Here is a 111,260-nt window from a genome sequence, read left to right as displayed (position 1 = left end):
AGCGCACGAGAGCCAAAGGCGATCGTTCTTGCGCGAAAGGGTGAGGGGCTTGTCCTGTCAGTCGGCGTGAGCCGCCGCGCTGGCGGCCTCGCAGCCGACTTCACGCGCGAACCCTCACCCTTTCGCCTTCGCCAATCGCTCCGCTCTTGGAGGCTCAAGCCCTCTCCCATCGGGAGAGGGATTACCGGCCTCGCCTCAGCCCGGCGCCTTTTCGGCGATGGCCATCAGATCGTCATGCAGCGACTTGCCCTTGTCGTCGATGACATCGGCGATGCGCCACATCGGGCCTTCCTTCAGCAGTTTAAGCGTCTGGCGGTGGTCCTGGCCGTGGTTGGCGAAAACGACTTCGGCGGTCGCGGCCTGAGGGCTTTCGGGCGTCATGTTCACGGACCTCAGGGCGAAGGCCTCGGCGTCCTGGCAGGCGCAGATGGGGTCGTAGTTCAGGCGAGGCGCGCTCTTTTTGCGCTTGGCTTCGCGGTCGTCGACGCCGATCAGGGCGTTCATGGTGCGCGAATAGAGCGGGTCTCGGCCGGGGGTGATTGTCGCCTCGGCCGGGTCGGGCGTGTCCTTCGCCTCGGCTGCGCGGGCATAGAGGGCGCGCACGAAGGCCTCGGCGTCCTTTTCGCCCGCCGCATAGACGGCGGCGCGGCCGGTCAGGACGGGCGCGGCCGACTCCCCAGCCGCAGGGGCGCTCTTCTGTTCCGAGCAGGCGGCCGCCGTCAGGGCCAGCACCGCCGCCGTCGCCAAGGCTTGAACACGCATCTCATCCGTCTCCCCATCTGTGCGTCTGGACTATGGCGCAGGGGGCGCGGGGTCTGCTAGAGCCTTCCCATCATGACCGTTCGCGTGATCCGTCCGATTTCGATTAGCCGCCCGGCGTAGCGCTGCAGGGCTGACAGCCCCGCGCACGTCGGGATTTCTCGAAACATTCCGCCGAGACGTCGCCGCCTTGAGGCATCAGGGCATGGGCCGTTTGGCGGCTTCACGCTAGACTGACGCCTGACGCCGCTTCCGAAGCGGCCGCGCGCGCAAAGACGAAAAGACATTTCATGGCTGACGCCGACACCCAGACCCCTTCCGGCCGCGACTATCGCGACACCGTCTTCCTGCCCGAGACGCCGTTCCCGATGCGCGGCGGCCTGCCCAAGAAGGAGCCGGAAATCCTGGCCCAGTGGGGCGATCTGTACGGTCATCTGCGCAGCCTCCGTCAGTCGCAGAACGCGCCCCTCTATGTGCTGCATGACGGTCCGCCTTACGCCAACGGCGACATCCATATCGGCCACGCCCTGAACAAGACGCTGAAGGACTTCGTGGTCCGCTCGCGCTTCCTGCTGGGCTATGACGTCGACTACGTGCCTGGCTGGGACTGCCACGGCCTGCCGATCGAGTGGAAGATCGAGGAGCAGTTCCGCGCCAAGGGCCGCCGCAAGGATGAGGTCTCCAAGGAGGAGTTCCGCACCGCCTGCCGCGAATACGCCGGCAAATACATCGACCTGCAGCGCGACCAGTTCCTGCGCCTGGGCATCACCGGCGACTTCGCCAACCGCTACGCCACCATGGACTTCACCTCCGAGGCGGCCATCGTCGCGGAGTTCCACAAGTTCAAGAACTCGGGCCAGCTGTATCGTGGCTCCAAGCCGGTGATGTGGTCGCCGGTCGAGCGCACTGCATTGGCCGACGCCGAGGTCGAGTATCACGACCACGTCTCGCCCACGATCTGGGTCAAGTTCCCGGTGGTCGGTGCGACCGACAGCCACCCGGACGACCTGCTGGCCTTCCGCACGGCCACGCCGTCGATCGTGATCTGGACCACGACGCCGTGGACCATCCCGGCCAACCGGGCGATCAGCTACGGCCCCGAAATCAACTACGGCCTGTACGAGGTCACGGCCCTGGAGGAAGGGCTGGACTATGAGCCGTGGGCCAAGCCGGGCGACCGCTTCATCCTCGCCGACAAGCTGGCTGAAGAGGTGTTCAAGGCCGCGAAGATCGCCGCCTGGACGCGCGTTTACGACATCGATCCGTCGGGTCTGGAATGCGCCCACCCGCTGGCCGCGCTGGACAGCGGCTATGGCTTCTCCGTGCCGCTGCTGGCGGGCGACCACGTCACCGACGACGCCGGGACCGGCTTCGTCCACACGGCGCCGGGCCACGGCGCGGACGACTTCGCCGTCTGGCTGGCCCACGGTCATCGCGAGGTGCCGGACACGGTCGATCCCGACGGCGCTTACTACGACCACGTGCCTCTGTTTGCAGGCCTCAAGGTGCTGGAGACAGAGGGCAAGAAGACCGGCAAGTTCGGTCCCGCCAACGGCGCGGTGATGGAGAAGCTGATCGAGGCCGGCAACCTGCTGGCGCGCGGCCGGATGGAGCATTCCTATCCGCATTCGTGGCGCTCCAAGGCGCCCATCATCTTCCGCAACACCCCGCAGTGGTTCATCCGCATGGATGAGGAGCTGGAAGACGGCGCGACCCTGCGCGATCGTGCGCTGAACGCCATCGACGCCACCGCCTTCCACCCGGCGGCGGGCAAGAACCGCATCCGCTCCATGGTCGAGGGCCGCCCCGACTGGCTGATCAGCCGTCAGCGCGCCTGGGGCACGCCGCTGGCCATGTTCGTGGACAGGCAGACCGGTCAGCCCCTGCACGATCCCGAGGTCGACGCCCGCATCGTCAAGGCCGTGGCCGAGGGCGGCGCCGACGTCTGGTTCTCGGCCCCCGACGCCGACTTCCTGGGCGCGCATGATCCCGAGCGGTTCGAGAAGGTCACGGACATCCTCGACGTCTGGTTCGACTCGGGCTCGACCCACGCCTTCACGCTGGACCCGCGCACGGCCGAGAGCGGCTATAGCGGCGACCGCCCGTCGCACTGGCCCGCAGACCTCTATCTGGAAGGTTCGGACCAGCACCGCGGCTGGTTCCAGTCGTCGCTGCTGGAAGGCTGCGGCACGCGCGGACGCGCCCCATTCAACGCGGTCCTGACCCACGGCTTCACCCTGGACGAGAACGGGGAGAAGATGTCGAAGTCGCGGGGCAACACCACAGACCCCCTGACCATCATCAAGGAATCCGGCGCCGACATCCTGCGCCTGTGGGTGGCTCTGGTCGACTATTCGGACGACCAGCGCATCGGCAAGCAGATCCTGCAGACCACGGTCGACGCCTATCGCAAGCTGCGCAACACCGTCCGCTATCTGCTGGGCGCGCTGAACGGCTTCGACGAGGCCGAGCGCCTGACCGATTACGACCAGTTCCCGCCGCTGGAGAAGTTCATCCTGCATCGCCTGTGGGAGCTGGACGCTCAGGTGCGTCAGGCCTACGCCGAATACCGCTTCCAGGACGTGGTGCGGCCGGTGCTGGAGTTCTGTTCGGGCGACCTGTCGGCGCTGTATTTCGACGTGCGCAAGGACAGCCTCTATTGCGACCGTCCCGACAGCATCAAGCGTCGTGCGGTCCGCACGGTGATGGACGAGGTCTTCAGCCGCCTGACCGCCTGGCTGGCCCCGCTGACGCCCTTCACGATGGACGAGGCGTGGACCACGCGCTTCCCCGACGCCGGCACCAACTGCGCGCGGGTGATCCCCGAAACGCCCGTGGAGTGGGAAAACGCGGCCGAGGCCGAGCGCTGGGCGCGAGTCGTTGAGATTCGCGAAGTCGTTACAGGTGCCCTTGAAGTCGCACGTCGAGAAAAGACGATTGGTTCTAGCCTCGATGCCAAAGTGACTTTGTTCCTCGACGATACTGCTGATAAAATCGGCTTCGATCCTGCTTCTTATTTCGATGGTCTTGAGCTCGACGAATTGTTCATTACGAGCCAAGCGGAATTGAAGAAGGGCATCGGACCTAGCGATGCATTCAAACTAGCAGACATAAATGTCTACTATGCACGAGTAGTGATTGATCCGCTTCTAGATGCGCCCAAGTGCGCCCGCTCCTGGCGCCGCGTGCCGGACGTCGGCTCCGACGCCGACTACCCCGACCTGTCGGCCCGCGACGCTGACGCCGTGCGGTGGCTGGACGCGCGCAAGGCGTAAAAGAGATCAGGCCCTTTCGTTTCGACGGAGGGGCTTTTTCTTCCTTCTCCCCTTGTGGGAGAAGGTGGCAGGCGGAGCCTGACGGATGAGGGGTGTGAGCACAGCGGCCTGAACGGATGTCGCGGCGCCCGAATTGCCAGAACTTCAAACGCCGCGCCAACACCCCTCATCCGAGCACCTTCGGCGCCCACCTTCTCCCACAAGGGGAGAAGGAAGCGGCTTAGAGCCGTACCCTCTGCTCAGCCGATTTCAGCGTCGAGCGGACGAAGTCGGTGGGCGGGTCGGTCTCGGCCAGGACGGCTTCCTTGATGGCGCGCGGCTCGCCGAACAGGTGGCCCTGGCCCATGGCGATATCCAACTCGAGGATGTCGACGACCTGTTTCTCGCTCTCGACCTTTTCGGCGATCAGTTCGAGGCCGTGGCGGCGGGTCAGCGGGGCGAAGTCCCCGGCGCGGATATCGGGCTGGCTGGGCAGTGGGGCGGCGCCGTCCAGGTCCAGCAGTTGTTCGATCAGCAGGTCGGCCACCACCTTGATGAAGCGCACGTCCGAGCGTTGCAGGTCGGCGAAGTCCAGGTCCAGCGTCTGCACCTTGTCGATGGAGAAGCGGAAGCCCAGATCGGCCAGCTTGGCCATGTTGCGCGCTTCGACGGCGCCGCGCGCGTCGAACGTCGCCTGACCCAGTTCGAAGATCAGGGCGTCCTTCAGGTCGCGGTTCTGGCTCAGGAAGTCGAGGAACTGCGGGAAGAAGGTCTCGTCGCCCAGCGAGGCGAGCGAGATGTTGCAGAAGACCCCGACCTTGCGGTCCTGACTGGCCAGACGGCGCACGATCTGGGCGCAGCGGAACAGCAGCAGGTTGTCGATGGCGGGCAGCAGGCCCTCGCCCTCGGCCACCGACAGGTATTCGGCGGGCATCATCACCCGGTTCGAGGGGTCGCGCAGGCGGGTGAAGCTTTCATAGAAGACCGTCCGCCGCTGGGGCAGGGTCACGACGGGCTGCAGATACAGGTCGACGCGGTTCTCGCTCAGGGCGTCGTGGACGGTCTTCAGCAGGGTGTTCGACTGGACCTGACGGCGGCCTTCGAAGGTGTCGGCGGTCAAGGTGGAGGCGGCCAGCCGTTCCTCGATGGATTCGCTCATCTGCTGGACCAGACCTTCCAGCATCCGCACCTCGCCCGTCAGGGCGTCGGTGCGCGACAGGGCGCCGGTCTCGATAGCCTGGGCCAATTCGGTCAGGGCGCCTTGCGTCGACTCCATCGCGTCGGCCAGCAGGCGGTGGGCCTCGCGCACCTTGCCGATTTCCAGACGCAGGGCGCGGCGGTCGGCCATGCCGGTGACGATGGCGTGGGCGCCGGCCATGATCCCCAGCGCGCCCAGCACTCCGGCTGCGCCTGCGCCCGCTCCAAGACCGGCGCGCCAGATCATCGCCCCGATGGTCAGGGCGAGGAACAGGTAGCCGAAGAACAGGAAGCCGCCGGTGATCTTTCGCATGAGGCCGGTCAGAACCGCCTTTCCCTATAGAATCGATCAAGTATCACGTTAACGAAGGCTAACGGCTAGGGTCCGCGCGGATAAACGGGCGGTAAAAGGAGGTTAACGCATGGAATTGTTCGATCTGAGCGGCAAGGTCGCCATCATCACCGGCTCTTCCAAGGGCATCGGCAAGGCCATCGCCGAGCGTCTGGCCGAGCACGGCGCCCGCGTCGTCATCTCCTCGCGCAAGGCCGGGCCGTGCGAAGAGGTCGCCGTCGCCATCAATGACAAGCATGGCGAGGGCCGCGCCATCGCCATTCCCGCCAACATCGCCTCCAAGGAAGACCTGCAGCGGCTGGTGGACGACACGCGCGCCGCCTTTGGCCGGATCGACATCCTGGTCTGCAATGCGGCGACCAATCCCTACGCCGGGCCGATGGCGGGCATCGCCGACGAACAGTTCGAAAAGATCCTTCAGAACAACGTCATCTCCAACCACTGGCTGATCCAGATGGTCGCGCCGGAGATGCTGGAGCGGAAGGACGGGGCGATCCTGATCATCTCGTCCATCGGCGGCCTGCGCGGCAACGGCCTGATCGGCGCCTACAACATCTCCAAGGCCGCCGATATGCAACTGGCGCGCAATCTGGCGGTCGAATACGGGCCGTCGAACGTGCGGGTGAACTGTATCGCACCGGGCCTGGTTCAGACCGATTTCGCCCGCTACCTGTGGGAGAATCCGGAGCTGCTGAAGACCGTCACCGATCCTGCGCCGCTGAAAAGGATCGGCCAGCCGGATGAAATTGCCGGCACGGCGGTCTATCTGTGCAGCCCTGCGTCGGCCTATGTGACCGGCCAGACCCTGGTGGTGGACGGCGGACTGACGATTGCCTGGTGATCAAACGCGCTCAAGCAGCCCGAAGGGCGGTAGCGCATATAGAGACGATCAAACGCGCTCAAGCAGCCCGAAGGGCGGTAGCGCATATAGAGACGATCAAACGCGCTCAAGCAGCCCGAAGGGCGGTAGCGCACATAAAGAGGTCCCGTTTCTTCAGGACCTGAACTGGCGGCTGGAGGCGGCGGCGTTTCAGGGGCTGTTCGGCTTTCTGCGCCTGCTGGGCGTCGAGCGGGCTTCGGGCTTCGGCGGCAAGCTGCTGCGGACGCTGGGGCCGCTGACTGGCACGCACAAGACGGTGATGCGCAATCTGAGGATCGCCTTTCCCGACATGGACGAAGGCGAGCGCAACCGTCTGGCCGTGGATCAGTGGGAGCAGACGGGCCGCACCTTCGCCGAACTGGCGGTGATGGATCGGCTGACGCCGGAAAGCGGCCGCATCGAGCTGGTGGGTATGGAGCGGCTGCACGCCATCCGCGACTCTGGCCGCCCGGTCGTGCTGATCTCGGGCCATCTGGCGAATTTCGAGGTCATGGCGGCGGTCATCATGGCGGCGGGCGTGCCGTGTCAGGTGACCTATCGCGCGGCCAACAACCCCTATGTCGACGCCCTGATCCGCCAGAGCCGCGAGCGTTACGGCATCAAGCTGTTCGCGCCCAAGGGCGACGGCACGCGCGAGCTGATGGCGGGGATGAAGCGCGGCGAATCCATCGCCCTGCTGGTCGATCAGAAATACAGCCAGGGGCCGGAGGTCGAGTTCTTCGGCCAGCCGGTCAACGCCTCGCCGGGCGCGGCGCGCATGGCGCTGAAGTTCGGCACGGTGATGCAGCCCCTGTCGGTGGTGCGTCTGCCGGGCGTGCGCTTCCGCGTCACGGCGCATGAGCCGATCGCCGTGCCCGACACGGGCGACAAGGCCGCCGATGTGCGGGCGGGCGTGCAGGCGGCCAACCGTTTCGTCGAGGATCGGGTGCGCGAGCATCCGGTCGACTGGTTCTGGGTGCACAAACGCTGGCCGCCTCAGGTCTATGAGGCGCTGCGAGAGGCTGAGGCCTAAATCGCTGTGTCGTCGGCGCGACGGAACGGACCGGCGTAGCTCTCGGTTCGCGTGCGGCGACGGTCCGGGCCGAAATAGCTGGCCGAACGCACGAAGGGGCGGGGACGCAGAATCACCGCCTCGATCCGTGTCAGCAGGGTCTGGGCCTTGACCGGCTTGGCGACGAATTCGGTGACGCCCGCGTCGCGCGCCTCGGTTACGCGGCTTTTCTCGGAATGGCCCGTCATCATGATGACGGGCAGATAGGGATTGGCGCTGTCAGCCTCGTTGCGGACAGCGCGGGTGAAGGCCACCCCGTCCAGCGGCTTCATGCGGAAGTCGACGATGGCGATGTCGACGGCTTCCTGACGCAGCAACTCCAGCGCCGCCGCACCGTCCTCCGCCTCGGTCAGGCGGCCGACGCCGACGGATTTCAACATGGCCGCGACGATGGCGCGCATATTGGGATTGTCGTCGACCAGCAGGACGTGGATCGAACTCAGGGCGGACATCGGAACACCGGCGAACGGAGATGCCGGGGATCATCCGGCGGACAGGGAGGGAGAAGAAAAGTCGCTGCTCAACCCGGCGGCTGGGCGGCGAGATATTCGCGCGGCCCGGCATAGGCCTCCTGTCGCTCTACCGACCAGTAGCGCAGGGCCGTCAGGGGAATGGCGACGCCGCTGACGGCGCAACGCACAAAGGCGCCGGCGGACAGAACTGCGAACTCGCCGTCGCCATAGTGCAGGCTGGCCGTCTGGCCCGAGTCTTGAGGAATCTGCGTGCTCATGGGGCCATCATAGCGCGGACCGGGTGCGGCACGAGAGCCGAATCGCGGTCATCTGGCCGTGCGCCTCCGTTATCTGCCGGATATTTCATGTCTCGATCGCCCGCCGCCGTTCTCGCCGTCGCCGTTTCGGCCGCCGTTCTGGCCGCCGCCTCCGGCGTGAACGCTCAGGATGGGGCGGAGGCGCGCCCGACGATCCGCGACCTCGGCCGGGCGCCGGGCATACTGTCGCCGGGACGGTTGAACGCCATCACTGATGTGGCGGGCGTAAAAGTGGGGCAGGTGACGCTGCATTCGGGCGACAGCATCCGCACTGGCGTCACCGCCATCGTGCCGCACGGCGGCTCCCTGTTCCGCGACAAGGTTCCGGCCGGGCTGTCGGTCGCCAACGGCTTCGGCAAGCTGGCGGGCGCGACCCAGATCATGGAACTGGGCGAGATCGAGACGCCCATCATCCTGACCAACACCCTGTCCGTGGCGCGAGGGATCGACGGCGTTCTGGACTGGACGCTTAAACAGCCGGGGCATGAGGATGTCCGCTCGGTCAACGCCGTGGTGGGCGAGACGAACGACGGCGGGCTGAACGATATCCGCGCGCGCGTCGTCACGGCCGCCGACGTGGTGCGGGCCATCGAGACGGCGACGACAGGCCCGGTCGAACAGGGCGCGGTCGGCGCCGGGACGGGCACCATCGCCTTTGGTTTCAAGGGCGGCATCGGGACCAGTTCGCGCAAGCTGCCTGACAGTCTGGGCGGCTTCACCGTGGGGGTGCTGGTGCAGTCGAACTATGGCGGCGCATTGAGCATCGACGGGGCGCCGGTCGGGGTGCGGTTGGGCCGCTACTACCTGCGCGAAGAGGTGGAGAATGAGCGCGCCGACGGCTCCATCATGATCGTGGTGGCGACTGATGCGCCGCTGTCGCACCGCAATCTGGAGCGGCTGGCGAACCGCGCCTTCGCCGGTCTGGCGCGGACGGGGGCGGCCTTCTCGAACGGGTCAGGAGACTATGCAATCGCGTTTTCGACGGCGGATGGCGTGCGACGGACATCGGAACGCCGGTTGGGGCAGGCGATGGTCGCGGACTGGCCCAACGACCGGATGTCGCCCCTGTTCGTCGCGGTCGCCGAGGCGACGGAGGAGGCCATCCTCAACTCGCTGTTGAAGGCGCAGACGACGACCTCGGTCATTGATGGCAAGACGGTGACGGTTGAGGCGTTGGACATTGAGGCGGTGAAGGCGGTGCTGGGCGAGGATGGCGGCGCGGCCCCTTTAAACCCGCTCATCCCGGCGGACGCCGGGACCCAGTGAGAGCGACGCGCTCGGTTCTCTGGAGACTGGCGCCGAGTTTTCAAGCGCTGAGGTTGAAGCCAAAGCACTGGGTCCCGGCGTCCGCCGGGATGGGCGGAGTTATTAGAAGTTAGAACAGGTCGCCCTGTCCGGCAGGAGGGGCCTTCGGGCGCGGTGCGGACTTGGGCGTGGGGCGCGGCATCCCACCCTCGCTGTCGATCGTCGCGCCCTTGGCGCCGTCGCCGAAGACGATCTGCACCGTCTGACCCGGCGACAGGGCGGCGGCAGAGGCGATCATGGCGCCCTGGGCGTCCTCGATGCGGGCGAAGCCGGGTTTGGGCGTCTTGGGGTTCAGCGTCGTCAGGGCGCGGGACAGGGAGGCGAGGCGGTCCTCGGCGCGCTCCAGCCGACGCGGCATGACCCCGTCCAGACGTACGCTCAGCGCCTCCAGCCGCGCCTGTCTCTGATCAAGGCGGCGGTGCAGGGGCGCGGGGCTGAGGCGGCCCGCCGTTTGCAGCAGGCGGCGCTCGTTGCGGGCGACCCCGGCCTGAAGCGCGGAGCCCAGACGGTCGGCTGCGCCGCGCAGGCGGTCCTGTCCGCGCTCAACGCGCGCGCGCAGCAGGCCAGGCGTCAGTCGACCGGCCGCGACCGCCAACTGTCGCTCATGCACGGCGACGTTGCGGTGCAGGCCCGAGCCGAGGCGGCTGGCGGCGTGGTCCAGCCGTTGCTGCGGCAGGGCCAGCAGGTCTTCGGGCCGGGCGGGCAGGCCGCGCGCGGCGGCGCGCAGGCGGGTGCGGCGGTCCTCCAGCATCCGCGCCCCGGCGCGCGACAGACGGCCCTCCAGATCGCTGAGCGCCCAGCGCAGATCGGCCAGCACCGGCGTGGCGATTTCGGCCGCCCCGGTCGGAGTCGGCGCCCGGCGGTCGGAGACGAAGTCGATCAGGGTGGTGTCGGTCTCGTGCCCGACGGCCGAGATTATGGGGATGCGGGCGGCTGCGACCGTGCGCGCCAGACCCTCGTCGTTGAAGCACCACAGGTCCTCGACCGAGCCGCCGCCGCGCGCGACGATCAGCAGGTCCGGGCGGGGGATCGGCCCGTCCGGCGTCATCTGGTCGAAGCCGCGGATGGCGTTCGACACCTGGCCGCAGGCGGCGTCGCCCTGAACCACAACGGGCCAGACGATGACGCGGCAGGGCCAGCGCTCGGCGATGCGGTGCAGGATGTCGCGGATGACGGCGCCGGTGGGGCTGGTGATGACGCCGATGGTCGCCGGGAAAGCGGGCAGAGCTTGCTTCTTCGCCGGGTCGAACAGGCCCTCGTCGCGCAAGCGGACCTTCAGCCGCTCCAGCTGGGCCAGCAGGGCGCCCGCGCCCGCCGCCTCCATGCTCTCGATCACGATCTGATAGGAAGAGCGCGCCGGATAGGAGGTGATCTTGCCGGTGACGATGACCTCCAGCCCCGTCTCGGGCTGGACGCCCAGACCGCGCACCACGCCCTTCCAGATCACGCCGTCGATGGCCGATTTGTCGTCCTTCAGCGTCAGGTAGACGTGGCCCGAGGCGTGGCGGTTCACCTTGGAGATTTCGCCGCGCAGCCGCACATGGCCGAAGCGTTCCTCCAGCGTGCGTTTCAGGGCGAAGCTCAGTTCCGATATCGACAGCGGCGGATTGTTGTCGCGGGCGGGCTGCGGGGCCGCGCCCTCGAAAGCGTAGTCGTCGTCGGAGGTCATGGCGCCATCCTAGACGCCGCCGTCGCGCCCGCAAAGGCGTGTGCGGCAAGCGTGGCGGAACGGGCACCTCTCCGCGCGCGTTCGCGCATCATGGTGCAGTCCCCAGACCCGCTGCCGGAAGACGCTACGGACGACGCCCTGCCGCCCGATCAGGCGCGTGAGCGCGACCTGGCGCGCCGCAGCCATAATCCGGCGCTCAGCCCGTGGCTGATTCTGGGCGTGATTCTTTTGGCCGGCGCCGGCGTCTATGTGGTCTCGGCTCTGATCTAGGACAGGAGGACGTGATGATGAGGATATTGCTCGCCGCCGCCTCGGCCGCGGCTTTGATGGCGGCCTGCTCAGAGGCGCCGCCCAAGCCGGCAAAGACGCCGGAAGCTTCGCCCGACGCGGCCTCGGCGCCGAGGATGACGCATACGCCTGCTCCTGCGGCGGGCGCGACGGCGCTGGGTCTGACCGTCAAGCAACTGGAGGACGCCGATCTCATCACCCCGGCGGGGATTGATCTGGGCGACGTCCAGAAGGTCGATGTGGACGCCTCGGGCGCCATCACCGGGCTGATCATCGAGCCGGCAGGCGAGGGCGGGCCGCGCTGGGTGCGTATTTCGCTGGATGGCCTTACGCCCCGCAAGGAAGGCGACGACTATGACCTGGTGTCGGACATGACGCTGGAGCAGTTGAAAGCCATGCCCGCCTGGATGCCCTGATTTGCATGATCTTGCGTCCGCTAACCCTTTCCGGCGCTTGACCGGGACGGCGCGTGCGGCCATTCCGCCCGGATGAACATTCTGCTCGTCGGATCGGGAGGGCGCGAACACGCCCTGGCCTGGAAGATCGCCCAGTCGCCGCTGGTCACGCGGCTTGTCGTCGCGCCCGGCAATCCCGGCATGGCTTCGCTGGGCGAGATGCGGCCCGATCTGAAGGCGACGGACGCGGAAGGCCTGGCGGCCCTGGCGCGCGAGATGAAGGCCGATCTGGTCGTCGTCGGGCCTGAATCGGCCCTCGCCGAGGGCTTGGCCGACCGTCTGCACGCGGCGGGCATCCCCTGCTTCGGCCCGACGCAGGCGGCGGCGCAACTGGAAACCTCCAAGGCCTTTTCCAAGGCCTTTCTGCAGCGCCACGGCATTCCGACGGCGGGCTATGGCGTTTATGAGGACGTCGCCTCGGCCAAGGTGGCGCTGGATCGGTATTCGGCCCCCTATGTCATCAAGGCCGACGGCCTTGCTGCGGGCAAGGGCGTGGCCATCAGCCCCGATCGCGCCGACGCCGAGGCCGAGATCGCACGAATGCTGGGCGGCCGGTTCGGCGCGGCCGGGGCGCGCGTGGTGATCGAAGAGTTCATGGACGGGGAAGAGGGCTCCCTCTTCGTCCTGTCGGATGGGACGCGGTCGGTGTTGTTCGGCGGCGCGCAAGACCACAAGCGCGCCTTCGACGGCGACATGGGCCCCAACACCGGCGGCATGGGCGCCTATTCGCCCGCGCCCGTCTTCACGGCGGCCTTCACCGACGCGGCCAATGAGCGGGTGGTCGTTCCCACCATCCAGAAGATGGCTGAGGAAGGCGTTCCCTATCGCGGCGTCCTCTATGTCGGCCTGATGGCGACGACGGAAGGCCCCAAGGTGGTCGAGTTCAACGCCCGCTTCGGCGACCCCGAATGTCAGGTGCTGATGATGCGGCTGGACGGCGATGTTGTGCCGCTGCTGCTGGCCTGCGCGCGCGGCGACCTGACCCAGGCGCCGGCGCCGGTCTTCAAGCCCGGCGTGGTCATCTGCGTGGTGCTGGCGGCCAAAGGCTATCCCGACAGCCCGCTGGAAGGCTCGGTCATTCGCGGCGCGGATCAGGACTTCGGACCGCACGTCCAGGTCTTCCACGCGGGGACCAGGCTGCGTGACGACGGCGTCCTGGCTGCGGCGGGCGGTCGCGTGCTGAACGTCTGCGCCTATGGCGACGACGTGGCCCAGGCGCGTGAGCGCGCCTATGAGGCGATTGCGAAGATCGACTGGCCAGGCGGCTTCCACCGCACCGACATCGGCTGGCGGGCGCTGGAGCCGCGCTGACGCGGCCCGGGCGGCTTCAGGTCATCGCGAACAACAGCCGCCCTTCGCCCATGCGTTCGCGCAAGGGGACCAGGTCGGCGTGGGACACCGAGAAGCAGCCGTAGGACCGGCCCAGCTTGCCCTGGCGCGCCAAAAAGGCCGGGTCGGCGTAGTCGGCGCCGTGGATGATGATGGCCCGCTCGCGCGCCAGATTGTTGGAATACTCCAGCCCGTCCAGCAGGACGTTCGGCCCTTGCTGGCTGCCCCAGCTGGCGCCCGCCGTGGCGTAGGCGCCGATCGAGGACATATGGCTGTCCGGGCGATTCGAGAACTGCTGCGCATAGCCTGAATGCGCCGGGTCCGATCCGCGGCCGTGGCTGGTGCGATAGGCCGTGACCCAGCCGCCTTCCAGATCGACTTCGTACAGGCGGTCCTCGCCCGAGAACTTTTGGAAATCGACCAGATACATCCGGTCGCGCTTCGAGATCTTATGACCGTGCACGTCCATAGCGGCTCGGGCGCGCTCGATCAGGTCCGGACGCACAATGCCGTGGGGGTCGATTGTCGTCCCGGCGTCCGCCATCTGCACATGGGCTGCGCGCGCGCGCTCAGGCACGATCGGCAGCGTTGGAGCGACGGCTCCGGCGAGCTGAAGTTGAGAGGTGGAGGCGGCGGAGGAGCACCCCGCCAACAGGGCCGAACCGCCCAAAATCAAGCCACGTCTGGAAAGCCGCATGCGACGCCCCTCGCACGGTTAAACAACTGTATCGGCTTGTTTCATGAACCGTCGTTAGAACGCAACCTTGGCCTTGGCGGGAAGATTGGAATGGTTATGTTGCGCGCTTCAGTAACGGGAGGGATACATGAAAAAGCTTGCCCTGATTGTGACCGCAGCTGTTTTGGCTGCCACCGGCGCCGAGGCGCGCCAAGCCCCGGCGGCAGCGCCGGTTTCGGCTGAACAGGCGACGAAGTTCGTCCAAGTGGGGCGGCTTTTGGCCGATCCGGCCAGCGGTCGCGTGCTGCGCGATAAAACTCTCGTGATCAGAGGGAACCAGGTCGTCGAAATCCGCGACGGCTTCGTCGGCGAGGGGAACGTCGTCGATCTGCGCTCGGCCTTCGTGCTGCCCGGCCTGATCGACAGCCACGTCCATCTGGGCAGCGAGCAGAGCCCGAACAGCCGTCTGGACCGGCTGACCATGTCGAACGCCGACCAGGCGATGGTCGGGGCGCGTCACGCCCGTCGCACCCTGAATGCAGGCTTCACCACGGTGGCGGACCTGGGCGGCGCCAATGAGTCGATCTTCGCCCTGCGTGACGCGGTGCGGCGCGGCGACGTGGTCGGACCGCGCATCATCGCCGCTGGTTCGTCCGTCTCGGTCCACGGCGGCCATGGCGACGCCAACGGCTATCGCGAAGACATCCTGCACGTCCTGTCGAACGAGAGCGTCTGCTCGGGGGCCGAAGACTGCCGCCGCGCGGTGCGGACCCAGGTTCGCGCGGGCGCCGACATCATCAAGATCACGGCCACGGGCGGAGTTTTGTCGAACACCGCCGCCGGTCTGAACCAGCAGTTCACCCAGGATGAACTGGCCTCCATCGTCGAGGTTGCGCACCGCATGGGCCGTCAGGTCACCGCCCACGCTCACGGCGTCGACGGCATCAACGCCTTCCTGAAGGCGGGCGGCGATTCCATCGAGCACGGCACCTATCTGGATGATGAGTCCATGCGCCTGTTCAAGGCCAACGGCGCCTGGCTGGTGCCGACCCTGCTGGCGGGCGACTTCGTCGCGCGCGTGGCCTCGGGCCCTGAAAACTTTTTCACTCCGGCCCAGACGGCCAAGGCTCTTGAAGCCGGTCCCAAGATGCTGGACATGGCCGCCCGCGCCCATCGCGGCGGGGTCAAGATCGCCTTCGGCACTGACTCGGGCGTCTCGGCCCACGGCGACAACGCCCAGGAGTTCGCCCTGCTGGTGCGCGCCGGTTTGACGCCGCTGGAGGCCATTCAGTCGGCCACGATCGGCGCCGCTGAGCACCTGAAGATCTCGGCCGAAGCGGGCCGTATCGCGCCGGGCATGCCTGCCGATCTGATCGCTGTCGCCGGCGACCCGCTGAACGATGTGACCGAGCTTGAGCGCGTCCGCTTCGTCATGAAGGGCGGCCAGGTCTTCCGTCAGGACTGAGGCTTCAGCCGATCCAGCAGGAAGGCGGCGAAAGCCGCCTCATCCTCGAAACGAGCGACGACGGGCCAGGGTGAAACCCTGGCCCTTCTTTCTGGGCTGAGCCGGACCCAGTCCTTTTCCGTCGTCACCAGACCGGCGCCGTAGACCGACGCCCGATCATTCAGAAAGGCGAAGTCGCGATCCGACAGTTCGGCGTGGTCGGGGAAGGGGACGAAGTCCTTCAGATCGCATCCGGCGGCGATCAGCGACCGCTCCACCTTCCACGGCTTGGCGATGCCCGCGAAGCCGACCTGCGGCCCCGGCGGCGGCGGGCCTTCGGGCGCCAGTCGGGCGATGAAGACGGGCAGGCTGTCGAAAACCTCGATCAATTCAGGATCGACCTCGGCCATGTCGGTGGGCAGCAGCACCACCACGCCGTCGGCGCGCGCTAGCCCGGCCTTCAGGGGTTCGCGCATCGGGCCGGACGGAAAGACCGAGCCGTCGCCGAACGGCCATTCGTCGCCGCGTGTCTCGCCATCCACTACGATCAGGCTGATCGCCTTCCTCAACGAGGGATTCTGATGGGCGTCGTCCAGTGCCAGGACGGCGACGCCATCGGCCGCTGCGGCGCGGGCGCCTTCGGCGCGGTCGCGGGCGATCCAGGCGGGGGATCCTTGCGCCAGCATCAGCGGCTCGTCACCCACGTCGGCGGCCCTGTGGACGGCTGGATCGACACGAACCGGGCCTTCGAGCTTGCCGCCGTAGCCGCGCGACAGGGCGGCGGCCTCGATCCCTTGAGCGCGCAGCAGGCGTAGCGTCTCACGCGCGATCGGCGTCTTGCCCGAGCCGCCGACGGTCAGATTGCCGATGGAGACGACCGCCGCGCCCGGATCGACCGGCGTGGCGCGGGCGATCCTGCGCGCCGTCACGTCCGCCCACAGCCATGAAGCGGGCTTCAGCAGCATCCGCGTCACCGGGGCGTGGCGACGGTCGCGGCTGTACCACCAGCGGGGCGTGTTCAGTTTCACGGGCGTCTCCGCGACGGGGCGGCGGGCAGGTGGGTCTGAAGCGCCAGCCACAGGCGGTCCAGACCGGCGGCGGCGACCTCTGCCGATCGCCGCGCGCGCTCGCCCATGTCGCGGGCGGCGTCCGGGTCCGCCAGCATGGGGCCGACGACCGAGGGCAGTTCGGCGGGCGACAGGACGGAGACGAGGCCGCCCGCCTGCTTCAGCATCCTTGTCACGGCCTGCCAGTTGCTGGCGTCGGGGCCGGTGACGATGGGCTTGGCCAGCCGCGCTGGCTCCAGCGGATTGTGGCCGCCGACCGCGCCGCCGCCCAGCGCGGGGGCGAAGGAGCCGCCCATCACCACCACATCAGCCAGCCGCAGGAACAGCCCCAGTTCGCCCAGGGTGTCGGCCAGATAGATGTCGGTCTGGTCGCAGATCGGCTGGCCCTGACTGCGCCGGGCGAAGCCGTAGCCGTCGTGGGTCAGGGCCTCGGCGATGGCGTCGGCGCGTTCGGGGTGGCGCGGCACGACGATCAGGAACAGGCGGTCGGCCAGATGATCCAGCGCGCCGACGATGGCCATTTCCTCATGCTCATGGGTGCTGGCGGCGACGACGACGGGGCGGTCGTCGATCAGGGCCGACAGGCGGGCGAACTCGCCCTTGTCATAGGGCAGCGGTTCGCTGGACAGCTTCAGGTTCACCTGACCGTCGACGCGGGCGCCCAGCGCGCTCAGCCGGTCGGCGCTGTCCTGATCCTGCGGCCAGACGTGGGAAAAGCCGTTCATCAGGGCGCGGGCCATGCCGGGGGCCTTCTTCCAGCCCTGCGCCGTCTTGTCGGTGATGCGGGCGCTGACGAGGGCCAGAGGCACGCCGCGCTTCTGGGCCGTGGTCAGAAGGTTGGGCCACAGCTCGCTCTCGACGAAGACGCCGACGTTGGGCCGCCAGTGGTCGAGGAATGCCGAGACCGCCGAGGGGGCGTCCACCGGGGCGAACTGGTGGATGACGCCGCGCGGCAGGCGGCTGGCCAGCACCTGAGCCGAGGTCAGGGTGCCGGTGGTGACCAGCACGGTCACATCGGGCCGATCCTTGCGGATTCGCTCGGCCAGCGGAAGGATGGACAGGGCCTCGCCGACGCTGACGCCATGAATCCAGACCAGAGGCCCGTCGGGACGCGCCATGCCGGGCAGGCCCAGCCGTTCGTCGACGCGGGCGGGGTCTTCCTTGCCTTTCTTGACGCGGGCGTCCAGCAGGCGCGGGGCCAGCGGCTCCAGCAGACGGGTCAGCAGCCGATAGGCGATCAGGGCGGGGCTGAAGGCCACGGTCAGACGCGCTCCAGCCCGGTCAGGGCGTCGGCGCGCGCCTCGACGGCGGTCAGGCGCTGGCCCCATTCGGCGGCGACCTCGGCCAGATCGCCGCCTTCAGGCCAGTCGACCCGGTCCCAGACGACGGCGCCCTTGCCGAATGGCAGGGGCAGCAGGGCGCGATCCCAACTGTTCAGCCGGATCGCCGGTTTGCACGACATGCCGATCAGCAGTACGGGCGCCTTGGAAATCTTCGCCATCAACGGCAAGCCCTCGGCCATCTGCCGCGCCGGACCGCGCGGGCCGTCGGGGGTCAGCGCGAGAGCGCCCAGCTTTAACTGCTTCAGGCCGTCGCGCAGGGCCTGTGTCCCGCCCTTGGCCTGTTTGGCCTTGTCCTTGTTGGCGGAGGAGCCGCGCACGGCGGGAAAGCCCTGACGCGCGATCGCCTTGGCGATGAACTCGCCGTCGGCGGACAGGGAGATCAGCGCCTTGGCGGGTTGGGCTCTGTCCTTGGGCCAGCAGGACGGCGCCAGGGCGATGCGAGAGTGCCAGAAGGCGCACAGCACCCCTCCGCCGTCGCGCCAGACATCTTCAGCCGCGGCCTCATTCTCATGGGTCCAGCGGATGGTGGCGATGCAGAACCGCATCCACTGGGCCAGGGTCCAGGACAGGGCGTTCTGGATGGCGGGGTTGCGCAGCGGCCTCATGCGCCCGTCTCGTCGGGAAGCTCGACCAGAGGCGGCAGTTCCATGGGGTCGCTGTCCAGCGACTGCTGCCGGGCCAGGCGGGCGTAGAGACCGCCGCGCGCCACAAGCGCGTCGTGCGAGCCTTCCTCGACCACGCGGCCGCCGTCGATGACGTAGATGCGGTCGGCGTTCTTCACCGTGGACAGGCGGTGGGCGATCATCAGGGTGGCGCGGCCGTTCATCAGCCGCTCCAGCGCGGCCTGCACCAGGGCCTCGCTCTCGGTGTCCAGCGCGCTGGTGGCCTCGTCCAGCAACAGGATGGGCGCGTCCTTCAGGAAGGCGCGGGCGATGGCGATGCGCTGGCGCTGGCCGCCGGACAGGCGGGCGCCGGCCTCGCCCACGCGGGTGGCGTAGCCGTCCGGCAGGGCGGCGATGAAGTCGTGGGCGGCGGCGGCGCGGGCGGCGGCCACGATATCCTCGGCCGAGGCGCCGGGGCGGCCATAGGTGATGTTGGCGGCGATGGTGTCGTCGAACAGGAAGGGTTCCTGCGTCACCAGGGCGATGTGGTCGCGTAAGGACGGAAGGCTAAGCTCGCGGATGTCGCGACCATTCAGCGTCACCCGCCCCGCCGTCACGTCATAGAAGCGCGGCAGCAGGCTGAGGATGGTCGACTTGCCCCCGCCCGACGGGCCGACAAGGGCGATCGTCTCGCCCGGCGCCACGTGCAGGCTGACGTCCGACAGGGTCGGAACGGCGCCCTCTTCCTCGGCGCGATAGGCGAAACATACGCGCTCAAGGGCGATGGTGACCGGGCCGGGGACTACCACGGCGGCGTCGTTGGCCTCGCGGATTTCCGGCTCGATATCCAGGGCGGCGAACAGGCGGCGGGCGGCGGTGAAGCCCTCGCTCAGCACCGTGGTCAGGTTCGTCACCTGACGCAGCGCCTGACCGGCCAGCAGCAACATGCCGATGAAGGAGGCGAAGGCGCCGACGGTCATCTGCCCCTTACTGGCGCTCCATCCGGCATAGGCCATTGCGGCGGCCACCACGGAATAGGCGACGATGTCGCTGGCGGGGCCGGAGAAGGCGCGGCTGTCGGCGCCCTTGATGACGTGGCGCTGGCGGCGGTCGATGACGGTGGCGACGCGGGCTTCCTCGGCCGCCTCGCGGTTCTCGATCTTGATGACGCGGACGCCGTCCAGATTCTCCATCAGGGCGCTGGACAGGGCTTCGGTCTCGACCATCGCGCCGCGCGCGGCCTTGCGAGACTTCTTGCCGAAGCGGCCGATGATCCAGCTGACCAGCGGCACGCCCAGCAGAACGATCAGCGTCAGCGGCAGATCGATGAAGCCCATGGCGACGATGACGCCCAGCAGCATCAGGGCGTTCTGCGTGTAGTTGACTACGCCCGAGGTGAAGGCCTCGCGCACCAGATTGGCGTCGAACAGGACCGACGACACGAACGTCCCTGAATGCTGACTGCGCAGACGCGACAGGTCGGCCCGGATCATGCCCGAGAACAACTGCTTCTGAATGTCGCCGACAATGCCGTGGCCCAGCCGGTTCACCAGCGCCGCCTGACCCGCCATGCTCAGCGAGCGGATCACCGCCACGACGATGATGAACAGGGGAATGGCGATCAGCACCTTGTCCGCCGGAATGGTGAGCGTCTTCCAGACCGTCACCGGCCCCTGATGCTGGCCGAACAGCAGGTCGATCGCAGGCTCAAGGAATTTCAGCAGCAGGGCCGTCAGACCGCCCGACACGCCCGCCAGCAGCATGGAGGTGAAGAAGGCCGGCTTGTGCCGCGACAGATACTCGCGCCAGATGCGGGCGAGCAGGGGCCGCAGCGGCTCGCGGGCGTCGACATGTGGAGCGGGAACGGTCATCGGCCTTCGGTCGAACGGCTGAGGCGGCAAGTCAAGCGGCCGCGCGAGAGAGAGGCGCCGCGGGACGGGTGACGCCGGGTGCAAACGGCGCTATCTGGCCGTCATGGGGCGCTACGATCTGACTACGCCGTTCGGCCGTTTCAAGGCGCGCTGGTCCTATTTCTGGAAGGATCACGCCTTCCTGCGCACGGCCTTCACCAACGCCCATTGGCTGGGGCCGGATCTGGTGCGGACCAACCAGCCCTCGCCGGGGCAGTTGGCCTGGTGGAAGCGGCAGGGAATCCGCACCGTCGTCAATCTGCGCGGCCAGAGGGACGAGGCCTATTACTGGCTGGAGAAGGACGCCTGCGAACGGCTGGGGCTGACGCTGATCGACGCCCCGCTGGATTCACGCGACCCGCCGGGCAAGGACCGGGTGCGCCGGGCCAGGGCCCTGTTCCAGACGATGGAGTATCCGGCGTTGATCCACTGCAAGTCGGGCGCGGACCGGGCGGGGATGATGGCCGTCCTCTATCGCCACTTCCACCTGGGCGAGCCGATTTCGGCGGCCATGACGGAACTGGGCAAGCGCACCCTGCACAGCCGCGAGGGCCTGACCGGGGTGCTGGACTATACGCTGGAGAAATACGTCGCCGAGGTCGAGCCCACGGGCGTCAGCTTCGAGGACTGGGTCGAAAGCGACGCCTATGATCCCCAGGCCATCCGGGCGGAGTTCAAGGCCGGCTGGTGGGGCAAGCTGGTGGTGGATCGCCTGCTGAAGCGCGAGTAGGTCAGCCCCACGGGCCGCCGTGATCCGGGCCGCTGGGCGGAGACTGACGCGCAGCCTGCTCCTTCTTCCACCGCTTGACCTGTCGGTCGTGTTCCATGCGCCGCGCCAGGGTGACCATGCACAGCGCCAGCACGGCGAGCATGGAGATCAGGCTGAAAATCTGCTGGCCGTCCAGCGTCTGGCCGAAAAGGGTCAAGGTCGAGGGTCTCGATCAGCTGGGGTGATGGGGTCGTTCCAGGCGGTGTCCTGGTCCTCGCCGGGGCGGGGGACGTGCTTGGGCCCCTTACGCACGACCCAGACGATCGCCGCGACGGCGACAACGACCAGCAGCAGGACGATGAAGGTCGGCAGCATGGGAAATCCTGTTCAAGAACAAAGGCGACTGACACGAAAGCGCATCAGCCGCCTCTGCGGTTCCGGAACACCGGCGTGATGACGCCGTGAGCGCTGGCTCAGGCGTCGGTGCGCGGATCGATCAGCTTGTGCGCGTGCAGGATGAAGTAGCGCATGTGGGCGTTGTCGACGGTGGCCTGGGCGCGGGCCTTCCACGCCTTCTTGGCTTCGTCATAGCTGCCGAAGGCGCCGACGAACTCGACCTGGCTCAGGTCGCGGAAGACGGGCTCGGCCGGGTGGCGCATCTCGCCGCCGATGACGAGGTGAAGCAGTTGGGGATCGTGAGAGTCGGCCATGGAGAGGGGGTCCATTGCGGGAGGAATGTCAGATGGCCAGCGGGATAGGCGCTGTGCGCCTCACGATCAACGGGTGAAGGGCCGGTGCGGCGCATATCAGGCTGGTTTGACGCGGATCAGGGCGATTAAAGCGCCACGGACGGCCCATATGGTCGCTGACCTTGGCCCCGGCCTCTTCGGCGATCAGGCATCCGGCGCAGACGTCCCAGTCCCATTTTGGGCTGATGGCGATGGCGGCGTCGAAGGCCCCGGCCGCCACCAGAGCCATGCGGTAGGCCAGGGCGTTGCGCTTGGAAAAGCGCATCGGCGGCCACGGTTCGTCCCATTCGCGCGCCTCCATCAGCCGGGCGTCGGCCAGAAGTTCGGCGTCTTCCAGATCGTCGGTGTCCGACGCGCTGATGGAGCGGCCCTTCAGGCGGGCGCCGCCGCCCAGGGTGGCCTCGAACACCTCGTCCATCATCGGGGCGTGGATGACGGCGGCGACGGGGCGGCCGTCCTCGACCACGGCGATGGGCACGCACCACCACGGCTTGTTCTTCATGAAGGCGACGGTGCCGTCGATCGGATCGACGACGAAGATGCGCTTCTTCGACAGGCGCTCCGTGCTGTCGGCCGTCTCCTCGGACAGCCAGCCGTAGTCGGGCCGGGCGCTCAGAAGCGCGTCGCGCAGCAGCTGGTCCACGGCCAGATCGGCGCTGGTGACGGGCGAGCCGCCGTCCTTGGACCAGACCTTCAGTCCGGCCTCGCGGTGTTCGAGCGCCAGCCGACCGGCGGCCAGCGCCGCGTCGCGGATCAGGTCGAGGTCGGCGCTGTAGTCGCTCATTTGCCCGCGATCGCCACCTTGTCGAACAGCAGGGAGGGGCTGTTGAACGATCCGCGGAACTCCAGGTCGCCCGCGCGTTGCAGGCGAGCGTAGAGGTCGATCAGATTGCCCGCCACGGTGACTTCGCTGACCGGATAGGCGCGCTGGCCGTTCTCGAACCAGAAGCCCGACACGCCCGCCGACCAGTCGCCGGTGTTGCCGTTCAGCGAGGGGCCGAACATGGAGGTGATCAGCAGGCCCGTCCCGGCCTGCGCCATCAGGGCGTCCAGATCGCCTTCGCCCGGCGCCAGATGCAGGTTGTGGGTTGAAACGCCGGACGGTCCCGCCAGCCCGCGCGAGGCGTGGCCGGTGGTCTGCAGGCCCAGCTGGGCCGCCGAGGCGGTGTTCAGCAGCCAGGTGGTCAGGACGCCGTCCCGAACGATCTCGCGCCGTTCGACGGCCACGCCCTCATCGTCGAAGGGGGTGGAGCCGAGGCCGCGCGGGCGGAACGGATCGTCGATCAGATCGACGCCGATCGGCAGGACGGCTTGGTTCAGCTTGTCCTTCAGGAAGGAGCTGCCGCGCGCGATCGACGGGCCGGAGATGGCGCCCAGCAGCGGCGACAATACCTGCGTCGCCACACGGTTCTCGAAGATGACCGGGGCGGTGGTCGAGGCGATCTTGCGCGGGCCGACGCGGGCGATGGCGCGCTCGCCCGCCTTCAGGCCGATGGAGGCGGCGTCGGGCAGGTCGGACAGGTGGCGGACGGTGCGGCTTTCGCCGCCGCGCTCCATGGCGCCGTCCTTCTCGGCGATGACGCCGACGCCCAGCGAGAAGGCGCTGCCGCGATGGCGGCCGTCGAACCCGTGCGAGGTGACGAGGCGCCATTCGCTGGCTGACCAGGCGGCGTGCCCGCCTTCGGATTTGGACACGCCCGATACGGCCAGGGCGGCGGCCTCCGTCTCGGCGGCGGCGGCTTCCAGCGCCTCGGCCGAGCGTTCGGCGGGATCATACAGGTCCAGGTCCGCGTGCGGCGCGGCGGCCAGTCGGTCCTGCGGCGCGAGCGAGGCATAGGGATCTTCGGGCGCCAGCTTCGCCATCGCCACGGCGCGCTCGACCAGACGCGCGCGGGTGGTGTCGGACAGGTCGGAGGCGGACACCGTCGCCTGACGCCGCCCGATGAAGACGCGCAGGCCCAGATCGCGGGCCTCTTCACGCTCCACGTCTTCCAGCGCGCCGTTGCGCACGCCGACGGACAGGGAGGCGCGATGGGCGGACACGGCCTCGGCCGCATCGGCGCCGGCCTTCAGCGCGGCGGAGATCAGATCGTTCAGGATGTCGGGGGAGGGCGTCTTATCGGACATGCCCCGATATGGCGGACGGAACCCGCGCCCGCAACAGCCGGACTAGAGAATGGACCAGGCGATCAGGCTGACCGCCGCCACCAGAAGCGCCAGCCAGGTCAGGATCATGCCGACCGAACGGCCCAGCGACGGTCCCTCCTGAAACAGCAGGCCCAGGGCGTGGATCACCCGCCCGGCGAACAGCATTCCGCCGACCGCATGAATCAGCATGGCCGGGGCGCCGAGGAAGGCCAGCAGGATCAGGCCGCACATTCCGGCCGGGATGTACTCGGCCGCATTGGAAAAGGCGCGGGTGGCGCAGACCAGTTCGCGCACGCCGCCGTCGCCGAACTCGACCAGATGCTTGCGCCGCCGGTTCACCACCACGCCCGACAGAACGAACAGCAGCAAGATCAGCAGCCCGCCCCATAGGGCGGCCGCCTGAATGGTCGGGATCAGGCTCAATTCTCGCGCCCCACCGGATAGAGGCGATAGCGCTGGTCGTAGAAGGGCGTGCGCTCGTAGAACCAGGCGAGGCGCGCATCGCCGTCGGCGGCGAACGCGGGGTCGGCCGCCAGCTTCGCCTCGAACGCGGCCTTCAGCGCCGGATCGGCGGCGAGCATCTTCTCGGCGAGCGGGGCGATGGCGTAGGCCTCGATGTATTCGACGCGGTTCAGCACCTCAGGGAACATGCCCCAGGCGAAGAAGCTCTCGTTCGACTGCGGCTCCAGCAGCAGGATGGCGAGGTCGCCCATCGGCTGATCGGTCGGCACGCGGACGGAGCCGATCGGGAAGGTCCAGTTATGCGCCTCGGGCCGGACTTCGCTGACCGAGATCGGCACATGGCCTTCATTGGTGCGGGCGGAGACCTTGGGATCGACCAGGCGCAGCATGTCGACGGCGACGGTGTGCGGGGCTTCCAGCGTCTCCATCTGCACGCCGTGGACCCGCAGCCGCTCGATCACGTCCTGACGATAGGACGGCACCCAATAGGCGCTCGGCCGCTTCAGCGTCAGTGTGGGGTGGGAGCCATAGAAGGGCATCTGCCAAAGTTCGGCGTCCGGCTGGCCCAGCCAGCGGATTTCGGGGCGGCCCGATGCCACGCTGTCGAAGGTCTCATAGCGGATGCCCTTGAACGGGCGGGTGCGCGAGGGCGTCGTGTCGCTGTCGAAATTGGCGGGCAGTTCGGCGGGGCGCAGGGCGCGGTCGGCGGCGATGGCGGCGCGCAGGTCGCCGGACTTTTCGGCCAGCAGCGTCAGCGCCTGTTCGAGGAAGACATAGGTTCCCAGCACCCGCTGTTCGTGGGGTTTCAGGCTGTGGTTCTCGATCAGTATGGTCGGGACGTGCGCCGCCGAACCCCAGCCGTTGGAGAAGCGCTCGCCCAGACCGCCGTCGTTCAGGCCCTTCTTCGGATCACGGTCGTCGATGGCGAAGACCAGTTCGCCGGGGATGTGCCCTTGCGCCTCCAGCGCCTCATACATGGCGGGCTTGAAGGCGGCGTCCAGCCACTGAGCGATGGCCGGGCTGCGGCTCCAGACGCCGTCCTCGCCGTTGTAGCCGAAGGTGACGTCATATTGATAATCGATGCCGTCGGTGACGTGGATATCGACGTAGAGGTCGGGCTGGTATTTGTGGATCAGGCCCATGACGGCCTGCATCTCGGTCTGATCCAGCTTCATGAAGTCGCGGTTCAGGTTCTGGTTCGTCGCCGTGTGGCGCCAGCCCTGATTGCGCGGCCCGCGCTGGTTGGGGCGGGAATAGGGGCCGGTGCGCTCGTGTCCGTCTACGCTCAGGATCGGGATCAGGATCAGGTTAGCCCGGTCCAGCAGGCTGTCTTTTCCATAGAAGGCGATATCGCGCAGCAGCATCATGCCCGCGTCCTTGCCGTCGATCTCGCCGGGATGGATGCCGGCCTGGGCCAGCAGGACCGGCTTGGACGGATCGAAGGCCGCGCCGTCCTTGGAGGCGATCACGGCGTAGATCGGACGCCCTTCCGGCGAGGTTCCGAACTGTTCGAGGCGGATCAGGTCGCTGGCGGCGTCCAGTTTGTCGAACCAAGCGCGGGTGTCGGCGTATGACGGCGAGAAATCATGCGCCGCATCGGCCTCGAAGCCCGTGACCCACGGATCGGAGGCGTCGCGCAGCAGGGCTCGGCTGGCGCCGTTCCAGGCCGGCGCAGGCGGCAGGAAGGCCTGATCCCACGGTGCGGCGTTGGGCAGGGCCGATGGGGGCGTCTGGGACATGGCGGGACTCGCGAGCAGAAGGGCGGCGGCGAACAACAGACAGGAGCGCATGCGCTTTGGTGGGCCGAATGGTCCGATGAGGCAAGCTTTCAGCCCTCTCCCTCCGGGAGAAGTCAGCTATTTCCAGATCGGAGTCTTGTCGCCCGGCAGGCCCAGGCGATCCCAGATGTCGTTGACACGTTCGATGACGTCCTCGTCCATGTGGATCTCCTCGCCCCATTCGCGCTTGGTCTCCGGCTCCCACTTGTCGGTGGCGTCCAGGCCGATCTTGGAGCCCAGCCCGCTCTCGGGGGAAGCGAAGTCCAGATAGTCGATGGGGGTGTTCTCGATGACGGTGATGTCGCGCGCCGGGTCCATCTTGGTCGAGACGGCCCACATGACATCCTTCCAGTCGCGGGCGTTGATGTCGTCGTCCACGACGATGATCCACTTAGTGTACATGAACTGGCGCAGATAGCTCCAGCAGCCCATCATCACCCGCTTGGCGTGGCCGGGATAGGCCTTCTTCATCGACACCACCGCGATGCGATAGCTGCACCCCTCGGGCGGCAGCCAGAAGTCGGTGATTTCGGGGAACTGCTGGCGGATCAGGGGGATGAAGACTTCGTTCAGCGCCTCGCCAAGCACGGACGGCTCATCCGGGGGACGACCGGTGAAGGTGGTCAGATAGATGGGGTCCTTGCGCATGGTGATCGCCGACACCTGGAAGACCGGGAACTTCTCGACCGAGTTGTAGTAGCCGGTGTGGTCGCCGTAGGGGCCTTCGTCCTCGAACTCGTCCAGCAGGACGTGGCCTTCCAGCACGATCTCGGCCTGCGCCGGGACCATCAACGGCACGGTCTTGCACGGAACCAGCTCGGCCTTGGAGCCGCGCATCAGGCCTGCGAATTGATACTCCGAAAGGGTCTCCGGCACCGGGGTCACTGCGGCTAGGATCGTCCCCGGATCAGCGCCCAGAACGACGGCGCAGGGCAGGGGCTCGCGCTTACCCGCCTTCTTGTGCCGGGCGTAGTGCTGGGCGCCGCCGCGATGGGCCAGCCAGCGCATGATGGCCTTGTCCTTGCCCAGCACCTGCATCCGATAGATGCCCAGGTTGAAGTCGTCCTCGCGCTCGTCGGACGGCCCCTTGGTCACGACCAGACCCCAGGTGATCAATGGCGCGGGTTCGCCCGGCCAGCAGCCCTGAATGGGCAGGGCGGTCAGGTCGATCTGATCGCCCTTCAGCACCACATCCTGCACCGGAGCCTTCTTCACCGTCTTGGGCCGCATGGACATGACGGTCTGGGCCAGAGGCAGCATCTCCATGGCGTCGGAGAACCCGCGCGGCGGCGTCGGGTTGCGCAGGAAGGCCAGCAGTTCGCCGACTTCGCGCAAGTCTCGCCCGGTGGTGCGTTGCTTGCCCTCCAGCGTCACGCCCATGGCGACGCGCTTCACCGTGCCGAACAGGTTGGCGAGGCAGGGGATGGGGCTGATCGAGCCGTCGGGCATGACCGGCTTCTCGAACAGCACCGCCGGGCCGCCGTTGCGCAGCAGCCGGGTCTGGATCTCGGTCATCTCCAGATGGGTGGAGACGGGCTCCGACACGCGGACCAGTTCGCCGTCGGCTTCGAGGGTCGCAAGAAAATCGCGCAGGGACTTGTAGGCCATGCGCTGACGCTTAGGCGGCTGCGCGCCGTCTGTCACGCCATGCGCGCCTTCAATAGGCCGGGGCGTCGGACACAAGCGCCCACACCGGCAGGCGCAGGGCGCGGGTTGCGGCGTCCAGCCGGGCCGAATCCAGCCGCTGACGACCGGTTTCGACACGGCGCAGGGCTTCAGGCGTCAGGTCGAGGGCGGCGGCCAGATCCTCGAACGGCACGCCGCGCCGGTCGCGCCAGCGGCGGATGCGGGCGCCGACGACGGCGTCGTTCGGATCGCTCGCCGGGAAATCCAGAACTGAACCCAAAGCCCCCTCCTGTGCGCCCGCGCCTCTAGGTCGGCGTCGGATCAGGCATCCTGATCCCACTCAAAGGCCTCGTCCAGCCAGTCGCCGATGCGGCCGTCGGGGCGGGCCAGTGCGCTGACCTGCGCCATCTCGTCCGCAGAAAGCTTGAAGTCTAAGATGCCGAAGTTCTCGGCCGCGCGGCTCTCCTTGGTGGTGCGCGGAATGGCGATGACGCCCTGCTGCATGATCCAGCGCAGGGTGATCTGGCCATTGGTCTTGCCGTGGCTCTTCGCGATCTCGCCGATCACGGCGTCGTCGGCGATCTTGCCCTGAGCCAGCGGCGACCAGGCGGTGATGGACGAGCCCAGTTCGCGCGCCGTCTCGATCAGCGTCTTCTGCGACAGATAGGGGTGATACTCGACCTGATTGGTGATCAGCGGCGCGCTCGACAGGGCGGCGGCCTCGCGGAACAGGGCGGAGGGGAAGTTGGACAGGCCGATGTTCTTGGCGAAGCCCTTTTCCTTCGCCTCATTCAGGGCGCCGATGGTTTCTTCCAGCGCGGGCGTCGGCTTGGGCCAGTGCAGCAGCAGCAGGTCCGGCGTCAGGCCCAGGCTGATGGCCGATTCCTCGGCCTGACGCAGCAGGGCGTCGCGATGGAAATGCTCGACCCAGATTTTGGTGGTGACGAAGATGTCGTCGCGCGTGACGATCCCCTCGGCCACGGCGTCCACGATGCCGTCGCCGACGGCCTTCTCATTCTTGTAGATCCAGGCGGTGTCGATGTGGCGATAGCCGATGCGCAGGGCCTCGCGCACCATGCGGCGGGCGTCGTCGGGCTCCAGTTGCCAGGTGCCGAAGCCGAGCAGCGGAATCTCAACGCCCGAAGCGGTCACGGTCGGCTGGCCCGAGAAGGATGGCGAATGGGGCATGGGGAGGCTCCGGTGAGGAATAGGAGCCTGGAATATAGGCGCCCGCTCAGGCCTCGCCATTGTTCAGCCAGTGGAAAACCTGATCCCACAGCGGCTCCATTCCCTTGCGGAAGGCGCCTTCGTGACCGATGCGGCGCGCGCCGAAATCGCCCGGCGCGTGGACGCTGATCTCGGATCCGGCGTTGGGATAGACGCTCAACAGGTCGCGCGCCGTGCCTGGCGTAGCGATAGGATCGTCGGTGAATATCCACGACCGGATCGGGGCGGTCACGGCCTCATAGTGGTGGGGCCGCAGGCTGGTCTCCAACTCCTTGGAGAAGTATTCCCGCTCCAGGCACCAGCGCCGCCAGGTGGTGAAAACACCGCGCGGCAGGTCGGTCCCGGCCCACAGACCGCCGCCCTTGATATAGCCGTGCCGCATCAGGCTGAACGGGCCGAAGCCCAGCCAGAAGAGCAGCTCCAGCGGGTTGTAGCCGCGGTGGTGCCCGCCCCACCAGCCGGTCCCGACCGAGACGAAGGCGTGCCGCTCGATCCGGTCGTGATTGTGCATGAACCCGACGAAGTGGCCGCCGACGCTGTGGCCGACATGGACAAGGCGCAGGCCCGGCGCCGCTTCGATCAGGGCGTCCAGCGCGGCGGGCATATCCAGCCGTCCCCAGTCCGGATAGTCGATGGTTGAGCCCTTCAGCTCATCCGGCCGCGACCCGGCGATGCCCCGGAAGTCATAGGTCAGCACCGCCGCCCCTCGCTCCGCCAGATAACGGGCGAACCGCTCGTAAAAGCCCTTGGGAAAGCCCGTGCCGGAGGAAACCAGTACGGCGATCAGGGGCTCGGCGGCCGAAACCAGCCGCATCGACAACGGATAGCCGTCGGCGGCCGGGGCGGTGAAGTCGCGCGTGACGAGATCGGTCATAGGTCCGTCCTGTTTAGAAACGAACTCTAGCCGATTGACGCGGCGTCAGGTCAAGGCTTGGCCGGTTCGGATGCCGTGGTCGGTCCCAGCGCCAGAACGCCGTCGAAGGCGCCGTCGCCATAGGGCTGAACGACGACGCCTCGCGCCTGGACGTCATAAATCTCGGGCAGAGGATTGGCGCCGCAGGCATCGCGCCCGCAGCTCCACGTCGTTCCACCCTGCTGCGCCACATACAGGCTGATGACCTCGTTGGAGGGCAGGTGAACGACGGCGGGCGTCAGCTTCCTGCTCTCGATCATCTTTTTCTGGGCATGGATGTTGCCGACCAGAACCAGCATCCGGCTGTCGGGCGTCTTGCGAGCGGCGGTCGCCAGTCGATGGCCCATGTCTAACTCATAGTAGGACTGGCTGAAGCCGGGGACGCGCGGAGTGTCAGGTGCGAAGGCGATGACCTTGAGGCTCGGTGTCTCGCGCTGCATGGCGCGCAGACGCAGCAGCAGGTCCAGCATGGCGACGCTGCCGCGTCCGTCGTGATGCACGAAGGGACCGTGCGGATAGGCGGCAAGCATCGCGCGGGCGGCCGGGTCGCTGTCGGCCGCCATGAAGGCGTCCAGCGTCGGCTGCATGCTCTCCGAAAACTCCAGCGCGACCGTCACCGGCCCCTGCGCCCGCGCCGCGCAGACCAGATCGGCGAAGGCGGCGGGGGCTTCCGTCGTGCCGTGCATCTCGCCGACGACGACGTAGCGGGTGTCGTCGTTCCAGAGCGTCTCGACGCCGGGAACAGGCGTGCAGGTGGAGGAAGAAACAAAGGCGGCGGCTAACAAGGTCGCGATCATGGCGTCTTCCTCGACAGCTTGGATCAATAGGCCAGCGCGTTGCCGTCCTTGCGCATTTCGGTGGCGGCGCCGTAGGTCCAGCGGCCCTGTTCGTTGATCTGCTTCATCACGTTCTGATAGCCGCCGAAGCCGCCGTCGGGCGGGCCGAGGTCCCAGCCCATGGCCGTCAGCTGCTGCTTGGTGGCTTCGGGCACGCCGGATTCGAGGTGCAGCTTGCCGACGCCCTCAGCCGGTTGGCCGGTCGGTTCGGACGAGCCGTAGTGCTGCCAGCGCGGGCTGTCGCCGGCTTCCTGCGGGTCCAGGCCGTAGTCGACCATGTTGATGATGATCTGGGCCTGACCCTGCGGCTGCATCCCGCCGCCCATGACGCCATAGGCCAGCCACGGTTCTCCGTCCTTGCAGGCGAAGCCGGGGATGATGGTGTGGAAGGGGCGCTTGCCCGGCGCATAGACGTTGGGGTGGCCGTCGGTCAGGGCGAACAGTTCGCCGCGGTTCTGGAACATGAAGCCCAGCGTCCGGCCGTCCGGGCCATCGGCGACCAGACCGCCGCCCATGCCGCGATAGTTGGACTGGATCCAGCTGACCATCATGCCGTCGCTGTCGGCGACGCTGAAATAGGTGGTGTCGCCCTGCGTCGGGGCGTCGCCGGGGAAGACGCGGTCCATGACGCGGTTCGGGTTGATCAGCTTCGCCCGTTCGGCGGCGTAGGCCTTGGAGTTCAGCCAGGCGGTCGGGGCCTTGGCGAAGCGTTCGTCGGCGAAGTAGCGGGCGCGGTCCTCGAAGGCCAGGCGCTTGGCCTCGGCCTGAACGTGGATGGAGGCGGCGGACTGGAAGCCCATGGCTTTAAGGTCGAACTGTTCGCAGATGTTCAGGATCTGGTTGGTCGAGAGGCCCTGGGTGTTCGGACCGAGCGAATAGACCTCGACCCCGCGATAGGTGGTCATCAGCGGCTCGACCCATTCGGTGCGGTGCGCGGCCAGATCCGCGCGGGTCATCCAGCCGCCGATGCGCTTGAAGTAACGCTCGATGTGGTCGGCGATCACCCCGTCATAGAAGGCGTCGCGGCCGCCCTCGGCGATCAGGCGGTAGGTGCGGCCGAGGTCCGGGTTGGCGAAGATCTCGCCCGTCTTGGGCGTGCGGCCGCCGGTCAGCCAGACCTTCTTGCGGTTGTCGTTTTCCTCGATCGTCGCGGCGGCGCGATCAAAGCCGGCCATGTTGCGTTCGAGGTAGTAGGCCACGACCTGCGGCACGGGCACGCCCTGCTCGCACAGTTCGGCGACCGGCAGCAGGACGTCCTTCCACGGCAGCTTGCCATAGCGCTGGTGCGCGCTCCACCAGGCGTCGACCGCGCCGGGGACGTTGACCGTCACTGCGCCGTAGCGAGGCAGATAGCCGTCCTGCCCGGCCTTTGAGCGTGCGGCGGCCAGCGACAGGCCGCGCGGGCTGGGGCCCGAGCCGTTGAAGCCGACGACCTTCTTCTGGGCCGGGTCCCACATCAGGCAGAAGGCGTCGCCGCCGATGCCGTTGGCGGTCGGTTCAAGGAAGCCGAGGGCGGCGTTGATGGCGATGGCGGCGTCGATGGCCGAGCCGCCGCGCCGCAGCGTGTCCAGCCCGATCATCGTCGCGGAGGGGTGGGCCGTGGCGGCGGCGCCGTTGGCGCCCCAGACAGTCGAGCGGCCGACGAAGCGGGGGCCGGTGATGCGGTCGCCGATGCCGACGCCGGCGTAAGGGTCGGGCGCGGGGGCGGGCTGCACCGAAGCCGGATTGGCGACCGGCGCAGCGGCGGGCGCCTGCTGGGCGCGGGCGGCGCCCGCCATCAGGGCTCCGGCGGGCAGGGCCGAAAGAAAAGTACGACGACGCATGATGATTTACTCCCCCTCGTTCGAGGCGCGCATTGACGCCGGAACAGGGGGAGGGCGCAAGCCGTCGATGCGCTTGCGGTAAAAGAAAAAGGGCCGCCCGAAGGCGACCCTTTCAATATCCAACTGAAGACCGGATCAGGTGATGTCTTCGTTCAGCAGGCCGACCTTGAAGTAGCCGTTCTCCTGCAGGGTGTTCATGACTTCCATGAACTGATTGTATTTAACTTCCGGCTCGGCGCGGACAAACACGCGCTCGTCACGGCAGTCGGCCACGGCGCCCTGCGCGGCGCAGACGTCGGCGGCCAGTTTGGAGATGGTCGTTTCCTGCTCAGCGATGAACAGCGAACCCGATTCCTGGATGGTGATGTACACCGGTTCCTTGGGCTCGGCGTCGTCTGCCGGCGGCGTCGCCGGCGGCAGGTCCAGACGGATCGACACGGTGGCCATCGGCGCCGCGACCATGAAGATGATCAGCAGAACCAGCATGATGTCCACGAACGGCGTGACGTTGATGTCCGCGTTCTGTGCCGCCAGCTTGCCGCTGCCGCCGCCGCCGCCCGAAGAAAGTCTCGCGCCCATTACGCCCTCGTCTCTATCAAGGCCCACACCCTCCGGCGGGCCAAACTGAAAGTCTCGCTCGTCTCTTGGCGTCCTGAAGCGAGCTTGTAAAGCCGTTGAATGCGAGGAAATGACGCCGCCGGGGGAATAAGATTGCGAATTCGGCGCAAGGCCGCCTTGGCCGCGATCAATTCAGCCCCGTATCACAGCCCTTTGAGGCTCAGCCCCGGGCCAGTTTGAGGAATCGCTCGGCCAGGGCCGGGTCGTTCTTGAAGGCGCCGGTGAAGCGCGTGGTGATGGTCGAGACGTGGCGGTGATGCACGCCGCGCGTCGTCATGCACTGGTGCGCCGCATCGACCAGTACGGCCACGCCCCTGGGCTGGAGGTGCGATTCGATGGCGTCGATGATGTCGTTGGTCAGGGTTTCCTGATTCTGGAGACGGCGGGCGAAGATCTCGACCACGCGGGCCAGCTTGGAGATGCCCACCACCTTCTCGCCCGGCAGGTAGGCGACGTAGGCCTTGCCCAGGAAAGGAGCCAGGTGGTGCTCGCAGTGGCTCTCGACCTCGATGTCGCGCAGGATGACCATGTCGTCATAGCCGGTCACGTCCTCGAAGGTGCGCGACAGTTCCTTGCCCGCATCGGCGTCATAGCCGTCGAACCATTCGCCATAGGCGTCGACCACCCGCTTGGGCGTGTCCAGCAGGCCGGGACGGTCGGGATTGTCGCCGGCCCAGGCGATCAGGGTGCGCACGGCCTCCAGAGCCTGTTCGCGGCTGGGACGCTGGGGCGCCTCATTGGCGACGAGTACGGGCTTGGCGGGGGTGCTGCTCATGAAACGATCCGGCGGCGGCGAGAGCGCCTGTTCAGAATACTATTATCTATGGACTTGGGCGCGCGGCCCTGACTGTCTATCAGGCCGCTATATGGGACACCTCGTCCGTCCCGCAAGAAAACTCGCAAAAGACCTGACCCATGGCCCTGCATATCCACGACACCCTGCGCCGTGAAAAGCGCCTGTTCACGCCGCGTGATCCGAACAGGGTGAGCCTCTATGTCTGCGGCCCGACGGTCTATGACTACGCCCATATCGGCAACGCCCGCCCGCCGGTCGTGTTCGACGTGCTGGTGCGCCTGCTGCGCCGCACCTATGGCGCCGACAAGGTGGTCTACGCCCGCAACGTCACCGACGTGGACGACAAGATCAACGCCAAGGCCGCCCGTGAAGGCGTCGCCATCGGCGAGATCACCGCCCGCTATGAGGCCGCCTATCTGGCCGACATGGGTCTGTTGAACGTCAGCCCTCCCGACATCGCCCCGCACGTCACCGACTATATCGAGGCGATCACCAAACAGATCCAGGCGATCATCGACGCGGGCTGCGCCTATGCCGCCGAGGGCCATGTGCTGTTCGACGTGTCGTCCTATCCATCCTACGGCGCGCTGTCGGGGCGCAATCTGGACGACATGATCGCCGGCGCCCGCGTCGAGGTGGCGCCTTACAAGAAGAACCCGCACGACTTCGTGCTGTGGAAGCCGTCCAAGGCGGACGAGCCCTCATGGCCGTCGCCGTGGGGCGAGGGGCGCCCCGGCTGGCACATCGAATGCTCGGCCATGATCGAAGAGACGCTGGGCCTGCCCATCGACATCCACGGCGGCGGCATCGACCTTGTCTTTCCCCACCATGAGAATGAGATCGCGCAGGGCGTCTGCGCCCACGGTCACGCTCACGGCGATGACGCGCACGACGAATACGCCCGCTACTGGATGCACAACGGCTTCCTGACCGTGGACGCCGAGAAGATGTCCAAGTCGATCGGCAACGTCCTGCTGCTGCACGATCTGGTGCAGGCCATGCCGGGCGAGGTGGTGCGCTGGGCCTTGTTGAGCGCCCACTACCGCCAGCCGTTGGACTGGAACCAGACCCTGCTGGAGCAGAGCCGCAAGAACCTGGACCGCCTCTACGGCGCCCTGCACCGCGCGGCCGGGGTCGAGGCGGCGGACGTGGAGCCGCCGGTCGAGTTCCTGAAGTCGATCGAGGACGACCTGAACACGCCGGGCGCCATGGCGACCCTGTTCGCCCTGTCCAGCGACATCGAGCGCGGCATGACGGCGGGCGACGAGGCGGCGGTGGCGACGGCCAAGGGGCAGTTGATCGCGGCGGCTTCGATCCTGGGCGTGCTGCAGGCCGATCCGGTGGAATGGTTCTCGGGCGTCGACGAAGGGCTGAAGGCCGAGGTCGAGGGCTTGCTGGAACAGCGCGCGGCCGCCCGCACGGCCAAGAACTGGGCAGAGGCCGACCGCATCCGCGATCGGCTGAACGAGCTGAACGTCGTCGTCATGGATGGCCCGCAAGGCGCGACCTGGCGGATGAAGGGGTAGGAAACCCTCTCCCAACAGGAGAGGGAGAGACTCAGCGCGCTCTTCTGATCAACTCATCCGCCAGCACGTCGGTCAGGTATCCGTCCGCCGTGCGCCCGTTCGCCTGTTGCCAGCGGCGCAGGGCGTTGCGGGTGTTTGTGCCGATGACGCCGTCGACGCCCTGGGTGTCGAAGCCCATGCGGGTCAGGGCCTGCTGGGCGCCGATTCTCTGATCCCGCGTCAGGGGGCCGTCGTTGGGCCAGGAGGCCTTGAGCGCCGGCTTGCCCGCCACCCCGTCGGCGATCATGCCGATGGCCAGGGCGTAGCTGACCGAGTTGTTGTAGCGGCGAATTACATAGTGGTTCGGCAGGGCCAGGAAGGCGGGACCCTTGGCGCCCTGCGGCAGCAGGATAGCGGAACCCTCGGCCGCCTCGGCGCTGTTGGGGGAGGAGCCGTCGGCCAGCCGCACGCCGCGCGCGACCCAATAGGACCAGGGGTGTTTCGGCCCCTCGGCCTGACTGTAGTCGAAGTTGGAGGGCAGGGTGACTTCATAGGCCCAGCCCTGGCCGCGCTTCCAGCCCGCCTGAGCCAGCAGATTGGCCGCCGAGGCCAGGGCGTCCGCGTCCGAGCCCCAGATGTCGACCTTGCCGTCGCCGTTCTGATCGACGCCCAGCTTCAGATAGTTGTCGGGCATGAACTGGGTCTGGCCCATCGCCCCGGCCCAGCTGCCTTTCAGGCCCGCGCGGTCGCGCTTGCCTGAGACGACGATGTCCAGGGCGTGCTTCAGTTGCTCTTCGGCCCAGGCGCGACGGCGGCCGTCATAGGCCAGGGTCGCCAGCGAGCGGATGACGTCGAAGTCGCCCTGAACCTGACCGAAGGCGCTTTCCTGGGCCCAGACGCCCAGCAGGATTTCGGTCGGCACGCCGTATTTCTGGGTCACGTCCCACGGCACGCGGTCGACGCGCTGGCGGGCCATGGCGATTCGCGCCGGGGTGGTGGCGTTCTGGATGTAGACCCCGGCGGGGCGGGAGAACTCGGGCTGGTTACGGTCCAGACGCACGACGCTGGGGTTGGGCGTCACGCCCTCCAGTTCTCGGGCGTATTCCCATTTATGCGCGCCGCCGTGGCGTTCCAGGAAGCTCTGTTTCCAGGCGTCGAAGCTGGCGTGGTCATAGGCCTCGCTCAGATCAGTCTGGGCGGGGGGGGGCGTGGGGGCAGGCGTCGCGGGCGCAGGCTCGACCACGGGCGGCGGCGCAGGTTGGGGCTGCGGCGGCGTGGGAACCATGGGGGTGCAGGCGGCGACCGACCCAAGCAAAAGCAGACGATAAGCGATACGCATGAGCACAGGCTAACGCCCCCGAATTCCACGACCAATCACAAGCGCGCGAAGGCGGGATCAGTTTCCGTGATAAGGGTGAATGCGCCGTTAACCCTTTTCGGCAGTAGGCGGTTAAGGGAGTGGAATTTACATTGCGTCGTTCCCTGAGCACGGCCTGGTGGCGGAGGGGCGACGCGTCGGACGTGCATGTCCGAAGACCCTCCGTTCGACTCGGAGGCCAGGCCTCCAGCGGATTTCCCGCGCGGAATGTTGACGAAAGGCCAAGGCCTCTCTATACGACCGCCTCCGCCGCAGGTTCGCCCGCGGCTCTTTTGTTTTACCCGCCCTCACGGGCCTCCAAATCCGGGACGTCCGACCATGAAGGTCCGTAGCTCGCTGAAATCGCTGAAGGGTCGCCACCGCGACTGCAAGATCGTTCGTCGCAAGGGCGTTCTGTACGTCATCAACAAGACCGACCCGCGCTTCAAAGCCAAGCAAGGCTGATCAGGCGCGATCCGGCGCGCCCTGCCTGCTGAAGGCGAGGCGCGCGCCGATCGTCGGTGGATGGGATGACTATCCACAGGGCCGCGGGCGTTGTCCGCGGCTTTTTCGCGTCCGGCGTTGAGCCCCGCGCCTGCGCGTGATTAGTGATTCTTTCTCAAGCGGCCCTACGGCCCTTGGCCTGCTTGAGGGCGTGCTTAGTCGCCCTAACGGCCTTCGGCCTGTTTGAGAGCTTTATTTCTTGCCCTAACGGCCCTTGGCCTGTTTGAGGGCGCAGCCTGTTTATGAGTTCTGGAGTTCAGTCATGGACGACGCTTCCTTCGACGCCAGCCCCGACGTCCTGACCGCCACGGCCCAGGGCCGTCTGCGCTCCATCATCGAACGCCTGGAGCGCCTCGAAGAGGACAAGCAGGCCGTCATGGGCGACATGAAGGAGGTCTTCGCCGAGGCCAAGGGCGAAGGCTATGACGTCAAGGTGCTGCGCAAGGTTCTGCGCCTGCGCAAGCAGGACAAGGCCAAGCGTCAGGAAGAAGAAGCGATCCTGGACCTCTATCTGTCGGCCCTCGGCGAGATCTGAGGGAGGCGGGCCTGAAGCGCACGCCCTTCAAGCCCTCCAACGGCCCTTCACGCTCCAGCAGCCTGAAGGGCGGCGACTCGAGCAAGCTGCGCTCCAGCGGCTTCTCGCGCTCAAGTAGCCCGAAGGGCGATAGCGCTTCTAAACTACGCTCAAGTAGTCCGAAAAACGATAGCGCCACTAAAACCCGCTCAAGCAGTCCGAAGGACGGCAGCGCCCTTAAAACCAAGCTGGTGAGCCCTTGGGATCAACAGCGCGAGGCGGCCAAGCGCTCGGCGCTCAACGCCCTGAAACGCGCCCGCCGCTCGGCTGAGAAGGCGGGCGTTTCCCTGTCCGACTGGGAGGGCGAGTTTCTCGATTCGGTCGGGGAGCGAATTCGCGAACACGGCCGCGCCTTCGCCGATCCGGAAAAGGGCGCGCCGGGTCAGCCGCTGTCGGCCATGCAGGGGCGCAAACTGAAAGAGATCACCGCCAAGGCCAAAGGCGAGAAACCCGCGAGGCGGAAGCGGCCTCCAGCGTCCTCCCGGTCTTGAGCCGGAATCGCCGCAGGCGCAGGCGTTTGATGCGGCGCCGGATAGGGGCTGAGTCCCTTCCGGGAGGACGGCGAGGGGCGTCGTCACCCTCAGGCCAGGCCCGAGGGTGACGGCAGGATTTACGGCAGGGCGCTCAGGCGCATGGCGTTGAAATAGGGCTGATAGGCCGCGCGCGCTGCGTCTGCGCCGGACAGGTCGTCCTGTTCGATGCCGATGCTCAGGGCGTAGCGGCCCTTGAGCACGCTCATCAGGGCGCCGACGCGGCCATCGGCGTCCTTGGGCTCGACGCTGATGACGGCAGGTTCGCCCGTCGGGCCGTCCATCACGACAGAAAGGTAGTTTTCGCCGCCGACGGAGGCGACGGCGGTCGGGGAGGTGAGGGCGGCTTCGCGTACGCCTTTGGTCATGATGACGCCGCGAGAGACGCTCTCATAGGCCGTCTTCTGGGCGGTAGCGAGCAGACCTCCCAGCGCGCCGGCGTCCTCGGGAATCGGCGCCTTGGCGTCGATCAGAACAATCTTGGCGCTGGTTCCCGGTTCGCCATAGGTCATCGCGACGGAGAAGGCCTGGCACTCCACCTCGGTCAGCGGCTTGCCGGCGATGGTCTGGGCCGTCGGCATGGCGGCCAGCAGGGGGTGGTTCTCGCACTCGGGCGGCAGGGCGATCTTGGTCGCGGCGGAAGCGGCGGCTTCAGCTTTGGCCGACGCCTCGCCGTTGGAGCAGGCGGCGGTCAGGGCGGCGACGGACGCCAGGCTCAGGGCGATAACAACGGGACGTAACAAGATGGAAGGCTCCCCTCCGTAAACAGGAAGGGGTGGTGTGGCGTGAAAAATGCCCTGTTGAAACCCTGAAACAGAAAAGACGGGCTTGGTCAGCCCGCTTCTCTGACCTGCTCTTCAAGCCCCTGTTCGCGGACCTTGCGGTAGAGGGTGGAGCGGCCGATGCCCAGGCGACGGGCGATTTCGGACATGTGACCGGCATAGACCTCGATGGCGTGCTGGATCAGGTCGCGTTCGATTTCCTCGAGGGTGCGGACATGGCCGCGTTCATCGGTGATGCGGACCGGGCTGTCGTGCTGGCCGTCGTCGTCGGCCGGCGAGGCGGCTGTCGTCGTCGACTCGGAAGCCGTCGCTCCGGCCGGGGCGACTGTGATCGACTCCAGCGGCACGGCGACGCCGGAAATGGCCGGGAAGTCGTGCGGCTGCAGCAGGGGCGAATCGGCCAGCACCAAGGCGCGATAGACCGCGTTCTCCAACTGGCGGACGTTGCCGGGCCAGTCATGACCTTGAAGCAGGGCCAGGGTCTCGGCCGAGCAGCCGGTGACGCGCTTGCCTTCCTCGACGTTGAAGCGAGCGATGAAATGGTCGACCAGGGCGGGGATGTCCTCGCGCCGTTCGCGCAGGGCCGGGGCCTCGATCGGAAAGACGTTCAGGCGATAGAAGAGGTCTTCGCGGAAGGCGCCTTCCTTCACCTGCTGGGCCGGGTCGCGGTTGGTGGCCGAGACGATGCGGACGTCGACCTTGACCGGACGCTTGCCCCCGACGGGATCGACTTCGCCTTCCTGAAGCGCGCGCAGCAGCTTGACCTGCATGTCCAGCGGCAGTTCCCCGATCTCGTCCAGGAACAGGGTGCCGCCGTTGGCCTCGACGAACTTGCCGGCGTGCTTTTCATGCGCGCCGGTGAAGGCGCCCTTCTCGTGGCCGAACAGGATGGACTCGACCAGATTGGCGGGCAGGGCGCCGCAGTTGACGGCGATGAAGGGCTTGCCCGCCCGGTCCGAAGCGCCGTGCAGGGCGCGGGCGATGACCTCTTTACCCACGCCGCTCTCGCCGGTGATCAGCACGGGGATGGAGGATTTGGCCGCGCGCTGACCCAGCGCCTTGACCATACGCATGGGCTCGCTGTCGCCGACCATGTCGTCAAACGAAGAGCGGCCTGTGGCCCGCTTCTTCAGGCGGCCGATCTCGGCCGTCAGCTGGGTCATCTGCAGGGCGTTGCGAACGCCCACCAGCAGGCGCTCGGGCCCGACCGGCTTGACGAAGAAGTCCTGAGCGCCGGCCTGCATGGCCCGGACCACCGTCTCGATGCCGCCGTTGGCCGTCAGCACGATGACCGGCGTTGTCACGCCTGCCGTGCGCAACTCGGCCAGTGCTTCCAGACCTGACAGGCCCGGCATCACCAAATCCAGCAGCACGACATCGGCGCCGCCGCCCTTGGTCAGCCGATCAATGGCCTCGCCGCCGGATTCGGCATGGACGACTGCATAGGATTCACGCTCCAGCACCGCCTGCAGCAGGCGGCGCTGGGTAGGATCATCGTCGACGACCAGAATGGTCTTGGCCATTTGAGCACACCCTTCAACATCACCATCGAACGGCCGTCCTCATTGGCTCGGGACTGGCTCGTTTCGACACAATCCTAGAACGGAGGGAATGAAGATCGGGTTTCGGAGACCTGAGTCAGGGGTTAACGACGGCGGATTTTGGGCAGACGGTTTCCGGCTGTAGTCGACCGGTCAAGTCGCCCATGTTCAGATCGGGCCAGGGTGAGGCGGCGGTCTTCAGATCGGGATGTTTGAGCGCCTCGCGCAGGTCGCGGCCGCCGGGGCCGGGGCAATGCGGAACCTGATAGTCGCCCTGATGAACCCAGCGGCCGTCGGCGCCCTGAGCGAACAGGGCGATCCTGTAGGCGGTCGCCAGCAGGATTTCATCGCGGCCGTCGCCGTTCAGGTCACGCTGAGCGGCGAGGCAGTTGTCATCGCTGTTGCAGGCATAGCGCGGATCGGGCGGCGCCGTCGGCGCCAGGAAGGCGGCGGGCAGCGGTTTGTCCGCGGGCCAGGGGGCGATATTCGGCGCGCGTGGTGGAGTGGTCGCGTCCGTCAGCTGATAGCGCGAGCTCGAGGCCCGAGCGGTCTTGGCGTGACGGGCGATTTCCGCGTCGGACGATTTCGCCAGCTCGGCCAGGGCTGCGAGCCCGGCCTTGCCCGCGTCGTAACGTAGGAAGGCGTAGTCGAACCGGGCCGCGCTGACGGCGCCGCGCTTCAGCCGCGCCATCTGATCATTGACCGACAGGCGGGCCGGGTCGGCCAGGGGGCTGAACAGGGCCAGGATGACCAGCACCGTCAGGACGGCGGCCAGAACGTTGGTCCGCTCCAGCGGCTTCATCCACGCGGTCCTGCGCCACAGCGGCGACAGCGCTGCCCAGCCGTATCCGGCGGCATAGATGACGCCCACGAGGGCGCAGGCCGAGGCGATGATGCGGTCGGGCGTCAGGCCATGCTGACCGATGCGAAGGCTCAGGCCCCAGATGGCGATCAGGATCAGCGGCGTCAGCAGCACCGAGGCGACCCGCGCGCCCAGGCGCAAGGCGACCGGCGGCAGATTGTCCTCGCGTCCGTCCTGATAGGCGGTGTTGATCAGCACGATCAGAGCGGCGGCCGCCGACAGCACCAGGGCCGTAGCGCTGCCCGTCTTCCACAGTCCATCAAGCCCGGTGAACGGCAGGGCGGCCAGAAAGCCCGCCACCAGGACGGTGATGACGAGCAGCAGCCACGACAACAGCATCAACGCCACCGTCCGCACGCCCCGGATCAGCCCGCCGCGCACATCGGTCAGTTGCACCGCCACGGCGAAGACCAGGCAGGTGACGGGGATGGAGAACCACTTCTCATCGATCAGGTCGGCCAGGAACCTGAGTCCGATGACGCGAAACAGGGCCGCGCCCAGGAACAGCAGCAGCCAGAAGGCGCCGGTGAAGCCCAGCGACAGCACCAGTTGCACCCCGGCCTTCCAAGCTGTGTCGAAATAGTCGTCGAAATCGGCGATCCAGCGTCTCGCGGCGACGGCGGGCACGATCAGGTGGTGGGCGATGAACAGGCCCGCCGCCGAGAAGGCCAGGACCGGGAAGTTCAGATAAGGCGGGTGGAAATAGTCCCTGGTCTGCTGGGCCGCGTCATGCCAGCCCATCAGCGCCAGCACCGCCGCCGCCACGGCGCCCCACAGCGCCAGCGCCTTCCATCCCATCCGCCCGACGCCCGCCAGCAGCATCACGGGCGCGAACAGGGCCGCCAGCACCAGGGCGGCGAACAGCGGCGGTTGGGTCGCGGGCCAGGCCAGAGCCTCACCGTCCGCTGCCGAGCGATAGAGCAGATAGAGGATCAGGCCCTGCGCCAGACCGATGCCGATACGCATGGCGGCAAGCCCACGCGCACCGTCCAGCGAGGCGCGGCCGGTAAGGTCGGTGACGGGGTGGGTCATGGCGGGCTTTGTCCTGAACTTTGCAGGCAGGGTGAACCGACAGACGGCGCTGCGTCCACCCTCTCCATCAAGCGAGGGGGAAGCGGCTTGCATCACGGCGGCTGCCTCCCCACAACCAAGGGCATGAACGCGCCCGCCAAACCGACCGAATTCGCCGACGCTCCCGTGTGGGACCTGTCCGACCTCTACGCCTCGCGCGAAGACCCGCGCGTCGCCGTCGATCTGGAGCGTGCAAGGGCGCTGGTGGAGCGGATGAACGGCTGGCAGGGGCGGCTGGCCGTGCTGTCGGGCGCCGAGCTGGGCCGGGCGCTGGACGAGACGATCGGGCTTTACGAACAGGCGGCGAACGTGATGGGAGGCTTGGGCGCCTACGCCTTCCTGGCCGCCTCCACCAACCGCGAGGATGCAGCAGCGCAAGCGTTCGAGGCCGATGTCCGCGAGAAGCTGACGGTCATCGCCACCCCGACCGTCTGGCTGACGCTGGAGATCAATGCGCTCGATGAAGCGGCGGTGGAGGCGGCGCTCACCGCCCATGCTCCGGCCGCGCGCTGGGCGCCGTGGCTGCGCCGGGTGCGAGCGATGAAGCCGCATGAACTGTCGGCCGAACTTGAGACCTTCATCGCCGAGCGGGGACCGATTCAGGCTCAGTGGCCGCGCCTGTTCGACGAGACTCTGGCGGTGCTGCGCGCATCGGTCGGGGATGAGGAACTGACCCTCGCCGAGGGCCTGAATCGTCTCAGCGACGTGGATGGCGCCAAGCGTCAGGCGGCGGGCGAGGGCCTGTCGAAGGCTTTTTCCGGCATCGCCCGGACCATGGCCATGGTGCTGAACACCGTCGCCGCCGAGAAGGCGCTGGAAGACCGCAAGCGCGGCTTCAAACGCCCCGCCGACAGCCGCCATCTGGGCAATGAGGTCGACGGCGAGAGTGTAGACGCGATGGCCGAGGCGGTGGCCGAAGCCTATCCGCGTCTGGCGCATCGATATTACGCGCTGAAGGCGAAGGCGATGGGCAAGGATCGGCTGGCCCACTGGGACCGTAACGCCCCGATCGAGGCGGCGGCGTCGCGCGCCTATGACTGGGCGGGCGGACGCGAGGTGGTGCTGTCCAGCTTCGCCGATCTGGGCGGCGATTTCGCCGAGCGGGCGGGCTGGTTCTTCGACCGGCCGTGGATCGATGCACGGGCGCGGGCGGGCAAGCAGTCCGGCGCCTACGCCCACCCGGTAACGGCGGATCGGCACCCCTATGTCTTCCTGAACTGGATGGGCGAGCGGCGCGACGTGCTGACGCTGGCGCACGAACTGGGGCATGGCGTGCATCAGACGCTGGCGGCGGGGCAGGGGTCGCTGTTGGCCGACACGCCGCTGACGTTGGCCGAGACGGCGTCGATCTTCGCCGAGGGGCTGACCTTCGACCGCCTGCTGGCCGAGGCGACGCCGGACGAGCAGCGCGCCCTGCTGGCGGGCCGGATCGAGGACGGGTTGAACACGGTGGTGCGCCAGATCGCCTTCCACCGCTTCGAGACGCGCTTCCACGACGAGCGGACGGCGGGCGAGGTTCCGGTCGAGCGCATCCGTGAAATCTGGATGGAGGAACTGGGCGCCAGCCTCGGCCCGTCCGTCGACCTGACCGGCTACGAAGACTGGTGGGCCTATGTCAGCCACTTCGTCCACGCGCCCTTCTATGTTTACGCCTATGCGTTCGGCGACCTGCTGGTCGCGGCGCTGATGGAGACGCGGGCCAAGGATCCGGCGGGCTTCACGCCGCTGTATCGCGAGCTGCTGTCCGGCGGCGGGGCGCGGACCTATGTCGAGGCGCTGAAGCCGTTCGGCCTGAACCCGCGCGACCCGGCCTTCTGGACCATCGGGACCAAGCGGCTGGAAGGTCTGATCGATCGGTTCGAGGCGCTGGCCTGACGACTATGCGTTGACAGGTATGCGTTGACAGGGACGCGTGCGGCGTTGAAGCGTGGCTGCATGAAAATCGCGTCACGTGTTCTTGTTCTCGCCGCCGTTCTCGCCCTGCCGACGACGGTTTCCGCCCAGACTGAGGCTTCGGCCAATCACCGCGCTCTGGCGGCGGGATACAAGGCGCTGACGGTTTGCAGCGCCGTCCATTCGGCGCGCGCGGCGGGGGCTGAGCGGACGGTCGCCAGCGTCGAGGCGAACGAACTGGTCGGCATCTATCCTGAGCTTCAGTCGCTGGTCGGCGACATGAAGGCTGAGATGACGGGGAACGCCGTCACCGTCGCCTGGGATCAAGCCGCTCCGGCGCGCGTCGCGACCTGGACCGATGGGCGCGGCTGCGTCATTGAGCCGATGGGTTATGTGCAGGGCGGCGCGCCTGAACGGACGCCGCTGGCGCGCCGGGCCTCGGCGTCGGATATGCCGACGGCGCGGCCCAAGGGGAACGCCCGCGCGCTGGAAGCCGCCGTCGGCCGCGCCTTCGATCAGGGCTTCGGCGAAGGGACCAACACGACCGGCGTTGTGGTGATGCAGGGCGGCAAGCGGGTGGCGGAACGCTATGCCGCCGACTTCGGCCCGAACACGCCCCAGCGCACCTGGTCGGTGGCCAAGAGTCTGGCCGGAACCGTCATCGGCGCTGCGGTCCAGCGCGGCGAACTGGACGTGAAGGCGCCCGCCGCCATCGCCAACTGGCAGGCGCCCGGCGATCCGCGCGCGGCCATCACGCTCGACGCCCTGATGCGGATGTCTTCGGGCCTGACCAGCGACACGGCGGGCAACCGCACTGACGGCCTCTATTTCGGCGGGGTGGCGGTCGATGAGCAGGCGCCGGGCTGGCCGCTGCTGGCGCCGGTGGGGACGGTTTATCGCTACGCCAACAACGACACCCTGTTGGCGACCCTGGCGGCGGCCCCGGGCTTCGCCGCCCATCCGCCCGCTGAACTGTTTGATGCGCTGGGCATGACCCACACCTGGGCCGAGACGGACTGGCGCGGGAACTACATCCTGTCGAGCCAGGTCTGGACCACGGCGCGCGATCTGGCCCGCTTCGGCCAGCTGTATCTGCAGGACGGAGTATGGGAGGGGCGTCGTCTCCTGCCGCAGGGCTGGCGCGATTACGTCACGGCGCCGACCGGGCCGCAGCCGCCGACGGGCGACTTCGGCTATGGCGCGACCTTCTGGCTGATGAACCGCTCCGAAGGCGTGCCGTCTGATACCTTCGCCGCCTTCGGCAATCGGGGCCAGTATGTGGTGATCGCGCCCAGCCGCGACATCGTCATCGTGAGGCGCGGCGAAGACCCCGCGGGCAAACCGTTCGACGTCGCCGCCTTCGCCCGAGCGGTGCTGGAAAGCCTCGACTAAAGCCGGTTCGGGCCCACGGACTTGAGCCGCGCGCAGGCCTCGCTATAAGAGCCGTCGAAATCCCGACTCTTTTTTTGGAAGACCCCATGGCCGACCAGCACGCTGAAGCGACCGCCCCCCACGTCCACGGGGAAATGAACATCTCGGAACAGGCCTGGACCTGGGCTCTGTTTCTGGGCCTGACCAAGTGGGTCTCGCTGGCCACGGCGGTGGTGATCCTGTTCCTGACGGTGTGGTTCGGCGTCGGCGCCGGCTTCGTGCCAGCCTTCATCGCCTCGGTGGTGGTGTCGGTTATCGGCTTCTTCATGCTGAAGACCAAAAAGGCCCATTAAGCCCGGTCTTTCGGACTGATGTGATTGAAAGGCCCGTCGGCGCGTCCGGCGGGCCTTTTGTTTGCGCGTCAGGGTTGGGTCTTTGGTTGAAATTTGCGCCGTGGGGCAGGCGACTGGTCAAGTCGGCAAGAAAATCGCCCGTTGACGCAGGTGCGCCTTTGACGCCCGCTTCGGCTTCGGCCTAACGTCGGTTCGACCCTGGGGAGTGGGAGGGATTCGCTTGGCTGTCGCCATCGCCGTGACCCGCGAACGCCGTGAAGGCGAAACGCGCTGCGCCGTAACGCCGGAGACGGTGAAGAAGCTGATTGCGCTTGGCGCGACGGTCAGCGTCGAGGCCGGGACGGGCCTTGGCTCTTCCCTGACCGATACCGATTACGCCGAAGCGGGCGCCAGCGTGAAGCCGGATTTGTCGGCGGCTCTGGCCGGGGCGGACGTTCTGCTGAAGGTGCGCGGACCCACGGCGTCGGAGATCAGCGCCCTGAAGCCCGGCGCGGTGGTCGTCAGCCTGCTGGACGCCTGGCGCGACAAGGCGACCGTCGAGGCGTTGAGGGGCGCCAACGCCACCGCCTTCGCCATGGAGTTCGTGCCGCGCATCACGCGCGCTCAGGTGATGGACGTGCTGTCGTCCCAGGCCAACCTGGCCGGATACCGGGCGGTGATCGAGGCGGCCTACGCCTATGGCAAGGGCTTCCCCATGATGATGACGGCCGCCGGGACGGTGGCCGCCGCCAAGACCTTCGTCATGGGGGCGGGCGTCGCGGGACTTCAGGCCATCGCCACCGCGCGGCGTCTGGGCGCGGTCGTCACAGCCACTGACGTGCGCCCCGCCGCCAAGGAACAGGTCGAGAGCCTGGGCGCCAAATTCGTCGCCGTCGAGGATGAAGAGTTCAAGGCGGCCGAGACGGCGGGCGGCTACGCCAAGGCCATGTCCGCCGAATATCAGGCCAAGCAGGCCGATCTGACCGCCGCCCATATCGTCAAGCAGGACGTGGTGATCACCACGGCCCTGATCCCCGGCCGTCCGGCGCCGAAGCTGGTGACGGCGGCGCATGTCGCCTCGATGAAGCCGGGCTCGGTCATCGTCGACCTGGCGGTCGAGGCGGGCGGCAATGTCGAAGGCTCGAAATCGAACGAGGTGGTGACCACGGCCAACGGCGTGAAAATCGTCGGCTGGAGCAACATGCCCGGCCGCATCGCGGCGGACGCCAGCGCCCTTTACGCCCGCAATCTGGTCGCCTTTCTGGGGTTGATGATCAAGGACGGCGTCCTGGCGGTCGATCTGGAGGAGGAAATCCTCAAGGCCGCCGTCGTCACTCACGGCGGCGCCGTGGTGCATGAAGGAGTGAGAGGCTGATGGAACACGTCGATCCCACCGTCTTTCGTCTGGCGATCTTCGTCCTGTCGATCTTCGTCGGCTACTATGTCGTTTGGAGCGTGACGCCGGCCTTGCACACGCCGCTGATGGCCGTGACCAACGCCATTTCCAGCGTCATCATCGTCGGCGGTCTGATCGCGGCGGCGGCGATGAGCGCCCAGGCGGGCGGGCCGAACGCCTGGATCGCCAAGGGCGCGGGCGTGGCCGCCGTGACCCTGGCCAGCGTCAACATCTTCGGCGGCTTCATGGTCACGCGCCGGATGCTGGCCATGTACAAGAAGAAGGAAAGGCCCAAGGCCTCGTGAGCTTATCCCCCTATCTGTTGGCGTTTTACGCTTCCTGGGCCGTCACCGGTCTGGGCGTGGCGCTGTGGATCGTCAGCTGGGTGCGGATCAAGGATCCCATCGGGCGGCTGCGGTTCCAGGACTGCGGCGTGGTCATGGTGTTCGCCGCCGTGCTGACGCGCATCATAATTCAGGATCGGGAGATGACGGTCTTCGACTGGGCGATGATGCTGCTGGGCCCTCTTTTCATTGCGGCGGCGCTGTGGCGTCTGTCGCGCACTCAATCCGTCAAACGCTAATCCAACGAGTATCGCGTGATGAAAGCTTCCCTGATTTCCGCCCTGGCCGTGTCGGCCGTCGTCGCCGTCGCGGGCGCCGCCTCGGCCCAGTCGGACCGCGAGGTGGGCAAGAACCCTTATAACGGCCTGCACTGGTCGGTGGTCGCGCCTCAGGGCGCCAGCTGGGCGCTGGAGTGCGGCTTCACCCCGGTGACGATCCGGGGGATTCACATGAACCGCATCAACCACACCGGCTCGGGCCGGATGGCCGGCCGCCTGCCGGGCGACAACGGCCGCTGCAAGGTCACCAAGACCGGGGGCGAGGGGCCCGTCGGCCTGGCGGTGGTCAAGGACGGCGAGGCCAAGGCCGCGGGCACCAACGGCGGCGCGCCCGCCATCGTCAACGTTTTCTGATTCAGGACTGAAGAGGGGGGAGGGGGATGAACGCATCCATCGCGGCGCTGGCCTATCTGGCGGCGGGGGTTCTGTTCATCCTGTCTCTCCGGGGGCTGTCCAGTCCCGAGACCAGCCGACGGGGCAATACGCTGGGCATGGTCGGCATGGCCCTGGCCGTCGGCGTCACTCTGTTGACGCTGGGCGCCTCGGGCGCGCTGGACCCGCTCACGCTGGCCCTGATCGCGGGCGGGGTCGTGGTCGGCGGCGGCGCGGGCGCGGTGATCGCCAACCGCGTGCCGATGACGGCCATGCCGCAGCTGGTGGCGGCCTTTCACTCCCTCGTCGGCCTGGCGGCCTGTCTGGTGGCGGTGGGGGCGGTCTATGCGCCCGACGCCTTCGGCATCGTCACCGCGAGCGGCGGGATCAAGACTCTGTCCATCGTCGAGCTGAGCTTGGGCGTCGCCATCGGGGCCGTCACCTTCACCGGCTCGGTCATCGCCTTCGCCAAGCTGGATGGGCGGATGAGCGGGGCGCCTATCCTGCTGCCCGCGCGGCACCTGATCAACATTGCGCTGGCTCTGGCCCTGGTCTTCCTGATCGGCATCCTGATCGGGACGGGCGGCACGGCGGTCTGGGCCTTTTGGGGCGTGTTCGCCATCGCCCTGATCCTGGGCGCGACCCTGATCATCCCCATCGGCGGGGCGGACATGCCGGTGGTGGTGTCCATGCTGAACTCCTATTCCGGCTGGGCGGCGGCCGCGCTGGGCTTCACGCTGGAGAACATCGCCCTGATCATCACCGGCGCCCTGGTCGGATCGTCGGGCGCGATCCTGAGCTACATCATGTGCAAGGGCATGAACCGCAGCTTCGTCAGCGTCATCCTGGGCGGCTTCGGCGCCGAGGCGGGCGCGGCGGCGGGCGGCGGGGCGGTCGAGACGCGCCCGGTCAAGCAGGGCTCGGCCGAGGACGCCGCCTTCATCATGAAGAACGCCTCCAAGGTCATCATCGTGCCCGGCTACGGCATGGCGGTGGCCCAGGCGCAGCACGCCCTGCGCGAAATGGCCGACAAGCTGAAAGAAGAAGGCGTCGAGGTGAAATACGCCATCCACCCCGTCGCGGGCCGAATGCCGGGGCACATGAACGTCCTGCTGGCCGAGGCGAACGTCCCCTATGACGAGGTGTTCGAGCTGGAGGACATCAACTCCGAGTTCGCCTCGGCTGACGTCGCCTTCGTCATCGGCGCCAACGACGTGACCAATCCGGCGGCGAAGACCGACCCGCAGTCGCCCATCTACGGCATGCCGGTGCTGGACGTGGAGAAGGCGGGCACCGTCCTGTTCATCAAGCGGTCGATGGGCAGCGGCTATGCCGGCGTCGAGAACGAGCTCTTCTTCCGCGACAACACCATGATGCTGTTCGCCGACGCCAAGAAGATGGTCGAGGGGATCGTGAAGGCCCTTTGAGTTCGCGCCCGAGAACCCATCGCGCCGTGGTGCGTTGGTTGCGACGCTCAACCTGAGCCGTGGAGAGATGATGACTGCATTCCAAGGACTGAAAACGGTCGTCCTGCTGGGCGCTCTTGCGGGATTGTCGGCCTGCGGCCAGGCGGACAAGACGGCTGAAAAGGCCGATGCGGCCCCGGCTGAGACGCCCCAGGCGGCGGCGCCCGAGGCCGCGCCTGTGGCGGGCGGCGCGCCGACGATCGACCAGATGATGGGGGTGCAGGTCGCCTATCTGGAATCCAAGCTGGGCCCGGCCCGCACGGTTCAGGACAAGCAACGCACCTATGAGATCGGCGGCTGCACGGTCCGCGTCAGCGCTGATGGCGGCGAGGTCGTCGGCTACGCCGTGCCGATGACGCCGGCCTGTTCGACCCAGGCTCTGGCGGCGCTGAAGGACTATGACCTGCCGCAGAAGATCGACCTGACCATGGGCGAGTTCGCGGCGGCGCGCGGCAACGTCGACTTCAAGGCCGACTGTCTGACGCTGTGCGGCAATGCGGCCGATCCGTGGGTCCATCTGGAGAGCGCCGGGCCGCGCGCTACGCCGGGCATCCGCGCTTCGGCCGTTATGGTCAGCGACGCGACCATCGACGCCTCCTTCCGCATCCGCGACGCCATCAAGGCGGCCAAGGGCGAGGACTACGTCATCGACACGACCTTCAACTGCACCGCCGACTTCGACCAGCTGGCGATCCGAGAACTGAAGACCGTCCGCATCGACGAGATCGAGGTCGGCTACGTCCCTTACGGCGGGTGCTGAGAGACAGGACGGTGAAGCAAGTCGCGGTTCTGCGCGCCGGGGCGGCGCTGGCTGCGGCGGCCGCCGTGCTGGCCGCCTGTTCGGCGATGATCCCGGTGCGGATCAGCGGCAGCCTGGAGCAGCCGATCGCGACCTTCGGCTTGGATCCGGCAAAGCCCGAGAAGGCCTGTCTGGGCGGCATCGCCGTGCATGAGCGGTCGAACGCCATGATGCGGCCGGTCTGGTCGATTGAGGCGCGAGGCCGCAACTGTCGGGGTCTGAGACAGGTCGTCTACGGCCAGACGCCCGAGGGTTTTGAGACGACGGTGGAGCCGACCCCGCTCCAGCCCGGCGTGCGCTACGCCGTGGTCGGCTACGGCCTGACGGGCGGGCCGCTGAGCCGCGTGCCCTGGCGCGGCGGCGGCGAGGAGGTGTTGTTTGAGCACGGCCGCTGGCGTCCCGTTACGGCGCAGGAGCGCAGCCCGCTTGTAGACGAAGTCGGCGAAGCGCGTCACTAGCAAATGGATGGAAGGCGAGGCTGATTTTACGCGCGAAGAAGTCATCGACAGCCTGGGGCTGCGGCCTCTGGATGATGGCGGCTGGGGACGCGTGATGGCCGCAGGCGAAGGGACGGCGCCCAGCGGCGTGGTCAGCGCGTATCGCCTGCTGACGCCAGAGACTTTGGATGACTGGCGGGCGGTTGAGGCCGAGGAGCTTTGGACCGTCTACATGGGCGCGGCGCTAGAGGTCGAACTGGCGACCGAGGCAGGCGTACGGCGGGAAACCCTGACGGCTGGATCGGGTCGGTGGCTCACGGTTCCTGAGGGCGGTTGGGTTCGGACGAGAGTGGTCGGGGGATGGTGTCTGTCGGGTTGGATCGGAACGGATCAGGTGCGCCTTGCCTGAGGCTTGTCCGGCGGCTGGCTAAGAAACGCCGCTATTCCTGATGGGCTTGCCCGAGCGAGCGAAGGGCCTATAGCGGATTCATGCGCACTTTTTTGATCGCCGCCTCCGCCCTACTGTCCGCCTGCGCCCTGGCGCCTTTGGTCGCCGCCGAAACGCCGGTTCAGCCAGTCGATCTGCTGCTGACCTCGGCCACTGTGGTCGACGTCGAGAAGGGGACGACGACGCCGGATCAACTGGTGGCCGTGCGCGGCGGCGACATCGTGGCTGTAGGCCCGGAGGGCGAGGCGGGCCGCTATCAGGCCGCGCGGACACAGGATCTGGGCGATCGCTACGTCATGCCGGGCCTGTGGGACATGCACGTCCACTTCGGCGGCGGCGAGGCGCTGATCGAGGAGAATGCCGAGCTGATGCCGCTGTTCGTCATCAACGGCGTGGTGGCGGTGCGCGACGCGGCGGGCGATCTGGCGCAGCAGGTGCTGGACTGGCGTGACGCGCCGCCAAGCCCGGACAGCCCGCGCATCTTCACCTCCGGCCCCAAGATCGAGGGCATCGCCCCTGTCTGGAAGGGCGTGATCGAGACGGGCAGCGAGGCGGACATGGACGCGGCCCTGGACCGGCTGCAGGCCCTGCGCGTCGACTTCGTCAAGATCACCGACAACACCCTGAAGCCCGAGCTTTTCCTCTACGCCGTGCGTGAGGCGAAGAAGCGGGGCATGAAGACTTCGGCCCACATTCCCGCCAGCATCACCGTGCTGGAGGCCGCCGAAGCGGGCCTGTCGTCGATCGAACACCTCGACTACGCCATGAAGGCGGGCTCGCGGGATGAGGCCGCCATCGCGGCCGATTATCTGGCGGGCAAATACACCTATGCCGAGACGATGCGGCGCTATGCCGACACGTTTGACGTGGAGACGGCGCGGCGGGTCTATGCGCGGCTGAGGGAGCTGGGCACGGCGGTGTCGCCGACCCTCTACGGCTCGACCACGCTGGCCAATCTGGACCTTGACGACCACTCGCATGACGAGGGTCTGGCCTATGTCGGGCCGGGTATCCGGGCGACCTATGACTGGCGCATCCAGCGCGCGGCGCAGGCCACGCCGCAGCAGGTCGAGGACCGTCATTTCGTCAAGGACGTCACCGCGCGAACCCTGCCCATGCTGCGCGATGCGGGCGTGACCATCCTGACCGGGACGGACGCGGGCTTCCTGAACTCGTTCAACTATCCGGGCTTCTCGCTGCACGATGAGCTGGAGCTCTATGTGGAGCTGGGCCTGACTCCGCGCGAAGCGCTGATGGGTTCGGTCGTGGACGGGCCGCGCTTCCTGAACCAGGGCGAACGCTACGGCGCCGTGGCGGCGGGCAAGTCTGCGGATCTGCTGATTCTGGAGGCTGACCCTCTGAAGGACGTCAGCGCCACCCGCGGCGCCGAGGCGGTGGTGCTGCGCGGCCGCCTGATCGATGCGGCCGAACTGGAGCGGATGCGCGCCGAAATCCGCGCTCGGGTCGCGGCGCGCAATGCTGCGTTTACGCCTTCGCCAGCGTCCTGACCTTGAAGGCGACCCAGATCAGCAACAGGCCGAACAGCACGGCCCACGTCGCGATCAACCATAGCAGGCCCAGGGCGCCCGCCCCCGGCATGAAGACCAGGATCAGGCCGAAGATCACCGACAGGGCCCCGGCGGCGCCCAGGCTCCATTCATTGGCGATCTCGTTGCGCAGACGGATGGCGCCGACGATTTCGAGCACGCCGCGCAGGATCGACCAGAATCCGATCAGATAGACCAGGACCAGAGCCGTCAGGCCCGGCCAGGCGAAGACGATGACGGCGGTCAGGACGCTGACCACCCCGGCCAACGCCAGCCACCAGCGCGGGACCATGCCGCCGCCGCGGATCGCTGCGATCAGGGCCAGAATCCCGTCGGCCAAGGCGTAGATCCCATAGACCATGATGAGCGTCAGCAGGCTGATCTGCGGCCACACAAAGGTCAGGACGCCGAAGGCCACGGCGGCGATTCCGCGCAACAACAACAGCCACCACGACCGATGCAGGGCGGATTTGACAAAGCCTTCCAGCGAAGGCGCGGCGTTGGACGAAGTCATGAGTTCGGCTCCCAGCCCGTGGCCTTCAAACTGCCACGCTGGCGCAACGTTGGGCGGTGGGGAGGGTTCCGCAACCCTTGCTGGCTCAGGCCGCCGCGCGCCAGTCCGAACGGGCGTTGAACGGCGGGGTGTGGAACTCGTCCCACAGGGCGTCCTCGTTGGTGTAGCGGCTGGTCGAGGCGCTGATGACGTCTACGACCTGTTCTTCCTGACGGTCCCAGATGACGGCCAGATCGCTCTCGGTTTCGCAAGGCACGATCATGTAGCGGTCGGCGAAGGTCTTGCGGGCGGGCTTCTGGACGGAGGGGGTGCGGACGAAGGCCATGTGAAAACTCCTGATGCGAAAGGCGTCGCCTCTTGCTGACAGGATGAATATGAGACAGCATTGCGCCAGTTTCGGACGTATCTCTGTGGAGAAGATATCTTGCGGCACGACAAGGCGGCCATGGTCATCGATCTGGCGCGGGGCATGGCGGCCAGCGCCGAGGGGCTGACGCTGAATGAGATGGCCGCTCAGCTGAACGTCGGGCGCCGCACGGCCGAACGGATGCGCGACGCCGTGCTGATGCTGTTTCCGCAGGTAGAGGAGGTGTCCGACCCGCCGACCAAACGCTGGCGCATCCGCGGCGGGCTGTCGGCCTTTGAACAGGCGCCGACGGCGACCGAAATGCTGGAACTGACCAAGGCGGCGGCGGCTCTGCGCGCGGCGGGCGAACCGGCGCGGGCGGCGGCGCTGGAAAGCCTTGAGCGCAAGGTGAAGGCGGCGATGCGCTCGACCACCCTGAACCGCATGGCGCCGGATCTGGAGGCTCTGGTCCGGGCCGAGACGATCGCCGTTCAGGCCGGGCCGCGTCCCAGCGCCGACGAGACGGTGCTGGCCGAAATCCGTGGAGCGGTGCTGGCCGAGCGGCCGTTGAACTTCATCTACGCCCGGCCGGGGGCCGAGGCGCGCACCCGCACCATGACGCCCTGCGGCCTGATGTTCGGGCGCGCCAACTATCTGGTGGCGGCGGATCGCGAGAGCGGGCGCATCCAGACCTTCCGGCTGGACCGGATGAGCGCAGTCGAGGCGGGCGAAGGCACGGCCCGCCCGCCCCAGGACTTCGACCTCGGCGCCTTCGCCAGCCAGTCCTTCGGCATCTATCAGGACGAGATCGAAGAGGTCGCCGTCCGCATCGCGCCCGAAGGCGCCAGTGAGGCGCGCGGCTGGCGCTGGCATCCGACCCAGACGATCGAGGATCAGGCCGACGGCGCGGTCGTGGTGCGGTTCCGCGCCTCAGGGATGCGCGAACTGGCCTGGCATCTGTTCACCTGGGGCGAGCAGGCCACCATCCTGGGGCCGGAACGGCTGAAGGCGGCGATGGCCGAGGCGCTGGACGCGGCGGGGCGCGCCCTCGAAGGGGCGTAATGCTGAGGAAACCGTAAGGTGACGGGCGGTGTTTGAGAGCCCTAAGCTGCGCCGTTCCCTCTAGGAGACTGCTCTTCGTGCGTCTGAAAGTCCTGTCTGCAACCGCCCTGTCCGTCGTCGCCCTGCTGACCGCCTGCGCTGCGACTCCGGCGCCCGCTCGCTGGAACGCCGAGGCGGCGCCGCAGGTGACGGTGACGCGCGCGGACGGACGGTTGACGGTCGACTACGCCTTCAACCGCGACGCCGTGGTCTGGGCCTTCATGGACTCGGCGTTGATCTCCGACGTGCGCGAGCCGTGGCGGCCGCGCCAGTGGGCGGTCGAGACGCCCGGCGTGGTGATGGAGCGGCGCGGCCACTACGACATCATCCGCAGCGCGGACGGCGGCCCCGTGCCGCGTCATGTCCGCTTCAGCGTCCGGCCGCAGGCGGTCGAACTGGAGGCGGAGTACAAGACTCTGGTTTTCTCGGACGGAGCGGTGGCCCTGCCGACGCGGCAGATGGATGTCTTCGCCCTCGGCTCGCCCGAGGCGGCGGCGGCGGTTCCGGCCGATCTGAACGGGCTCAATCTGGACGGCGGACCCTCGCGCGTGACCTGGCGCGATCTGGACGGCCCTGTGCTGTTCAACGGCGAGCGTCACGCCGAACTGACGACGACAGGCGAGCGGTCCTATGTCCTGCTGGGCCAGGCGCGGGTGACGCCGGGCGAGGGGCTGACCACGGTCATGGACCCCAATCTGCCGCCGTGGATCGGCGAGAAGATCCGCGACTTCGCCCCGCGCGTGGGTCAGTTCTATATGCAGCGGCTGGGTCGTCCCGGCGCGGGCGGCGACAAGCCGGTCGTCATGGTGTCGTGGAACGGCCCGACCGAACGGATGACCAGCATGGGGGGCAGCGTCCTGCCCGGCCTGATCGTCATGTCGTTCGAGGGGACGGGCGTCACCCGGCCGACGGCGGAGATGGAGCGGGTCGCCCGCTGGTTCATCGCCCATGAAAGCGCTCACTTCTGGCTGGGCCAGACGGTGCGTTACGAGTTCGCGCGCGACGCCTGGATCACCGAGGGCGGCGCCGACCTGATGGCGGTGCGAGCGCTGAAGGCGCTGGATCCGGCCTACGATGACCGCAAGGCCCTGCAGGAAGAGGTCGACGACTGCGTAACCCTGAGTCAGGGGCGCGGCGTGGCCGGAGCGGCGGAGCGGGGCGAGCACCGCGCCTATTACGCCTGCGGCGCCGTCTTCGCCATGACGGCCGAAGGGGCGCAAAAGCGGCGCGACGGGGGCGACTGGTTCGGCTTCCTGCGCCCCTTGCTGGACGCCAACCGCAGGGATGGAGTGCTGTCCCGCGACGAATGGCTGAACGCTCTGACGCGTGTTTCGGGCGATCCGACGTTGGCGGCCGACATCGGGCGGATGCTGGATCAGGGGGCAGCCGATCCGGCGGCTGAGATCGCCAGCCTGTTCCGCCGCGCTGGCGTGCCGCATCGGGCCGAAGGCGCGCGCATCCTCCTGACGTGAATTGATCCTGCTCAAGGCGCGGAACGGCGTTTGGTGCGTTGATAGGGCGTGTCCTGAAACAGGAGGCCGCCATGCCCTGGACCAGTCTGATCGTTTACGTCGATGACGAAGCCGACAACCCCGCCCGCCTGATCGAGGCCTGTACCTTGGCCCGCGCCTATGGAGCGCGGCTGATCGGGGTTTCGGGCTGCGCGCCCGAGACGCCGGTGGCTGACGCCTATGGCGCGGGGATATTGCTGGGCGAGGTGATGGCGGCCCAGCAGGCGCGCAACGAGACCACGCTGAAATCCGCCGAGCAGAGGTTCCGCACCGCCGTCGAGGCGGCGGGGGTCGAGGGCGAATGGCGGGGCGATGTGGGCGATCCCACGGCTCTGACCCTGCGCCATCTGCGGGCGGCGGATGCAGCCCTGGTCGGGCGCGACGCGGGCGGGCTCAGCGCCTGGCGCGCGCCGCATCCGGCTGATCTGGCCATGCGGGCGGGGCGGCCGGTCGTGGTCCTGCCCCCTAATCCGATCCGGTCGATGGTGGATGCGGCGGCGCTGCTGGCCTGGACCGACACGCGTGAGAGCCGACTGGCGGCGCAGGCGGCCCTGCCGCTGCTGAAGCGCGCCGACAGCGTGCGGGTGGTCGAACTGTGCGACCCCGAAGATATCGACGGGGCGCGGATCAGGACGCAGGACGTCGTCCGGTGGCTGGCCGGGCATGGTGTCGCCGCCGAGCCCGACGCCCGCGCACACGACGACCGCTCAGGCGGGCGACGCCTGATCGACTGCGCCGAGGAAATGGGAGCCGGGCTGATCGTCGCCGGGGCCTGGGGCCATGCGCGGATGCGGCAATGGATCTTCGGCGGGGTGACGCAGACCCTGCTGACCGAAGCGCCCGTGGCCTTGATGCTGGCGCACTGAAACTCGTCAGGCAAATGGATAGGGGCTGACGGACTTGGACCAGTCGTCGACCGTCAGCGCTCGTCCAACCGGCGGGGCGGCGCGTTCGGCGCAGGGGTGGCGCTCGCACAGGCGGCAGGCGGGGCCGATGGGCGTGACCTCCGGCTTCTGAAGGTCCAGACCGCGCGCATAGACGAGGCGGTGGGCGTGTTTCAGTTCGCAGCCCAGGCCGATGGCCAGGTCATGCCCCTCGGTGAAGGCGTCCTGACCCTGACGATCCACTGTGCGGGCCAGGGTGAACCAGCGACCGCCATCCGGAGTCTCGATGATCTGGGTGACGATGCGGCCCGGCGTGCGGAAGGCCGAGTGCAGGCGCCAGCGCGGGCAGGCGCCGCCGAAGCGCGAGAAGGGGAAGGCGCCGGAGGCGTATCGCTTCGACACATTCCCCGCCTGATCCACCCGCATCAGGAAGAAGGGCACGCCCCGCGCCGTCGGCCGCGACAGGGTGGTCAGCCGGTGCGCCGCCTGCTCGAAGCCGACGCCGAATCGGGCCTGCAGCCGGGCCAGATCATAGCCGGTTTCCTCGGCCGCGCGCTGGAAGGCGGCGTAGGGCATCAGCACGGCGGCGGCCAGGGTGTTGGTCAGCGAAGTTTTCAGCAGGTTGCGCGTCGGGGCGTCAGGGACGTTCGCCGCCTCGGTCAGGATCTGAAGTTCGGCGCCATGCTCCATCAGGACCAGTTGGTTGGCGACGGCGAAAGCGCGCGACGACGGCCCCAGCGCATCGGACAGCAGCAGCCGTCCCCGATGCGGGTCGAATCGGCGGGTCCATTCGACCATGACCTCGGCGGGCAGGGTGCGGACCGTCAGGCCGTGGCGGGCGAACAGGCGCGCGCGGGCCAGCGCCTCAAAGCCTTCGTCGGGGCCGGGGGCTTCGGCGCGCAGGGTGTCATTCAGGGCCTCGCCCAGCGCGTCGAGGTCGGGGAAGTGGTTGTGGCGGGACTGGACGTATTCGCGCACCCACTCAGACGGGCTGTCGGTCGGGGCTGCGCCGCCGCCCGCCTCGACCTCGGCCCGGTCGCGCACGCGGCGGTCGGTGAAGGCGCGATAGAGGCGCAGCACAGCGTCGGCGGCGGCGGGCTGATCCTCGGCCAGCTGCATGATCTCGTGACGCGGCACGGCCAGACCCTGAAACAGGGGGTCGGCGAAGACTTCGGACAGTTCCGCCTCGGACGCCGGGCCGCCGGAGTGGCCCAGATTGCGCAGATCGACGTCATAGGTCTCGGCCAGACGCAGCAGCAGCTGCGCCGAGACGGGGCGTTGGTTGCGCTCGATATGGTTCAGATAGGAGGGCGAGACGCCCAGATCCGCCGCCATCGACGTCTGCGACAGGTCAAGCTCGCGCCGCAGCCGCTTGAGGCGGCCGCCCAGAAACAGCTTGCGATCGGCGGCGTTCATGGCGCGATCATGTCACATCATGACTTTCTGGCAAGTGTCATGATGTGACTATTTGACTTGAATGGCTTGGCTGCATCTGTGTCAATCGTGACGATGACGTGTTCAGGTCTTCGGGACGGCGGCTTGCGGCCGCGCCTTATCGAGACCGAGACGAACATGACGACCTTCGCCGATCTGGTTCCTTCGCCCGCCGGCCGTTTCGACGGCATCGAGCGCCCCTATTCGCCGGAAGACGTCCTGCGTCTGCGCGGCTCGGTGCCGGTCACCCATACGCTGGCCGAGCGCGGCGCCAACCGCCTGTGGGAGCTGCTGCACAGCGAGCCCTACATCAACGCCCTGGGCGCCGTGACCGGCAATCAGGCGATGCAGATGGTTCGCGCGGGCCTGAAGGCCATCTATCTGTCGGGCTGGCAGGTCGCGGCCGACGCCAACACGGCCAGCGCCATGTATCCGGACCAGTCGCTGTATCCGGCCAACGCTGCGCCGGAACTGTGCCGTCGCATCAACCGCACCCTGCAGCGCGCCGACCAGATCGAGCACGCCGAAGGCGGCGCCAAGCGCGACTGGTTCGCTCCCATCGTCGCCGACGCCGAGGCTGGTTTCGGCGGGCCGCTGAACAGCTTCGAGATCATGAAGGCCTTCATCGAGGCGGGCGCCGCAGGCGTCCACTTCGAGGACCAACTGGCCAGCGAGAAGAAGTGCGGTCACCTGGGCGGCAAGGTGCTGATCCCGACCCAGGCGCATGAGCGCAACCTGATCGCGGCGCGTCTGGCGGCCGACGTCTGCGGCACGCCGACCCTGACGGTGGCGCGCACGGATGCGGAGTCGGCCCAACTGATAACGTCGGACATCGACGAGCGGGACCACCCCTTCATCGACCGCGAGAACCGCACGCCGGAGGGCTTCTATCGCCTGAAGCCGGGCACGGGTCTGGACCACTGCATCGCGCGCGGCCTGTCCTACGCCAAATACGCCGACCTGCTGTGGTGGGAGACCTCGCACCCCGATCTGGACGACGCCAAGAAGTTCGCCGAGGCGATCCAGAAGGAGCATCCCGGCAAGCTGATGGCCTACAACTGCTCGCCCTCGTTCAACTGGGAAGCCAAGCTGGACAAGGACACCATCGCCAAGTTCCAGCGCGAGCTGGGGGCCATGGGCTACAAGTTCCAGTTCGTGACGCTGGCGGGCTTCCACAGCCTGAACAATGGGATGTTCGAGCTGGCCAGCGGCTATCGGGATCGGGGCATGGCGGCCTATTCGGAGCTCCAACAGCGCGAGTTCGCCAATGAGGCGACCGGCTACACCGCCACCCGTCACCAGCGCGAAGTCGGCACCGGCTACTTCGACGACGTCGCCACGGTCATCTCTTCGGGCCAGTCCTCGACGACGGCCCTGAAGGACTCCACCGAAACCGCCCAGTTCCACGCCGCCTGAGTTCCAGACTTCACAGGAAAGGAAACCCTATGGAACCGCTGAGCAGACCACAGGCCATCATCGACTTCTGTCTGGCGCCGCTGGGGCTCGACGGATCAGGAGAGGGCGAGCGAGAGGCCCGCCGCCGTCTGGAGCACGTCATCAGGACGTTCCAGTCCAAGGCCGCCCGGCCGCTGAGCGTGGACTTCTCATCCATGCCCAGCCAGGTCATCAACGAAGCGGCGCACGGCTACGAATAGGCTCGGCCGCGGTTGAATGAAGGTGATCTCAGGCCGCGGCTTCCGCGGCCTGAGGCGTTTGTGCGGTCAGTTCAGCGACAGCGGCCAGCAAGGCCTCGACGCTGAACGGCTTGGCCATATGGCGGTCGGCCCCGGCGACCAGAGCCTGTTGCAGATGTTCGGGCAGGGCGTTGGCGGTCAGCATGACGATGGGCGTAGGCGCAAGGCCAATGACCGCCTCATGCAGCCGGATTTCACGCACGGCGGTCACGCCGTCCATGACGGGCATCTGCATGTCCATCAGCACCAGATCGAAAGCCTGGGCGCGATAGGTCTCGACCGCTTCGGCGCCGTTCTCGACCGAGACTAGGTCGAACAGGGACGGGTCGAGGATCAGTTCGACCACCCTGCGGTTCGTGGGGTGATCGTCGGCGGCGAGGATGCGCAGGCGGCGTGGGGCCGGGTCGCAAGCCTGCGGCTCACAGGTCTGCGACAGGGTGGCGGGCGCAGCGGTATCGGGCGCGGCGACCTCACGCCACGGCAGGGTCAGGATGAAGGCGGCGCCCGCGCCCGGTTCGCTCTCGCAGTCCAGGTCGCCGCCCATCATGGCCGCCAGATCGCGCGAGATCGCCAGACCCAGGCCGGACCCGCCGTAGTGGCGGGTGATGTCGCCGTCGGCCTGTTCGAACCGCGTGAACAGGCGGTTGCGAGTGGGGGCGTCGAAGCCGATGCCGGTGTCCTGCACGACGAAGCGAAGGGTCTCGGGCCTCTGCGCCGGGGCGGCGTCGACGGTCAAGCTGACGAAGCCGGAGGACGTGAACTTGACCGCGTTGGAGACCAGATTGGTCAGCACCTGTTTCAGGCGAACTGCATCGCCGTTGACCCAGGCGCGGGCTTCGGGCGCTACCTCGACGATGAACTGCAGGCCCTTGTCGCGCGCGGCGGCGGCGTAGAGCAGGGCGGCTTCTTCGACGACGCGGGCCAGATCGAAGGCTTCCTCCTTCAGGTCCAGCCGTCCGGACTCGATCCGGGCTAGGTCCAGAATGTCGCTGAGCAGGGTCTGCAGGGTGCGGCTGGACGACTGGATCAGGTCCAGCATCTCATGCTGGCCGGTGCTCAGCTCCGTTCGCGCCAGCGCTTGGGCGACGCCGATGACGCCGTTCAGCGGGGTGCGGATCTCGTGGCTCATATTGGCCAGGAAGCGGCTCTTGGCGCGATTGGCGGTTTCGGCGGCGTCGCGAGCCTCGGCCAGAGCTTCGGCGCTGCGGATCATGTCGGTGATGTCCGAACAGACGGTGACCAGACCGCCGCCGGTGGTGCGACGGTCCTGGACGCGCAGCCATCGATCGCCGACCTGAAGCTCGCGCGGGCCATGAGGATTGCGGCGTTGGGCCAGTCGTTCGGCGGCCCAGTCGCGTTCGCGGCCGACGGCTTCGGGGTAGACGCCCGCCTTCAGGCCGATGTCGAGAAGTTCTTCAAACGAGACGCCGACCTTCAGGGCGCTGGCCAGATGGGGGCTGATATCCAGGTACCGCTCGTTCCAGATTTGCAGCCGGTCGTCGGCGTCATAGACGCCCAGACCGTCAGGCATGGCGTGGATCGCCTCCAACACCTGCCCCAGGACGCTGCGTCGCGACCACCAGATCATGCCGGTCAGAAAGGCGGCGATCAGCACCGTCAGGCCGACCCCGATCATCGTCCACAGGCCGATGAGCCGGGCCGAGGCGGCGGCTTCCGGCAGTAGCACGCCGGGCGCCGGGATGACGGAGGCCGCGCTCATGCCGACGAAATGCAGCCAGCAGACGCCCAGCGCCGCAATGACGGTTCCGCCCGCCAGCGCCCGCCAGTCGCGCCATGAGGGCAGGAAGGCGATGGAGGTGAAAATGGCGACGCCGCCGGCGACGGCCGCCATCGCCAGAGGCAGGTTCCAGACAATGACGGCGCCGGACAGGCGTACGGCGTCCATGCCCACGAAATGCATGGCTGTGACGCCGAAACCTGCGGTCACCGCAGGAAGGAGGCCGCCCGGCGCTCTGCGCCCCAGGGTGACGATTGAACCGTGGCGCGGACCAAGGGCTGCGAAACCCAGGCTGATGCTGGCGCCCAGAGCCAGAATGATGATGGCCAGCGACAACAGGGTTTCGGCCGGGTCGTAGCGCACCGGCACGCCTGCGTCATAGGCCTGCATGGCGATGAAATGGGTGCTCCACACTCCCAGCCCGCCTACCAGCGGCGCCGCCGCCATATAGGGCAGGCGCGACCGCCGCGCCACGCGCCGCGCCCGGTCGGTCAGTACGAAGGCGGTGGCCAGACTGAACAGGCAGACCAGTATGGCGACCGGGAGCAGGCGCCAGTCGTGATCATTGACGAGGCAACTGATGACGGTCCTCATGGCCTGTGTTCCGCTTGCTCCGAAAACTGTTGAAAAATCCGCCGTAAATCCGTGAAGAAACGCCCTTAGTGTCGTTCGACGTCGTGCGACTCGGCGCCCCCAAGTCCAGCAGCCTAACGCCGGTCTGCTGAAGAATGAGATAACGTCGATCACCATGCCTTATGAGCATCCGCCATCACCCGTAGCCCCTACGGCGACCTCCCGGCTCTGGACGGCGGGCGCCAGCGGCGGCGTGGCGGTCCTGGTCATGGCGGTGCTGGCGGTGATGAAGCCGGAACTGGCCGGGTGGCTGGCGGCTGGCGCGGCCGCGGTGATCCTGGCGACCTGGCTGGTCAACCGCACGCCTCCGGCGCCGGTGGATATTTCCGATCTGGACGGCGGCGCCGTGGACCTGGGGCCGGATGCGGCCCTGCTGGGCGATGTGTTCGAGGCGCTGGACGATCCGCTGTTCATCATCAGCGGCGGCGAGGCGGACGATATCGCCGGGCGCCGCATCGCCCTGGCCAATGCCTCGGCGCGCGAACTGTTTCGGCTGGGCGGGACCGGCGCGGGGCTGCTGGTCTCGGTGATCCGTGAGCCGCGCGTGCTTGAGGCCGTGGACGAGGCCCTGTTCGAGGGCTTGGCGGGGGCGGTGGAATATGTCGGCGGCGGCGCGCAGGAACGCCACTGGCGCGCCCTGATCCGCCCGCTTCCCGCGCGCGAGGCGAACGACTGGGGCGGCGGCGCCCTGGCCCTGCTGGCGTTGCGCGACGAGACGGACGTGCGGCGCATGGAGAAGATGCGCGTCGACTTCCTGGCCAACGCCAGCCATGAACTGCGCACGCCGCTGGCCTCGCTGTCCGGCTTCATCGAGACGCTGAAGGGCCACGCCAGGGACGACCCCAAGGCGCGCGACAAATTCCTCGACATCATGGCGGTGCAGGCCGACCGGATGCGGCGTCTGGTGGCCGACCTGCTGTCTCTGAGCCGGATCGAACTGAACGAACACATCGCGCCGCTGGGCCGGGTTAATCTGGCGCGGGCGACGGCCGACGTGGTCGATGCGGTCAGCGTCATCTCGCGCGAGCGTCAGGTGACGATCAAGGCGGAACTGCCGCACGGCGGGTCCGCCGTGACCGGCGACCGGGACGAGATCGCCCAGGTGGTGCAGAACCTGATCGACAATGCGCTGAAATACTCCAGCGCGGGCGGCACCATTGAGGTCGGCATCGAGATCGACCGCACGCTGGACGAGGCCATGTCGAGCCGGATGGCCGAGGGCAACCGCCTGTCGCTGGCCACGCCGGACCGCGAGGCGGGGCAGCGCTACGCCGTGGTCACCGTACGTGATCACGGGCCGGGGATGGCGCGCGAGCATCTGCCGCGCCTGACCGAGCGCTTCTATCGTGTCGAGGGACAGAAGAGCGGCGATCGTCAGGGCACGGGTCTGGGCCTGGCCATTGTTCGGCACATCATCATCCGCCACCGAGGCGGCCTGTCGGTAGACAGCGCGCCGGGGCAGGGGGCTATCTTTGCGGCCTGTTTCCCGCTGGCTCCGACCTCTGAAAGCTGACGGAAGCGAAGGAAATCCGGGCGTTTGCGGATTCACCGTCACAGGACTGCGACATGACGGACCTACGCCGTAACATAACTGTCATCCAGCCGTCTTAATCCGCTGACGTATCGCAGGCAGTTTCCCGGCCGAAACGCACCGCACCCGGCGCGTTCATCGATTCCTGCGCTGATCGGACCGGATGATCTGGATTTTCCTGCTGCTGCTGATCGCCTTCGTCGTCATGGCCTATGTGGCCGGGCGGACGCTGGCCGTGCGTCGGAGCCGAGGCGCGAAGTCGCATTCGCGACCCGGCCAACATGGCCTCTACGCCCTGATCTGGGTTGGAGCGCCGGCGCTGGCCATGCTGATCGCCGCCTCGGTCTTCTCGACCTCGATCGAACAGCAGATGATGCGGGCGGGCGCGCCGGACAGCGTCGCCGCGCTTGAGCCCTTCCGCCGCGAGGCCTTCTTCGCCGACGCCCGTCTGGTCGGCGCCGGGCAGGAGGCGCGCCAGATCTGGCCCGCCCCCTACGCCGAGGAACTGCCCGCCGAGGGCCGCCGCGCCCACCGCATCGCCTCGACCCTGAACTGGGGCGGGGGCGTCGCCGCCCTGATCGCCGCCGTGCTGGGCGGCCTGTTTGTCTTCACTCGCATCCGCCCGGACCTGCGTGCGCGCAACAAGGTCGAGGGCTGGATCACGGGCCTCCTGTTCGCCTGTTCGGCGGTGGCGGTGCTGACGACGCTGGGCATCATCTTCTCGCTGGTGATCGATTCGCTGCGCTTCTTCAGCATGGTGCCGATCACCGAGTTCCTGTTCGGGACCAAGTGGAGCCCGCAGATCGCCATCCGCGCCGATCAGGTCGGGTCGTCGGGCGCCTTCGGGGCTGTGCCCCTGTTCGCAGGCACCTTCCTGATCATGCTGATCGCGATGGCGGTGGCGGCGCCGATCGGCCTGTTCTCGGCCGTCTATCTGTCGGAATATTCGGGCCGCAAGACCCGCGCCCTGGTCAAGCCTGCGCTTGAGGTTCTCGCGGGCGTGCCGACCGTGGTCTATGGCTTCTTCGCCGCCCTGACCGTGGGGCCGGCTCTGCGCGTCTTCTTCAACAGCATCGGCGACATGCTGATCGGCGGGCCGCTGAACGATCTGGGGCTATACCTGTCTCTGGTGCAGAACCAGATGGCTCTGGTGGCGGGAGCGGTCATGGGGATCATGCTGATCCCCTTCGTCAGCTCCCTCTCTGACGACATCCTGAACGCCGTGCCGCAGTCCCTGCGCGACGGCTCCTATGCCATGGGCGCCACCAAGTCCGAGACGGTCAAGAAGGTGCTTCTGCCCGCCGCCCTGCCGGGCATCGCTGGCGCCCTGCTGCTGGCCGTGTCGCGCGCTATCGGCGAGACCATGATCGTGACCATGGCCGCCGGTCTGGCCGCCAAGCTGACCCTGAACCCGCTGGAGACGGTCACGACCGTCACCGTCCAGATCGTCACCCTGCTGACCGGCGACCAGGAGTTCAACAGCCCCAAGACCCTGGCCGCCTTCGGTCTGGGCCTGACGCTGTTCGTCGTCACCCTGCTGCTGAACATCGTCGCCATGCGTATCGTGCAAGCCTATCGGGAACAGTATGACTGACGCGGCTTCTCCCATGACCGGCGTCAGCCCGCGCACCCAGCGCCTGAAGGCCCGCCTGCGCGCCCGCTATGCGCGCGAGACCCGCTTCCGCTGGTACGGCCGTGCGGCCATCGGCGTGGCGCTGGCCTTCCTGGTGATCCTGCTCGGCAGCATCATCACCCAGGGCTACACCGCCTTCTACGCCCACACCGTGACCCTGCCGGTCTATATGGATCCGGCGCGGATCGACCGTTCCTATCCACAGGGCGCCAACTTTGAGCAGATCGTCGCCGAGCAGCAGGTCCGCCGCCTGGGCGTGCAGGACGACGAGCAGGGGACCAAGGCCTCGGCCATGAAGGCCCTGCTGTCCTCGGAGCTGAAGTTCCAGGCCGCCAAGATGGTCGCGCGCCAGCCCAGCCTGCTGGGTCAGACCGTGCCGATCGCCGCGCCCCTGTCCGACGACGCCGAAATGTATCTTAAGGGCAAGATCACCCGCGATCAGCCCGAGGACCAGCGCCGCGTCTCTAATGCGCAGATGGACTGGCTGGACAAGATGAAGGCCTCGGGCGCCATCCGCGCCCACTTCAACGCGGCCCTGTTCACCAAGGGCGACTCGACCCAGCCGGAGCTGGCGGGCCTGCTGGGCGCCGTGGTCGGTTCGGCCCTGATGCTGATGGTGACGGCCCTGATCGCCATTCCCGTCGGTGTCGGCGCCGCCGTCTGGCTGGAGGAATACTCTCCGCGCAACCGCATCACGGCGATCATCGAGGTCAACATCAACAACCTGGCCGCCGTGCCGTCCATCGTTTACGGCCTGCTGGGTCTGGCGCTGTTCATCAACTTCCTGCACCTGCCGCGCGCCAGTCCGCTGGTCGGGGGTCTGGTGCTGGCGCTGATGGCCCTGCCGACCATCATCATCGCCACCCGCTCATCGCTGAAAGCGGTGCCGCCCTCGATCCGCGAGGCGGCCCTGGCCATGGGCGCCAGCCGCACCCAGACGGTGTTCGGCCATGTCCTGCCGCTCGCTATGCCCGGCGTGATGACCGGGGCCATCATCTCCATGGCCCACGCGCTCGGCGAGACGGCGCCCCTGCTGCTGATCGGCATGATCAGCTTCGTGCCGGGCGTGCCGCACGCCATTGATGAGCCCGTCGGCGCCCTGCCGTCGCTGATCTACATCTGGGAGAACGCGTCCGAGCGCGCCTTCCACGAACGGACGGCGGCCGCCATTCTTGTCCTTCTCGCCTTCATGATCGTCATGAACGCCGCCGCAGTCCTGCTGCGCCGTCGCTTCGAACGCCGGTGGTAAATCCTATGAAGTCCCGCATCCTCCGCGCTCCTGAAGGTACGTCGAACGGCGGCGCCTCCGAGGCCGCTACGCTGACGACCGCTCCGACGGTCGGCGCCCACGCCTCGGCGCCGCTGGGCCCGATCAAGATCGCTGCGCGCGACGTCAGTGTCTTCTACGGCGACAAACAGGCTCTGTTCGACGTGTCGCTGGACATCCCGGACAAGACGGTGACGGCGCTGATCGGCCCCTCGGGCTGCGGCAAATCCACCTTCCTGCGGACGATGAACCGCATGAACGACACCATCCCCGGCACCCGCGTGACCGGCCGGATCGAGATGGACGGCGGCGACATCAACGACCGCAAGATCGACCCGGTGCTGCTGCGCGCCCAGGTCGGCATGGTGTTTCAAAAGCCGAACCCCTTCCCGAAGTCGATCTATGAGAACGTGGCCTATGGCCCGAAAATCCACGGTCTGGCCTCCAGCAAGGGCGAGATGGACGAGATCGTCCAGAAGTCGCTGAAGCGTGCCGGTTTGTGGGACGAGGTCGCCGACCGCCTGCATTCGCCGGGCACCGGCCTGTCGGGCGGCCAGCAACAGCGTCTGGTCATCGCCCGCGCCATTGCGGTCGAGCCCGAAGTCATTCTGATGGACGAGCCCTGCTCGGCGCTGGACCCGATCGCCACGGCCAAGATCGAGGAACTGATCGACGAACTGCGCGAGCGCTACTGCATCGTCATCGTCACCCACTCGATGGCCCAGGCGGCCCGTGTGTCGCAGCGCACGGCCTTCTTCCACATGGGCAAGCTGGTCGAGACCGGCGATACCGAAGAGATCTTCACCAATCCGCGCGAGCGGCGCACGCTCGACTACATCACCGGCCGCTTCGGCTGAGGACGCGACGATGAACCAGCATACGGTCAAGGCTTACGGCGACGAGCTGAACCAGTTGACGGCGGAGGTCGTGCGCATGGGCGGTCTGGCCGAGGCCCAGGTGGCGGACGCCATCGAATCCGTCGCCCGCCGCGACGTGGCGCTGGCCAGGGCGGTGGTCGAGCGCGACAACCGCCTCGACGCCCTGCACCGCGACATCGAGAAGAAGGCGATCCGCCTGATCGCCCTGCGCCAGCCGGTCGCCAGCGACCTGCGCCGGACGCTGGGGGCGATGAAGCTGGCCTCGGACCTCGAGCGGACCGGCGATCTGGCCAAGAACATCGCCAAGCGGGCGCTGATCCTGGCCGAGGCCGAGCCGATGCAGCCGCTGACGCGCTCGATCGAGCGTATGGGGCGGCTGGTGTCGAACCGCCTGCGCGACGTGCTGGACGCCTATACCGCGTCAGAGATCGAGCGCGCCCTGTCGGTCTGGCAGACCGACGACGAGGTGGACGAGCACTACAACGCCCTGTTCCGCGAACTGCTCACCTATATGATGGGCGACCCGCGCACGATCACGGCCTGCACCCACCTGCTGTTCATGGCCAAGAACCTGGAGCGGATCGGCGACCACGCGACCAATATCGCCGAGACGGTCCACTATGAGATCACGGGCGAGGAAATGCTGGGCGAGCGGCCGAAGGCCGTGCCCGGTCCCGGCGAAGAGCCGACGCCGACCCCGCATCTGTCTGCGTCTCCCGACGCAGCGGACGACTGACACCCCTACATCGCTGACGACTTCGACGAACCGGAGAGGCTGACGTGCAACCCTATATCCTGGTGATGGAAGACGAGGACGCCCTGGCCACCCTGCTTCAGTATAATCTGGAGAAGGAAGGCTATGACGTGGCCGTCGCCGCCGACGGCGAGGAGGGGATGCTGCAGGTCGAGGAGCGCACCCCCGACCTGATCTTGCTGGACTGGATGCTGCCCAAGCTGTCGGGCATCGAGGTCTGCCGCCGCATCCGCGGCCGGGCCGAGACGCGCAACCTGCCGATCATCATGCTGACCGCGCGCGGCGAGGAGACGGACCGCGTGCGCGGCCTGGACACCGGCGCTGACGACTATATGACCAAGCCCTTCTCGATGACGGAACTGACCGCGCGCATTCGCGCCGTTCTGCGCCGCATCCGCCCGGGTCTGGCCGACGACCGGGTCAATCACGCCGACATCATCATGGACCGCGTCGCCCACCGCGTCAGCCGCGCGGGCAAGGAGGTCCACCTGGGCCCCACCGAGTTCCGCCTGCTGGACCACTTCCTGAAGCATCCGGGCCGGGTGTTCAGCCGTGAGCAGTTGCTGGATGCAGTCTGGGGCTCGGACGTCTATGTCGAGGCCCGCACCGTGGACGTCCACGTCGGCCGTCTGCGCAAGGCGCTGAACGTCGAAGGCACGGTCAACCCGATCCGCACGGTACGCTCGGCGGGTTATTCGCTGGACCTGAATAATTAGACCCTTCTGCCCCTCGGGGGAGAAGGAAGCTTAAGTTTTCTTCATTTGCATCCGCAGGCCCGTCCGGTCACCTCTGAACGCCGACATTGCATCGGGGGAGGCAGGTCATGCCGGACGCAGTCATCGCCATGCTGGGCTGGGTGGGAGCCGTCGCGCTGGCGGGTCTGGCGGCTGCAATGCTGTCGCGCGGCGGAGTGCGCTGGGGTTGGCTGGTCGCAGCCCTGTTGCTGATGGCCGTCTATGACGCTGTGCTGACACGCGGCTATGGGCATATCCCGCTGGATTTCGGCCCTTCACGCTGGAACTGGGAGGGCAAGACGCTGGCCGTCATGCTGTCCCTTGCCGTCGCCAGCCTGCCCATCGTCGGATGGCGGCGCAGCGGCCTGACCCTGCATCAGGACCGGCAAGGGCTGAAGGGGGCGCTGATCCTGTCCGGCCTGCTGGTCCTGCTGTTCCTCGGTCTGGCGATCTGGGCGCCGGGCGAGGGGTTTGACGCCGACAGTCTGACCTTCCAGCTGACCATGCCGGGACTGGACGAGGAAATCTTCTATCGCGGCGTGCTGCTGCTGATGTTGAACGAGGCGTTCGGGCGGCCGGTCCGCGTGCTGGGCGCGCAGATGGGCTGGGGCGCGATGCTGACCGCGCTGGCGTTCGGCCTGACTCACGCCCTGGGCTATCGGGACGGCGCCTTCACCTTCGACTGGGCGCCGATGGCGACGACGGGACTGGCGGGCCTGCTGCTGGTCTGGCTGCGTGAAAAGACCGGCAGCGTGCTGCTGCCGGTCCTGCTGCATAACTACGGCAACGCCGTCTTCATGCTGGTCTGAAGGATCAGGCCTCAGCCGTCTCCAACTCGGCCGGGTCGATCTCATAGGCGGTCGAGCAGTATTCGCATGTCACGCGGATCTTGCCGTCGCCTTCGACCATCTCGGCGCGTTCTTCCGTCGGGAAGGATTGCAGCACGGTGGCGATGCGCTCCTTCGAGCAGCGGCAGACGGCGGCCAGCGACTTCGCGCCTTCCAGCCGCACGCCGTCCTCGTGGAACAGACGATACAGCAGGGTCTCGGCGCTGATGGTCGGGTCGATCAGTTCGTCGTCGCCCAGAGTGTTGAACAGGGCGCGGGTGCGCTCCCACACCTCCTCGGTCGAGCCGCGCGATTCGTCGCCGGCGATGACCTGGATCATCGCCCCGCCCGCGCGCCAGGTACGGCCCGTTTCGGTTTCGACCTCGCCGACGGCCAGGCGCACCTTGGTCGGCACCTGTTCGGACTGGGTGAAATAGTGTTCGGCGCAAAGCGACAGGCTTTCGCCTTCGATCGGCGTCACGCCCTGGGTGCGTTCGAAGTCGGCGCCGCGATCCACCGTCATGATGAAGACGCCGCCGCCCAACAAGGTCTTGGCGCCCGGACGGGCGAAGCCTTCGGACGCCTTGGCCACTTCTTCAGGATCGAAGCGGCAAAAGCCGCGCAGATGCCCTTCGGTGCCGTAATCGGCGACGACATAGCGCACCGGGCCGTCGCCCTGGGCCTGAACGATCAGGCGGCCGTCGAACTTCAGGGCCGAGCCGACGATGGCCGCCAGCACACAGGCCTCGCCCAACAGGGCGGCGACCGGCTCGGGATAGGCGTGGGCCGACAGCACCTTGTCGATCGCCTCGCCGAGACGGACCAGGCGACCGCGCACCGGCCAGCCTTCGATCTGGAAGGCGGCGGCGAAGTCGTCCGTCGGGGCGGCGATGGGAGCGGCGGGCGCGTGATCGGTCACGGCGTGAAATCCTGAAAACTGTCGGAAGCGGCGCAACATAGGGAGCCGACGGCCGCTTGGTAAGGGCAGGGCGTGTCGCCTGCGCCACGACCACGCTCTGTTCGACAAGCTTGACCGCAACCGGGGAACTCTTTGTGCTGAAGCTCGCTCCCTTAGCTGAAAATCCGTTTTCTAATGCAAGAGGTCAGACATGATGGATCCTGAGTTCAACGTCGTGGACGAGGTCCGCAAACATCCCGGTATCGTGGCGGGCGTCGTGGCCGTGCTGGCGGGCGTCGGGCTGGCGACCATTCTGCTGAACCAGCGTACGGGCCCGACCCGCTATGAGCGGATCAAGACGCGCATCGACCCGCGCGGCTGGTTCGACGCCGAGGCCTTGCGCCACCGCTTTGACGACATCGCGCGCGGCGTCCGTGACAGCGCTGATGACCTGGGCCAGCGCGCCGCCGATTTCGGCGACCATGCGGGCGAGCGCGTCGGCCGTTTCAGCGAGGACGCGCGCGATCGCGCCGACACCTGGTATCGTCGCGCCAAGAAGAAATCGCGTCGCCCGATGCGCCGCTATACCAAACAGGCGCGTCGCTACGCCGAGGACGCCGGCGACTTCGCCCGCGATCACGCCAAGGAGGGCGGCGCCCTTCTGGCCGTGGCGACCATCGCCGCTCTGATCGGCGCGGCGGCGCTGGAAAGCCGTCGACGGGGTTAAAACGGCGGTCGCCGAGCGGGTTTTCATCCTCGGATGGAAAAATCATGCGGAAAGGGGCGTTTCGACGCCCCTTTTTATTGCTGCGTGTGCGAAGAGGGGCTAGAGCCCGCGCATGATCTCGCCTGTCTTCATCTTCGACTTCGATTCCACCCTGGTTCGCATCGAGACGCTGGAGGCTCTGGCCGACCTCGCGCTCAAGGACGCCCCGGACGCCGCCGAGCGCAAGGCCCGGATCGCCGCCCTGACCGACGACGCCATGAACGGCCGGATCGGTTTCGGCGAGGCGTTGAAGCAGCGACTGGATCTGTTGGCCCTGCGCCGTGAACATGTCGAGGCCCTGACCGACCGGATTCTGGACGAGGCGACCGTCTCCATCCGCCGCAACGTCGACTTCTTCCAGCGCAACGCCGAGCGCATCTACATCCTGTCCGGCGGTTTTCGCGAGGTGATCGCGCCCCTGGCCGAGCGGCTGGGTCTGGCGGCCGACCATGTGCTGGCCAACGACCTGATCTATGATGACGAAGGCCGCGTCACGGGCGTGGACACGGCCAACCCCCTGTCGCGCGAGAACGGCAAGCCCGAGGTCATCCGCGCTCTGAACCTTGAAGGCCCCGTGGTCATGGTCGGCGACGGCTGGACCGACGCCGAGGTCAAGCTGAACGGCGCGGCCGATCGCTTCTACGCCTTCACCGAGATCGTCCGCCGCGACAAGGTGGTCGAGGCCGCCGACGCCGTCGCCGCCTCGCTGGACGAGGTGCTGTACGCCGAGGGCGTGGCCGGGCGCTGGTCCTATCCGCGCAACCGCATCCGTATGCTGCTGCTGGAGAACGTCCACCCCGCCGCCGTCGAGCGGCTGGAAGAGGCGGGCTATACCGTCGAGACGATGAAGGGCGCGCTGGACGAGGACGACCTGATCGAGGCGATCAAGGGCGTGCACGTGCTGGGCATCCGCTCCAAGACCAACGTCAGCCGCAAGGTGCTGGACGCGGCGGACCGGCTGATGGCCGTGGCGGCCTTCTGCATCGGCACCAATCAGGTCGATCTGGATGCGGCGGCGGACAAGGGCGTGGCGGTCTTCAACGCCCCCTATTCCAACACCCGCTCGGTGGTCGAACTGGCCATCGGCATGATGATCGTCCTGATGCGCGACGTGGCGGACAAGTCGCGCGAGATGCACAAGGGCAAGTGGAACAAGTCGGCGACCGGGTCGCGCGAAGTGCGCGGCAAGACGCTGGGCATCGTCGGCTACGGCGCCATCGGCAGCCAGCTTTCGGTGCTGGCTGAGAACCTGGGCATGAGGGTGCTGTTTTACGACCTGTCCGAGCGGCTGGCGCTGGGCAATGCGCGGCGGATGCGCTCGCTGGACGCCCTGCTGGCCGAGGCGGACGTGGTGACGATGCACGTCGACGGCCGCAAGGACAACACCGCCATCATCGGCGCCGATCAATTCGCCAAGATGAAGCCGGGCGCCCTGTTCCTGAACCTGTCGCGCGGCCATGTGGTCGATGTGGACGCGATGGCGGCGGCGCTGAAGTCCGGCCGTCTGGGCGGAGCGGCGGTCGACGTCTTCCCCGAGGAGCCGCGCACCAACGCCGACCCGTTCGACAGCCCCTTGGTCGGTCTGGACAAGACCATCCTGACCCCGCACATCGGCGGCTCGACCGAGGAGGCGCAGGAAGCCATCGCCGAGTTCGCGGCCGAGCGTCTGCTGGGCTATCTGAACCGGGGCGACACCACCTTCTGCGTCAACCTGCCGAACGTGCAACTGGCTGAGGTGACGCGCGCGCACCGCCTGCTGCACATCCACCGCAACCAGCCGGGCGTGCTCGCCGAACTGAACCGCGCCCTGTCCGATGCGGGGCTCAACATTCTGGGCCAGCACCTGAAGACGGACGAGCGCACCGGCTATGTCATCACCGACGTGGACCGCGACTATGACCGCGAGGCGCTGACGGCGCTGAAGCAGCTTCCGGGCACGATCCGCTTCCGGCGCCTGCACTGATCGCCGATCACCTTCCCCAGGGGCATCTTGCGTCCTGTGAAAAGCGGCGCAGAGTGCCGTTTAACGACCGCATACTGACGGTCGATCGGAGGGAATAGGATGTCTCGTCTTCTTCGCGGAGCGGCTCTGGCCGCCCTGAGCCTGGCCGCCGTGTCTGTCGCCGGGGCCGCCTCGGCCCAGAGCTACAACCGTCTGGTGGTGTTCGGCGACAGCCTGTCGGACAACGGCAACCTGTATCTGGCGACGGGCGGATCGACCCCGGCCTCGCCTCCCTATGGCGCCGGGCGATTCTCCAACGGGCCGGTGTTTACCGAGCGGCTGGGCTTTAACGCCGCCAACTTCATGGGGCCGGTGACGGGCAGCATCAACTACGCCTTCGGCGGGGCGCGCACCGACGCCGAGGCCATGCCGCTGGGGATGCGTGTGCAACTGGCCCAGTATCAGCAGCGCGGCGGAACCTTCGGCGCGAACGATCTGGTCAGCGTCCTGGGCGGGGCGAACAACATCTTCCAGGGTCTGCCGGCAGCCGGGGCCTCGACCAATCCGACCGGCGCCATCACGCCCGTAGCCCTCAGCGCGGCGGCGGACATCAACTTCATCGTCAACGGGATCGCCCAGGCCGGAGCGGGGACGGTGCTGGTCACCAACCTGCCCAAACTGAGCATTACGCCGCAGTTTCGCGGCACCCCCGCCGCGCCGCTGGCCGACTTCGCCGTCACCACCTTCAACGGCGCCCTGCTGACCGGGTTGAACGCGACGGCGGCGGCGCGGCCGGGGACCAACATCATCCTGATGGATCTGTTCAAGGTCGGCGACGTGGTGGCCGCCAACCCCAGCGCCTTCGGCGTGTCGAACGTGACACAGGCCTGCTTCAACGGCGTGACCCTGTGCTCCAACCCGGACGACTACTTCTATTTCGACGGGGTGCACCCGACGGCCAAGGGGCATGAGGTGATCGCACGTCTGAGCAACGACTACCTGTACTACGGCGACCTGGGCAGCCAGACGGCCGTGCTGGGCGAGACGGCGTGGCGGCATCGCGAGGACGCGCTGGACGGATCGACCGCGGCCCTGTCGGGGCGTGAGGCGTGGGAGAGCGGGACTTCCATCTCGGTCGGCGCGCTGGCTGACAAGACTGAGACGGACGCCCGCGGCGCCATCGGCAAGGCGACCTCCGACGGTTATGGCGTGCGCATCGCCCTGGAGTCCGGTACCGAGACCCTGCGTTTTGGCGTGGCCGGATCCTATCGCAACGCCGATGTGGATGCGGGCGCCCTGCGCGCCGACATCGACAGCTTCGGGCTGGACCTCTACGGCGGCTGGCGCTCGGGCGACGTCTTCGTCAATGCGGCGGCGGGCGTGGCTCAGGACGACTTCAACGACATCAACCGCCTGACCAGCCTGGCGCCGATCGTTCACAGCGGCTCGACGCGGGGCGTCTCAACCGGGGCGCGGCTGCAGGGCGGGATGTGGTTCGACATGGGCGGCTTCGCCCTGTCGCCGCGTGCGGCTGTGGCCTGGATCAAGGCCGACGTGGACGGCTTCAGCGAGCAGGGTCCGGCGGCGCAATACGCCTATGCCGACCGTTCGGTGCAGGCGACGACGGCCGAGATCGCCCTGCGCGCCGAGGGCGGCACCGAGCGCGTCCGCTTCTACGCCGAGGGCGGCTATCGCGACAGCCTGAGCGACGACAGTGACGCGGTGCGCACCGGCATCCTCGGCAATCCGGCCAAGGTTCTGGCCCGCGACGTGGATCTGCCGTTCGGCGGGCAGGTGCTGGCCGCCGCCGGGATCGAAGGCACCATCATGGAGCGGCTGAAGGTGTCGATCGGCTACAAGGGTCGCTTCGGCGACCATGCCGACAGCCATATGGCGGCGGTGAAGCTCAGCCTGCCGCTGTAGAGCTGGAAAACGCAGGTTCCCGAGGTGCGACGCCGTGTCGCCCTCGGGGCGCCCCATTCATGTCCCGGTGAAATTGCAAAAGACGGTCAAGTCCAGCCGTCGGCGAGTGTCCATCTCGCTGTCTTCGTGCGTGTTTCGCGCGCCCTTCTGACGGCTCCCCGCGCTGACGAAGCGCTCAGAATGAGTCGTTAGAGTATGCGTTTAGTTCCCACGGCCGTGCGGCCGCATGTGATCCGTTTCGGCCAGACCGGGGCCATGGTCGGCCTGGCGGTTCTGGCTATGGCGGCGGCGCCCGTCGGCATGATCTCCGGCGCGCCGGAAAAGGTCATTGAAGTGTCCGTCCCCACTGCGCCGCCGGTCAAGGCCGTGGCCGAACCCGCCGGTCCTGTCACCCGCAAGATCGTTTTCGAGGCGCCGTTGAAGGGCTATCGCATCAACTCGCCTTTCGGCCTGCGCAAGCTGGCGATCGAGGCCAAGGCGCGGGCGCACAAGGGCGTGGACATCGCCGCGCCGACCGGCACGAGCGTCTTCGCCACCACCGAGGGCAAGGTTCTGCGCGCGGGCTATGATGCGGGGGGCTACGGCAACTTCATCGAGGTGCAGCATCCCAACGGCATGACCAGCCTGTACGGACACCTCAGCCGCATCGACGTCCACTCGGGCAAGGCGGTGACGGCGGGCGAGCGCATCGGCCTGGTCGGCTCGACCGGCTATTCGACCGGCCCGCACCTGCATTTCGAGGTGCGGCGCAACGGCGGCCAGGTCGACCCCGCCAAGATCGTCGGCCAGAGCTTCGACATCCGGGTGAAGGCGCCGGTCTGACCGCATCAGGCGGCGCGGCATCATGACCAAACCGTAATGTAAAAGTTGCTTTACTCGGGGCGGCTCGCGCCCTTACCTTCGATCCTCGAATTATCGCAGGGGAACCGAATGGTCGCGGCGCTGACGCTGGACGGAATCAGCAAGAGATACGGAGGCTTCCAGGCGGTTTCCGACCTGAGCTTCCAGGTCGAGAAAGGTTCGATCTGCGGCTTTTTGGGGCCGAACGGGGCGGGCAAGACCTCGACCCTGCGGATGATCCTGGGCCTGCAACCGGCCACCAGCGGCCGCATCGATATCCTGGGCGCCGACGACGGGCGCAAGGTGCGCGACCGGATCGGCTTCCTGCCCGAGGAGCGTGGCCTCTATAAGAAGATGACGCCGGTGGACGCCATCGCCTTCTTCGGCGCCCTGAAGGGCCTGCCCCTGCCCGAGGGTCGCCGTCGCGGCCGCGAGATGCTGGAGCAGATGGGCCTGGGCGAAGCCAGCAAGAAGAAGATGAAGGAGCTGTCCAAGGGGATGGCCCAGAAGGTCCAGCTGATCGCCTCGGTGGTGCATCAGCCGGAGTTCGTGATCCTGGACGAGCCGTTCTCGGGGCTGGATCCGATGAACCAGCAAGGGCTGGAAGCCATGATCCGCGCCCTGGCCGCCGATGGGGCGACGGTGCTGTTCTCGACCCACGTCATGCAGCACGCAGAGCGCCTGTGCGACAAGGTCGTGCTGCTGGCCCGTGGGCGTAAGGCGTTCGAAGGCACGGTGGACGAGGCGCGCGCCACCTCGCCGCGCTTTCTGGAGCTGGAAGGGGCGCTGGACCGGAACGCGGTCGCCGCCCTGCCGGGAGTCAGCGGCATCGAGACCCTGGCGGAAGACGGCGCCGTCAGCACCCTGCGTGTCGGCCTGACGCCGGGGGCGGAGGCGCAATCCGCCCTACGCGCCGCCTTCCTGGGCGGACTGGACGTGCGGCGCTTCCAGATGAAGGAGCCGACCCTGCACGACGCCTTCATCGCCCTGACCGGCGACCACCCGGACGAAGATCAGTCCGTCGCCAAGACTGACAAGATGGAGGCCGCGCGATGAGCCGCATTCTTCTGATCGCGCGCCGCGAGTTCCTGGCCTACGCCAAGACGGTCGGCTTCTGGTTATCCCTGCTGGCCTTTCCGCTGTTCGCCGTTCTGGGCGGCGCCGTTCCGATGCTGATGAAGCACGCCGAACCGGTGCGCGAAGCCGTCATCGTCGACGAGACCCCGGCCGGGTCCGGCCTGGCCGCCGCGGTGCGTCAGGCGCTGGAGACAGAGCGCGGACGCGCCGATATCGCCGCTCTGCGCATGGCCGCCGTGCCCGAGTCGGGGACGGCTGGGGGCGACCGGGTGCGCGAGGCCGCCGAGAAGGGCGGTTTCGACGCCGGGCTTGAGGCGCTGAAGAAGGAGGCGCCGCGCGCCGCCGCGGGCTTCAAGACGCCCAAGCGCTCCTTTGAGCTGGTCGAGGCGCCCGCTGAACTGATGGCCGCCGCGCCGGGCGAGGCGCGCGACGCCCTGGCCCGTCGCTATGTCGACAAGGATGCGCCTGAGGGCGAGCGTCTGAACGCCGTGGTCTTCCTGACCGAAAAGGACGGCCAGCCCGGCGCACGCGTCTGGACCGGCCGCGCCACCGACGATGTCGTGGAAGACGCCGTGCGCGACGCCCTGAAGTCCGCCAACCGCAGCCGCGTCTTCGTGTCCAGCGGCATCGACCCCTCGGTGGTGGCGCAGACCGAGCGATTCCGGCCCGAGGTCTCGGTCTTCTCGCCGCGCGCCGCGTCGGGGGGCGAGGTGTCGTTCCGCGACAAGCTGCCGGTCATCGTCGGCATGGCGGTGGGCTTTATCCTGTGGTCGTTGATCATCACCGGCGCCTCCATCCTGCTGAACAGCGTGATGGAGGAGAAGTCGAACAAGATCCTCGAGGTGCTGCTGTCCTCGGCCTCGGCGACTGAGATCCTGACCGGCAAGGTGCTGGGCGTGGCCCTGCTGACCCTGGCCGTGCTGGGCGCCTGGGGCGGGATCGGCGCCATCGGTCTGATGGCGAGCGTGCCGGACGTGGCGCGCGACATCGGTTCGGTGCTGCTGACCGACGGCCTGTTCGTCTGGTTCCTGCTGTTCCTGGTCGGCGGCTATCTGATGTATGCGGTGCTGTTCGCCGCCATCGGCGCCTTCTGCGACACGCCGCGCGACGCCCAGACCCTGATGGGGCCGATCATGATGGTGCTGGTCGTGCCGATCCTGGTCATGCAGATGGCCATCCGCACCCCGGACGCGATGGTGGTGAAGGTGATCAGCCTGATCCCGCCCTTCACCCCCTTCGTCATGGCCGCCCGCGCGCCCAGCGGACCGCCCCTGATCGAGTTGATCGGCGGCCTGGCGGGCATGTTCCTGTTCGCCGCCCTGATGGTCTGGGCGGCGGGCCGCGCCTTCCGCGCCGGCGCCCTGTCGGATGTGAAGCTGAGCTGGAAGAGCTTCATGGGCGCCGTGACGGGGCGGTGAGGCTGCGGGGAGGGAGGACTTGCCTCTCTCCCGCTCATCCCGGCGGACGCCGGGACCCAGTGCTTTGGCTTCGAGGCGCTCAGGCTAGCTGGGATGGTGCTCAGACCAGCGCTCTTACTGGGCCCCGGCGTCCGCCGGGGTGAGCGGAGACAAAACACATAAAGAAAAAGGCCGCCCCGGCGAACCGGGGCGGCCTTTGATCTTTCAGGCGTCAGCGGGTCTTAGCGACCGCGACCCTTCGGGGCCGGCAGCAGGCCTTCGCGCTGGGCGCGCTTGCGGGCCAGCTTGCGGGCGCGACGGACGGCTTCAGCCTTTTGGCGAGCGCGCTTTTCCGACGGCTTTTCAAAGTGCACGTGACGCTTCATTTCGCGGAAGCTGCCTTCGCGCTGCATCTTCTTCTTCAGGGCTTTCAGCGCCTGATCGACATTGTTGTCGCGGACAAAAATCTGAACCAGGGGTCTCTCTCCTTTGGCCGCCCGCCGCGTCCTTTCCAAGGGAGACGGGCAGACAAAACAAAACCACGCTCGAGAGGAAGGCCTCTCAAGTGAAGGCGCGCTGATACATGATCGGGGGGGGCGTGTCCAGATCGTCGCGCCTAATCGTGATGGGTCGAAACGCCCGCCGTATGGGCGTATCGTGCCGTCCATGACCGAGACAGCCGAGACCGCTCCGAAAGGCGATTGGGCCGACCGTACAGAACAGGCCGTTCTGGACGCGGCCATAGAACGCGCGCCCGCGCTGGGCTGGAACACGCGCATGACGCGCGCCGCGTGCGAGGCGTGCGGCCTGTCACTGGGCGATCAGGAGTTGCTGCTGCCGAACGGTCCGCGCGACCTGGCGGTCCTGCTGTCGCGCCGCCATGACGCGCGGGCTCTGAAAGCTCTGGAGGCCACGCCTGCGGCCACGATGAAGATTCGCGAACGAATCGCCGCCGCCGTCTCGGCGCGGATGGAGGCGGGGGCGCAGGACCTCGAGGCGGCCAAACGCTGCGCGGGTTTCCTCAGCCTGCCGACCAATGTCGACCTTGGCTTCAAGCTGGCGTGGGAGACGGCGGATCATCTCTGGCGCTGGGCCGGGGATACGGCGACGGACCAGAATCACTACTCCAAGCGGGCGATTCTGGGCGGCATCCTGATTCCGGCTCTGACGATGCGCTGGTTCGACGGACGCGAGGCGGCGGAAGCTTTTGTCGCTCGCCGCATCGAAAACGTCATGGCCTTCGAGAAGTGGAAGGCGGGCAAGGATTTCGACGCTCCGGTCCGCACGATCACCGAGGCGCTGGGGCGGTTGAGATACGGTCAGAAGGCCTGACCCTCTCCCGATGGGAGAGGGCTTGAGCGCGCGGCGGCGCAGCCGTCGCACTTGCGCGAAAGGGTGAGGGTTCCCGGCTTGCCGTCATCGCTCGCGGTCCGCACAGTCTTCTCATGACGAACTCGCGAACCGACCGTGCGCGGGCGTTGCGCCAGTCTTCCGGGCACGCGGAGGATCGTGTCTGGGCGGCTCTACGCGGAGGCAGGATCGACGGCCACAAGTTCCGGCGTCAGCATCCTGTCGGGCCGTACTTTGCGGACTTCGCCTGTGATCGGTTGCGCCTGATCATTGAGATCGATGGCGGGGTGCATCGGCTGGACGAAGTGGCCGCGCGTGATCTTGAGCGGCAGCGGGTGCTTGAGGCGCTGGGCTGGACGGTAATTCGCGTGACGAACGATCAGGCCTATGAGGAACCGGAGAGGCTGATCGAAGCGGTGAGGGGGCACGCGGGGCGTCTGAACGGTTGACCGCCGACCCTCACCCTTTCGCCTTAGCCAATCGCTATGCTCTTGGAGGCTCAAGCCCTCTCCCATCGGGAGAGGGTTTCAGAGGATGCGGTTGACGTGCGCCATCTTCCGCCCCGGCCGGGCGTCGTGCTTGCCGTAGAGGTGCAGGCGGGCATGGGGCTCGGCGGCCAGCGTGTGCCAGTCCTCGACCTCATCGCCTAGCAGATTTGTCATTTCGATGCGGGCGTGGGCCTGCGTGGGACCCAGCGGCCAGCCGACGACGGCGCGGACGTGCTGCTCGAACTGATCGCAGACGCAGCCGTCCTGGGTCCAGTGGCCGGTGTTGTGGACGCGCGGGGCGACCTCGTTCACCAGCAGCTCTCCGCTGCCCATGTCGAACAGTTCGATGCCCATGACGCCGATGTAGTCGAGGCCGTCCAGAACGGCGGCGGCGATCTGTTCGGCGCGTCCTTGTGTGGCCGGATCGACGGCGGCGGGGGCGGTGGTGGTCTTCAGCACCCCGTTCTGGTGGACGTTTTCGCCCAGGGGATAGACGGCGACGGCGCCGTCGCGGCCGCGCGCGGCGATGACCGACAGCTCGCGCTGGAACACCGCGGCGGCCTCCAGCACGGCGGGGCGGCGACCGATGGCGTCGAAGGCGGCGTCGGCGTCGGCGGCGTCGCGGATCCAGACCTGACCCTTGCCGTCATAGCCTTCGCGGCGGGTCTTCAGCAGGGCGGGCAGACCAAGCGCGCCGATGGCGGCGGTCAGGTCGTCCAGCGTCGCCACGGCGGCGAAGGCCACGGTCGGGGCGCCGACGGCGTTCAGATAGGTCTTCTCGTCCACCCGGTCCTGAGCGACTGCCAGAGCCGTCGGTCCCGGTGCGACCAGGGCGCCCGCTTCGGCCAGCGTCTCGACCGAGGCGGCGGGGACGTTTTCGAACTCAAAGGTGACGACGTCGCACAGGCGGCCCAGCGCCTGAAGCGCGTCAGGATCGTCATAAGGGGCGGTGATCTGGGCGCGCGAGACGCGGGCGGCCGGGCAATCCGGCTGGGGATCGAGGATCACCACGTCGAAGCCAAGGCGCGAGGCGGCCTGGCTCAGCATCCGGCCCAACTGGCCCCCGCCGAGAATGCCGAGGGTCGAACCGGGGGCCAAAGGCAGTTTCTCGGGCAACGGGCGCATCAGTCTTCGACGCTTTCGGCGACGGATTCGGTCTGGGCGGCGCGGAAGGCGGACAGGCGCTCGGCGATCGCGGGATCGGACAGGGCCAGAATCTGCGCCGCCAGAATCCCGGCGTTGGCGGCGCCCGCTTCGCCGATGGCCAGGGTGGCGACCGGCACGCCGCCGGGCATCTGGACGATCGACAGCAGGCTGTCGAGGCCCTTGAGCGCCTTGGACTGGACCGGCACGCCCAGCACAGGCAGGTCGGTCATGGAGGCGGCCATGCCGGGCAGGTGAGCCGCCCCGCCGGCACCGGCGATGATGACCTTGAAGCCCTTGTCCTTGGCCGTGGTGGCGAAGTCATAGAGGCGCTGGGGCGTACGGTGGGCGCTGACGACCTTGGCCTCCCAGGCGACGCCCAGTTGGTCCAGGCGGTCGGCGGCCAGCTTCATCGTGGGCCAGTCCGAGCGGCTGCCCATGATGATGGCGACGGAAACGGGCGGCGTGGAGGCGGTCATGCGCAAAGGCTCCCCATGCGGAAAGCGGCCCGTTACAGCACCCGCGTTGCGCCCGCAACCGAGGACGCTAGACTCATCACCGTCGCTGGGCCCTGAGTCGGCCGGAAATGCGACCCCGGAGCCCGCCTTGAACCACCTGGCCGAACAGACGACCGCTGCGGGCGCCGATGCCGATTTGCAGGCCGAGATCGCCCGCCTGCGCGCCGAGGTGGCGGCGCTGACCGAGCGGGCCGAGCGAGCCGAGGCTCTGGCCGATCACGACGTGCTGACGCCTGCGCTGAACCGGCGCGGCTTCATGACGGTGCTGGCGCGCAACCTGGCCTATTGCCGTCGCCACGGGGTCGAGGCGGCGCTGCTGTATCTTGATCTGGACGGGTTCAAGGGCGTCAACGACGGTCTGGGCCATGCGGCGGGCGACGCGGCTCTGATCTCCGTGGCGGAGTTGTTGCTGGCGAACGTGCGCGAGTCCGACGCCGTGGGGCGCATGGGCGGGGATGAGTTCACCGTGGTGCTGATGAACGCAGGCGCCGAGGAAGGGCGCGAGAAGGCGCGGCGGCTGAGCGAGGCGCTGAACAGCGAAGGCTTCGTCTGGGAGGGCGAGCGCCGGTCCCTGGACGGTTCGTTCGGCGTGCGCGCCTATGCCGATCAGGCGGATGCCGAGGCCTGGCTGTCCGAGGCCGATGCGGCCATGTGGCTGCGGAAGAAAGCGCGTCCGGAAGCGACGCGCTGAACGAATTGAAAAGGGCGCCGAGGTCAGCCTCGGCGCCCATGTTGCTTAGTCGTTCAGCAGGCTGTTGCGCCGGCTGTAGAGCAGGTAGACCGCCACCCCGATCACGTTCCAGATGACGAAGTTGATCTGGGTCGAGGCGGGCAGGCTGAAGAACAGGTAGACGCAGCCCGCGATGGCGATCGGTCCCACCAGCCACCAGACCGGGGCGCGGAACACGCGCGGGCGGCTCGGCTCGCGGCGTCGCAGTACGATCAGGCACAGGCCGACCGAGGCGAAGGCCGCTAGCGTCCCGGCGTTGGCCAGGGCGGCCAGGTCGCCCAGCGGAATGAAGCCCGCGATGATCGCCATCAGGACAGCCGTACCGGCCGTGACGCGCACGGGGCCGCCCGACCGCTTCGACACATGGGCCAGGCTGCGCGGCAGCAGGCCGTCGCGCGCCATGACGAAGAAGATGCGGCTCTGGCCGAACATGAAGGCCAGGATGACGGTCGGCAGGGCGACGACCGCCGCGCCCGCTATCAGGGTGGCCCACAGGTCCGAACCGACGGTGCGGATGATGTACGACAGCGGCTCGGGCGACTTCATGAACTCGGTGAAGGGCATGGCGCCCAGCGCGGCGATGGCGACGGCCATATAGATGGCGACGCAGGCCACCATCGAACCGATGATGCCGATGGTCAGGTCGCGGGCGGGGTTGCGGGTCTCTTCCGCCGCCGTCGCTACCGCGTCGAAGCCGTAGAAGGCGAAGAAGATGATGGCCGCCGCCGCCATCACGCCGGTCTGAGCCCCGACCCCGTGCGAGAAGCCGTAGGGCATGAAGGGCTTGAGGTTCTCCGGATTGAAGTGGGGCAGGGCGATGGCCACGAAGGCGATCAGGGCGACGATCTTGACCACCACCAGGGCCGCGTTGATCGAGGCGCTTTCCTTGGTGCCGGCGACCAGCAGTCCCGCCACGGCGGCGACGATGACGACGGCGGGCAGGTTGACGATGCCGCCCTGGGACGGCGCCGAGGTCAGTACGGCGGGCAGGCCCATGCCGATGCCTTCCATCATGCCCGAAAAATATCCTGCCCAGCCGACGGCCACGGCAGAGCAGACGACGGTGTATTCCAGGATCAGGCTCCAACCGACCATCCAGGCCGCGCCTTCGCCCAGCGTGGTGTAGGAGTAGGTGTAGGCGGACCCCGACTCTGGGATCATGGTCGCCAGTTCGGCATAGGCCAGGGCGGCGCATACGCAGACGATGCCTGCGATGACGAAGGCCAGCATGACCGCCGGGCCCGCCCGCTCGGCGCCCACGCCGATCAGGGTGTAGATGCCGGTTCCCACGATGGCGCCGACGCCCAACGCCACGAGGTGAGGCCACGACAGGGTGGGCTTCAGTCCATGAGCCCTGGGCGCTGCGCCTCCCAGCGCAGGCAAGGCCTTGCGGCGTGTCAAGAAACTCATGCGTCTCCCCCAGACATTGGATAATGCCAATTTATGAAATGAGAATATTCGGATTAGCGGCGATATGGCGCAGCATTCTTAGATCGCCCTTGAGGTGCGTGCAGGGCATTGCCGAAAAAAAACGACCCCAAGACACCGTTTTAAATCGCTATCCTTAGATCATAAAATCAGAATTGCCGCATAAACAACGCTTCTTTCGCTCACCTGGCACAAAAACTCATATTTCGAAGAACGCGTACGGTTATGGGGTTTTTCGGGAATTTTATTTCGGAAGGCGGAAAATATCCGAAACTCTTGCCCGCCGCGGGGTGCTAGCGAATTGGAGGTCTGGCTGAGGGGCCCGGCATGCGCTGGCAGGGGTCTGAAAGACCCTCGATCTTGGGAGGGATTGCAGCTTGCGGACTCGTTTAGAGAAAAAGTCCATGTTCAGGGGCGCCGGCGCGGCGTGTGCGGCCGCGCTTATGTTGGCCACGGCGCCGAGCGCAGTTTCAGCTCAAACTCAGGCTCAGGCGGCGCCGACGCGCGCCAGCCTGAATCCGGCGCCGGCGCGTCGGGCGGGCGAGGGATACGGGCCTTATCCCCTGATGGTGGTGCGCGGCGCCATGCTGATCGACGGCACGGGCGCGCCGCCGATGGGGCCGGTCGACATCGTCATCGAGAATGACAAGATCACGGACATCATTCAGGCCGGCTGGCCGGGCCTGCCGGAGCGCGAAGGCCGCCCGCCGCTGAATGCAGCGCACGAGATCGACGCGCGCGGGATGTACGTCATGCCGGGCTTCGTCGACGCCCACGCCCACGGCGGCAGCCCGCAGAAGGCGCCGGACCTTGAGTATGTCTACAAGCTGTGGCTCGCCCACGGGGTGACGACGGTGCGCGGCGTCAGCCTGGCGCCGCACGACATCGCCGTGTCGGAAAAGGCCCGCTCGGCCCGGGGCGAGATCGTCGCCCCGCGCATCTACAACTATCAGACCATCGGTTCAGGCTGGTCGCGGGGCCGCATCCGCAGCCCTGAGATGGCGCGCGAATGGGTGCGCTGGGGCGCGGCCAACGGCGTGGACGGCATCAAGTTCTTCCTGCGCGGCGACGAGACGCCCGAGGTGGTCCTGGCCGCCATCGACGAAGCCAAGAAAAACCACATGGGAACGGTCGCCCATATCGCCCAGCCGGGCGTGGCGCAGTTGAACGCCGAACAGCTGGCGGCGGCGGGCCTGGGCACCATCACCCATTTCTACGGCCATTTCGAATCTCTGCTGGGCGGGCGGACGATCCAGAACTATCCGACCGACTACAACTTCTACGACGAGCAGAAGCGGTTCGGCGAAGCGGCGGAGATCTGGGACGAAGTCGAGCCCGGCTCGCCGCAATGGTACGCCTATCTTGAGGCTCAAAAGGAGACGGGCGTCGTCTTTGACCCGACGATGACCATCTATGCCGCCTCGCGCGACCTGATGCGGGCGCGTAATGCACCCTGGCACCAGATCTATACCCTCCCGACGCTGGCGGACTATTTCCAGTCCACGCGCGACAACCACGGCAGCTACTTCTTCGACTGGACGACGTCGAACGAGGTGGCGTGGCGCCGCTTCTATGAGCGGTTCATGCTGTTGCTGAACGACTACAAGAAGGTCGGCGGCCGGGTCACGGTCGGGTCGGACTCGGGCTTCATCTGGAAGCTGTACGGCTTCGGCTACGTCGAAGAGCTGGAACTGCTGCAGGAAGCCGGTTTCCATCCGTTGGAGATCGTTCGCGCCGCCACGATGGACGGGGCCATGACCCTGGCCGAGCCGACTGGCAAGGCGCCGACCTTCGGCATCGTGCGGCCGGGCATGAGTGCGGATCTGGTCATCACGACCGAGAACCCGCTGGCCAACTTCAAGACGCTTTACGGCACAGGGCATGAACGCTTGAGCCCTGAAAACCGCATCGAGACGGTGGGTGGGGTGCGTTGGACGGTGGCGCGCGGCGTCGCCTACGACGCGCCGGCCCTGCTGGCCGACGTGCGGGCCATGGTCGATCGGCAAAAAGCCGAACGAGGAGAGGCGCAAGGAGGGCGCTGATCCAACAACGGACGAGCCGGACGCCGCCTAATGGGGAGGGCGCGCCCGTGCTTCACATCAAAAAAACGAGGGGTGATTCAATGAGACTGTCTGCGTATCTGAAGACCGGCACCATGATCGCCGGTCTGGCCGTCACGGCCGCCGCCGCCCAGCCCGCCTGGGCGCAATCCGAAAGCTCGGGCACCGACCCGGAGGCCAGCGCCGTCGCCGACATCGTAGTGACCGGCTCGCGTATCCGCCGCCCGAACGTCGAAGCCTCGACCCCGGTCAACGTCGTCGACGCTCAGGAAATCGAGAACATCGGCGTCACCAACCTGATCGACGCCATGGCCCGACAACCGCAGGTCGGCCTGGGCGCATCGGCGTCCAGCACCACCAATACGGTGGCAGGCCAAGGGCTGGCGACGCTGAACCTGCGCAACCTGGGGGCCAGCCGCACCCTGGTGCTGGTCAACGGTCGCCGCCATGTAGCGGGGTCGAGCGGCACCAGCGCCGTGGACGTCAACACCATCTCCAAGACCACCATTGCTCGCGTCGATACGGTGACCGGCGGCTCCTCGGCGGTCTACGGCGCCGACGCCGTGGCCGGCGTGGTGAACTTCATCACCAAGCAGGACTTCGAGGGCGTCGCCGCCCAGGCCCAGTACGGCTCAGCCGACGGCCCGAACACCTACTATGGTTCTGTGGCGATCGGTCGGAACTTCAACGACGGCCGCACCAACGTCATGGCGGCCGCCACCTATGACAAGACTGAGGGCCTGTACCGGCACGAGCGCGACTACGCGATGAGCGGCCTGGCCTACATCCCGAACCCGAACAAGAAGAGCCCGGATGACGGCCTGCCGTCCTTCATTATGGCCCGGGACGTCTATACCAACATCACCAACGACAGCTTCACTCCGGTGATCGTCACCCCGATCGGCGGCAATGCGGCCTACAGCCTGACCTTCACGCCGGACGGCAAGCTTGTTCCTTTCGACCGCGGACAGGTTGTGGTGGACGGCAACGGCCGCCCGCAGAAGGTTTCCATCGGCGGCGACGGCTTCAAGTTCAGCGAAGACGCTCTGCGCACCCCGGTCGAGCGGTACGGGGGCGAACTGCAGATGCGTCACCAGTTCCAGCCGTCCGGAGACTTCATCACGGAACTGAACCTGTTCGCCGAGGGCAAGTATTTCCACACCGAGGCGACCAGCCAGCGCGAAAACGGCACCTTCGCCGGCGATGTGGAGGGCACGGCGACCGGAAACGCCTATCGCATTCAGGCCGACAACCCCTTCCTGCCCAGTGACCTGCGGGCCATGCTGACCGCAGCCGGTGTGACCAAGTTCGACATCACCCGTAACGACCGCGATTTCGGCATCCGTACCTATGAGAGCGTGTATGACACCACCCGCTTCGTCGCCGGCGTGGACGGCGCTTTCAGCAACGGCTGGCGCTTCGAAGCCTACGCCAACTACGGCCAGACCAAATCGGAGTTCACCAATTTCGATCGTCTGCAGAAGGAGTTCTATCAGTCGATCGACGCCTACCTGGATCCAGTGAGCAACACCATCGTCTGTCGGGACGACGCTGCCCGCGCCGCGGGATGCAAGCCGCTCAACCTGTTTGGCGCGGGCGTCGCTTCGCAGGAGGCGATCGATTACTCCTACATCCACACGGTGCGGAACGACATCACGCGCCAGTGGAACGCCGTGGCCAGCGTCAACGGCGAGTTGTTCTCCTATCCGTCACTCTTCAGCGGGACCAGCCTGCCGGTCGCCTTCGCGGCGGGCGTGGAGTGGCGCAAGGAATATGCGCGTTCCGTACCAGACAAGCGCTCACAAGATGCGTTGATCTTCCAAAACGCCCAGCAGATCACCGACGGCCGATATGAGTCCAAGGAGATCTTCGGTGAGATCAACCTGCCGCTGCTGGCGGACGTTCCGTTCGTTCAGTACCTGGATCTGACGGCGGCCTATCGCTACCAGGACTACACCACCACGGGCGGCGACAGCAGCTATGGCGTCGGCCTGGAATGGACGGTCGACCGCAACATCCGCTTCCGCGGCAACTACGCCAAGGCCGTACGTTCGCCGAACATCAACGAGTTGTTCGGCGGCGGCAGCGAGGGCTACAGCCAGATCGAGGATCCCTGCGACGCCACGCGCCTGAACCTCGGCAACGCAGCCTCGAACCGCAAGGCGAACTGCGCGGCCCTGGGCCTGTCGCCGGACTTCGTCCAGTCGACCGCCACGCGCCCGGTGGTCAGCCAGGGCAACCCTGACCTGAACCCGGAAGAGGGCGAGACCCTGACCTTGGGCGTGGTTCTGACGCCGTCCTTCCTGCCGGGTCTGGCGGTCACGATCGACCACTACGATATCAAGATGAGCGACGTGATCGCCTCGCTGGGCTGGCGCAACATCATCAACAACTGCGTAGACAGCCCGAATCTGAGCAACCCGTTCTGCACCAGCGTGTCGCGCGGGGCCGACGGCAACATCACCAAGGTGCTGAACCAGGTTCTGAACGTGGCCGAGTACACCAACTCGGGCTGGGATGTCACCGCGTCGTATCGCACGGACCTGGCCAAGCTGGGGCTGCCGGACTACGGCTCTCTGTCGTTCAATGCGGCGGCGGGTTTCTTGGAAGACCTGACCTATGATCCGGTGCCGGGCGACGCCAGCGTGCGGGATGAACAGGCGGGCGAACTGCCCAATCCCAAGCGCCGGATGAACTTCCGCGTCACCTGGGATTATGACCGCGTCTCGCTGTCCTACGCCAACCAGTATCTGAGCAGCATGGTGCGCAGCAATCAGGATCCGGCGGGGGCCTATGAACCCTATAAGGCGCCGTCCTGGCTGACCCACGACATCCGGGCGGAGTATCGGTTCGACAAGTTCTCGGTCTTCGCCGGGGTGAACAACTTCACCAATGAGGAGCCGCCGCAGACGCCGTTCACCTGGACCGGCACGTCGCTGAACACGGGGTTCAACGCCAGCGTCTACAACAACCTGGGCCGCTACGCCTACATCGGCGTGAACGCGCGCTTCTGATCCGCAAACAGGGAAAGCCGCCCGGCGACGGGCGGCTTTTCACACGGGGCGGCCTAAGCGGGCGTCCGCATGACTATGGGGGAGAAACTGATGAAGACCCTGACCGCATACAGCGCCATCGTCGCCGCCGCCGGCGTGCTGGCTTTCGCCGCCCTGCCGACGGCTGCGTCGGCCTCGGCGCCTGCCACGGCCACGGCGACGACGGCCAGCGCCCTTGACGCCCAGTTCCGCGCTATCGCCGACGAAGAATACGCCTGGCGCCGGAACGAGATTCCTTCGCGAGCGTCCAAGCCGACCAATCTGCCGGACGTCAGCGCCGCCACCCAGCAGCGCCGCCTAGCCTATTGGACCGAGATCCAGCGCCGCCTGAACGCCATTTCGCCGGACCAACTGTCGCCGTCCGAGCGCACCAACTACGCCGTCTACAAGCACCAGATCGACAATTTCGTCGATGACGGCCGTCATCGCCTCTACGAAATGCCCTTCAACTCGGACAGCTCGTTCTGGTCGTCGATTTCGGGCATGGCGAACCAGACCTTCACCTCGGTGGAGGACTATGACCGTTACCTGTCCCAACTGCGCGACACGCCGCGCTATTTCGACCAGCAGATCGCCAATATGCGCGCCGGACTGGCGCGCGGCTTCACCCAGCCCAAGGCTTCTTTGGTCGGACGAGACGTCTCCATCCTGGCGGTGACCGAGCCGACGGATCCGCAGGCCAACCCGATCTACAAGCCCTTCATCGACATGCCGTCGACGATTCCGGAGGCAGACAAACAGCGCCTGCGCGCCGAGGCTGTTCAGGTGATCCAACAGCAGGTCGTGCCTGCGCATCGCACCTTGCTCAGCTTCATCCGCGATGAGTATGTGCCAGGCGCGCGCGACACCCTGGGCGCCAACCGCCTGCCAGACGGCGACGACTTCTATCAGACGCAGATCCGTCAATACACGAGCGTCAACCTGACGCCGGATCAGATTCACCAGATCGGCCGCGCCGAGGTGGCCCGCGTCCGCGCCGAGATGGAAGCGGTCATGCGCAGCACCGGATGGACGGGCAGCTTCGCCGACTTCCTCACCTTCCTGAAGACCGATCGCCAGTTCCAGTACGACAAGCCCGAGCATCTGCTCTGGCACGGCGCCTGGGTGATCAAGAAGGTTGACGGCAAGATGGGGCAGTATTTCAACCTGAAGCCGCGCGACACCTTCAGTCTGGTTCCGGTGCCGCCGGCCATCGCGCCCTTCTATACGGCGGGACGCGGCGGCAACGGGGCGTGCTTGTTGAACACCTATGACCTGCCGTCGCGTCCGCGATACAACATCCCTGCGCTGACGGTGCATGAGTGCAACCCCGGTCACGCTTGGCACGGCGTGCTGCGTCGCGAGCACGCCGCCTTGCCGGAATGGCGCGCGCAGGCGGGTATCTCGGCCTTCAGTGAAGGCTGGGCTCTCTATACGGAAAAACTCGCTGTGGAGATGGGCATTTATGAAGACGCCTATGAGGATTTCGGACGCCTGACCTATGAGATGTGGCGCGCGGCCCGTCTGGTGATCGACACTGGCGTCCACTCCAAGGGCTGGACCCGCGATCAGGCCGTCGCCTTTCTGAGCGAAAATACGGCCCTGTCGGATCATGAGGTCGGCACCGAGATCGATCGCTACATCACCTGGCCCGGACAGGCCCTGGCCTACAAGCTGGGCGAGATTGAAATCGTCCGCCTGCGTCGCAAGGCCGAGGCCGAACTGGGTGCCGACTTCGATATCAGGGCCTTCCACGACCATCTGCTGGCTCTGGGCGTCGCCACCATTCCGGCCATGACAGCCGAAATGGAGGCCTTCATCGCCCAGAGCAAACAGGCGGCCGGGACGCGGCGCGCCGAGTAAGCGGCCGTTTTTCTGACAGGCGATCTTTCTGGCCGGCGATTTTCTCCCAGGTTGTTGGTCTTCACCGCCTGCTGATCCATTGCGGATCAGCAGGCGGTTTGACAAAGTTGGAGTAGGGTAGATGCGTAAGGGGGAGCCGCGCATGAACACGGCGGATTACAAGTTGGATGACGCGGATCGCCGAATCCTGAGGGTGTTGCAGCAGGATGGGCGCATCACCAATCAGGACCTGGCGTCCGCCTGCAACATGTCGGCGTCATCGTGCTTTGAACGGGTGCGCCGCCTGAGGGAGCGGGGCGTGATCGTCGGCTATACGGCGCTGATTGATCCGAAGTTCGCCGAGCGGGAACTGCTGATCTTCATCGAGGTGCTGCTGGATCGCACGACCTCGGACATTTTCGACCAGTTTGCAGACCGCATCCGGCGCTCGCCTGAGGTGCTGGAGTGCCACATGGTCGCCGGCGGCTTTGACTATCTGGTCAAGGTGCGGATGAAAGACATGGCCGCCTATCGCGTCTTCCTGGCCGACACCCTGATCACCATGCCGGGCGTGCGCGAAACACGCACCTATGCGGTGATGGAAGAGGTCAAGGACACTTCGGTCCTGCCGCTGTAGCGCGTGCGTTTCTGCTTCCCTCTCTCGCCGGGAGAGGGAAGCTGCCAGGCCCGGAAATTATCAGGCGATGATGTCAGGCAGGATGCGGTCTTGCAGCTTCACGATGTCATCGCGCAGAGCCAGCTTCTTGCGCTTGAGCCGGGCGATCATCAGCTGATCGGGCGCAGGCATATGGCCCAACGCCTCGATCGAGGCGTCCAGGTCGGCGTGCTCCTGCAGGAGGCAGGTCAGCTCGGCGCGCAGCGCCTCGTCTTCTTCGGACAGGTAAGGTTCGTCGTCGTTCATCATCAGGCCCCGGACCGGGCGATTATAGCTGAGCCAGGGTCAGGTCGGAAGCAGGTCGGCCAGGGTTCTAAGCCCCGGCCGCGGCACGACCCTGTCCCATAGCCGCGCGGCCTCGGCCATCGCGTCGACCGCCGGGCGCGGGGCGGCTGAGGCGGCGGGAGACAGGGCCTGAAGCCCCTCCAGCAGATGCCGCTCGGCGGCCAGTTCGGCGGCCTTCACCTGCTCGCGCACCGCCAGACGGGCGTCGGTTTCGAGGTCCGGAACAGGCGTCTTGAGCGTGCGCCGCACCGCGCGCAGCGGCGCGATGGTCGTCGTCTGCCAGGCGCGCGCCGTGTCGCAGGCCGCCTCGATCGTCTCTTCGTCCGGACGACGGCCGGTGGCTGCGGTCCAGGCCGCCCACAGCAGCAGAGGCACGTTCTGTTCGTGATAGTCCTGCAGCGACAGGCAGGCCTCGCTCACGCCCGGCGCGGCATAGGCGGCGCAGGCCCAGGTCCACAGGTCGTCGCTCATGCCTCGGCCCCGCCCTTCAGCCCTTCCCAGCGGCGCACCGGCGCCCAGTCCAGACCAAAGACGTCCAGCGCCCGGCCGACCGACTGATCGATCATCTGCTCCAGACTTTCCGGCCGGGCGTAGAAGGCGGGTAGGGGCGGGGCGATGACGGCGCCCATCTCGGCAAGGGCCGTCATGGTGCGCAGGTGACCCAGATGCAGCGGCGTCTCGCGCACCATCAGCACCAGCGCACGGCGCTCCTTCAATGTCACATCGGCGGCGCGGGTCAGCAGTGTCGAGGTGACGCCAGTGGCGATCTCGCTCATCGTCCGCACAGAACAGGGCGCGACGATCATGCCCAGGGTGCGGAACGAACCGGATGAGATGGTCGCTCCCACGTCGTTCAGCCGATGAACCACATCGGCCTTGGCCGTCAGTTCGTCGGGGGTGAGATTCGTCTCCTGCGACAATGTGAGCAGGGCGGCGCGGGTGACGACCAGATGGCTCTCGACGCCCAGTTCGCGAAGGGCGTCCAGCACGCGCGCGCCATAGATGACGCCGGAAGCGCCAGAGATTCCAACGACTAGCCGAGAGGGCGCCAGCGCCCGAACGGTCGAGTTCACAACATCGGCCAAATTCGCCTCCAACCTGTCCGTGTCCGGAGCGGCGAGGGTCACTGCAATGTGATTCCACACCCCGTCGAACCGGGCGCTCAGTGTAGTGGTCCCTTACACATGGAGGCGCAAGCCATGACCATCGAGGCTCGTATTCGCGAACTGGGTAATCGGCATCGGTCGCTGGATGAGACCATCCAGCAGGAGATGCGCCGCCCCTCCGCGGACCCGATACACCTCAGGGAGATGAAGCAGCGAAAGCTGCGACTTAAGGAAGAGATCAATAGCCTGGAAGCCCGCGCTCACTGACGCCGCTTTCCATCTGAAAATGACGACGGCCCCGGAAGATCGCTCTTCCGGGGCCGTTTTGTATCGTTCGGCGGATCGAAGGGATCAGTCGCGCGGGCCGAACACCGATTCGGCAGTGGGCTCGGCGCCCATGCCATATTCTTCTTCGGCGTCTTCGACGGCGGCTTCCGGTTCGGGTTCGGCCTCGATGGGTTGCAGGACGCCGTTCTTGGCGTCGTCCTTGGCCTTCTTGTCAGCAGCCTTGCGGACCACTTCGTCCAGTTGCAGCTGACCGGTCAGGCCCAGCGTCACAGGGTCGACCGGCTTGATATTGGCCGAGTTCCAGTGGGTGCGGTTGCGCACGCTCTCGATCGTGGCCTTGGTCGTCCCAAGCAGCTTGGCGATCTGGGCGTCGGTCACTTCGGGGTGGTTGCGGACGAACCACATGATGGCGTCCGGACGGTCCTGACGGCGCGACACAGGCGTGTACTTCGGACCTGACTTGGCGGGCTTCAGCAGTTCGGCGTGGCGGCTGACCACGGCCTTCATGCGGTAGTTTTCATCGTTCTGGGCCTTGTCCAGCTCTTCGCGGGTCAGTTGGCCGTTGACGATGGGGTCAGCGCCGCGAATGTCGCGCGCCACGTCGCCATCGGCGATGCCGCGCACCTCCAGCGGGTGCAGGCCGCAGAAGTCGGCGATCTGCTCGAACGAGAGCGAGGTGTTGTCCACTAGCCAGACCGCGGTGGCCTTGGGCATCAGGATGTCGGTCATGGGCATGGATCCCGGCGGTTGCGGCCCGAAAAAAAGGGCGTTTGAATCGACGGCGCCCGACCTTTTCGGCCGGGCGCGAGAGACCCTTTATAGGTGATTTCGGCCGAAATGAAAACGTCGTCTGTCGTCGCCATACAGCAAAGGTTCATCTGTGATGATGAACATTCAGGGCCAGGGCGCGTTGTGCGCCGGAAGAGACCTCTAAGGAGACCGTGTCATGAAGAAGTTCGTGGTTGCAGCGGCAGGTTTGGTCATGGCGGCGGGCGGCTTCTCCGTCGTCAATGTCGGGACGGCTGAAGCGCAGGTTCAGGCCCGTGGCGCGCCGCGCGGTTCCTATGCGCAGAGCTGCACCGGCTCCTATGTGAACCAGGGCCGTCTCTATGCTGATTGTCGCGACATGCGCGGAAATGTCCGCGAGACCTCCATCGAGCTGGCGCGCTGCTCCAGCGACGAGATCGTCAACCGTGACGGCCGGCTGGCCTGTGGACGCGTGATGGGAGATTTCGAAAACAGCGGTCGGCCGAACCGTCCCGGCGGCGGCTGGGACAACAATCGCCCCGGTCAGGGCGGCGGCTGGAACCAGTCCTCGATCACTGTTTATCGCGACGCCAATTATCGCGGCCAGTCGATGAGCTTCCGCGACGAGGTTCCGAACCTGCGCAACCTGGGCATGAACGACGCGATCAGCTCGATCCGCCTGTCGCGTGGAAGCTGGGAAGTCTGCGAAGACGCCAACTATCGCGGGCGCTGCGAGGTCGTGCGCGGCGATATCCGCGACCTGCGCAATACGGGCCTGAACGACAAGATCTCGTCCCTGCGTCCGGCCCGCAGCGGCGGTCGCTGGTAAGCTGTAGCGACGGTTTGACGGATAGGGCGGGAAGCTTCGGCTTCCCGCCCTTTTTCTTGATCAGGGCAGCAGCACGACCTTGCCGACGTGGGCGCCCGTTTCCAGGTGGGCGTGGGCGGCGGCGGCCTCGGCCAGGGGGAAGGTCGCCTCGACCTGCGCCTTGACGGCGCCGGATGCGACCCACGGCCAGACGGTCGCCTCGACGGCGGCGGCCAGCCGGGCCTTTTCATCGGCGGGGCGGCTGCGCAGGGTCGAGCCGGTCAGCACGATCCGCTTCAGCATGATCCGCATCAGATCGACCTCGGCCTTGGCGCCGGTGAGGGTGGCGATCACCACCCAGCGTCCGCCGGGCTTCAGGGCGTTGAGGTTCAGTTCGGCATAGGCGGTCCCGACCATGTCCAGGACCACGTCAGCGCCGCCCGCCTCCTGAATGGCGGTCGTCAGGTCCTGCGTCGTCGCGTCCAGACTGACATCGGCGCCCAGGGCGCGGGCGGCCTCGGCCTTGGCGGCCCCACGCGAGGTGGCGATGACGCGGGCGCCCGCCGCCTTGGCCATTTGAATGGCCATGACGCCGATGCCGCTAGTGGCGCCGTGGAGCAGCAGGGTCTCGCCTGCTTTAAGCCCGCCGCCTTCGAAGACGTTGGCGAAGACGGTGAAGGCGGTCTCGGGCAGGGCGGAGGCCTGCACGAAGTCGAGGCCGTCGGGGATCGGCAGGGCGTGGCGGGCGTCGACTACGGCGTATTCGGCATATCCGCCGCCGCCCAGCAGGGCGCAGACCCGGTCGCCGATCGCCCAGCGGGTCACGCCCTCGCCGACGGCCTCGACCTCGCCCGCAACCTCCAGCCCCAGAATGTCCGAAGCGCCCGGCGGAGGCGGATAGCGGCCCTCGCGCTGGACGATGTCCGGGCGGTTGACCCCGGCCGCACGCACACGGATGCGGATCTCGCCGGGCGCCGGAACGGGCAGGGGGCGCGTCGTCAGGCGCAGGGCGTCGGCGGGGCCGCGTCCGTTTTCGATCTCAATGGCCTGCATGGTGAAGCCTCCCTTGCTTGCATTCCTGTTCAATGCGGCGTTCACATAGGGGTTCGTGTCTGCGATGGCCAAGGAGGCGAGGATGAGTTTTGAAGATCTGGAGCCCCGGCCGCAGCGCGGCGAGGCCCTCAGCGCCCTCGGCCGCGAAGACCTCGACCTCTATGCGGTGGACGAACTTCAGGAGCGGATCGCCGCCCTTGAGGCCGAGATCGCGCGTTCCCGAGCCGCCATCGACGGCAAGTCGTCGCAGCGCAGCGCCGCCGATGCGCTGTTCAACTTCCGCTGAGCGACGGCGGTTGGGGATGGTTTCGACGGCGCTCTGCCACAGAGGCGACTTCCGTGGCATGACGATTGCAGCCAGCGGATACATGAAATTCTTGGATGGACGCCTGTGACCGCCATTGAAGCCAATCTGAGCCGGGCAGGCCTGTCGGGCGCCGAGGTGCTGGATTTCGCGCGCTCTGAGTTGTTTGAGCGCACCTTCCGCGAAGGCATGGAACTGGTCGAGGAGACCGCCGCCTATCTGGACGGGGACGGGCGCCAGGATTCACGCCTGCTGTCGCGGGCGGCGGCCCTGTCCTATGCGGGCGAGAGCATGAAGCTGACCACGCGGCTGATGCAGATCGCCTCGTGGCTTTTGGTCCAGCGCGCCGTGCGTGAACAGGACATGAGCGCCGAGGCGGCGGGCGATCCCCGCTATCGCCTGGCCGATCGCCGCATGGAGACGGAACCGCGTCGCGGCGACCTGCCCATCGCCCTGATCGAATACGCCGTGCGGGCCGAAAAGCTGTACGACCGCGTGCTGCATCTGGATCGTCAGATGTATGTCGAGCCCGCGACGGCGCCCGCCAATCCGGTGCAGAACCAGATGGACATGCTGCGCGCCGCCTTCGGATAAGGTAGCGGCGCCTTAAGGCGTCACTTCGTCCGGGTCGATCGGGGCGTCGGCCACCACCTGCGGCAGGTTGACGGCGATGCCGAGCGCATCAGCCAGCTTGGCGTCCCGCTTATAGACGTCCTCGCGGAAGGCGACGCGGCCCTGACCGTCGACGAAAGCGGTCCAGTACAGCAGGCGCACGCCGATGTTGCGGCCGGTGGTCACCCGCTTGGTTTCGCCGCTGGCCTGCGCCTCGTCGAAGGTGGCCAGACGCGCCGGGTCGGGCGACAGCAGCAGGCGGGCGAAGCCGATGGCGTCCTGCACCCGCACGCAGCCGTGACTGCGCTGGCGCACCGACAGGTTGAAGGCCCCCCGCGCGGGCGTGTCGTGCAGGAAGATGGCGTAGCTGTCCTGCAGCTCGAACTTCACATTGCCCAGCGACGACTTCGGCCCGGCGCGCTGCACTACCCAGCCGTCGGCGTTGACGTACATGTCGTTGGCGGCGAGGTAGGCGGGGCCCTTCGGCAGGATTTCGCGACGCGCGATGCCCATCGGCACCGTCCACGGCGGATTGGCCACGACCGAGGCGAACGGCTTTTCAAGGCTGGGGGTCTGGTTGGCGACGGTGCCGACGACGACGCGGTTGGAGTGAACCGGCTTGCCGTCCTTCCAGTAGACCATGATGGCGGCGGCGGTGTTGACCTCGATCCGCTCGGGATTCAGGTCGCGCTTCAGCCAGCGGCGGCGCTCCAGGTTCAGGGCGATCTGGCGGGCGCGATCCTCGGCCGTCGCGGTCAGCGAGCGCTGGGTGGCGCCGCCGATGCGGCCGTCGGCGCCCAGACCGTGGCGGGTCTGGAAACTGCGCACCGCCTGCTGCAACTCAGGGCCGTAAGCCAGATTGCCCTTCAGGCGCTCGGCGTTGGCGGCGCTCAGGTCGCCCTCAGCCGCCAGGCGGGCGATCAGGGCGGGGATGCGCGGGTCGCTGGTTCCCGGCTCGATCGTGCCGCTGTTCAGGCGAAAAGCAGGCCAGCCGCCCTGACGGGCGATCCGGCGATAGCGGGCGTAACCGGCCGACAGATTGGTGTAGCCCAGATCCGTCGGGGGCAGGGCGTCGAACCACTGGCTCAGTTTGTTGGCGGCGACGGCGTCGACGAGGCCGCGCGGCAGGTCGACGCTGTTCTTCTGCATCTCCCACAGCTCTTCGACCGTCTCGGGCCGGACGCGGCCCTCGGCCAGAACCTTCGCATAGGCCAGGGCGGCGGCGGTGGTGCGGATTTCGGCCGTTTCGCGGTCGGCGGCCAGGCCGACGAAGTCGAAGAAGTCTCCGGCGGGCAGGCCGTGGCGCTCGGCCCCGGCGGCGACTTCCTGAAGCACGCGCAGGCGGTCGGCGGTCCAGATGGGCTTGCCCTGGGTCAGCTGATAGACGGCGCGGACGTCGGCCTGCTGGCCGGCGGGCAGGCGCCCGGCCTGAGCGTCAAAGCCGGCGATGAAAATCTGCGGGTCGGTCGTGCGGGTCTGCGCAAGCGCTCCGCTTGCGGCCGCCAGCGTCAGGCTCGTCGTGGCGACGCCAAGGCCCAGTTCCCGTCGATTCATCGTCTGCAACTCTTGTGGTCCGATATCGGCCCGGACCCAGCGTCCACGCCCCGGAGGATCGAACGCACCCATGTTAACGGCGTTCCAGGCAACAAAAAAGCGCCGGCCCGGGGACCGACGCTTTTGTGGCGAACATGTCGCAGCAAGCGTGGCTTACTTCTTGATGAAGCCGCCGAACTTGTTGTTGAAGCGCGACACGCGGCCGCCGCGGTCCATCAGGTGCTGGTTGCCGCCGGTCCAGGCCGGGTGAGACGTCGGGTCGATGTCCAGGTTCAGCGTGGCGCCTTCCTTCCCGTAGGTCGAACGGGTCTGGTAGGTGGTGCCGTCGGTCATCACAACAGTGATGAAGTGGTAGTCGGGGTGCGTGTCCGCTTTCATCGATCTTGTCCGTCTCTGCGCGACGACGATGCCGACCGTCACTGCGCGTAATTAGAGAATCCCGCCACGGAGCGCGACGGGAGCGAGGGGCGGCGTTTACACCGGGGGGCGATCCGGGGCAAGAGCGCTGCCATGACCCACGCCGAACCGCAACGTCACGCCCAACCGACAGGACAGCCCGAGGGCCGCCCCGGCGCCGGGGCCGTCCTGGCCGAACAGATGGATGAGGCGGGCGGCAAGCGCGCCAAGAGCCGCAACATCCGTCCGCTGGGCCGGTTGCTGCCCTTCCTGGCCCGGCACAGGCTGGACGCGGGAATTTCGGCGATCTGGCTGATCGGCTCGACTGTCGCGTCGCTGGCCCTGACGGCGACGGCGCGCGGCGCCATCGACCAGGGATTCGAGAACGGCGGCGCCGACATCGATAAGTGGTTCCTGATCCTGGGCCTCAACGCCGTGATCCTGGGGCTGGCGACGGCGCTGCGCTATTTCTACGTGACCAAGACCGGCGAGCGGATCATCGCCGACCTGCGCACAGCGCTGTTCCAGCGCATCCTGACGCTGGACCCCGTCTTCTTCGCCCATATGCGTACGGGCGAGGTGCTGTCGCGTCTGACCACGGACATTCAGCTGGTCGACACCCTGCTGACCACCTCGATCAGCTATGCGCTGCGCAACTTCCTGACCCTGATCGGCGGGGTGATCCTGCTGTTCTTCGTCAGCCCGAAGCTGACGGGCTTCGTCCTGTTGATCGTGCCGGTGCTGATCGCGCCCCTGTTCATCTTCGGTCGGATCGTGCGCAAGCTGACGGTGAAGTCGCAGGACACCTTCGCCGGGGCCGTGGGCTTCGCCGGGGAAAGCGTCGACGCCATCGAGACGGTTCAGGCCTTCGGCCGCGAAAAGAGCGCCATCGGCCGCTTCGGTGCGGCGGTGGAAGAGGCGTTCGGCGTCTCCCTGCAGCGGATGCGGGCGCGGGCGGTGATGACGGCCATGATCATCGTCGTCATGTTCGGCGGCGTGACCCTGGTGCTGTGGCTGGGCGCGCAGGACGTGATCGCCGGGACCATGACGCCGGGCGCTCTGCTGCAGTTCGTGCTCCTGTCGGTGTTCGCGGCGGGGGCTGTCGGCGCCTTGGGTGAAAGCTGGGGCGACGTGCAGAAGGCGGCCGGGGCCATGGAGCGGATCGACGAGCTGATGTGCGCCGCCCCCGCCATCGCGCCGCCCGCCAGCCCGGTCGCCCTGCCGCAGCCGCCGCGCGGCGAAGTGTCGATGTCGGCTGTGGACTTCGCCTATCCGGGCCGCCCCGACCTGCCCGCGCTGAAGGGCTTCAGCCTGACCGTGCGGCCGGGCGAGACGGTGGCTCTGGTCGGGCCGTCGGGGGCGGGCAAGTCGACGGTCTTCCGCCTGCTGCTGCGTTTCTATGACCCGCAGTCGGGCCTGGTGTCGGTGGACGGCGTGGACGTGCGCGCGGCCGATCCGGTCGCGGTGCGCAACCGCTTCGCCTGGGTGTCGCAGGAGGCGCCGCTGTTCTCGGGCTCGGCGCTGGAGAACATCCGCTTCGGTCGCGAGGCCGCCACGCTGGAAGAGGCCCGCGCCGTCGCCGCCGAGGCGCAGGCCCTGGGCTTCATCGACGCCCTGCCGGAGGGCTTCGACACGCCGCTGGGCGAGCGGGGCAAGAGCCTGTCGGGCGGCCAGCGCCAGCGTCTGGCCATCGCGCGGGCTCTGGTGCGCGAGGCGCCCATCCTGCTGCTGGACGAGGCGACCAGCGCCCTCGACGCCGAGAACGAACGTCTGGTCCAGGCGGCGCTGGATCAGGCCATGTCCGAACGCACCACCCTGGTCATCGCCCACCGTCTGGCGACGGTGCTGCGGGCTGACCGCATCGTGGTGATGGACGGCGGCCAGGTGGTCGAGGAAGGCACGCACGCCGAGCTGTCAGCCAGGGGCGGGCTGTATGCGCGTCTGGCCAAGCTGCAGTTTCAGGGGACGTAAAAGCTACCCTCTCCCGGCGGGAGAGGGCTTGAGCGCACGAGAGCGCAGCGATCGTTCTGGCGCGAAAGGGTGAGGGGCTTGTCCTATCAGTCGGCGTAAGCCGTCGCACAACGGCCTTCGGCCGACTTTGATCGCGAACCCTCACGCTTTTGCCTTAGCCAATCGCCTCCGGCTCTTGGAGGCTCAAGCCCTCTCCCACCGGGAGAGGGAAACTAACGAGTCTCGACAGCGGCCGCGGGAAAGTCGCTGAACACGGCGTCGACGCCCAGCGCGTAGATCGCTTTCAGCCACCCCGTCAGGTCGCCATGCGCGGCCGGCTCCTCGCCCACGCGATACTGCGCGGGCAGGAACACGTTCTCCGCCCGCAGCGTCCAGACCGCGACCTTCAGGCCCGCTGCATGGGCGTCGGCCGTCAGGGACGACGCCTCCAGCGCGCGGCCCGCATCATCGCGCGGAACGACCATCAGGTCCTGTACGCCGATGTAGTCAGCATAGCGGGCGATCTCGGCCAGCCCCTGCGGCGTCTCCATTTCGGCATAGGTCACGCCGGGCCGGTCGGCAGGGCCGCCGTCCGCCTGCATCAGTTGCAGCAGCGGCGCGTCGATGCGCGCCTTCAACCGCTCCAGCGTCCCGACCTCGAAGCACTGGATCAGGATGGGAGCCTCGGCGCCGGTCAGACCGTGGCGCTCCAGCGCTGCGACGAAGGCCTCCTCCATCGGCTGGCCCAGAGCGGCGAAATGGCTGGGGTGCTTCAGTTCGGGCGCGACGCCGATGACGCGTCCGGTGCGGGCGCTGGCGTCGCGGGCGATGGCGAGGACCTCGTCGAAGGTCAGGATCGGCTCCTGCCCGTCGAAGGCGGCCGAGGAGGTCCGCAGGGCGGCCAGCCGCTCGCGGGCGCGCAGGGTCTTTATCTCCGCCAGGGTGAAGTCTTCGGTGAACCAGCCGGTGACGAGGACGCCGTCCACGTCACCGGTGGTGCGGCGCGCAGCGAAGTCGGGATGGTCGGCGACGTCGGTGGTCTCGCCGATTTCGTTCTCGTGGCGAACGACCAGATAGCCGTCGCGGGTCATGACCAGGTCCGGCTCGATGAAGTCCGCGCCTTGGTCGATCGCCAGCTCATAGGCAGCGCGGGTGTGCTCGGGCCGCTCGCTTGAGGCGCCCCGGTGGGCGATGACGATGGGGCTGGGAGACGGCGTGGACATGGCCGGTTGGCTCGACGACAGAAGGGCGACGGTCAGGATGGCGGCGATCATGCACGAAGGGTAGGGACCGGACGTGACAGGCGCGCGATTACGACAGAGGCGGCGCCTCTTGCGAAGCGCCGCCCCATCCGGCTGGTTCAGCCGACCTCCCCATGGAAGGGGAGGCAGAATGCTGTCTTACGCCTCGCGCAGGATCTTGCGCAGCTTGGCCTGGATTTCGGGATTGCCCGCCACGATCTGCTTGCCGCTCATGGGATCGCCGTCCTGGTCGATGGTGGTGACGACGCCGCCGGCTTCTGTGACCAGCAGTATGCCCGCCGCCACGTCCCACGGTTGCAGGTTGCGCTCGAAATAGGCGTCGTAGCGGCCCGCGGCGACCCAGGCGAAGTCCAGCGAGGCGGCGCCCAGGCGACGGATGCCCGCCACGCGCTGGCCCACGGCGTGGATGTCCTTGATGGCCTGGCCGTGGCCCGTCTTGCCGATGAAGGGCAGGCCCGTGGCGATCAGGCACTCGGCCATGTCGGCGCGTCCGGCGATGCGGATGCGCGTGTCGTTCAGGTAGCAGCCCTTGCCCTTTTCGGCCCAGAACATCTCGTTCAGGACCGGGTTGTAGGTGACGCAGGCGACGATCTCGGCCGTGCCGTCGGGATGCTTGCGCTCCAGGCCCACCGTGATGGCGAAGTGGGGCATGGCGTGCATGAAGTTTGTGGTGCCGTCGATCGGGTCGACGATCCAGGTGTGGGTCTTGTCGGTGCCTTCGATCATGCCGCGCTCTTCGCCCAGGAAGCCGTAGCCGGGGCGGGCCTTCAGCAGCAGTTCGAACAGGGTCTGTTCAGCCTTGACGTCGGCTGCGGTGACGAAGTCGCCGGGGCCCTTGCGGGACACCTGGAGCTGGGACACCTCGCCGAAATCCCGGAGCATCGGGCGGGCGGTCTTGCGGACGGCGTCCATCATGACCTGGAGCAGGGCGGAAGCGAGGGCCATAGGCGGTTCTCCTGATCCGTCGATCCTTGAAAGGCCTGCGGCCCGGATGGACGGAGAAGCAAAAGGGGCGCGGACCATCCGCGCCCCTGTAGTCATAACTTGCCCGGCCTTGGCCGGGAAACGAGACTTTTATTAGTCCGCGCGGCGGACGTATTCGCCGGTCGAGGTGTCGACGACGATCTTCTCACCCGTCGACATGAAGGGCGGGATCATGACGCGGATGCCGTTCGAGGCCTTGGCGGGCTTGTAGGACGACGAGGCGGTCTGGCCCTTCACGGTCGGCTCGGTCTCGACGACTTCCAGAACGACCTGTTCCGGCAGTTCCAGGCCGATCGGGCGCTCCTCGTGCGACTCGATGATGACCTTCATGCCTTCCTGAAGGTAGGGAATGCGGTCTTCGCCGACCCAGCCCTTTTGCAGTTCGATCTGCTCATAGGACTCGTCGTCCATGAAGACGAGCGTTTCGCCGTTGTCGAACAGATAGGAGTAGTCGCGCTGTTCCAGCGTGACGCGCTCGACCTTGTCTTCCGAGCGGAAGCGTTCGTTCAGCTTGTTGCCGGTCTCGAGGTTCTTGGCCTCGACGTTGGCGAAGGCGCCGCCCTTGCCGGGCTTGACGTGGCTGGCCTTGGTGACGACCCACAGGCCGCCGTTGTGTTGCAGGACCATGCCGGGCTTGATGGTGTTGGCGTTGATTTTCATGAGAACCGTAGGGCTCGTTGCTGGGGGGCGGCAGGCGCCGACCGCCAGAGCGTGGCGCGCCAAATCGCCGCGAGCCCTAGAGGATAAGGCGAAAAAGGGCAATGGCGACGGCGTCGCTGCGTGTTGTTTCAGGCTGGGCTGTCCAGACCGCGTTCAGCCTGATTGGCCAGGCGCACGCCAATGCCGGTCGGAGCCGCCAGCTTGGCTGCGCCGGGGTCGAGCTTGCGCGCTTCATGGGCGAAGGCGGCCGCCAGCCCGGCGGAGGACATGGCGGCCAGAATCTGGGTCCAGCGCCCAGTCGGGCGGGCGGCCAGCCAGACCGCGTTGACTGTCTGGGCGACGGCCCAAAGGCCCATGGCGGCGTTGCGGCCGGGCCGGGCCGGAGCGTTCCATACGCGCAGAGCCGACAGGGTGGTGGCCGAAAAGACTGCGGGCAGGATCAGGCTGAACGGTCCGCGCGGGCGCTCGGTGATCGGGCCTTCGCGCTCGCGGGCCCCTGTCAGGCTGCGGGTCTGGGGGGAAACGGCGCGCGTGGCCACTACGGTGGCCGCCAGGGCGAAGCCGACGGTCAGCGCGGCGCCCAGGGCGACGTGGCGCCAGTCGCGGCCTTCGGCGTTGAGGAAGTCTGCCGCGTGGTCGCGGGCGGCGTCTAGGGCGTCGTCCATGCTGCTCATGCAGCCAGAACAACCGGGCGCGGCGGACGTTCCCGCCCTCTGGGGCCGCGCCCGGCCTTTGGATCAGTTGCCCGTGGCGGCGCCGTCGGTGACGATTTCCTTCATGGCCGACTGCAGATAATTCTGTGCGCCCATCAGTTGGATCAGGCTGTGCTGGTTCTCGAGGAAGTCCACATGCTCCTCGGTGTCGGCCAGGATCTTCATCAGCAGGTCGCGGCTGACATAGTCGCGGGCTTGCTCGCACTGGGTGACGGCGTCCCGCGTCGTGGCGCGGCTGTCGATCTCGAGCTGCAGGTCAGCGCCCAGGCACTCGATTGGGTCTTCGCCGACCTTCAGCTTGTGCAGGTCCTGCAGGTTGGGCAGGCCGTCCAGGAAGAGGATGCGTTTGATCAGCATGTCGGCGTGCTTCATCTCGCCGATCGATTCTTCGTAGATGACCTGACCCAGGTGAGCCAGGCCCCAGCTTTCGAACATGCGGGCGTGCAGGAAGTACTGGTTCACCGCCGTCAGTTCGTTGGTCAGCACCGCATTGAGGGTGCGGATGATCGCGGGATCGCCCTTCATGGTCGTCGTCCTTTAAAAGCAGCGGCGGAGTCGGCCTTGACGCAAGACCGAGCCTCGGAACCGCCCGTGACGACCTTCATACCACGGCTTTGCCGTCGCAGTTTATTTGCGAGTTTTTATCACTGCATTGATAATGCGAGTGAAATCCGCTTTCAAAACGGGCCTATTCCGCTGCGATGGCGAAGGCGGTCTGCTGTTCCTGGATCATCTGGCGCATCTCGCACACGCATTTGGCGCATTGCGGCGCGCACTGATGGCTGGCGAAGATGTCCTTGGGACGGTTCGCGCCCGCCTCGATGGCTAGGGCGACGTCACGCTGGCGAAGGCCGTTACAGTTGCAGACGTACAAGGCGAGGCACCCGGAACACTGAGAATGGCTCGCTATAGCATCTATTAAGGCGGGTGCAAATCATTCTCATGCGCTCTGCAACATTGACGGGGTGGGCGCCGAAGGGCAGGGCGGTGTCATGGCTCGTCAACCGCAAATTCCCGCCCGTCCGCCCTGCCGTCTGTATCTGATCACGCCGTCGGTCCTGCCGGATCTCGAGGCCTTCGCCGTCCAGTTGGAGGCCGCGCTGGCCGCCGGCGACTGCGCCGCCTTGCAGATCCGGCTGAAGGAGGCCTCGGACGACGCCATTCGCGCGGCGGTCGCGCGGCTGAAGCCCGTCTGTCAGGCGCACGGCGTCGCCCTGATCATGAATGACCGGCCCGATCTGGCTCGCGCCACCGGCTGCGACGGCGTGCATGTGGGCCAGGAGGACGCCTCCCTGGCCGATGCGCGTCGCATGATGGGCGAGCACGCCATGATCGGCGTCACCTGCCACGACAGCCGCCACCTGGCGATGGAGGCGGCTGAGGGCGGCGCCGATTATGTGGCCTTCGGCGCCTTCTTCCCGACGTCGACCAAGGAGGTGGTCCATCACGCCGAACCGGACATTCTGACGATCTGGCAGGAAACGATGGAGACGCCCTGTGTCGCCATCGGCGGGGTGACGGTCGAGAACGCAGGCGGCCTGGCGGCGGCGGGCGCCGACTTCGTCGCGGTCAGCGCAGGGGTCTGGCTCTATCCGGATGGTCCTGCAGCGGCCGTGCGCGCCTTCAATGAGGTGCTGGGCGCCGCATCCTGAAGTCCAGCATCGATTTCAGAGGATGTTTAGGAACATGGATCAAGATCAGGCCCTGAGACTCTAGTTCTGGGCCGGATTGATGAGCATGAGCCGCGCGCTCCACAGGGGTGAGGTCGCACTGGAAGCGACAGCGAAGGGAGCGATCGGGGTTGAAACCCAGGTCCCGCCCAACGCCGATTTCTTCCGTCAGCCGCTGGCGCCGATACTGACGGCTCTGGGTGTCGCGATCCTGGTGGTGCTGGCGATCAGCTTCGCCCGCGCCAACGGACTGATCGCCGCCTTGTGGGGGGCAGGCGGGCTGGCGATGGCCGCCTGGCTGCGCAGCGGTCGCGGCCTGCAGTATGATCTGGGCTTCGGCGTCCTGGTCGCTGCGGGGGTTTTCGCCGGCGAAATCCTGGCCGGAAACAAGCTCTGGCTGTCCACTCTGTTCACGCTGAGCAATGTGCTGGAGATCGTGTTGGCCGTCGTGCTGACGCGTCGGCTGGTGACGGGCCTGCATGTCGACAGCGTTCAGGGATTGACGCGGTTTCTGACCATCTGCGCCATCGCTCCCTTGCCGTCTGCGCTGCTTGCCTGTGCGGCGGTGGCGAACCTGGCCGAACAGGACTTCCTCGACGCCTTCCGCATTTGGTGGAGCGGCCACGCACTGGGCTTCGCCGTGATCGGCGTTGTCGGGCTGAGCCTGCGCAAGGCGCACCTGCAACTGTTGAAACAACCGGCGCGGCTGGCCGAAGGTCTCGGCCTGGGCCTTCTGCTCGGCAGCGCATGTTATGCGATTTTTTCCCATCTCAGCTTGCCGTTCGGCTTCCTGCTTTTGCCCTTGATCCTGATTGCGGCGGTGCGGTTCCGCGTGATCGGGGCCGCCTGGGCTCTATTGGTGGTGTCGGTGGTCGCGATCGGCGGCACGATGGCCGGGCACGGTCCCTATCACCAGTTCGGAGCCGAGGATCGCGCCTTGCTGGCGCAGCTTCTGGTGCTGCTGGGTTATATGCCGATCCTCGTCGTCGCCGCCTTGCTGGAAGAGCGCGACCAACTGATGCAGCGCGCCAAGGAAGGCCGGTTGCGCGCCGAACGGGCCTCGGCCGCCAAGTCTCGGCTGCTGGCCAATGTGGCTCATGAGATCAAGAGCCCCATTGGCGGCGTCATCGGCATCGGCGAACTGTGGGCGGGCGGCCATGTGGGCCAGGTGACGGACAGCCAGGTCGAGATGGCGCAGATGCTGGTCAAGACGGCGCGTCAGATCGAGGCGCTGACACATGATCTGCTGGACGTGGCGCGCGCCGAAGCCGGGGCGGTCAAGGTCGACCTGCGGCCGACGGAGGTCAGCGGCGTGCTGGAGGATGTGCGCCGGTCCATGGCGCTGCTGCCCGAAGCGGAAGGTCTGCGGATCGAGGTGGCGGCGGACGGCGACGCCCTGGTGGCGATGGCTGATTCTCAGCGACTGACGCAGGTGGTCGGCAACCTGGCCAGTAACGCTATGAAATACGGCGCGTCGGGTGGAGTGGTCATCCTGCGCGCGGCATGGAGCGGCGACCGCATCCGCATCGAGGTGATCGACCGGGGGCCGGGGCTGTCGGAAGACAAACAGGCTCAGCTTTTCGAACCTTTCAACCGCCTGGGCCTGGACCGTTCCAGCATCGAGGGGCACGGCGTCGGCCTGACGCTGGCCAAGCGGCTGGTCGAACTGCAGGGCGGTGATATCGGCGTGCATTCCGTGGTTGGGGAAGGCGCCACCTTCTGGGTGGAGATGCCCGGCGTCTGAGACAGGTCCGCTGATATGGCCGCTTGACCCGGCGCGGCCCGCGCCGCCAATGTCGGGTCATGAAAGCTGCTATCGTCGCCCTGTCGCTTATCGCCCCGCTGGCGGTCGTTGCGACCCCCGCCGCCGCCCAGCAGGACCCGGACGAGCGTGCTCGCATCGAAGAACTGACCCGCCGCCTGAACGGCGCCCCGCCGGCGTCCCAGCCGCAATCGTCGCAGTCGGCGGCGCCATCCCGGCCCTCAGCAGCGCCGGTCGCTCAGACGACGCCTCCGCCCGCCGCGCGTCAGGATCCGGCTGAACGCGCGCGCATCGAGGAACTGACCCGCCGCCTGAACGGAGCGCCTTCGGCTCCGGCTTCAGCGCCTGCTGCCGCGCCACGGCCGACCTCGGCTCCGAATCCGGCTCCGACACAGACGCCTGCGGTTCAGCCCCAGTCCGCTCAGGAAGCCCGATCTCGACCCGCGCCGACGCCGACTCAACCGCAGCCTCGGCCTGTTCAGGAGGCGCCGGTTCGCCGTCCGGCGACGGATCAAAGCGCGCCCGCTCCCGCTGCAGGCCCGTCTGTGTCGGCTCAGTCCGCGCCTGCGTCCGGCCCGCAAGGCCTGAGCGCGGCCGAGAGGGCTGCGTTGCCGTTCCGCATCGACCTGCCGCCGGGCTTCGAACTGGTCGAGGGCCGCTCGGGCCCCGGCGCTCACGTCTATTCGGCGCGCAAGGCGGGCAAGACCTATCTGATGATCTACGCCGGGCCTTCGTCCCAGTTTCCGATCTATGACGGGGAGCAGGTGACGGTCGGCGGTCGCATCTCGGTGGTGACGACCGAGGGGCCGCGGCGCATCGCCATGGAGCATCTGTTCCAGCGCTCGGGCGAACCCGCCGAAATCCACGTCTGGTTGATGGCCCAGGACGGCGCCGACCGTGACGAGGCGGAGCGCATCGCCCAGACCGTGGATCCGAAGTAGAGCCTGGAGCGAGTATCTGGTTCAGTCGAGTCCGACTGCACCGAAAATGGTCTAGTTCTCGGACCAGACGGCCAGTTCGTTGCCGGACGGGTCGCGGAAGTGGAAACGACGTCCGCCGGGGAAGGCGAAGATGGCGTGGGTGACGGCGCCGCCCGCCGCCTCGACCCTGGCCTGCATGGCTTCCAGATCATGGGCGTACAGGATGGGCAGCGGCTTGGGCGTCATGGCGTCGGGCGTGAAGCCGCCGTCCAACCCTTCGCTGAACGCCGCATAAGCCGGGCCGTAATCCTGAAAGCTCCACCCGAACGCCTGGGCGTAGAAGGCCTTGTGCGCCGCCAGGTCCGTGGCGGGCAGTTCGAGATAATCCAGCTTGCCGTCTTCGCGCATGGCGAGTCTCCGAGAGAAGTAGAGAAGGACGCTTGCACGACGGCCGACTCTGCGCAAACCTGCAAATGGTTCGCAAATGCAGGAGTCGGCCCATGATTGTCCTGAGCGCCGGATGCGCTTCTCTGGCTTCGCTGATGCAGCGGGACGCTGATGGAAGGCGCGGGGATGGAAGGCGCGGCCCGGAATCGAAACGGGCGCCGATCGAATCCGACCGACGCCCGCGTCTGATCTCAATGAACGGCCCGGATCAGCGCGCCGTCTGGGTCTCGCCCGCACGCCACACGCGATAGCGCAGCTCGACATCCGACGGCGTGTAGACCACGACCGGCAGACGCGAGTTATAGCGGATCAGCGGCTGTTCCTGCGTCGTCACGAAAGCCTGACGCTCCGAGCCCGGAGGGCAGCCCATCAAGGTGCTGGCCGCGTTCCCCAGAGCAGGCAGGACATAGTAGTCATAGCCCCAGCCCTCGGCGGTGCGGGTTTCAAGGCGGCCTCCGAAGAACTGGCGGTTGCAGTCGACCGTCTGGGTCTTGCCCAGGATCAGTTCGACCTTCAACACGTCCTCGTCCGACTGGGCCGGCAGGTTGATGACGTGGCGCGTCTGGCCCGGCGTCGCGGCCGGGAAGGCCTTGAGGTCAGCCGAACCGGCCTGGCCGGCGACAGTGTTGTCCTGGGGCATCACGCCTTCTGCCTGTGCGGTAGCGCAGGCGGAGAGGCTGAGGGCGGCTACGCCGGCGGCGAGCAG

The 111,260-nt window shown here is 67.3% G+C and carries 111 protein-coding genes (1 of these 111 only partly in view); 58 read left to right on the top strand and 53 right to left on the bottom strand.

Annotated elements, in window-relative coordinates:
• Window positions 1-195: 195 nt before the first annotated feature.
• Window positions 196-762, bottom strand: a complete 567-nt coding sequence (locus D1604_RS08825) for a DUF3828 domain-containing protein (protein ID WP_119412986.1) — start codon at window positions 760-762, stop codon at window positions 196-198.
• A gap of 287 nt (window positions 763-1,049) precedes the next feature.
• Between D1604_RS08825 and ileS the strand changes: the two genes are divergently transcribed.
• Complete coding sequence (gene ileS / locus D1604_RS08820; protein ID WP_119412985.1) at window positions 1,050-4,034, top strand: isoleucine--tRNA ligase; 2,985 nt, start codon at window positions 1,050-1,052, stop codon at window positions 4,032-4,034.
• A gap of 220 nt (window positions 4,035-4,254) precedes the next feature.
• Here ileS and tipF read toward each other — a convergent pair whose 3' ends face one another.
• Complete coding sequence (gene tipF, locus D1604_RS08815) at window positions 4,255-5,523, bottom strand: flagella assembly cyclic-di-GMP phosphodiesterase TipF (protein WP_119412984.1); 1,269 nt, start codon at window positions 5,521-5,523, stop codon at window positions 4,255-4,257.
• Window positions 5,524-5,632: 109 nt separating this feature from the next.
• Between tipF and D1604_RS08810 the strand changes: the two genes are divergently transcribed.
• Window positions 5,633-6,403 (top strand): SDR family NAD(P)-dependent oxidoreductase, encoded by a 771-nt coding sequence (locus D1604_RS08810; protein ID WP_119412983.1) that lies wholly within the window; start codon window positions 5,633-5,635, stop codon window positions 6,401-6,403.
• A 160-nt stretch (window positions 6,404-6,563) separates the two neighbouring features.
• A complete protein-coding gene (locus D1604_RS08805) occupies window positions 6,564-7,454 on the top strand; it encodes a lysophospholipid acyltransferase family protein (protein ID WP_119412997.1) in 891 nt (296 codons plus the stop codon).
• Here the strand turns inward: D1604_RS08805 and D1604_RS08800 are convergent.
• Together D1604_RS08800 and D1604_RS08795 are read right to left on the bottom strand one after the other, a co-directional pair.
• Window positions 7,451-7,945: a response regulator gene (locus D1604_RS08800; protein ID WP_119412982.1), complete on the bottom strand. Its 495-nt coding sequence runs from the start codon at window positions 7,943-7,945 to the stop codon at window positions 7,451-7,453. The two genes, D1604_RS08805 and D1604_RS08800, sit on opposite strands and share 4 nt — an antisense overlap.
• A 68-nt stretch (window positions 7,946-8,013) precedes the next feature.
• Window positions 8,014-8,223 (bottom strand): DUF2093 domain-containing protein, encoded by a 210-nt coding sequence (locus tag D1604_RS08795; protein WP_119412981.1) that lies wholly within the window; start codon window positions 8,221-8,223, stop codon window positions 8,014-8,016.
• An 87-nt stretch (window positions 8,224-8,310) separates the two neighbouring features.
• Between D1604_RS08795 and D1604_RS08790 the strand changes: the two genes are divergently transcribed.
• Window positions 8,311-9,528, top strand: coding sequence for a DmpA family aminopeptidase (locus D1604_RS08790; RefSeq protein WP_119412980.1), 1,218 nt, complete (start codon window positions 8,311-8,313; stop codon window positions 9,526-9,528).
• 109 nt (window positions 9,529-9,637) lie between these two features.
• Here D1604_RS08790 and xseA read toward each other — a convergent pair whose 3' ends face one another.
• Window positions 9,638-11,236, bottom strand: coding sequence for an exodeoxyribonuclease VII large subunit (gene xseA / locus D1604_RS08785; protein WP_119412979.1), 1,599 nt, complete (start codon window positions 11,234-11,236; stop codon window positions 9,638-9,640).
• Window positions 11,237-11,326: 90 nt separating this feature from the next.
• Between xseA and D1604_RS08780 the strand changes: the two genes are divergently transcribed.
• The 3 genes from D1604_RS08780 (at window position 11,327) to purD (ending at window position 13,290) form a co-directional block, all read left to right on the top strand.
• A complete protein-coding gene (locus tag D1604_RS08780; RefSeq protein WP_029673213.1) occupies window positions 11,327-11,506 on the top strand; it encodes a hypothetical protein in 180 nt (59 codons plus the stop codon).
• Window positions 11,507-11,520: 14 nt separating this feature from the next.
• Window positions 11,521-11,940 (top strand): PRC-barrel domain containing protein, encoded by a 420-nt coding sequence (locus D1604_RS08775; RefSeq protein WP_147399901.1) that lies wholly within the window; start codon window positions 11,521-11,523, stop codon window positions 11,938-11,940.
• 72 nt (window positions 11,941-12,012) lie between these two features.
• On the top strand, window positions 12,013-13,290 hold the full coding sequence (gene purD / locus D1604_RS08770) for a phosphoribosylamine--glycine ligase (protein WP_119412977.1): 1,278 nt from the start codon (window positions 12,013-12,015) through the stop codon (window positions 13,288-13,290).
• A gap of 16 nt (window positions 13,291-13,306) precedes the next feature.
• On the opposite strand, the gene D1604_RS08765 is transcribed toward purD, so the two are convergent.
• Window positions 13,307-13,885: a murein L,D-transpeptidase catalytic domain-containing protein gene (locus D1604_RS08765; protein ID WP_233551988.1), complete on the bottom strand. Its 579-nt coding sequence runs from the start codon at window positions 13,883-13,885 to the stop codon at window positions 13,307-13,309.
• A 247-nt stretch (window positions 13,886-14,132) separates the two neighbouring features.
• Between D1604_RS08765 and D1604_RS08760 the strand changes: the two genes are divergently transcribed.
• Window positions 14,133-15,449 carry a metal-dependent hydrolase family protein gene (locus D1604_RS08760; RefSeq protein ID WP_119412975.1) on the top strand — a complete coding sequence of 439 codons (1,317 nt, stop codon included), beginning with the start codon at window positions 14,133-14,135 and terminating at the stop codon, window positions 15,447-15,449.
• On the opposite strand, the gene lpxK is transcribed toward D1604_RS08760, so the two are convergent.
• Genes lpxK through D1604_RS08740 form a run of 4 tightly spaced genes read right to left on the bottom strand, consistent with a single transcriptional unit; the run spans window position 15,440 to window position 20,311 of the window.
• Window positions 15,440-16,456 carry a tetraacyldisaccharide 4'-kinase gene (lpxK, locus tag D1604_RS08755; RefSeq protein WP_119412974.1) on the bottom strand — a complete coding sequence of 339 codons (1,017 nt, stop codon included), beginning with the start codon at window positions 16,454-16,456 and terminating at the stop codon, window positions 15,440-15,442. The genes D1604_RS08760 and lpxK overlap by 10 nt on opposite strands.
• On the bottom strand, window positions 16,453-17,754 hold the full coding sequence (locus tag D1604_RS08750) for a 3-deoxy-D-manno-octulosonic acid transferase (RefSeq protein WP_119412973.1): 1,302 nt from the start codon (window positions 17,752-17,754) through the stop codon (window positions 16,453-16,455). The genes lpxK and D1604_RS08750 overlap by 4 nt, the downstream gene beginning before the upstream one ends.
• A 2-nt stretch (window positions 17,755-17,756) precedes the next feature.
• Window positions 17,757-18,443, bottom strand: a complete 687-nt coding sequence (locus tag D1604_RS08745) for a lysophospholipid acyltransferase family protein (RefSeq protein WP_119412972.1) — start codon at window positions 18,441-18,443, stop codon at window positions 17,757-17,759.
• Window positions 18,440-20,311, bottom strand: coding sequence for an ABC transporter ATP-binding protein (locus D1604_RS08740; protein WP_119412971.1), 1,872 nt, complete (start codon window positions 20,309-20,311; stop codon window positions 18,440-18,442). Before D1604_RS08740 ends, D1604_RS08745 begins: the two co-directional genes overlap by 4 nt.
• A 103-nt stretch (window positions 20,312-20,414) precedes the next feature.
• Here D1604_RS08740 and D1604_RS08735 point away from each other — a divergent pair, with 103 nt between their 5' ends.
• The gene (locus D1604_RS08735; protein WP_119412970.1) at window positions 20,415-21,080 is read left to right on the top strand and encodes a fused DSP-PTPase phosphatase/NAD kinase-like protein; all 666 of its coding nucleotides are present in this window, start codon (window positions 20,415-20,417) and stop codon (window positions 21,078-21,080) included.
• Window position 21,081: 1 nt separating this feature from the next.
• Here D1604_RS08735 and D1604_RS08730 read toward each other — a convergent pair whose 3' ends face one another.
• The 15 genes from D1604_RS08730 to folE form a co-directional block, all read right to left on the bottom strand.
• The gene (locus tag D1604_RS08730; RefSeq protein WP_119412969.1) at window positions 21,082-21,276 is read right to left on the bottom strand and encodes a hypothetical protein; all 195 of its coding nucleotides are present in this window, start codon (window positions 21,274-21,276) and stop codon (window positions 21,082-21,084) included.
• Window positions 21,273-21,434, bottom strand: coding sequence for a hypothetical protein (locus D1604_RS15800; RefSeq protein ID WP_003170662.1), 162 nt, complete (start codon window positions 21,432-21,434; stop codon window positions 21,273-21,275). The genes D1604_RS08730 and D1604_RS15800 overlap by 4 nt, the downstream gene beginning before the upstream one ends.
• A gap of 98 nt (window positions 21,435-21,532) precedes the next feature.
• A complete protein-coding gene (locus tag D1604_RS08725; protein WP_003170661.1) occupies window positions 21,533-21,784 on the bottom strand; it encodes a DUF4170 domain-containing protein in 252 nt (83 codons plus the stop codon).
• Between the two features lie 13 nt (window positions 21,785-21,797).
• Entirely contained in the window at window positions 21,798-22,592 is a 795-nt protein-coding gene (locus D1604_RS08720; RefSeq protein ID WP_119412968.1) for a 3'(2'),5'-bisphosphate nucleotidase CysQ, read from the bottom strand.
• Window positions 22,589-23,935, bottom strand: coding sequence for a TldD/PmbA family protein (locus tag D1604_RS08715; protein ID WP_119412967.1), 1,347 nt, complete (start codon window positions 23,933-23,935; stop codon window positions 22,589-22,591). The genes D1604_RS08720 and D1604_RS08715 overlap by 4 nt, the downstream gene beginning before the upstream one ends.
• A gap of 42 nt (window positions 23,936-23,977) precedes the next feature.
• Window positions 23,978-24,379, bottom strand: coding sequence for an MAPEG family protein (locus D1604_RS08710; RefSeq protein WP_119412966.1), 402 nt, complete (start codon window positions 24,377-24,379; stop codon window positions 23,978-23,980).
• Window positions 24,376-26,157 (bottom strand): M14 family metallopeptidase, encoded by a 1,782-nt coding sequence (locus D1604_RS08705; RefSeq protein ID WP_233551986.1) that lies wholly within the window; start codon window positions 26,155-26,157, stop codon window positions 24,376-24,378. Before D1604_RS08705 ends, D1604_RS08710 begins: the two co-directional genes overlap by 4 nt.
• Window positions 26,158-26,274: 117 nt before the next feature.
• Window positions 26,275-27,804 (bottom strand): UbiD family decarboxylase, encoded by a 1,530-nt coding sequence (locus D1604_RS08700; protein WP_119412964.1) that lies wholly within the window; start codon window positions 27,802-27,804, stop codon window positions 26,275-26,277.
• A 49-nt stretch (window positions 27,805-27,853) separates the two neighbouring features.
• Window positions 27,854-28,102, bottom strand: a complete 249-nt coding sequence (locus D1604_RS08695) for a helix-turn-helix domain-containing protein (RefSeq protein ID WP_119412963.1) — start codon at window positions 28,100-28,102, stop codon at window positions 27,854-27,856.
• 41 nt (window positions 28,103-28,143) lie between these two features.
• On the bottom strand, window positions 28,144-29,010 hold the full coding sequence (locus D1604_RS08690; protein ID WP_119412962.1) for an aldo/keto reductase: 867 nt from the start codon (window positions 29,008-29,010) through the stop codon (window positions 28,144-28,146).
• Window positions 29,011-29,056: 46 nt separating this feature from the next.
• Window positions 29,057-29,923 carry an alpha/beta hydrolase family protein gene (locus tag D1604_RS08685; RefSeq protein WP_119412961.1) on the bottom strand — a complete coding sequence of 289 codons (867 nt, stop codon included), beginning with the start codon at window positions 29,921-29,923 and terminating at the stop codon, window positions 29,057-29,059.
• A 50-nt stretch (window positions 29,924-29,973) separates the two neighbouring features.
• On the bottom strand, window positions 29,974-30,759 hold the full coding sequence (locus D1604_RS08680; RefSeq protein WP_147399900.1) for a ChaN family lipoprotein: 786 nt from the start codon (window positions 30,757-30,759) through the stop codon (window positions 29,974-29,976).
• Between the two features lie 23 nt (window positions 30,760-30,782).
• Complete coding sequence (locus D1604_RS08675; RefSeq protein ID WP_119412959.1) at window positions 30,783-32,621, bottom strand: gamma-glutamyltransferase family protein; 1,839 nt, start codon at window positions 32,619-32,621, stop codon at window positions 30,783-30,785.
• A 135-nt stretch (window positions 32,622-32,756) separates the two neighbouring features.
• Window positions 32,757-33,200: a biopolymer transporter ExbD gene (locus D1604_RS08670; RefSeq protein ID WP_119412958.1), complete on the bottom strand. Its 444-nt coding sequence runs from the start codon at window positions 33,198-33,200 to the stop codon at window positions 32,757-32,759.
• A 199-nt stretch (window positions 33,201-33,399) separates the two neighbouring features.
• On the bottom strand, window positions 33,400-34,014 hold the full coding sequence (gene folE, locus D1604_RS08665; RefSeq protein WP_003165753.1) for a GTP cyclohydrolase I FolE: 615 nt from the start codon (window positions 34,012-34,014) through the stop codon (window positions 33,400-33,402).
• A 140-nt stretch (window positions 34,015-34,154) separates the two neighbouring features.
• On the opposite strand from folE, the gene cysS reads away from it, so the two are divergent.
• Window positions 34,155-35,561: a cysteine--tRNA ligase gene (gene cysS / locus D1604_RS08660; RefSeq protein WP_119412957.1), complete on the top strand. Its 1,407-nt coding sequence runs from the start codon at window positions 34,155-34,157 to the stop codon at window positions 35,559-35,561.
• 31 nt (window positions 35,562-35,592) lie between these two features.
• Here the strand turns inward: cysS and D1604_RS08655 are convergent, their stop codons facing one another.
• On the bottom strand, window positions 35,593-36,879 hold the full coding sequence (locus D1604_RS08655) for a lytic murein transglycosylase (protein ID WP_119412956.1): 1,287 nt from the start codon (window positions 36,877-36,879) through the stop codon (window positions 35,593-35,595).
• A gap of 357 nt (window positions 36,880-37,236) precedes the next feature.
• Between D1604_RS08655 and ykgO the strand changes: the two genes are divergently transcribed.
• From ykgO to D1604_RS08640, 3 genes are all read left to right on the top strand, one after another.
• Window positions 37,237-37,362: a type B 50S ribosomal protein L36 gene (ykgO, locus tag D1604_RS08650; protein WP_003165750.1), complete on the top strand. Its 126-nt coding sequence runs from the start codon at window positions 37,237-37,239 to the stop codon at window positions 37,360-37,362.
• Window positions 37,363-37,663: 301 nt separating this feature from the next.
• Window positions 37,664-37,936, top strand: a complete 273-nt coding sequence (locus D1604_RS08645; protein ID WP_024353345.1) for a DUF2312 domain-containing protein — start codon at window positions 37,664-37,666, stop codon at window positions 37,934-37,936.
• Window positions 37,937-38,166: 230 nt separating this feature from the next.
• Entirely contained in the window at window positions 38,167-38,466 is a 300-nt protein-coding gene (locus tag D1604_RS08640) for a hypothetical protein (protein ID WP_306460728.1), read from the top strand.
• 119 nt (window positions 38,467-38,585) lie between these two features.
• Here D1604_RS08640 and D1604_RS08635 read toward each other — a convergent pair whose 3' ends face one another.
• The 3 genes from D1604_RS08635 to D1604_RS08625 all read right to left on the bottom strand — a co-directional run bounded on the left by D1604_RS08635 (window position 38,586) and on the right by D1604_RS08625 (window position 42,722).
• Window positions 38,586-39,248 (bottom strand): hypothetical protein, encoded by a 663-nt coding sequence (locus D1604_RS08635; protein ID WP_233551985.1) that lies wholly within the window; start codon window positions 39,246-39,248, stop codon window positions 38,586-38,588.
• Between the two features lie 89 nt (window positions 39,249-39,337).
• Window positions 39,338-40,810 (bottom strand): sigma-54-dependent transcriptional regulator, encoded by a 1,473-nt coding sequence (locus D1604_RS08630; RefSeq protein WP_119412954.1) that lies wholly within the window; start codon window positions 40,808-40,810, stop codon window positions 39,338-39,340.
• 115 nt (window positions 40,811-40,925) lie between these two features.
• A complete protein-coding gene (locus D1604_RS08625) occupies window positions 40,926-42,722 on the bottom strand; it encodes a DUF4153 domain-containing protein (protein ID WP_119412953.1) in 1,797 nt (598 codons plus the stop codon).
• 123 nt (window positions 42,723-42,845) lie between these two features.
• On the opposite strand from D1604_RS08625, the gene D1604_RS08620 reads away from it, so the two are divergent.
• The 12 genes from D1604_RS08620 (at window position 42,846) to D1604_RS08565 (ending at window position 53,405) form a co-directional block, all read left to right on the top strand.
• Complete coding sequence (locus D1604_RS08620; RefSeq protein ID WP_119412952.1) at window positions 42,846-44,636, top strand: M3 family oligoendopeptidase; 1,791 nt, start codon at window positions 42,846-42,848, stop codon at window positions 44,634-44,636.
• 60 nt (window positions 44,637-44,696) lie between these two features.
• Window positions 44,697-46,046 carry a serine hydrolase domain-containing protein gene (locus tag D1604_RS08615; RefSeq protein ID WP_119412951.1) on the top strand — a complete coding sequence of 450 codons (1,350 nt, stop codon included), beginning with the start codon at window positions 44,697-44,699 and terminating at the stop codon, window positions 46,044-46,046.
• Between the two features lie 86 nt (window positions 46,047-46,132).
• A complete protein-coding gene (locus D1604_RS08610; RefSeq protein ID WP_024353338.1) occupies window positions 46,133-46,378 on the top strand; it encodes an aa3-type cytochrome c oxidase subunit IV in 246 nt (81 codons plus the stop codon).
• Between the two features lie 220 nt (window positions 46,379-46,598).
• The gene (locus tag D1604_RS08605; RefSeq protein ID WP_119412950.1) at window positions 46,599-47,732 is read left to right on the top strand and encodes a Re/Si-specific NAD(P)(+) transhydrogenase subunit alpha; all 1,134 of its coding nucleotides are present in this window, start codon (window positions 46,599-46,601) and stop codon (window positions 47,730-47,732) included.
• The gene (locus tag D1604_RS08600; protein WP_024353336.1) at window positions 47,732-48,058 is read left to right on the top strand and encodes an NAD(P) transhydrogenase subunit alpha; all 327 of its coding nucleotides are present in this window, start codon (window positions 47,732-47,734) and stop codon (window positions 48,056-48,058) included. The genes D1604_RS08605 and D1604_RS08600 overlap by 1 nt, the downstream gene beginning before the upstream one ends.
• On the top strand, window positions 48,055-48,336 hold the full coding sequence (locus D1604_RS08595; RefSeq protein WP_024353335.1) for a hypothetical protein: 282 nt from the start codon (window positions 48,055-48,057) through the stop codon (window positions 48,334-48,336). Before D1604_RS08600 ends, D1604_RS08595 begins: the two co-directional genes overlap by 4 nt.
• 18 nt (window positions 48,337-48,354) lie before the next feature.
• Window positions 48,355-48,729 carry a hypothetical protein gene (locus D1604_RS08590; protein WP_024353334.1) on the top strand — a complete coding sequence of 125 codons (375 nt, stop codon included), beginning with the start codon at window positions 48,355-48,357 and terminating at the stop codon, window positions 48,727-48,729.
• A 26-nt stretch (window positions 48,730-48,755) separates the two neighbouring features.
• Entirely contained in the window at window positions 48,756-50,174 is a 1,419-nt protein-coding gene (locus tag D1604_RS08585) for an NAD(P)(+) transhydrogenase (Re/Si-specific) subunit beta (RefSeq protein ID WP_119412949.1), read from the top strand.
• 70 nt (window positions 50,175-50,244) lie between these two features.
• Window positions 50,245-50,973: a hypothetical protein gene (locus tag D1604_RS08580; RefSeq protein WP_233551984.1), complete on the top strand. Its 729-nt coding sequence runs from the start codon at window positions 50,245-50,247 to the stop codon at window positions 50,971-50,973.
• Window positions 50,974-50,984: 11 nt separating this feature from the next.
• On the top strand, window positions 50,985-51,470 hold the full coding sequence (locus D1604_RS08575; RefSeq protein WP_119412947.1) for a hypothetical protein: 486 nt from the start codon (window positions 50,985-50,987) through the stop codon (window positions 51,468-51,470).
• A gap of 7 nt (window positions 51,471-51,477) precedes the next feature.
• Window positions 51,478-51,858 (top strand): cupin domain-containing protein, encoded by a 381-nt coding sequence (locus D1604_RS08570; protein WP_119412946.1) that lies wholly within the window; start codon window positions 51,478-51,480, stop codon window positions 51,856-51,858.
• 80 nt (window positions 51,859-51,938) lie between these two features.
• Window positions 51,939-53,405: an amidohydrolase family protein gene (locus D1604_RS08565; RefSeq protein WP_119412945.1), complete on the top strand. Its 1,467-nt coding sequence runs from the start codon at window positions 51,939-51,941 to the stop codon at window positions 53,403-53,405.
• Here the strand turns inward: D1604_RS08565 and D1604_RS08560 are convergent.
• Both D1604_RS08560 and D1604_RS08555 read right to left on the bottom strand, forming a co-directional pair.
• Window positions 53,383-53,958: an HdeD family acid-resistance protein gene (locus tag D1604_RS08560; protein ID WP_119412944.1), complete on the bottom strand. Its 576-nt coding sequence runs from the start codon at window positions 53,956-53,958 to the stop codon at window positions 53,383-53,385. The two genes, D1604_RS08565 and D1604_RS08560, sit on opposite strands and share 23 nt — an antisense overlap.
• Before the next feature lie 85 nt (window positions 53,959-54,043).
• Window positions 54,044-54,283 (bottom strand): hypothetical protein, encoded by a 240-nt coding sequence (locus D1604_RS08555; RefSeq protein WP_024353327.1) that lies wholly within the window; start codon window positions 54,281-54,283, stop codon window positions 54,044-54,046.
• A 99-nt stretch (window positions 54,284-54,382) separates the two neighbouring features.
• Here D1604_RS08555 and D1604_RS08550 point away from each other — a divergent pair, with 99 nt between their 5' ends.
• The 3 genes from D1604_RS08550 to D1604_RS08540 all read left to right on the top strand — a co-directional run bounded on the left by D1604_RS08550 (window position 54,383) and on the right by D1604_RS08540 (window position 57,782).
• On the top strand, window positions 54,383-55,366 hold the full coding sequence (locus tag D1604_RS08550; protein ID WP_233551983.1) for a helix-turn-helix transcriptional regulator: 984 nt from the start codon (window positions 54,383-54,385) through the stop codon (window positions 55,364-55,366).
• Window positions 55,367-55,443: 77 nt separating this feature from the next.
• On the top strand, window positions 55,444-56,877 hold the full coding sequence (locus D1604_RS08545) for a hypothetical protein (protein ID WP_119412943.1): 1,434 nt from the start codon (window positions 55,444-55,446) through the stop codon (window positions 56,875-56,877).
• A gap of 71 nt (window positions 56,878-56,948) precedes the next feature.
• Window positions 56,949-57,782: a universal stress protein gene (locus D1604_RS08540; protein WP_119412942.1), complete on the top strand. Its 834-nt coding sequence runs from the start codon at window positions 56,949-56,951 to the stop codon at window positions 57,780-57,782.
• 6 nt (window positions 57,783-57,788) lie between these two features.
• Here the strand turns inward: D1604_RS08540 and D1604_RS08535 are convergent, their stop codons facing one another.
• The gene (locus D1604_RS08535) at window positions 57,789-59,216 is read right to left on the bottom strand and encodes a helix-turn-helix domain-containing protein (protein ID WP_119412941.1); all 1,428 of its coding nucleotides are present in this window, start codon (window positions 59,214-59,216) and stop codon (window positions 57,789-57,791) included.
• Window positions 59,217-59,372: 156 nt separating this feature from the next.
• Here D1604_RS08535 and aceA point away from each other — a divergent pair, with 156 nt between their 5' ends.
• Both aceA and D1604_RS08525 read left to right on the top strand, forming a co-directional pair.
• A complete protein-coding gene (aceA, locus tag D1604_RS08530) occupies window positions 59,373-60,650 on the top strand; it encodes an isocitrate lyase (RefSeq protein WP_119412995.1) in 1,278 nt (425 codons plus the stop codon).
• 29 nt (window positions 60,651-60,679) lie between these two features.
• Window positions 60,680-60,889 carry a hypothetical protein gene (locus D1604_RS08525; RefSeq protein ID WP_024353321.1) on the top strand — a complete coding sequence of 70 codons (210 nt, stop codon included), beginning with the start codon at window positions 60,680-60,682 and terminating at the stop codon, window positions 60,887-60,889.
• A gap of 28 nt (window positions 60,890-60,917) precedes the next feature.
• Here the strand turns inward: D1604_RS08525 and D1604_RS08520 are convergent, their stop codons facing one another.
• On the bottom strand, window positions 60,918-63,260 hold the full coding sequence (locus D1604_RS08520; protein WP_119412940.1) for an ATP-binding protein: 2,343 nt from the start codon (window positions 63,258-63,260) through the stop codon (window positions 60,918-60,920).
• A 232-nt stretch (window positions 63,261-63,492) separates the two neighbouring features.
• Here D1604_RS08520 and D1604_RS08515 point away from each other — a divergent pair, with 232 nt between their 5' ends.
• From D1604_RS08515 to D1604_RS08485, 7 genes are all read left to right on the top strand, one after another.
• Window positions 63,493-64,812: a sensor histidine kinase gene (locus D1604_RS08515; RefSeq protein WP_029673205.1), complete on the top strand. Its 1,320-nt coding sequence runs from the start codon at window positions 63,493-63,495 to the stop codon at window positions 64,810-64,812.
• A 181-nt stretch (window positions 64,813-64,993) separates the two neighbouring features.
• The gene (gene pstC / locus D1604_RS08510) at window positions 64,994-66,424 is read left to right on the top strand and encodes a phosphate ABC transporter permease subunit PstC (RefSeq protein ID WP_024353318.1); all 1,431 of its coding nucleotides are present in this window, start codon (window positions 64,994-64,996) and stop codon (window positions 66,422-66,424) included.
• Entirely contained in the window at window positions 66,417-67,712 is a 1,296-nt protein-coding gene (pstA, locus tag D1604_RS08505) for a phosphate ABC transporter permease PstA (RefSeq protein ID WP_119412939.1), read from the top strand. Before pstC ends, pstA begins: the two co-directional genes overlap by 8 nt.
• Window positions 67,713-67,717: 5 nt before the next feature.
• Window positions 67,718-68,587, top strand: coding sequence for a phosphate ABC transporter ATP-binding protein PstB (gene pstB, locus D1604_RS08500; protein ID WP_119412938.1), 870 nt, complete (start codon window positions 67,718-67,720; stop codon window positions 68,585-68,587).
• 10 nt (window positions 68,588-68,597) lie between these two features.
• Window positions 68,598-69,344, top strand: a complete 747-nt coding sequence (gene phoU / locus D1604_RS08495; RefSeq protein WP_024353315.1) for a phosphate signaling complex protein PhoU — start codon at window positions 68,598-68,600, stop codon at window positions 69,342-69,344.
• Between the two features lie 44 nt (window positions 69,345-69,388).
• A complete protein-coding gene (gene phoB / locus D1604_RS08490) occupies window positions 69,389-70,078 on the top strand; it encodes a phosphate regulon transcriptional regulator PhoB (protein ID WP_119412937.1) in 690 nt (229 codons plus the stop codon).
• Between the two features lie 107 nt (window positions 70,079-70,185).
• On the top strand, window positions 70,186-70,905 hold the full coding sequence (locus D1604_RS08485; protein WP_119412936.1) for a CPBP family intramembrane glutamic endopeptidase, BDIM_20840 family: 720 nt from the start codon (window positions 70,186-70,188) through the stop codon (window positions 70,903-70,905).
• A gap of 4 nt (window positions 70,906-70,909) precedes the next feature.
• Here D1604_RS08485 and D1604_RS08480 read toward each other — a convergent pair whose 3' ends face one another.
• Window positions 70,910-71,842, bottom strand: a complete 933-nt coding sequence (locus D1604_RS08480) for an Hsp33 family molecular chaperone (RefSeq protein WP_373561209.1) — start codon at window positions 71,840-71,842, stop codon at window positions 70,910-70,912.
• A 190-nt stretch (window positions 71,843-72,032) separates the two neighbouring features.
• On the opposite strand from D1604_RS08480, the gene D1604_RS08475 reads away from it, so the two are divergent.
• From D1604_RS08475 to D1604_RS08450, 6 genes are all read left to right on the top strand, one after another.
• Window positions 72,033-72,548, top strand: coding sequence for a hypothetical protein (locus tag D1604_RS08475; RefSeq protein ID WP_119412934.1), 516 nt, complete (start codon window positions 72,033-72,035; stop codon window positions 72,546-72,548).
• Window positions 72,549-72,660: 112 nt separating this feature from the next.
• Window positions 72,661-74,550 (top strand): phosphoglycerate dehydrogenase, encoded by a 1,890-nt coding sequence (gene serA / locus D1604_RS08470; protein WP_119412933.1) that lies wholly within the window; start codon window positions 72,661-72,663, stop codon window positions 74,548-74,550.
• A gap of 99 nt (window positions 74,551-74,649) precedes the next feature.
• Window positions 74,650-76,452: an autotransporter domain-containing protein gene (locus D1604_RS08465; protein ID WP_119412932.1), complete on the top strand. Its 1,803-nt coding sequence runs from the start codon at window positions 74,650-74,652 to the stop codon at window positions 76,450-76,452.
• A gap of 195 nt (window positions 76,453-76,647) precedes the next feature.
• Window positions 76,648-77,274: a M23 family metallopeptidase gene (locus tag D1604_RS08460; RefSeq protein ID WP_119412931.1), complete on the top strand. Its 627-nt coding sequence runs from the start codon at window positions 76,648-76,650 to the stop codon at window positions 77,272-77,274.
• 108 nt (window positions 77,275-77,382) lie between these two features.
• Window positions 77,383-78,348, top strand: a complete 966-nt coding sequence (locus D1604_RS08455) for an ABC transporter ATP-binding protein (RefSeq protein WP_119412930.1) — start codon at window positions 77,383-77,385, stop codon at window positions 78,346-78,348.
• Window positions 78,345-79,787: an ABC transporter permease gene (locus tag D1604_RS08450; RefSeq protein WP_119412929.1), complete on the top strand. Its 1,443-nt coding sequence runs from the start codon at window positions 78,345-78,347 to the stop codon at window positions 79,785-79,787. Before D1604_RS08455 ends, D1604_RS08450 begins: the two co-directional genes overlap by 4 nt.
• A 221-nt stretch (window positions 79,788-80,008) precedes the next feature.
• Here the strand turns inward: D1604_RS08450 and rpsU are convergent, their stop codons facing one another.
• Window positions 80,009-80,242: a 30S ribosomal protein S21 gene (gene rpsU / locus D1604_RS08445; protein WP_087139870.1), complete on the bottom strand. Its 234-nt coding sequence runs from the start codon at window positions 80,240-80,242 to the stop codon at window positions 80,009-80,011.
• A 190-nt stretch (window positions 80,243-80,432) separates the two neighbouring features.
• On the opposite strand from rpsU, the gene D1604_RS08440 reads away from it, so the two are divergent.
• Window positions 80,433-81,098 (top strand): COQ9 family protein, encoded by a 666-nt coding sequence (locus tag D1604_RS08440; protein ID WP_119412928.1) that lies wholly within the window; start codon window positions 80,433-80,435, stop codon window positions 81,096-81,098.
• A 113-nt stretch (window positions 81,099-81,211) separates the two neighbouring features.
• Window positions 81,212-81,565, top strand: a complete 354-nt coding sequence (locus tag D1604_RS08435) for an endonuclease domain-containing protein (protein WP_119412927.1) — start codon at window positions 81,212-81,214, stop codon at window positions 81,563-81,565.
• Between the two features lie 78 nt (window positions 81,566-81,643).
• Here the strand turns inward: D1604_RS08435 and D1604_RS08430 are convergent, their stop codons facing one another.
• Together D1604_RS08430 and purE are read right to left on the bottom strand one after the other, a co-directional pair.
• Window positions 81,644-82,729, bottom strand: coding sequence for a 5-(carboxyamino)imidazole ribonucleotide synthase (locus D1604_RS08430; protein WP_119412926.1), 1,086 nt, complete (start codon window positions 82,727-82,729; stop codon window positions 81,644-81,646).
• Window positions 82,729-83,226, bottom strand: coding sequence for a 5-(carboxyamino)imidazole ribonucleotide mutase (gene purE / locus D1604_RS08425; RefSeq protein WP_024353302.1), 498 nt, complete (start codon window positions 83,224-83,226; stop codon window positions 82,729-82,731). Before purE ends, D1604_RS08430 begins: the two co-directional genes overlap by 1 nt.
• 127 nt (window positions 83,227-83,353) lie before the next feature.
• On the opposite strand from purE, the gene D1604_RS08420 reads away from it, so the two are divergent.
• Window positions 83,354-83,956, top strand: coding sequence for a GGDEF domain-containing protein (locus D1604_RS08420; protein ID WP_119412925.1), 603 nt, complete (start codon window positions 83,354-83,356; stop codon window positions 83,954-83,956).
• Between the two features lie 45 nt (window positions 83,957-84,001).
• Here the strand turns inward: D1604_RS08420 and D1604_RS08415 are convergent, their stop codons facing one another.
• The gene (locus tag D1604_RS08415; RefSeq protein ID WP_119412924.1) at window positions 84,002-85,405 is read right to left on the bottom strand and encodes an amino acid permease; all 1,404 of its coding nucleotides are present in this window, start codon (window positions 85,403-85,405) and stop codon (window positions 84,002-84,004) included.
• A 422-nt stretch (window positions 85,406-85,827) separates the two neighbouring features.
• Between D1604_RS08415 and D1604_RS08410 the strand changes: the two genes are divergently transcribed.
• The 4 genes from D1604_RS08410 (at window position 85,828) to D1604_RS08395 (ending at window position 92,994) form a co-directional block, all read left to right on the top strand.
• A complete protein-coding gene (locus D1604_RS08410) occupies window positions 85,828-87,465 on the top strand; it encodes an amidohydrolase family protein (RefSeq protein WP_233551978.1) in 1,638 nt (545 codons plus the stop codon).
• 80 nt (window positions 87,466-87,545) lie between these two features.
• On the top strand, window positions 87,546-90,497 hold the full coding sequence (locus tag D1604_RS08405) for a TonB-dependent receptor domain-containing protein (protein WP_119412923.1): 2,952 nt from the start codon (window positions 87,546-87,548) through the stop codon (window positions 90,495-90,497).
• 90 nt (window positions 90,498-90,587) lie between these two features.
• On the top strand, window positions 90,588-92,378 hold the full coding sequence (locus tag D1604_RS08400) for a DUF885 domain-containing protein (protein WP_119412922.1): 1,791 nt from the start codon (window positions 90,588-90,590) through the stop codon (window positions 92,376-92,378).
• 121 nt (window positions 92,379-92,499) lie between these two features.
• Window positions 92,500-92,994 carry an Lrp/AsnC ligand binding domain-containing protein gene (locus D1604_RS08395; RefSeq protein ID WP_003168884.1) on the top strand — a complete coding sequence of 165 codons (495 nt, stop codon included), beginning with the start codon at window positions 92,500-92,502 and terminating at the stop codon, window positions 92,992-92,994.
• 60 nt (window positions 92,995-93,054) lie between these two features.
• Here D1604_RS08395 and D1604_RS08390 read toward each other — a convergent pair whose 3' ends face one another.
• Genes D1604_RS08390 through D1604_RS08380 form a run of 3 tightly spaced genes read right to left on the bottom strand, consistent with a single transcriptional unit; the run spans window position 93,055 to window position 94,391 of the window.
• Entirely contained in the window at window positions 93,055-93,279 is a 225-nt protein-coding gene (locus D1604_RS08390; RefSeq protein ID WP_119412993.1) for a YdcH family protein, read from the bottom strand.
• 39 nt (window positions 93,280-93,318) lie between these two features.
• Window positions 93,319-93,789, bottom strand: a complete 471-nt coding sequence (locus D1604_RS08385) for a TIGR02444 family protein (RefSeq protein ID WP_119412921.1) — start codon at window positions 93,787-93,789, stop codon at window positions 93,319-93,321.
• Entirely contained in the window at window positions 93,786-94,391 is a 606-nt protein-coding gene (locus tag D1604_RS08380; RefSeq protein ID WP_119412992.1) for a UbiX family flavin prenyltransferase, read from the bottom strand. The genes D1604_RS08385 and D1604_RS08380 overlap by 4 nt, the downstream gene beginning before the upstream one ends.
• Before the next feature lie 126 nt (window positions 94,392-94,517).
• On the opposite strand from D1604_RS08380, the gene D1604_RS08375 reads away from it, so the two are divergent.
• The gene (locus tag D1604_RS08375) at window positions 94,518-94,691 is read left to right on the top strand and encodes a YdcH family protein (protein ID WP_119412920.1); all 174 of its coding nucleotides are present in this window, start codon (window positions 94,518-94,520) and stop codon (window positions 94,689-94,691) included.
• Window positions 94,692-94,775: 84 nt separating this feature from the next.
• Here D1604_RS08375 and D1604_RS08370 read toward each other — a convergent pair whose 3' ends face one another.
• Window positions 94,776-95,441, bottom strand: a complete 666-nt coding sequence (locus D1604_RS08370) for a DUF1013 domain-containing protein (RefSeq protein ID WP_024353292.1) — start codon at window positions 95,439-95,441, stop codon at window positions 94,776-94,778.
• 217 nt (window positions 95,442-95,658) lie between these two features.
• Here D1604_RS08370 and D1604_RS08365 point away from each other — a divergent pair, with 217 nt between their 5' ends.
• Complete coding sequence (locus D1604_RS08365) at window positions 95,659-96,288, top strand: beta/gamma crystallin-related protein (RefSeq protein ID WP_119412919.1); 630 nt, start codon at window positions 95,659-95,661, stop codon at window positions 96,286-96,288.
• A 60-nt stretch (window positions 96,289-96,348) separates the two neighbouring features.
• Here the strand turns inward: D1604_RS08365 and D1604_RS08360 are convergent, their stop codons facing one another.
• Window positions 96,349-97,320 (bottom strand): NAD(P)H-quinone oxidoreductase, encoded by a 972-nt coding sequence (locus D1604_RS08360; RefSeq protein ID WP_119412918.1) that lies wholly within the window; start codon window positions 97,318-97,320, stop codon window positions 96,349-96,351.
• 82 nt (window positions 97,321-97,402) lie between these two features.
• Between D1604_RS08360 and D1604_RS08355 the strand changes: the two genes are divergently transcribed.
• Window positions 97,403-97,606, top strand: a complete 204-nt coding sequence (locus D1604_RS08355) for a DUF1192 domain-containing protein (protein ID WP_024353289.1) — start codon at window positions 97,403-97,405, stop codon at window positions 97,604-97,606.
• Window positions 97,607-97,711: 105 nt separating this feature from the next.
• Entirely contained in the window at window positions 97,712-98,218 is a 507-nt protein-coding gene (rcdA, locus tag D1604_RS08350) for a protease adaptor protein RcdA (protein ID WP_169469169.1), read from the top strand.
• A 12-nt stretch (window positions 98,219-98,230) separates the two neighbouring features.
• Here the strand turns inward: rcdA and D1604_RS08345 are convergent, their stop codons facing one another.
• Both D1604_RS08345 and rpmE read right to left on the bottom strand, forming a co-directional pair.
• Entirely contained in the window at window positions 98,231-99,790 is a 1,560-nt protein-coding gene (locus D1604_RS08345) for a L,D-transpeptidase family protein (RefSeq protein WP_119412917.1), read from the bottom strand.
• A 153-nt stretch (window positions 99,791-99,943) separates the two neighbouring features.
• Window positions 99,944-100,168 (bottom strand): 50S ribosomal protein L31, encoded by a 225-nt coding sequence (gene rpmE / locus D1604_RS08340; protein WP_003168899.1) that lies wholly within the window; start codon window positions 100,166-100,168, stop codon window positions 99,944-99,946.
• A 132-nt stretch (window positions 100,169-100,300) separates the two neighbouring features.
• On the opposite strand from rpmE, the gene D1604_RS08335 reads away from it, so the two are divergent.
• Window positions 100,301-102,157 carry an ABC transporter transmembrane domain-containing protein gene (locus D1604_RS08335; RefSeq protein ID WP_119412916.1) on the top strand — a complete coding sequence of 619 codons (1,857 nt, stop codon included), beginning with the start codon at window positions 100,301-100,303 and terminating at the stop codon, window positions 102,155-102,157.
• Between the two features lie 212 nt (window positions 102,158-102,369).
• Here the strand turns inward: D1604_RS08335 and D1604_RS08330 are convergent, their stop codons facing one another.
• The 6 genes from D1604_RS08330 to D1604_RS08305 form a co-directional block, all read right to left on the bottom strand.
• Window positions 102,370-103,410, bottom strand: coding sequence for a glycerophosphodiester phosphodiesterase (locus D1604_RS08330; protein ID WP_119412915.1), 1,041 nt, complete (start codon window positions 103,408-103,410; stop codon window positions 102,370-102,372).
• 126 nt (window positions 103,411-103,536) lie between these two features.
• Window positions 103,537-104,343 carry an inositol monophosphatase family protein gene (locus tag D1604_RS08325; protein ID WP_119412914.1) on the bottom strand — a complete coding sequence of 269 codons (807 nt, stop codon included), beginning with the start codon at window positions 104,341-104,343 and terminating at the stop codon, window positions 103,537-103,539.
• 132 nt (window positions 104,344-104,475) lie between these two features.
• Complete coding sequence (gene efp, locus D1604_RS08320; RefSeq protein ID WP_024353283.1) at window positions 104,476-105,042, bottom strand: elongation factor P; 567 nt, start codon at window positions 105,040-105,042, stop codon at window positions 104,476-104,478.
• A 128-nt stretch (window positions 105,043-105,170) separates the two neighbouring features.
• The gene (locus D1604_RS08315) at window positions 105,171-105,707 is read right to left on the bottom strand and encodes a TspO protein (protein ID WP_233551977.1); all 537 of its coding nucleotides are present in this window, start codon (window positions 105,705-105,707) and stop codon (window positions 105,171-105,173) included.
• Window positions 105,708-105,779: 72 nt separating this feature from the next.
• A complete protein-coding gene (bfr, locus tag D1604_RS08310; RefSeq protein ID WP_119412912.1) occupies window positions 105,780-106,280 on the bottom strand; it encodes a bacterioferritin in 501 nt (166 codons plus the stop codon).
• Window positions 106,281-106,443: 163 nt separating this feature from the next.
• Window positions 106,444-106,629, bottom strand: coding sequence for a (2Fe-2S)-binding protein (locus D1604_RS08305; RefSeq protein WP_003168909.1), 186 nt, complete (start codon window positions 106,627-106,629; stop codon window positions 106,444-106,446).
• 118 nt (window positions 106,630-106,747) lie between these two features.
• Between D1604_RS08305 and thiE the strand changes: the two genes are divergently transcribed.
• From thiE to D1604_RS15625, 3 genes are all read left to right on the top strand, one after another.
• A complete protein-coding gene (gene thiE, locus D1604_RS08300) occupies window positions 106,748-107,407 on the top strand; it encodes a thiamine phosphate synthase (RefSeq protein WP_119412911.1) in 660 nt (219 codons plus the stop codon).
• An 85-nt stretch (window positions 107,408-107,492) separates the two neighbouring features.
• On the top strand, window positions 107,493-109,169 hold the full coding sequence (locus D1604_RS08295) for a sensor histidine kinase (protein ID WP_233551976.1): 1,677 nt from the start codon (window positions 107,493-107,495) through the stop codon (window positions 109,167-109,169).
• A gap of 59 nt (window positions 109,170-109,228) precedes the next feature.
• Window positions 109,229-110,128: a hypothetical protein gene (locus tag D1604_RS15625; protein WP_147399898.1), complete on the top strand. Its 900-nt coding sequence runs from the start codon at window positions 109,229-109,231 to the stop codon at window positions 110,126-110,128.
• A 51-nt stretch (window positions 110,129-110,179) separates the two neighbouring features.
• On the opposite strand, the gene D1604_RS08285 is transcribed toward D1604_RS15625, so the two are convergent.
• Both D1604_RS08285 and eco read right to left on the bottom strand, forming a co-directional pair.
• Window positions 110,180-110,515 (bottom strand): VOC family protein, encoded by a 336-nt coding sequence (locus tag D1604_RS08285; protein WP_024353277.1) that lies wholly within the window; start codon window positions 110,513-110,515, stop codon window positions 110,180-110,182.
• Window positions 110,516-110,762: 247 nt separating this feature from the next.
• Window positions 110,763-111,260: the 3' portion of a serine protease inhibitor ecotin gene (eco, locus tag D1604_RS08280; protein ID WP_233551974.1), read on the bottom strand. Its footprint extends 15 nt past the window's final position; 498 of the gene's 513 nt are visible here — the last part of the coding sequence; the start codon falls outside the window, past its right edge — the gene reads right to left on this strand; it ends in the stop codon at window positions 110,763-110,765.

Origin of the sequence: Brevundimonas sp. LPMIX5, from assembly GCF_003576505.1 — a bacterium.
GTDB classification, from domain to species: Bacteria; Pseudomonadota; Alphaproteobacteria; order Caulobacterales; family Caulobacteraceae; genus Brevundimonas; species Brevundimonas naejangsanensis.
The sequence above is the reverse complement of the archived record's forward strand: the minus strand, read 5'-3'. Positions and strand labels throughout refer to the sequence as shown.

Bases quoted from the DNA above. Each gene is read 5' to 3' on its own strand.
- D1604_RS08335 (WP_119412916.1), top strand. From the start codon at position 100,301: ATGACCCACGCCGAACCGCAACGTCACGCCCAACCGACAGGACAGCCC.
- rpmE (WP_003168899.1), bottom strand. From the start codon at position 100,168: ATGAAAGCGGACACGCACCCCGACTACCACTTCATCACTGTTGTGATG.
- D1604_RS08590 (WP_024353334.1), top strand. From the start codon at position 48,355: ATGAAAGCTTCCCTGATTTCCGCCCTGGCCGTGTCGGCCGTCGTCGCC.
- D1604_RS08330 (WP_119412915.1), bottom strand. From the start codon at position 103,410: ATGATCGCCGCCATCCTGACCGTCGCCCTTCTGTCGTCGAGCCAACCG.
- D1604_RS08415 (WP_119412924.1), bottom strand. From the start codon at position 85,405: ATGAGTTTCTTGACACGCCGCAAGGCCTTGCCTGCGCTGGGAGGCGCA.
- D1604_RS08670 (WP_119412958.1), bottom strand. From the start codon at position 33,200: ATGGGCGCGAGACTTTCTTCGGGCGGCGGCGGCGGCAGCGGCAAGCTG.
- D1604_RS08705 (WP_233551986.1), bottom strand. From the start codon at position 26,157: ATGTCCCAGACGCCCCCATCGGCCCTGCCCAACGCCGCACCGTGGGAT.
- D1604_RS08810 (WP_119412983.1), top strand. From the start codon at position 5,633: ATGGAATTGTTCGATCTGAGCGGCAAGGTCGCCATCATCACCGGCTCT.
- xseA (WP_119412979.1), bottom strand. From the start codon at position 11,236: ATGACCTCCGACGACGACTACGCTTTCGAGGGCGCGGCCCCGCAGCCC.
- D1604_RS08455 (WP_119412930.1), top strand. From the start codon at position 77,383: ATGGTCGCGGCGCTGACGCTGGACGGAATCAGCAAGAGATACGGAGGC.
- D1604_RS08375 (WP_119412920.1), top strand. From the start codon at position 94,518: ATGACCATCGAGGCTCGTATTCGCGAACTGGGTAATCGGCATCGGTCG.
- D1604_RS08395 (WP_003168884.1), top strand. From the start codon at position 92,500: ATGCGTAAGGGGGAGCCGCGCATGAACACGGCGGATTACAAGTTGGAT.
- D1604_RS08560 (WP_119412944.1), bottom strand. From the start codon at position 53,958: ATGACTTCGTCCAACGCCGCGCCTTCGCTGGAAGGCTTTGTCAAATCC.
- D1604_RS08450 (WP_119412929.1), top strand. From the start codon at position 78,345: ATGAGCCGCATTCTTCTGATCGCGCGCCGCGAGTTCCTGGCCTACGCC.
- D1604_RS08355 (WP_024353289.1), top strand. From the start codon at position 97,403: ATGAGTTTTGAAGATCTGGAGCCCCGGCCGCAGCGCGGCGAGGCCCTC.
- D1604_RS08485 (WP_119412936.1), top strand. From the start codon at position 70,186: ATGCCGGACGCAGTCATCGCCATGCTGGGCTGGGTGGGAGCCGTCGCG.
- D1604_RS08285 (WP_024353277.1), bottom strand. From the start codon at position 110,515: ATGCGCGAAGACGGCAAGCTGGATTATCTCGAACTGCCCGCCACGGAC.
- D1604_RS08535 (WP_119412941.1), bottom strand. From the start codon at position 59,216: ATGAACGCCGCCGATCGCAAGCTGTTTCTGGGCGGCCGCCTCAAGCGG.
- D1604_RS08360 (WP_119412918.1), bottom strand. From the start codon at position 97,320: ATGCAGGCCATTGAGATCGAAAACGGACGCGGCCCCGCCGACGCCCTG.
- D1604_RS08465 (WP_119412932.1), top strand. From the start codon at position 74,650: ATGTCTCGTCTTCTTCGCGGAGCGGCTCTGGCCGCCCTGAGCCTGGCC.
- D1604_RS08585 (WP_119412949.1), top strand. From the start codon at position 48,756: ATGAACGCATCCATCGCGGCGCTGGCCTATCTGGCGGCGGGGGTTCTG.
- D1604_RS08655 (WP_119412956.1), bottom strand. From the start codon at position 36,879: ATGCGTATCGCTTATCGTCTGCTTTTGCTTGGGTCGGTCGCCGCCTGC.
- D1604_RS08405 (WP_119412923.1), top strand. From the start codon at position 87,546: ATGAGACTGTCTGCGTATCTGAAGACCGGCACCATGATCGCCGGTCTG.
- D1604_RS08775 (WP_147399901.1), top strand. From the start codon at position 11,521: ATGATGAGGATATTGCTCGCCGCCGCCTCGGCCGCGGCTTTGATGGCG.
- pstA (WP_119412939.1), top strand. From the start codon at position 66,417: ATGACTGACGCGGCTTCTCCCATGACCGGCGTCAGCCCGCGCACCCAG.
- D1604_RS08790 (WP_119412980.1), top strand. From the start codon at position 8,311: ATGTCTCGATCGCCCGCCGCCGTTCTCGCCGTCGCCGTTTCGGCCGCC.
- D1604_RS08675 (WP_119412959.1), bottom strand. From the start codon at position 32,621: ATGCGTCGTCGTACTTTTCTTTCGGCCCTGCCCGCCGGAGCCCTGATG.
- D1604_RS08725 (WP_003170661.1), bottom strand. From the start codon at position 21,784: ATGGACCCCCTCTCCATGGCCGACTCTCACGATCCCCAACTGCTTCAC.
- D1604_RS08615 (WP_119412951.1), top strand. From the start codon at position 44,697: ATGAAAATCGCGTCACGTGTTCTTGTTCTCGCCGCCGTTCTCGCCCTG.
- D1604_RS08370 (WP_024353292.1), bottom strand. From the start codon at position 95,441: ATGACCGACATCCTGATGCCCAAGGCCACCGCGGTCTGGCTAGTGGAC.
- D1604_RS08460 (WP_119412931.1), top strand. From the start codon at position 76,648: ATGCGTTTAGTTCCCACGGCCGTGCGGCCGCATGTGATCCGTTTCGGC.
- D1604_RS08540 (WP_119412942.1), top strand. From the start codon at position 56,949: ATGCCCTGGACCAGTCTGATCGTTTACGTCGATGACGAAGCCGACAAC.
- D1604_RS08440 (WP_119412928.1), top strand. From the start codon at position 80,433: ATGACCGAGACAGCCGAGACCGCTCCGAAAGGCGATTGGGCCGACCGT.
- D1604_RS08410 (WP_233551978.1), top strand. From the start codon at position 85,828: ATGTTCAGGGGCGCCGGCGCGGCGTGTGCGGCCGCGCTTATGTTGGCC.
- D1604_RS08825 (WP_119412986.1), bottom strand. From the start codon at position 762: ATGCGTGTTCAAGCCTTGGCGACGGCGGCGGTGCTGGCCCTGACGGCG.
- D1604_RS08565 (WP_119412945.1), top strand. From the start codon at position 51,939: ATGCGCACTTTTTTGATCGCCGCCTCCGCCCTACTGTCCGCCTGCGCC.
- D1604_RS08745 (WP_119412972.1), bottom strand. From the start codon at position 18,443: ATGAGGCCGCTGCGCAACCCCGCCATCCAGAACGCCCTGTCCTGGACC.
- bfr (WP_119412912.1), bottom strand. From the start codon at position 106,280: ATGAAGGGCGATCCCGCGATCATCCGCACCCTCAATGCGGTGCTGACC.
- tipF (WP_119412984.1), bottom strand. From the start codon at position 5,523: ATGCGAAAGATCACCGGCGGCTTCCTGTTCTTCGGCTACCTGTTCCTC.
- D1604_RS08625 (WP_119412953.1), bottom strand. From the start codon at position 42,722: ATGACCCACCCCGTCACCGACCTTACCGGCCGCGCCTCGCTGGACGGT.
- D1604_RS08760 (WP_119412975.1), top strand. From the start codon at position 14,133: ATGAAAAAGCTTGCCCTGATTGTGACCGCAGCTGTTTTGGCTGCCACC.
- D1604_RS08430 (WP_119412926.1), bottom strand. From the start codon at position 82,729: ATGCGCCCGTTGCCCGAGAAACTGCCTTTGGCCCCCGGTTCGACCCTC.
- D1604_RS08690 (WP_119412962.1), bottom strand. From the start codon at position 29,010: ATGCCCCATTCGCCATCCTTCTCGGGCCAGCCGACCGTGACCGCTTCG.
- D1604_RS08325 (WP_119412914.1), bottom strand. From the start codon at position 104,343: ATGGCCCTCGCTTCCGCCCTGCTCCAGGTCATGATGGACGCCGTCCGC.
- cysS (WP_119412957.1), top strand. From the start codon at position 34,155: ATGGCCCTGCATATCCACGACACCCTGCGCCGTGAAAAGCGCCTGTTC.
- D1604_RS08735 (WP_119412970.1), top strand. From the start codon at position 20,415: ATGGGGCGCTACGATCTGACTACGCCGTTCGGCCGTTTCAAGGCGCGC.
- D1604_RS08390 (WP_119412993.1), bottom strand. From the start codon at position 93,279: ATGAACGACGACGAACCTTACCTGTCCGAAGAAGACGAGGCGCTGCGC.
- D1604_RS08715 (WP_119412967.1), bottom strand. From the start codon at position 23,935: ATGTCCGATAAGACGCCCTCCCCCGACATCCTGAACGATCTGATCTCC.
- D1604_RS08385 (WP_119412921.1), bottom strand. From the start codon at position 93,789: ATGAGCGACGACCTGTGGACCTGGGCCTGCGCCGCCTATGCCGCGCCG.
- folE (WP_003165753.1), bottom strand. From the start codon at position 34,014: ATGAGCAGCACCCCCGCCAAGCCCGTACTCGTCGCCAATGAGGCGCCC.
- pstB (WP_119412938.1), top strand. From the start codon at position 67,718: ATGAAGTCCCGCATCCTCCGCGCTCCTGAAGGTACGTCGAACGGCGGC.
- ykgO (WP_003165750.1), top strand. From the start codon at position 37,237: ATGAAGGTCCGTAGCTCGCTGAAATCGCTGAAGGGTCGCCACCGCGAC.
- D1604_RS08685 (WP_119412961.1), bottom strand. From the start codon at position 29,923: ATGACCGATCTCGTCACGCGCGACTTCACCGCCCCGGCCGCCGACGGC.
- pstC (WP_024353318.1), top strand. From the start codon at position 64,994: ATGATCTGGATTTTCCTGCTGCTGCTGATCGCCTTCGTCGTCATGGCC.
- D1604_RS08570 (WP_119412946.1), top strand. From the start codon at position 51,478: ATGGAAGGCGAGGCTGATTTTACGCGCGAAGAAGTCATCGACAGCCTG.
- D1604_RS08580 (WP_233551984.1), top strand. From the start codon at position 50,245: ATGACTGCATTCCAAGGACTGAAAACGGTCGTCCTGCTGGGCGCTCTT.
- efp (WP_024353283.1), bottom strand. From the start codon at position 105,042: ATGAAAATCAACGCCAACACCATCAAGCCCGGCATGGTCCTGCAACAC.
- D1604_RS08720 (WP_119412968.1), bottom strand. From the start codon at position 22,592: ATGAGCGACTACAGCGCCGACCTCGACCTGATCCGCGACGCGGCGCTG.
- D1604_RS08555 (WP_024353327.1), bottom strand. From the start codon at position 54,283: ATGGCCTTCGTCCGCACCCCCTCCGTCCAGAAGCCCGCCCGCAAGACC.
- D1604_RS08795 (WP_119412981.1), bottom strand. From the start codon at position 8,223: ATGAGCACGCAGATTCCTCAAGACTCGGGCCAGACGGCCAGCCTGCAC.
- D1604_RS08525 (WP_024353321.1), top strand. From the start codon at position 60,680: ATGGAACCGCTGAGCAGACCACAGGCCATCATCGACTTCTGTCTGGCG.
- D1604_RS08435 (WP_119412927.1), top strand. From the start codon at position 81,212: ATGACGAACTCGCGAACCGACCGTGCGCGGGCGTTGCGCCAGTCTTCC.
- D1604_RS08315 (WP_233551977.1), bottom strand. From the start codon at position 105,707: ATGGACGACGCCCTAGACGCCGCCCGCGACCACGCGGCAGACTTCCTC.
- D1604_RS08645 (WP_024353345.1), top strand. From the start codon at position 37,664: ATGGACGACGCTTCCTTCGACGCCAGCCCCGACGTCCTGACCGCCACG.
- purE (WP_024353302.1), bottom strand. From the start codon at position 83,226: ATGACCGCCTCCACGCCGCCCGTTTCCGTCGCCATCATCATGGGCAGC.
- D1604_RS08345 (WP_119412917.1), bottom strand. From the start codon at position 99,790: ATGAATCGACGGGAACTGGGCCTTGGCGTCGCCACGACGAGCCTGACG.
- D1604_RS08295 (WP_233551976.1), top strand. From the start codon at position 107,493: ATGAGCCGCGCGCTCCACAGGGGTGAGGTCGCACTGGAAGCGACAGCG.
- D1604_RS08680 (WP_147399900.1), bottom strand. From the start codon at position 30,759: ATGATCGCGACCTTGTTAGCCGCCGCCTTTGTTTCTTCCTCCACCTGC.
- D1604_RS08740 (WP_119412971.1), bottom strand. From the start codon at position 20,311: ATGACCGTTCCCGCTCCACATGTCGACGCCCGCGAGCCGCTGCGGCCC.
- D1604_RS08600 (WP_024353336.1), top strand. From the start codon at position 47,732: ATGGAACACGTCGATCCCACCGTCTTTCGTCTGGCGATCTTCGTCCTG.
- D1604_RS15800 (WP_003170662.1), bottom strand. From the start codon at position 21,434: ATGCTGCCGACCTTCATCGTCCTGCTGCTGGTCGTTGTCGCCGTCGCG.
- D1604_RS15625 (WP_147399898.1), top strand. From the start codon at position 109,229: ATGAAAGCTGCTATCGTCGCCCTGTCGCTTATCGCCCCGCTGGCGGTC.
- D1604_RS08620 (WP_119412952.1), top strand. From the start codon at position 42,846: ATGAACGCGCCCGCCAAACCGACCGAATTCGCCGACGCTCCCGTGTGG.
- D1604_RS08520 (WP_119412940.1), bottom strand. From the start codon at position 63,260: ATGAGGACCGTCATCAGTTGCCTCGTCAATGATCACGACTGGCGCCTG.
- aceA (WP_119412995.1), top strand. From the start codon at position 59,373: ATGACGACCTTCGCCGATCTGGTTCCTTCGCCCGCCGGCCGTTTCGAC.
- D1604_RS08475 (WP_119412934.1), top strand. From the start codon at position 72,033: ATGATGGATCCTGAGTTCAACGTCGTGGACGAGGTCCGCAAACATCCC.
- D1604_RS08700 (WP_119412964.1), bottom strand. From the start codon at position 27,804: ATGGCCTACAAGTCCCTGCGCGATTTTCTTGCGACCCTCGAAGCCGAC.
- D1604_RS08780 (WP_029673213.1), top strand. From the start codon at position 11,327: ATGGTGCAGTCCCCAGACCCGCTGCCGGAAGACGCTACGGACGACGCC.
- D1604_RS08630 (WP_119412954.1), bottom strand. From the start codon at position 40,810: ATGGCCAAGACCATTCTGGTCGTCGACGATGATCCTACCCAGCGCCGC.
- D1604_RS08610 (WP_024353338.1), top strand. From the start codon at position 46,133: ATGGCCGACCAGCACGCTGAAGCGACCGCCCCCCACGTCCACGGGGAA.
- serA (WP_119412933.1), top strand. From the start codon at position 72,661: ATGATCTCGCCTGTCTTCATCTTCGACTTCGATTCCACCCTGGTTCGC.
- thiE (WP_119412911.1), top strand. From the start codon at position 106,748: ATGGCTCGTCAACCGCAAATTCCCGCCCGTCCGCCCTGCCGTCTGTAT.
- purD (WP_119412977.1), top strand. From the start codon at position 12,013: ATGAACATTCTGCTCGTCGGATCGGGAGGGCGCGAACACGCCCTGGCC.
- ileS (WP_119412985.1), top strand. From the start codon at position 1,050: ATGGCTGACGCCGACACCCAGACCCCTTCCGGCCGCGACTATCGCGAC.
- D1604_RS08400 (WP_119412922.1), top strand. From the start codon at position 90,588: ATGAAGACCCTGACCGCATACAGCGCCATCGTCGCCGCCGCCGGCGTG.
- D1604_RS08800 (WP_119412982.1), bottom strand. From the start codon at position 7,945: ATGTCCGCCCTGAGTTCGATCCACGTCCTGCTGGTCGACGACAATCCC.
- phoU (WP_024353315.1), top strand. From the start codon at position 68,598: ATGAACCAGCATACGGTCAAGGCTTACGGCGACGAGCTGAACCAGTTG.
- D1604_RS08365 (WP_119412919.1), top strand. From the start codon at position 95,659: ATGAAGAAGTTCGTGGTTGCAGCGGCAGGTTTGGTCATGGCGGCGGGC.